The sequence below is a fragment of the Streptomyces arenae genome (assembly GCF_022343545.1).
Lineage (GTDB): Bacteria > Actinomycetota > Actinomycetes > Streptomycetales > Streptomycetaceae > Streptomyces > Streptomyces humi.
Window position 1 is genome coordinate 1 of the sequence record NZ_JAKQYH010000077.1, and the last position, 111,941, is coordinate 111,941.

At 71.4% G+C, this 111,941-nt stretch carries 93 protein-coding genes and 1 pseudogene; 49 read left to right on the forward strand and 45 right to left on the reverse strand.

Annotation, left to right across the window (positions count from 1 at the left end):
* Positions 1-88 precede the first annotated feature (88 nt).
* The gene (locus MB828_RS37345) at positions 89-403 is read right to left on the reverse strand and encodes a hypothetical protein (protein WP_133029090.1); all 315 of its coding nucleotides are present in this window, start codon (positions 401-403) and stop codon (positions 89-91) included.
* A gap of 232 nt (positions 404-635) precedes the next feature.
* On the opposite strand from MB828_RS37345, the gene MB828_RS37350 reads away from it, so the two are divergent.
* The 9 genes and pseudogenes from MB828_RS37350 (at position 636) to MB828_RS37390 (ending at position 9,311) form a co-directional block, all read left to right on the forward strand.
* Positions 636-1,004: an arsenate reductase family protein gene (locus MB828_RS37350; protein WP_301652042.1), complete on the forward strand. Its 369-nt coding sequence runs from the start codon at positions 636-638 to the stop codon at positions 1,002-1,004.
* A 122-nt stretch (positions 1,005-1,126) separates the two neighbouring features.
* The gene (locus MB828_RS37355; RefSeq protein WP_301652043.1) at positions 1,127-1,840 is read left to right on the forward strand and encodes a hypothetical protein; all 714 of its coding nucleotides are present in this window, start codon (positions 1,127-1,129) and stop codon (positions 1,838-1,840) included.
* Positions 1,841-2,125: 285 nt separating this feature from the next.
* Complete coding sequence (gene glnII, locus MB828_RS37360; protein WP_301652044.1) at positions 2,126-3,157, forward strand: glutamine synthetase; 1,032 nt, start codon at positions 2,126-2,128, stop codon at positions 3,155-3,157.
* Positions 3,158-3,304: 147 nt separating this feature from the next.
* Positions 3,305-3,473 (forward strand): annotated as a pseudogene (locus MB828_RS37365) (DUF6891 domain-containing protein).
* Positions 3,474-3,801: 328 nt separating this feature from the next.
* Entirely contained in the window at positions 3,802-4,392 is a 591-nt protein-coding gene (locus tag MB828_RS37370; protein WP_301652045.1) for a winged helix-turn-helix domain-containing protein, read from the forward strand.
* Between the two features lie 77 nt (positions 4,393-4,469).
* Positions 4,470-5,480 (forward strand): NAD-dependent epimerase/dehydratase family protein, encoded by a 1,011-nt coding sequence (locus MB828_RS37375; protein WP_301652046.1) that lies wholly within the window; start codon positions 4,470-4,472, stop codon positions 5,478-5,480.
* 163 nt (positions 5,481-5,643) lie between these two features.
* On the forward strand, positions 5,644-6,924 hold the full coding sequence (locus MB828_RS37380; RefSeq protein ID WP_301652047.1) for a sensor histidine kinase: 1,281 nt from the start codon (positions 5,644-5,646) through the stop codon (positions 6,922-6,924).
* Entirely contained in the window at positions 6,909-7,559 is a 651-nt protein-coding gene (locus MB828_RS37385) for a response regulator transcription factor (RefSeq protein ID WP_301652048.1), read from the forward strand. Before MB828_RS37380 ends, MB828_RS37385 begins: the two co-directional genes overlap by 16 nt.
* Positions 7,560-7,733: 174 nt before the next feature.
* Entirely contained in the window at positions 7,734-9,311 is a 1,578-nt protein-coding gene (locus tag MB828_RS37390; protein ID WP_301652049.1) for a DUF1996 domain-containing protein, read from the forward strand.
* 91 nt (positions 9,312-9,402) lie between these two features.
* Here MB828_RS37390 and MB828_RS37395 read toward each other — a convergent pair whose 3' ends face one another.
* A complete protein-coding gene (locus tag MB828_RS37395; RefSeq protein ID WP_133022310.1) occupies positions 9,403-9,810 on the reverse strand; it encodes a hypothetical protein in 408 nt (135 codons plus the stop codon).
* Positions 9,811-9,968: 158 nt separating this feature from the next.
* Between MB828_RS37395 and MB828_RS37400 the strand changes: the two genes are divergently transcribed.
* From MB828_RS37400 to MB828_RS37415, 4 genes are all read left to right on the forward strand, one after another.
* Entirely contained in the window at positions 9,969-11,912 is a 1,944-nt protein-coding gene (locus tag MB828_RS37400) for a hypothetical protein (protein WP_301652050.1), read from the forward strand.
* A gap of 89 nt (positions 11,913-12,001) precedes the next feature.
* Positions 12,002-12,898, forward strand: coding sequence for a metal-dependent hydrolase (locus tag MB828_RS37405; protein WP_301652051.1), 897 nt, complete (start codon positions 12,002-12,004; stop codon positions 12,896-12,898).
* On the forward strand, positions 12,895-13,929 hold the full coding sequence (locus MB828_RS37410) for a PDR/VanB family oxidoreductase (RefSeq protein ID WP_301652052.1): 1,035 nt from the start codon (positions 12,895-12,897) through the stop codon (positions 13,927-13,929). Before MB828_RS37405 ends, MB828_RS37410 begins: the two co-directional genes overlap by 4 nt.
* 56 nt (positions 13,930-13,985) lie before the next feature.
* Positions 13,986-14,675: a TetR/AcrR family transcriptional regulator gene (locus tag MB828_RS37415; protein ID WP_133022306.1), complete on the forward strand. Its 690-nt coding sequence runs from the start codon at positions 13,986-13,988 to the stop codon at positions 14,673-14,675.
* Between the two features lie 249 nt (positions 14,676-14,924).
* Here MB828_RS37415 and MB828_RS37420 read toward each other — a convergent pair whose 3' ends face one another.
* From MB828_RS37420 to pulA, 7 genes are all read right to left on the reverse strand, one after another.
* On the reverse strand, positions 14,925-15,281 hold the full coding sequence (locus MB828_RS37420; RefSeq protein WP_046728274.1) for a 5-carboxymethyl-2-hydroxymuconate Delta-isomerase: 357 nt from the start codon (positions 15,279-15,281) through the stop codon (positions 14,925-14,927).
* A gap of 68 nt (positions 15,282-15,349) precedes the next feature.
* Positions 15,350-16,240 carry an ABC transporter permease gene (locus MB828_RS37425; RefSeq protein WP_301652053.1) on the reverse strand — a complete coding sequence of 297 codons (891 nt, stop codon included), beginning with the start codon at positions 16,238-16,240 and terminating at the stop codon, positions 15,350-15,352.
* Positions 16,237-17,349, reverse strand: coding sequence for an ATP-binding cassette domain-containing protein (locus tag MB828_RS37430; protein WP_301652054.1), 1,113 nt, complete (start codon positions 17,347-17,349; stop codon positions 16,237-16,239). The genes MB828_RS37425 and MB828_RS37430 overlap by 4 nt, the downstream gene beginning before the upstream one ends.
* Before the next feature lie 107 nt (positions 17,350-17,456).
* On the reverse strand, positions 17,457-17,612 hold the full coding sequence (locus MB828_RS37435; protein ID WP_165941413.1) for a VenA family class IV lanthipeptide: 156 nt from the start codon (positions 17,610-17,612) through the stop codon (positions 17,457-17,459).
* Between the two features lie 47 nt (positions 17,613-17,659).
* Complete coding sequence (gene lanL / locus MB828_RS37440) at positions 17,660-20,596, reverse strand: class IV lanthionine synthetase LanL (protein WP_301652055.1); 2,937 nt, start codon at positions 20,594-20,596, stop codon at positions 17,660-17,662.
* A 369-nt stretch (positions 20,597-20,965) separates the two neighbouring features.
* Entirely contained in the window at positions 20,966-22,609 is a 1,644-nt protein-coding gene (locus MB828_RS37445) for a fused response regulator/phosphatase (protein ID WP_301652056.1), read from the reverse strand.
* Positions 22,610-22,684: 75 nt separating this feature from the next.
* Positions 22,685-28,057, reverse strand: coding sequence for a pullulanase-type alpha-1,6-glucosidase (gene pulA, locus MB828_RS37450; RefSeq protein WP_301652057.1), 5,373 nt, complete (start codon positions 28,055-28,057; stop codon positions 22,685-22,687).
* A gap of 200 nt (positions 28,058-28,257) precedes the next feature.
* On the opposite strand from pulA, the gene MB828_RS37455 reads away from it, so the two are divergent.
* Positions 28,258-30,330: a carbohydrate-binding module family 20 domain-containing protein gene (locus tag MB828_RS37455; protein WP_301652058.1), complete on the forward strand. Its 2,073-nt coding sequence runs from the start codon at positions 28,258-28,260 to the stop codon at positions 30,328-30,330.
* Positions 30,331-30,378: 48 nt separating this feature from the next.
* Here MB828_RS37455 and MB828_RS37460 read toward each other — a convergent pair whose 3' ends face one another.
* A complete protein-coding gene (locus MB828_RS37460; RefSeq protein ID WP_301652059.1) occupies positions 30,379-31,164 on the reverse strand; it encodes an SDR family NAD(P)-dependent oxidoreductase in 786 nt (261 codons plus the stop codon).
* A gap of 86 nt (positions 31,165-31,250) precedes the next feature.
* Between MB828_RS37460 and MB828_RS37465 the strand changes: the two genes are divergently transcribed.
* Positions 31,251-32,135 carry a helix-turn-helix transcriptional regulator gene (locus tag MB828_RS37465; protein WP_301652060.1) on the forward strand — a complete coding sequence of 295 codons (885 nt, stop codon included), beginning with the start codon at positions 31,251-31,253 and terminating at the stop codon, positions 32,133-32,135.
* Here MB828_RS37465 and MB828_RS37470 read toward each other — a convergent pair.
* The 5 genes from MB828_RS37470 to MB828_RS37490 all read right to left on the reverse strand — a co-directional run bounded on the left by MB828_RS37470 (position 32,111) and on the right by MB828_RS37490 (position 38,785).
* Positions 32,111-33,484: an alpha-amylase gene (locus tag MB828_RS37470; RefSeq protein WP_301652061.1), complete on the reverse strand. Its 1,374-nt coding sequence runs from the start codon at positions 33,482-33,484 to the stop codon at positions 32,111-32,113. The genes MB828_RS37465 and MB828_RS37470 overlap by 25 nt on opposite strands.
* Positions 33,485-33,622: 138 nt before the next feature.
* On the reverse strand, positions 33,623-35,284 hold the full coding sequence (locus MB828_RS37475; RefSeq protein WP_301652062.1) for a glycoside hydrolase family 13 protein: 1,662 nt from the start codon (positions 35,282-35,284) through the stop codon (positions 33,623-33,625).
* 189 nt (positions 35,285-35,473) lie between these two features.
* Positions 35,474-36,382, reverse strand: coding sequence for a sugar ABC transporter permease (locus tag MB828_RS37480; protein ID WP_133022296.1), 909 nt, complete (start codon positions 36,380-36,382; stop codon positions 35,474-35,476).
* 13 nt (positions 36,383-36,395) lie between these two features.
* Positions 36,396-37,400 carry a carbohydrate ABC transporter permease gene (locus MB828_RS37485; protein WP_301652063.1) on the reverse strand — a complete coding sequence of 335 codons (1,005 nt, stop codon included), beginning with the start codon at positions 37,398-37,400 and terminating at the stop codon, positions 36,396-36,398.
* 110 nt (positions 37,401-37,510) lie between these two features.
* Positions 37,511-38,785 (reverse strand): extracellular solute-binding protein, encoded by a 1,275-nt coding sequence (locus MB828_RS37490; protein WP_301652064.1) that lies wholly within the window; start codon positions 38,783-38,785, stop codon positions 37,511-37,513.
* Between the two features lie 383 nt (positions 38,786-39,168).
* On the opposite strand from MB828_RS37490, the gene MB828_RS37495 reads away from it, so the two are divergent.
* Together MB828_RS37495 and MB828_RS37500 are read left to right on the forward strand one after the other, a co-directional pair.
* A complete protein-coding gene (locus MB828_RS37495; RefSeq protein ID WP_133022293.1) occupies positions 39,169-40,206 on the forward strand; it encodes a LacI family DNA-binding transcriptional regulator in 1,038 nt (345 codons plus the stop codon).
* A 107-nt stretch (positions 40,207-40,313) separates the two neighbouring features.
* Positions 40,314-41,171 (forward strand): phosphatase PAP2 family protein, encoded by an 858-nt coding sequence (locus tag MB828_RS37500; RefSeq protein ID WP_301652065.1) that lies wholly within the window; start codon positions 40,314-40,316, stop codon positions 41,169-41,171.
* Between the two features lie 348 nt (positions 41,172-41,519).
* Here MB828_RS37500 and MB828_RS37505 read toward each other — a convergent pair whose 3' ends face one another.
* Positions 41,520-43,094, reverse strand: coding sequence for an amidohydrolase (locus MB828_RS37505; protein WP_301652066.1), 1,575 nt, complete (start codon positions 43,092-43,094; stop codon positions 41,520-41,522).
* Positions 43,095-43,123: 29 nt separating this feature from the next.
* The gene (locus tag MB828_RS37510; RefSeq protein ID WP_301652067.1) at positions 43,124-44,692 is read right to left on the reverse strand and encodes an APC family permease; all 1,569 of its coding nucleotides are present in this window, start codon (positions 44,690-44,692) and stop codon (positions 43,124-43,126) included.
* 179 nt (positions 44,693-44,871) lie between these two features.
* On the opposite strand from MB828_RS37510, the gene MB828_RS37515 reads away from it, so the two are divergent.
* Entirely contained in the window at positions 44,872-45,483 is a 612-nt protein-coding gene (locus MB828_RS37515) for a TetR/AcrR family transcriptional regulator (protein ID WP_301652068.1), read from the forward strand.
* Positions 45,484-45,554: 71 nt separating this feature from the next.
* On the opposite strand, the gene MB828_RS37520 is transcribed toward MB828_RS37515, so the two are convergent.
* Both MB828_RS37520 and MB828_RS37525 read right to left on the reverse strand, forming a co-directional pair.
* Complete coding sequence (locus MB828_RS37520; RefSeq protein ID WP_301652069.1) at positions 45,555-48,548, reverse strand: bifunctional [glutamine synthetase] adenylyltransferase/[glutamine synthetase]-adenylyl-L-tyrosine phosphorylase; 2,994 nt, start codon at positions 48,546-48,548, stop codon at positions 45,555-45,557.
* Positions 48,549-48,588: 40 nt separating this feature from the next.
* Positions 48,589-49,515: a DUF72 domain-containing protein gene (locus MB828_RS37525; protein ID WP_301652070.1), complete on the reverse strand. Its 927-nt coding sequence runs from the start codon at positions 49,513-49,515 to the stop codon at positions 48,589-48,591.
* Positions 49,516-49,677: 162 nt separating this feature from the next.
* Here MB828_RS37525 and MB828_RS37530 point away from each other — a divergent pair, with 162 nt between their 5' ends.
* From MB828_RS37530 to MB828_RS37545, 4 genes are all read left to right on the forward strand, one after another.
* Positions 49,678-50,550 (forward strand): alkaline phosphatase family protein, encoded by an 873-nt coding sequence (locus MB828_RS37530; RefSeq protein ID WP_301652071.1) that lies wholly within the window; start codon positions 49,678-49,680, stop codon positions 50,548-50,550.
* Between the two features lies 1 nt (position 50,551).
* The gene (locus MB828_RS37535; protein WP_301652072.1) at positions 50,552-52,015 is read left to right on the forward strand and encodes an MFS transporter; all 1,464 of its coding nucleotides are present in this window, start codon (positions 50,552-50,554) and stop codon (positions 52,013-52,015) included.
* The gene (locus MB828_RS37540; RefSeq protein WP_301652073.1) at positions 52,012-53,031 is read left to right on the forward strand and encodes a TolB family protein; all 1,020 of its coding nucleotides are present in this window, start codon (positions 52,012-52,014) and stop codon (positions 53,029-53,031) included. The genes MB828_RS37535 and MB828_RS37540 overlap by 4 nt, the downstream gene beginning before the upstream one ends.
* Positions 53,032-53,406: 375 nt before the next feature.
* A complete protein-coding gene (locus tag MB828_RS37545; RefSeq protein WP_301652074.1) occupies positions 53,407-56,070 on the forward strand; it encodes a hypothetical protein in 2,664 nt (887 codons plus the stop codon).
* A gap of 139 nt (positions 56,071-56,209) precedes the next feature.
* On the opposite strand, the gene glnA is transcribed toward MB828_RS37545, so the two are convergent.
* Positions 56,210-57,571, reverse strand: a complete 1,362-nt coding sequence (glnA, locus tag MB828_RS37550; protein WP_046733615.1) for a type I glutamate--ammonia ligase — start codon at positions 57,569-57,571, stop codon at positions 56,210-56,212.
* Between the two features lie 24 nt (positions 57,572-57,595).
* Complete coding sequence (locus MB828_RS37555; RefSeq protein WP_301652075.1) at positions 57,596-57,718, reverse strand: hypothetical protein; 123 nt, start codon at positions 57,716-57,718, stop codon at positions 57,596-57,598.
* Between the two features lie 182 nt (positions 57,719-57,900).
* Between MB828_RS37555 and MB828_RS37560 the strand changes: the two genes are divergently transcribed.
* Positions 57,901-59,088: a globin domain-containing protein gene (locus MB828_RS37560; RefSeq protein ID WP_301652076.1), complete on the forward strand. Its 1,188-nt coding sequence runs from the start codon at positions 57,901-57,903 to the stop codon at positions 59,086-59,088.
* A gap of 52 nt (positions 59,089-59,140) precedes the next feature.
* Here MB828_RS37560 and MB828_RS37565 read toward each other — a convergent pair whose 3' ends face one another.
* Positions 59,141-59,593, reverse strand: a complete 453-nt coding sequence (locus MB828_RS37565) for an RrF2 family transcriptional regulator (protein WP_301652077.1) — start codon at positions 59,591-59,593, stop codon at positions 59,141-59,143.
* Between the two features lie 169 nt (positions 59,594-59,762).
* Here MB828_RS37565 and MB828_RS37570 point away from each other — a divergent pair, with 169 nt between their 5' ends.
* From MB828_RS37570 to MB828_RS37580, 3 genes are all read left to right on the forward strand, one after another.
* Entirely contained in the window at positions 59,763-60,440 is a 678-nt protein-coding gene (locus MB828_RS37570) for a DUF3105 domain-containing protein (RefSeq protein ID WP_133022280.1), read from the forward strand.
* 1 nt (position 60,441) lies between these two features.
* Entirely contained in the window at positions 60,442-61,071 is a 630-nt protein-coding gene (locus tag MB828_RS37575) for a DUF305 domain-containing protein (protein WP_301652078.1), read from the forward strand.
* A gap of 285 nt (positions 61,072-61,356) precedes the next feature.
* Positions 61,357-63,318, forward strand: a complete 1,962-nt coding sequence (locus tag MB828_RS37580; protein ID WP_301652079.1) for a S53 family peptidase — start codon at positions 61,357-61,359, stop codon at positions 63,316-63,318.
* 72 nt (positions 63,319-63,390) lie between these two features.
* On the opposite strand, the gene MB828_RS37585 is transcribed toward MB828_RS37580, so the two are convergent.
* The 4 genes from MB828_RS37585 to MB828_RS37600 all read right to left on the reverse strand — a co-directional run bounded on the left by MB828_RS37585 (position 63,391) and on the right by MB828_RS37600 (position 68,940).
* The gene (locus MB828_RS37585; protein ID WP_301652080.1) at positions 63,391-63,915 is read right to left on the reverse strand and encodes a hypothetical protein; all 525 of its coding nucleotides are present in this window, start codon (positions 63,913-63,915) and stop codon (positions 63,391-63,393) included.
* 25 nt (positions 63,916-63,940) lie between these two features.
* Positions 63,941-66,355, reverse strand: a complete 2,415-nt coding sequence (locus MB828_RS37590) for a DNRLRE domain-containing protein (RefSeq protein WP_301652081.1) — start codon at positions 66,353-66,355, stop codon at positions 63,941-63,943.
* A gap of 460 nt (positions 66,356-66,815) precedes the next feature.
* Positions 66,816-67,889, reverse strand: a complete 1,074-nt coding sequence (locus MB828_RS37595) for a carbohydrate kinase family protein (protein WP_301652082.1) — start codon at positions 67,887-67,889, stop codon at positions 66,816-66,818.
* Positions 67,882-68,940 (reverse strand): LacI family DNA-binding transcriptional regulator, encoded by a 1,059-nt coding sequence (locus MB828_RS37600; RefSeq protein WP_301652083.1) that lies wholly within the window; start codon positions 68,938-68,940, stop codon positions 67,882-67,884. The genes MB828_RS37595 and MB828_RS37600 overlap by 8 nt, the downstream gene beginning before the upstream one ends.
* A 149-nt stretch (positions 68,941-69,089) precedes the next feature.
* Between MB828_RS37600 and MB828_RS37605 the strand changes: the two genes are divergently transcribed.
* The 5 genes from MB828_RS37605 to MB828_RS37625 all read left to right on the forward strand — a co-directional run bounded on the left by MB828_RS37605 (position 69,090) and on the right by MB828_RS37625 (position 73,757).
* The gene (locus tag MB828_RS37605; protein WP_301652084.1) at positions 69,090-70,217 is read left to right on the forward strand and encodes a substrate-binding domain-containing protein; all 1,128 of its coding nucleotides are present in this window, start codon (positions 69,090-69,092) and stop codon (positions 70,215-70,217) included.
* 107 nt (positions 70,218-70,324) lie between these two features.
* On the forward strand, positions 70,325-71,356 hold the full coding sequence (locus tag MB828_RS37610) for an ABC transporter permease (protein ID WP_301652085.1): 1,032 nt from the start codon (positions 70,325-70,327) through the stop codon (positions 71,354-71,356).
* Entirely contained in the window at positions 71,353-72,135 is a 783-nt protein-coding gene (locus MB828_RS37615) for an ATP-binding cassette domain-containing protein (RefSeq protein ID WP_301652086.1), read from the forward strand. The genes MB828_RS37610 and MB828_RS37615 overlap by 4 nt, the downstream gene beginning before the upstream one ends.
* Positions 72,136-72,151: 16 nt before the next feature.
* Positions 72,152-73,171 (forward strand): aldose 1-epimerase, encoded by a 1,020-nt coding sequence (locus MB828_RS37620; RefSeq protein WP_301652087.1) that lies wholly within the window; start codon positions 72,152-72,154, stop codon positions 73,169-73,171.
* A 133-nt stretch (positions 73,172-73,304) separates the two neighbouring features.
* Positions 73,305-73,757, forward strand: a complete 453-nt coding sequence (locus tag MB828_RS37625; RefSeq protein ID WP_301652088.1) for a DUF6082 family protein — start codon at positions 73,305-73,307, stop codon at positions 73,755-73,757.
* On the opposite strand, the gene MB828_RS37630 is transcribed toward MB828_RS37625, so the two are convergent.
* From MB828_RS37630 to MB828_RS37650, 5 genes are all read right to left on the reverse strand, one after another.
* Positions 73,758-74,372 carry a Uma2 family endonuclease gene (locus tag MB828_RS37630; RefSeq protein ID WP_301652089.1) on the reverse strand — a complete coding sequence of 205 codons (615 nt, stop codon included), beginning with the start codon at positions 74,370-74,372 and terminating at the stop codon, positions 73,758-73,760.
* A 164-nt stretch (positions 74,373-74,536) separates the two neighbouring features.
* Positions 74,537-75,763: an MFS transporter gene (locus MB828_RS37635; RefSeq protein WP_301652090.1), complete on the reverse strand. Its 1,227-nt coding sequence runs from the start codon at positions 75,761-75,763 to the stop codon at positions 74,537-74,539.
* A gap of 148 nt (positions 75,764-75,911) precedes the next feature.
* Complete coding sequence (locus MB828_RS37640) at positions 75,912-76,964, reverse strand: endonuclease/exonuclease/phosphatase family protein (RefSeq protein ID WP_301652091.1); 1,053 nt, start codon at positions 76,962-76,964, stop codon at positions 75,912-75,914.
* 182 nt (positions 76,965-77,146) lie between these two features.
* Positions 77,147-77,776, reverse strand: coding sequence for a TetR/AcrR family transcriptional regulator (locus MB828_RS37645; protein WP_301652092.1), 630 nt, complete (start codon positions 77,774-77,776; stop codon positions 77,147-77,149).
* A 118-nt stretch (positions 77,777-77,894) separates the two neighbouring features.
* Entirely contained in the window at positions 77,895-79,493 is a 1,599-nt protein-coding gene (locus MB828_RS37650) for an MFS transporter (RefSeq protein ID WP_301652093.1), read from the reverse strand.
* A 209-nt stretch (positions 79,494-79,702) separates the two neighbouring features.
* Between MB828_RS37650 and panB the strand changes: the two genes are divergently transcribed.
* The gene (gene panB, locus MB828_RS37655) at positions 79,703-80,578 is read left to right on the forward strand and encodes a 3-methyl-2-oxobutanoate hydroxymethyltransferase (RefSeq protein ID WP_046733593.1); all 876 of its coding nucleotides are present in this window, start codon (positions 79,703-79,705) and stop codon (positions 80,576-80,578) included.
* Between the two features lie 177 nt (positions 80,579-80,755).
* On the opposite strand, the gene MB828_RS37660 is transcribed toward panB, so the two are convergent.
* Positions 80,756-81,262: a GNAT family N-acetyltransferase gene (locus tag MB828_RS37660; RefSeq protein ID WP_301652094.1), complete on the reverse strand. Its 507-nt coding sequence runs from the start codon at positions 81,260-81,262 to the stop codon at positions 80,756-80,758.
* An 89-nt stretch (positions 81,263-81,351) separates the two neighbouring features.
* On the opposite strand from MB828_RS37660, the gene MB828_RS37665 reads away from it, so the two are divergent.
* Positions 81,352-82,359, forward strand: a complete 1,008-nt coding sequence (locus tag MB828_RS37665) for an ATP-binding cassette domain-containing protein (RefSeq protein WP_046733594.1) — start codon at positions 81,352-81,354, stop codon at positions 82,357-82,359.
* On the forward strand, positions 82,356-83,171 hold the full coding sequence (locus tag MB828_RS37670) for an ABC transporter permease (RefSeq protein ID WP_301652095.1): 816 nt from the start codon (positions 82,356-82,358) through the stop codon (positions 83,169-83,171). The genes MB828_RS37665 and MB828_RS37670 overlap by 4 nt, the downstream gene beginning before the upstream one ends.
* A 16-nt stretch (positions 83,172-83,187) precedes the next feature.
* Here the strand turns inward: MB828_RS37670 and MB828_RS37675 are convergent, their stop codons facing one another.
* Positions 83,188-86,460, reverse strand: a complete 3,273-nt coding sequence (locus tag MB828_RS37675) for a BTAD domain-containing putative transcriptional regulator (RefSeq protein WP_301652096.1) — start codon at positions 86,458-86,460, stop codon at positions 83,188-83,190.
* A 165-nt stretch (positions 86,461-86,625) separates the two neighbouring features.
* Between MB828_RS37675 and MB828_RS37680 the strand changes: the two genes are divergently transcribed.
* Positions 86,626-87,426, forward strand: a complete 801-nt coding sequence (locus tag MB828_RS37680) for a site-2 protease family protein (RefSeq protein WP_133022262.1) — start codon at positions 86,626-86,628, stop codon at positions 87,424-87,426.
* Positions 87,427-87,483: 57 nt separating this feature from the next.
* Here the strand turns inward: MB828_RS37680 and map are convergent, their stop codons facing one another.
* Positions 87,484-88,341: a type I methionyl aminopeptidase gene (gene map, locus MB828_RS37685; RefSeq protein WP_133022261.1), complete on the reverse strand. Its 858-nt coding sequence runs from the start codon at positions 88,339-88,341 to the stop codon at positions 87,484-87,486.
* A 58-nt stretch (positions 88,342-88,399) separates the two neighbouring features.
* Between map and MB828_RS37690 the strand changes: the two genes are divergently transcribed.
* Positions 88,400-88,630: a hypothetical protein gene (locus MB828_RS37690; protein WP_301652097.1), complete on the forward strand. Its 231-nt coding sequence runs from the start codon at positions 88,400-88,402 to the stop codon at positions 88,628-88,630.
* 24 nt (positions 88,631-88,654) lie between these two features.
* Here MB828_RS37690 and MB828_RS37695 read toward each other — a convergent pair whose 3' ends face one another.
* Positions 88,655-89,929 carry an MFS transporter gene (locus tag MB828_RS37695; RefSeq protein ID WP_301652098.1) on the reverse strand — a complete coding sequence of 425 codons (1,275 nt, stop codon included), beginning with the start codon at positions 89,927-89,929 and terminating at the stop codon, positions 88,655-88,657.
* A gap of 224 nt (positions 89,930-90,153) precedes the next feature.
* A complete protein-coding gene (locus MB828_RS37700; protein WP_301652099.1) occupies positions 90,154-90,753 on the reverse strand; it encodes a hypothetical protein in 600 nt (199 codons plus the stop codon).
* An 80-nt stretch (positions 90,754-90,833) separates the two neighbouring features.
* Here MB828_RS37700 and MB828_RS37705 point away from each other — a divergent pair, with 80 nt between their 5' ends.
* From MB828_RS37705 to MB828_RS37715, 3 genes are read left to right on the forward strand one after another with little or no spacing between them, the layout of a single operon-like run.
* Complete coding sequence (locus MB828_RS37705) at positions 90,834-91,913, forward strand: sialidase family protein (protein WP_301652100.1); 1,080 nt, start codon at positions 90,834-90,836, stop codon at positions 91,911-91,913.
* Between the two features lie 38 nt (positions 91,914-91,951).
* Positions 91,952-92,677, forward strand: coding sequence for an NADPH-dependent F420 reductase (npdG, locus tag MB828_RS37710; RefSeq protein ID WP_301652101.1), 726 nt, complete (start codon positions 91,952-91,954; stop codon positions 92,675-92,677).
* Between the two features lie 60 nt (positions 92,678-92,737).
* On the forward strand, positions 92,738-92,920 hold the full coding sequence (locus MB828_RS37715; RefSeq protein WP_133022255.1) for a hypothetical protein: 183 nt from the start codon (positions 92,738-92,740) through the stop codon (positions 92,918-92,920).
* Here the strand turns inward: MB828_RS37715 and MB828_RS37720 are convergent.
* Positions 92,913-93,581 carry a PhzF family phenazine biosynthesis protein gene (locus MB828_RS37720; RefSeq protein ID WP_301652102.1) on the reverse strand — a complete coding sequence of 223 codons (669 nt, stop codon included), beginning with the start codon at positions 93,579-93,581 and terminating at the stop codon, positions 92,913-92,915. The genes MB828_RS37715 and MB828_RS37720 overlap by 8 nt on opposite strands.
* 191 nt (positions 93,582-93,772) lie before the next feature.
* On the opposite strand from MB828_RS37720, the gene efeO reads away from it, so the two are divergent.
* The 4 genes from efeO to MB828_RS37740 are packed head-to-tail and all read left to right on the forward strand — an operon-like array spanning position 93,773 to position 98,052.
* Positions 93,773-94,912, forward strand: a complete 1,140-nt coding sequence (gene efeO / locus MB828_RS37725; protein ID WP_301652103.1) for an iron uptake system protein EfeO — start codon at positions 93,773-93,775, stop codon at positions 94,910-94,912.
* 10 nt (positions 94,913-94,922) lie between these two features.
* Positions 94,923-96,215, forward strand: a complete 1,293-nt coding sequence (gene efeB / locus MB828_RS37730; RefSeq protein ID WP_301652104.1) for an iron uptake transporter deferrochelatase/peroxidase subunit — start codon at positions 94,923-94,925, stop codon at positions 96,213-96,215.
* Between the two features lie 3 nt (positions 96,216-96,218).
* Entirely contained in the window at positions 96,219-97,103 is an 885-nt protein-coding gene (efeU, locus tag MB828_RS37735) for an iron uptake transporter permease EfeU (protein WP_301652105.1), read from the forward strand.
* Positions 97,051-98,052 (forward strand): hypothetical protein, encoded by a 1,002-nt coding sequence (locus MB828_RS37740; RefSeq protein WP_301652106.1) that lies wholly within the window; start codon positions 97,051-97,053, stop codon positions 98,050-98,052. The genes efeU and MB828_RS37740 overlap by 53 nt, the downstream gene beginning before the upstream one ends.
* 98 nt (positions 98,053-98,150) lie before the next feature.
* On the opposite strand, the gene MB828_RS37745 is transcribed toward MB828_RS37740, so the two are convergent.
* The 4 genes from MB828_RS37745 to MB828_RS37760 all read right to left on the reverse strand — a co-directional run bounded on the left by MB828_RS37745 (position 98,151) and on the right by MB828_RS37760 (position 102,585).
* Positions 98,151-98,894 (reverse strand): bifunctional DNA primase/polymerase, encoded by a 744-nt coding sequence (locus MB828_RS37745; RefSeq protein WP_301652107.1) that lies wholly within the window; start codon positions 98,892-98,894, stop codon positions 98,151-98,153.
* A gap of 150 nt (positions 98,895-99,044) precedes the next feature.
* The gene (locus tag MB828_RS37750; protein WP_301652119.1) at positions 99,045-100,028 is read right to left on the reverse strand and encodes a small ribosomal subunit Rsm22 family protein; all 984 of its coding nucleotides are present in this window, start codon (positions 100,026-100,028) and stop codon (positions 99,045-99,047) included.
* 74 nt (positions 100,029-100,102) lie between these two features.
* Positions 100,103-101,239, reverse strand: a complete 1,137-nt coding sequence (locus tag MB828_RS37755; protein ID WP_207920496.1) for a serine hydrolase domain-containing protein — start codon at positions 101,237-101,239, stop codon at positions 100,103-100,105.
* Positions 101,236-102,585: a multidrug effflux MFS transporter gene (locus tag MB828_RS37760; RefSeq protein WP_301652108.1), complete on the reverse strand. Its 1,350-nt coding sequence runs from the start codon at positions 102,583-102,585 to the stop codon at positions 101,236-101,238. Before MB828_RS37760 ends, MB828_RS37755 begins: the two co-directional genes overlap by 4 nt.
* Before the next feature lie 124 nt (positions 102,586-102,709).
* On the opposite strand from MB828_RS37760, the gene MB828_RS37765 reads away from it, so the two are divergent.
* Together MB828_RS37765 and MB828_RS37770 are read left to right on the forward strand one after the other, a co-directional pair.
* Positions 102,710-103,708 carry a Gfo/Idh/MocA family protein gene (locus tag MB828_RS37765; RefSeq protein WP_301652109.1) on the forward strand — a complete coding sequence of 333 codons (999 nt, stop codon included), beginning with the start codon at positions 102,710-102,712 and terminating at the stop codon, positions 103,706-103,708.
* 33 nt (positions 103,709-103,741) lie between these two features.
* A complete protein-coding gene (locus MB828_RS37770; protein ID WP_301652110.1) occupies positions 103,742-104,500 on the forward strand; it encodes an SDR family oxidoreductase in 759 nt (252 codons plus the stop codon).
* Positions 104,501-104,739: 239 nt separating this feature from the next.
* Here MB828_RS37770 and MB828_RS37775 read toward each other — a convergent pair whose 3' ends face one another.
* Positions 104,740-106,023: a D-alanyl-D-alanine carboxypeptidase family protein gene (locus MB828_RS37775; protein ID WP_301652111.1), complete on the reverse strand. Its 1,284-nt coding sequence runs from the start codon at positions 106,021-106,023 to the stop codon at positions 104,740-104,742.
* A 200-nt stretch (positions 106,024-106,223) separates the two neighbouring features.
* On the opposite strand from MB828_RS37775, the gene MB828_RS37780 reads away from it, so the two are divergent.
* Together MB828_RS37780 and MB828_RS37785 are read left to right on the forward strand one after the other, a co-directional pair.
* Complete coding sequence (locus MB828_RS37780) at positions 106,224-107,696, forward strand: ABC transporter permease (RefSeq protein WP_301652112.1); 1,473 nt, start codon at positions 106,224-106,226, stop codon at positions 107,694-107,696.
* 107 nt (positions 107,697-107,803) lie between these two features.
* Positions 107,804-108,592, forward strand: a complete 789-nt coding sequence (locus MB828_RS37785) for an ABC transporter ATP-binding protein (protein ID WP_301652113.1) — start codon at positions 107,804-107,806, stop codon at positions 108,590-108,592.
* A gap of 28 nt (positions 108,593-108,620) precedes the next feature.
* Here MB828_RS37785 and MB828_RS37790 read toward each other — a convergent pair whose 3' ends face one another.
* Positions 108,621-109,607, reverse strand: coding sequence for an aldo/keto reductase (locus MB828_RS37790; RefSeq protein WP_301652114.1), 987 nt, complete (start codon positions 109,605-109,607; stop codon positions 108,621-108,623).
* Positions 109,608-109,674: 67 nt separating this feature from the next.
* A complete protein-coding gene (locus MB828_RS37795) occupies positions 109,675-110,001 on the reverse strand; it encodes a nuclear transport factor 2 family protein (protein ID WP_301652115.1) in 327 nt (108 codons plus the stop codon).
* Positions 110,002-110,123: 122 nt separating this feature from the next.
* On the opposite strand from MB828_RS37795, the gene MB828_RS37800 reads away from it, so the two are divergent.
* Both MB828_RS37800 and MB828_RS37805 read left to right on the forward strand, forming a co-directional pair.
* Complete coding sequence (locus MB828_RS37800) at positions 110,124-110,669, forward strand: DoxX family protein (RefSeq protein WP_301652116.1); 546 nt, start codon at positions 110,124-110,126, stop codon at positions 110,667-110,669.
* Positions 110,670-110,765: 96 nt separating this feature from the next.
* Complete coding sequence (locus tag MB828_RS37805) at positions 110,766-111,113, forward strand: MazG-like family protein (protein ID WP_301652117.1); 348 nt, start codon at positions 110,766-110,768, stop codon at positions 111,111-111,113.
* 4 nt (positions 111,114-111,117) lie between these two features.
* Here the strand turns inward: MB828_RS37805 and MB828_RS37810 are convergent, their stop codons facing one another.
* Positions 111,118-111,756: a helix-turn-helix transcriptional regulator gene (locus tag MB828_RS37810; RefSeq protein ID WP_301652118.1), complete on the reverse strand. Its 639-nt coding sequence runs from the start codon at positions 111,754-111,756 to the stop codon at positions 111,118-111,120.
* Positions 111,757-111,941: the final 185 nt, after the last annotated feature.

Here is a 111,941-nt window from a genome sequence, read left to right on the forward strand (position 1 = left end):
GGGGGCGCCGAGCGCGGGGCGCGGGGGCGGGGGGTCGAGTGTGAAGGGGCCGGGCGCGGCGGAGGGTCGCTGCGCCCGGGCCCGGTGTTCACCTTGCGTATCGCATCAGCGCCCGCACCATGTGGCACGTCGTGTCCGACGGCGGGTGGACTCCGATGCTCTCCGCCGTGCTCCGTATCGTCTCGTTCCGGGCCTGGACCGGCAGGTACACGCCGGAGTCGAGCAGGGCGATGGCGAGGCGCATGGCCTTGAGGCGGCGGTTGTGCGTGACGTACCAGTCGCGGGGCCGCCCGGCCGGCAGCGGGCGCTTCTCCACCGGCGCGTAGGGCGAGTCGAGCACGACGGCACGCTTCGCGGTGGACTGGGTCGGCAACGGCTTCGGCTTCAGTGCGGCAGCGGGCACGGGCATCCTCCTGTCGCGGTCGGAGCGCCGCCGGACGCCCCGGCGACTCTCTCGAACACTGCTCCCAGTGTACCGGCCCCCACGGACAACGAGACAGGCCGCGAGGACGGTTAACTCCCCTGATGAGGACGGGTATTTCGGTTGTGGCGGGATGGGCGGGCGGGGCCTGCGCGACAGTCCCGAAAATCGAACAGATCGCGCTCGGGAGGACGGCTCGCGTACCGTTCCCCGCATGGAGATCTGGATCAACCCCGCCTGCTCGAAGTGCCGTAGCGCGATCAGCCTGCTCGACGCCGAGGGAGCCGACTACACGGTCCGCCGCTATCTGGACGACGTGCCGGGCGAGGACGAGATCAGGTCCGTGCTCGGCCGGCTCGGGCTCGAACCGTGGGACATCACCCGCACCCAGGAGCCGGCCGCCAAGGAACTGGGCGTGAAGGAGTGGGCCCGGGACGCGGCGTCGCGCGAGCGGTGGATCCGCGCCCTCGCCGAGCACCCGAAGCTCATCCAGCGGCCGATCATCACCGCCGACGACGGCACGGCGCTCGTCGCCCGCACCGACGAGGCGGTACAAGAGGCCCTGGCCAGGGGCAAGAACTGAACACCCCTCAACTCCGGTGTGACGCAGGTTACTTCAGCTGACTCCTGTAACCGCTGAGTAACGACGTTCGACATCTCGTACCTAGCGACGTACGCACTCCCCCTTCCCCTCAGGAGGCGCGCATGTCGCGCAGGAGAAACCTCAGCGCAAAGAAGAAGGTCGCGCTGCTCGTCAGTGCCGCGGCGGTCGCGGGCGGCGGAGCCTTCGCCCTGGCGTCCACCTCGAACGCCGCGCAGACACCGCAGAACGCCAAGACGCTGTCGTCGGCCGCGGACTCGACCGTCTGCTCGGGGCTGGCCACGGCTCTCGGCAACAACCAGAAGTTCATCGCCGGGCAGCAGGCGAACCCGGACGCCCAGTCGGCGGCCAGGATCGCCAACCGGCAGGCGGTCATCGAACAGATCAAGGTCCAGCAGAAGGCGTCCGGTTGCGTCGTTGGGGAGTCGGCTCAGGGCTCCCAGGCGGCGGGCGGCACGCAGACGGGCCAGACGGGCCAGACGGGCCAGACCGGTCAGACGGGTCAGCAGACCGCGGCGCCCTCGCAGAGCGCGGCCACCGGCAACACCGGCGGCGCGGCGGCCGCGTCCGGGCAGCAGGTCTGCAAGGGCTCGACCGTCACCCTGTCCGGCGAGGCGGGCGCACCGGCCGCCTCCAGCAACCAGTTCCCGGCGGGGACCACGCTGAAGGTCACCAACCTGGACAACAACAAGTCCACGACGGTGAAGGTCACCTCGGTCTCCGGCAGTTGCGTACTGCTCAACAACGCGGCCTTCGAACAGGTCCGGGAGCCCGGCAAGTTCCTGATCCGCCGAGCGGTGATCGAGAAGGTCGGCTGACCGGGACCACGGGCTGAGATCCGGCCGCCGGCTTTGACGGAGGGAAAGCCGGCGGCCGCCGCACGACGGTTCCGTACGGTGCCCGAATTGGGGCCCCTACCCCATCTCACCGGACCTCACGACGTGAGTCCCACCACAGAACCGCCAGGTAACACGGGGTTCACATCCGAGCAATGATCGGGAAATCGCCTGTTGACAGGCTGCCGGGCAGAAAGGCGGCGCTCCGGTGCCGTAGCGCCGCTGCACCCGCAAGTGCGCCCGACCCACCCCCGAAGGATGTGGCCCGTGACCTTCAAGGCTGAGTACATCTGGATCGACGGCACCGAGCCGACGGCCAAGCTGCGTTCCAAGACGAAGATCATCGCGGGCGCCCCCGCCGGTCTGGACGCGCTGCCGATCTGGGGCTTCGACGGGTCCTCCACGAACCAGGCCGAGGGGCACTCCTCGGACCGTGTACTGAAGCCGGTCTTCACCTGTCCGGACCCGATCCGCGGCGGCGACGACATTCTCGTCCTGTGCGAGGTCCTGGACATCGACTTCACCCCGCACCCCTCCAACACGCGTGCCGCGCTGGCCGAGGTCGCGGCGAAGTTCGCCGCGCAGGAGCCGATCTTCGGCATCGAGCAGGAGTACACCTTCTTCGACGGCGCCCGCCCGCTGGGCTTCCCCGAGGGCGGCTTCCCGGCCCCCCAGGGCGGCTACTACTGCGGTGTCGGCGCCGACGAGATCTTCGGCCGCGAGATCGTCGAGGCGCACCTGGACAACTGCCTGAAGGCGGGTCTGGCGATCTCCGGCATCAACGCCGAGGTCATGCCAGGCCAGTGGGAGTTCCAGGTCGGCCCGGTCTCCCCGCTGGAGGTCTCCGACCACCTGTGGGTGGCCCGCTGGCTGCTCTACCGCACCGCCGAGGACTTCGGCATCTCCGCCACCCTCGACCCCAAGCCGGTCAAGGGCGACTGGAACGGCGCCGGCGCGCACACCAACTTCTCCACCAAGGCGATGCGCGAGGGCTACGACGCCATCATCACCGCCTGCGAGTCGCTCGGTGAGGGCTCCAAGCCGCTCGACCACGTCAAGAACTACGGCGCCGGCATCGACGACCGCCTGACCGGTCTGCACGAGACCGCCCCGTGGAACGAGTACTCCTACGGCGTCTCCAACCGCGGTGCCTCGGTCCGCATCCCGTGGCAGGTCGAGAAGGACGGCAAGGGCTACATCGAGGACCGCCGTCCGAACGCCAACGTCGACCCGTACCTGGTGACCCGGCTGATCGTCGACACCTGCTGCTCCGCCCTGGAGAAGGCCGGCCAGGTCTGATCCGCGTCCGGTTCCTCCCGAAGGGGCGTCCGCCGTTCACCGGCGGGCGCCCCTTCCGGCTGCCGGGGCCGCGTCGTCAGTCCCGTATGCCGTCGTCGGCGGTGCGCCGTCCGGCAGGCGTTCACGGCCTTGGAGCGTCAAGGCATCGTGGCCCGCGGGGACTTCACCTGCTGCCGCTCCTGCGGGACGACCGGGCGTCGGCCGCAGGGTGGTCGCCGCACTGGTGGACGCCGGGTTGTCCGCAGTGTGGGACGGCAATCCGGACAAGGCGGTCGAGCTCACTCCCCTGACCTGGCACAAACGCCTGGTGGGGTGAGGTGGGCGAGGCCGCCGTCACATCCGGGAAGCGTCCAAGCAGTGAGAGGAGGGTCCTGTTTCGGGGCTGTGTCTGCTTCAATGGGCGCATGGTCAGCTACCAGAACTACACCGCGACGGGTCGCCATGACCTCGAGCCGTTCTGGCCTTCCCGTCAGCACCACGACTTCGACCGGGTGTGTTGCCGCGCGACGAACGCGCGGGCCCTCTAAAGCCGTACACCCCGGCCTTCGGCCAGCGCGGAACGCAGTACGTCCCGGCGCGCCCGACCACGAATCGCGGCCGTCGTCCCGACCGACGAACTCCTCGCGCGAAAGAGCTGACGTCTCATGGCGACCACTCGTTCTCTCTCCCCCGCTCCCGCCCTCGCCGCCTCCTCCCCCGCTCCCCGGCACCGGCTGCGTGCCGTCGACCGGGACGAGGTCGTGGACATGACGGGCCTGCTGCCCCCGGGCGCCACGTGGCTGCCCGCTCCGCAGCACACCCTGCCCACCCTGCCGGGCCAGCCGCCGATGATCGGCTACCTGGTGCTGGTCCCGGCGGACCAGCAGCCGCCGTTCCTGCCGGTCGCGGTCCCGGACCGGCCGGAGACCGCCGACGAGCAGCCGGTCCCGGCCGCCGCCGGTGAGCCGCTCGTCACCGTCGACACCGTGCAGCGCACCGCCCAGGTCGACGGCCGTGAACTCGACCTCACATACCTGGAGTTCGAGCTGCTCGCCCATCTGGTCGCGCACCCCAACCGGGTGCACACCCGCGACCAGCTGGTCACCACGGTCTGGGGCTACGGCCACGTCGGCGACGGCCGCACGGTCGACGTCCATGTCGCCCGCCTGCGCCGCAAGCTGGGCGCGGAGCACCGCCGGACGATCCAGACGGTCCGCCGGGTCGGCTACAAGTACACCCCGCCGACGGGCCGCTGAGCCGGCCGGGACCGGGACGCTCTGCCCTCGGCAGATTCCGGTTCCGTGCGGTGCCGTCACCGGGCACGATCACCGGCATGAGACTTCTCGTGCTGGGTGGAACGGAGTTCGTGGGACGGGCCGTCGCCGAGGCGGCGCTCGGACGCGGCTGGGAGGTGACCGTCCTCAACCGGGGGCGGCACCGGCCCGTCCCCGGGGTGCGGTCGCTGCACGGTGACCGCACCGCGCCGGACGGTCTCGCCGCCCTCGACGGGGGCGGCGAGTGGGACGCGGTCGTCGACACCTGGTCGGCCGCGCCCCGGGCGGTCCGGGAGACGGCGCGGCTGCTGCGGGGCCGCGCCGGGCGGTACGTGTACGTGTCGAGCTGCTCGGTGTACGAGTGGCCGCGCCCGGCCGGTCACACCGAGGAGACGGCCGTGGTGGCGGGGGCCCGGGCGGACGCGGGTCAGACCGAGTACGCGCAGGACAAGCTGGGCGGTGAGCTGGCCGCCGTCGAGTCCTTCGGCCCGGACGGCTCGGTCCTGGTACGCGCCGGGCAGATCCTCGGACCGTACGAGAACGTGGGCCGGCTGCCGTGGTGGCTGAACCGGATCGCGCGGGGCGGCCCGGTCCTCGCACCGGGCCCGCGTGACCTCGCCCTCCAGTTCGTGGACGCCCGGGATCTCGCCGAGTGGACCCTCGGCGCGGTGGAGGCGGGCCTTTCCGGGCCGTACAACCTGGTCGGTCCGACGGGGCACGCCACGATGGGTGAACTCCTCGATGCCTGCCGCCGGGTGACCGGCTCGGACGCGGAACTGCGGTGGACGGCGCCGGAGTCGATCCTGGCGGCCGGGATCGAGCCGTGGACGCAGCTGCCGGTGTGGCTGCCGCCGGACAGCGAGTCGTACGACTGCATGTACGGCATGGACGTCTCCCGGGCCCTGGCGACGGGTCTGGTGTGCCGGCCGGCGGTGGAGACGGTGGCCGACACATGGCGCTGGCTCCAGGAGATCGGCGGGGCGGCGCCGGCGCGTGAGGGCCGGCCGGCCGTGGGGCTGGACCCCGATGTCGAGGCGCGGGTCCTCGGGGTTCCGACGGGCAGGGCGTGAGCTGTGTGCGGGTCCGTGGGGGCTGATCGCGCAGTTCCCCGCGCCCCTTCGGGGCACTGTCCCTCGGGGACGACGCGAGTCCCCGGGGTGTAGCTGGCACCACCCCCTGACATGGGGCTTCGGGCCAGTGACCGGTGGCTGTGGGGTCGGACAGACTGACGCCATGACGACGAACACGAACAGCGGTGGCTTCCGTGGCCGGGCGCGGGAGGTGCTGCTCGCCGCCGTGCGGGGGCTGGTGCTGGCCCTGGTGATCCTGCCGGTCTCGGTTCTCTGCTTCGTCCTGACCGCGGTCTCGGTGGCGCTGATCCCGATCGGCGTCGGGATCGTCACGACCCCGTGGATCCTCGGCGGGGTCCGGGACGTGGCGGACGTACGGCGGCGGCTGGCGTACGAGTGGTGCGGGGTGCGGATCCGGTCGGCGTACCGGCCGCTCCCGGCGGACGCCAACCCGTGGGCCAGGACCTTCGGGATGCTGCGGGACCCGCAGGCCGGACGGGACGTGCTGTGGCTGTTCGTGGACATGACGGCCGGGTTCGTGACCGCGCTGCTGCCGGCGGTGCTGCTGCTCTATCCGCTGGAGGGGTTCGCGGTGGCCGCCGGGCTGTGGCGGGTGCTGTCCGGCGGCGGGACCTACTGGTACGCGTTCGTGCCGGTCTCCGGCCCGCCCACCGCGTTCGGGGCCGCCGCCACCGCCGTCGTGCTGCTGGTCGGTGCCTGGTACCTGGGCCCGCGCCTGCTCACCGCGCACTTCCGGCTCACCCGTGCCGTCCTCGACCCCGGTGAGGGCGAACTCGTGGAGCGGGTAAGGGTGCTGACCGAGACGCGGAAGGACGCGGTGGACACCTCGGCCGCCGAGCTGCGGCGGATCGAGCGGGATCTGCACGACGGGGCGCAGGCCCGTCTGGTGGCCATGGGCATGGACCTCGGGACCGTCGAGATGCTGATGGACAAGGACCCGGCGAAGGCGCGGGAGCTCCTCGCGCGGACCCGGCGGGCCTCCGTGGAGGCCCTGGGCGAGCTGCGGGACCTGGTCCGGGGCATCCATCCGCCGGTGCTGGCCGAGCGTGGCCTCGGGGACGCCGTGCGGGCGCTGGCGCTGCGGCTGCCGGTGCCGACGGAGGTGACCGTGGAGCTGCCGGGACGGGCGGACGCGCCGGTGGAGTCGGCCGCATACTTCGCGGTGAGCGAGGTGCTGACCAACGCGGTCAAGCACTCCGGCGCGGACCGGATCTGGGTGGACCTGCACCACGTGGGAGAAGGCGGCGGGATGCTGCGGATCTCGGTCACCGACCACGGCCGGGGCGGAGCGGTGGTCGGCGCGGGCTCCGGGCTCGCCGGGGTGGAGCGACGGCTCGGTACATTCGACGGCGTCCTGGCCGTCAGCAGTCCCGCGGGCGGTCCCACCATGGTCACCATGGAGATTCCGTGCGCGTTGTCCTAGCCGAAGACCTGTTCCTGCTGCGCGACGGACTGGCCCGGCTGCTGGAGGCCTACGGCTTCGAGATCGTCGCCGCAGTCGAGTCCGGCCCCGAACTCGCCCGTGCGCTGGCGGAGTCGGAGCCGGACGTGGCCGTGGTGGACGTACGGCTGCCGCCCACGCACACCGACGAGGGGCTGCAGTGCGCGCTCAGGGCGCGGCGGGACCGGCCGGGGCTGCCGGTGCTGGTGCTCTCCCAGCACGTCGAGCAGCTCTACGCACGGGAGTTGCTGGCGGACGGCAGCGGCGGGGTCGGGTACCTGCTGAAGGACCGGGTGTTCGACGCGGAGCAGTTCGTGGACGCCGTACGACGGGTCGCGGCGGGCGGTACGGCCATGGATCCGCAGGTGATCCAGCAGCTGCTGGCCCGCCGGGCGGACGACCGGCCGCTGGGCGGCTTGACACCGCGCGAGCTGGAGGTGCTGGAGCTGATGGCGCAGGGCCGGTCGAACGCGGCGATCGCCGGGCAGCTCGTCGTCACGGAACGGGCCATCGCCAAGCACACCTCCAACATCTTCACCAAACTGGGACTCGAGGTGTCGGACGACGACAATCGGCGCGTCCTCGCGGTGCTGGCCTACCTTGACCGCGACCGCTGATTTTCCCGGAACTTCCGCAGCTCAAACGGCAGTTGTGCCCCAAGTGCGTAACAAATCTCTGATGAATTTGTGAGGCGGCTGAACACCACTGAGATGAGGTGCGTATGAGAAGGCGCCGCTTCACTCCTGTCGGGCGCCTCGATGCCGCCCCGCAAGGAAGGTCTGAGGAGTTCCATGGGACGCAACATACGCAAACGCCGCTCGCCGCTGGCTGTCAAGGTCACCGCCGCAACGGCGGCCATCGCGCTCGGCGGGGGCGGGCTGCTCTGGGCACAGATGAATGCTTCGGCGCACGAGTCGAACAATTCCGCCCAGAACTACACGAAGGCCGCTGCCGCCACGGTGGCGACCATCTCCTGCCCGGACGTCGGCCAGAAGCTGACGAGCGTGCCGGCCAAGGCCAAGATGGGGGTGGCGAGGGAGCTGGCGAATCTCGACAAGCAGATCACCGAGGCCTACTCCCGGCTCGCCTCCACCCGCCAGGCACAGGCGAACGACGCCAACTTCGTGCAGAACGCGATCGTCGGCCCCCTGAAGGAGAAGCGGGCGGCCACGATCGACCGGATCCGGCTCGACATCACCCGGGTCGGCGGGCAGTTCAACAGCTCGCTGGCCCAGCTCGCGGCCTGCACCACGCAGACCGCGAACCAGACCACCGCGGGCCGGGGTGGCGGCCGTAACAACGGTGGCAAGGGCAACAACAACGGCCAGAACAACGGTGGCCAGAACAACAACAACGGCGGCCAGAACAACGGCGGCAACGGGCAGGCCACGGCCGCCCCGAGCGCCAGCGCCAGCACCCCGGTCGACGTGGGCATCGGCGGCCAGGCCGGCAACGGCCCGACGGCCGCGGACTTCGTGGACATCACGAAGGTCGCCGCGAACGTCCAGGGCAAGCCGCAGAACGGCCAGCAGGCCTCGACCGGTACGTTCACCACCAGGTGCGGTGTGAACGCGAACAAGAACCACAACACCGACAACGTGATCGTGGCGCCCGGCGTGACCAACGGCGCGCACCACCTGCACGACTACGTCGGCAACCAGAAGGTCGACGCCTTCGCCAACAACAACACGCTGATCGCCGACCAGACCACCTGCCAGAACCAGAGCGACCTGTCGGCGTACTACTGGCCGGTCGTCCGTGAGCAGGACGGCTCGCAGGACTTCGACCAGAACGCGGCCGGCGGTGGCACCGAGGGCAACGTCGGCAAGATCCTGACCCCCGTCCAGGCGCAGATCAAGTACGTCGGCAGCCCGGCCAGCAAGGTCACCGCGATGCCGCAGTTCCTGCGCATCATCACCGGTGACGCCAAGACCACGACCAACGGTCTGGCCAACGCCAACGCGCACTGGAGCTGCACCGGCTTCGAGAACAAGGTCCAGCTGACCGAGCAGTACCCGATCTGCCCGCAGGGCAGCCAGGTGGTCCGCACCTTCGCCTTCCAGAGCTGCTGGGACGGCACGAACATCGACAGCGCCAACCACCGCACGCACGTCGCGTTCGCGGACCCGGCGAGCGGTGTCTGCCCGAACGGCTTCAAGGCGATCCCGCAGCTGACGATGCGTCTGGTCTACAACGTCGCGCAGCCGAGCATCGTCAACGGCCAGGTGAAGAACGCCTACGCGGTGGACGGCTTCCCGGAGCAGCTGCACAAGGCGGCAACCGACCACGACGACTTCATCGCGGTCTTCAAGAACAACCTGGCGAACACCATCGCCAACTGCATCAACTCCGGCAAGAAGTGCCAGTAGGCACTGACTGACGGATAGCACGGAAGCGGGCGGTGGGATTCTCCCACCGCCCGCTTCCGTGTGTGCGTGCCGCCCGTACGGCCGGTACGGCTCAGCTGGTGTGCTTGCTGTGGTCGGTACCGATCTCCTCCCAGCCGCCCAGCGTGTTCTGCAGGGTCTTGACCAGCTTGTCGGTGCCCACGACGACCCACTTGCGGCCGACGAGGTAGAAACCGCCGTAGTCCTTCGCGTCGTTGATCCACTCGCGCTGGCCGCGGTCGGTGGCGAAGGTGGCGAAGACGAACTTGCCGGCAGGAACCTTGCAGATGGCCTGGCGGACCTCGTCGGAGTCGATCTGGATGTCCGGGGTGCACTTCACCTTGGCGGCCAGGCTCTCCAGACTGCCGGTCGCGGTGACCGGGATCTTCGTCTCCGCGCTGCCGTCGCCGGATCCGCAGCCCGCCAGCGCCAGTACGGCCACGGCGCCGGCCGCCGCGAGCATCGGTCGGGTCAACCTCATCTGTTCCTCCGGTCGCGTTGCTGGGCCTGGAATGCCTCAGGGGCCCTCCCCATCGATACGGCTGTGGGCCACGGGGCGCTCAAATCGCACGCGGGTCCAGGATGCCGTGGTCACCCGAGTGGCGGTGACCGACCGACGACTGGCTCGTTCACCAGGACGTGCAGTCACAGGATGTAGCGTCACAGGATGCAGCCCGGCCACCCACAGCCGCCTCCGCCGGAACCCAGGGTCCGGCCGTCGACGTCGAGCAGGCCGAGGCCGCGCTCGTGGAGCACTACCCACGGCTGGTCCGGCTCGCCTATCTCGTGCTGCCGCCCGGTCCGGGCCGCGGCCGCCGCGTCCTGACCGCGCACGCCCTCGTCCAGCGGGCGCTGCCCCGCGGCCGCACGCAGGCCCCCGCCGTGCCCGCCCAGTCGGCCGGCCGGGACACCGACCCCGGGTACGCGCTCGTCCGGCTCCAAGTGGTGCGTACGGCACTGGAGGCGGGTCGCCCGCTCAGGCTCACCGCGTGGCCCAGGCGCGCCCAGCTGCCGCCGCTGCTCCCCCAGGTGTGGGGCCTGCGGCTCTTCCCGCGCTCCGGCGGCGCCGACGAACTCGCCCTGGACCAGCGGCTGGCCACCCTCTCCGGTCCGGCCCGGGCGGCGTACGCGCTGCGCGGGCTCGAACGGCTCCCCGACGGCGAGGTCCGCAGGATCCTCAGGACGGCCGGGGTCGACCAGCCGGAGGCCGCGCTCGCCGAGGCGAACGGCGTGCCGGCCGAGTACCCGCTGCTCGACTCCCCCGAGTTCGACCCGTGTTCGCTCCAGGCCCGGCCCACCGACCTGAGGCGCCGCCGCCAGCACACCAGGGCGGCGCTCGCCGCGGCGGCCGCGCTCGCGGTCTGCGGGGCGCTGGTCGCGCTGCCCGGCGGCGGCTGGGGCGCCGACGGCGCGGCCGCTCCGGTGTACGCGCAGAACCCGGCCGCCCGGGCCGCCCTGGACCCCGCCCGGCTGACGAAGGTCCCGGCCACCGCCTGGAAGACGGCCGCCCGTACCGACTTCTCCGTGTGGCCCGCGCGCGGCGCCCTCACCGGCGACACCGCGCTGCTGCGCCGCGCCCTCGCGGTCTGGGCCCGGCCTGGCCCCACGGTCCGGGTCTCGGCGACCCCCGGCACCCAGACCGGCGGCCCGTCCGGACCGCCCCAGCTGCTGTACGCGGGCGTCGTCGACAGCGCGCGCGTGGCGGTCTTCTACGACGGTCTGCGCATCGCCCGCTACGCCGAGCCGAAGGACGGCACCGCGGGCGCGGCGCTGGACTTCGCCCGTGTCGACGGCGCGACCGGCGCGGAGGCGAGCGCGCTGGTGCTCGGCCGGGCCGACGGCAACGTCCGCTATCTGACGGCGCCCTGGGTGACCGGCGCGGCCGAGCGGGACCTGATGAAGCCGGCCGCGGCGGCGACGGACGTGGGGCTGACCGACGGGGTGACCGGGCCGCTGGCCAGCGCCGCGCTGCAACAGGGGGCGTGCACGTCCTGGGAGGTGCTCCAGCTGACCGACGCGCAGGGGGTGCGGCTCTCGACCGACCTGGGCGAACTGGTGCCGGCCCATCTCACCGCCGGGCAGCCCGGCCGGGCCGGGGAGGTCGACGGGGCGGCGGCACTGCGGGACTGGGCGCCGTTCGCCTGCTCGCTGGCCGCGGAGCGTTCCGCCGGGGTGCGCGGTGTCAACGCGTGGGCGTTCGCCGCGCAGCCGCTGCCGGAGGCCGGCGGCACCGGGTCGTGGGTGTGCACCCGGGCGGAGACCTGGCGGGGCGACGGGACGGTGTCCCTGGCCCAGTTCCGCACGCCGGGCAGCCGGTACGGGGCGGTCGCGGCCAAGGGGGCCGACGTGACCGCCTGCGGCCCGCGCGATCCGCAGGTGCTGGCCGGGGTGCTGTGGAAGTCCGGGGGCGGGCAGTGGTACCTGCTGGCCGCGGGCGGCCGCGACACCACATCGATCCGGGCCACCGGAGGGGTCACCGCCTCGGCGCCGGGCGCGCTGCTGGCGGCCAAGGCGAAGCAGGGAGCCCAGGCCTCCCTGAAGGGGACGCTGGCGGGCGGGCGCGAGATCGGCGGACTGCGCTGAGCCAGGTGCCACCACCCTTGCTGACACTCGCGTAAACAAGGCCCGGCGCAGCTCTTCTCAGCCGGGCTACCCGTCAGTACATTGACGCCATGTCCAACAAGCCGCCGCGACCGGTGGAGCCCGAGCACGTCCCGCTCCAGGCCCGCAACGTGTCCTTCGCCTGGGAGGACACCCCGCTGCACTGGGTGCCCGGCGATCCGTTCGCCACCCACACCATCAACGTGCTGCACATGCTGCTGCCCGCCGGTGAGCGGTGGTTCGTGCACGTCTACAAGCAGGTGCTGCCCCTGATCCGCGACGAGCGGCTGCGCGCGGACGTCGTCGGCTTCATCGGACAGGAGGCGATGCACTCCCAGGCCCACGACGAGGTGCTGCCGCACCTCAGGGAGCTGGGCCTGGACCCGACGCCGTACACCGCGCAGGTCGACTGGTTCTTCGAGAAGCTGCTCGGCGACCGCACGCTGCCGCCCGGGAGGGCCCGCCGCTGGTGGCTCCTCGAACGGGTCGCGCTGATCGCCGCCATCGAGCACCACACCGCCTTCCTCGGCGACTGGGTGCTCAACGCCGAGGAGCTGGACCGGCGGGGCGCCGACCCGACGATGCTGGACCTGCTGCGCTGGCACGGCGCCGAGGAGGTCGAGCACCGCTCGGTCGCCTTCGACCTGTTCCTGCACGTCGACGGCGGCTACGCGCGCCGGGTGCGGACCTGGGCGACGGCGTTCACGGCGATCGTGTTCCTGTGGCAGCGCGGCGCCCGCTTCTTCATGGCGAACGACCCGACGCTGCACGAAGGCCGCGCCCGGCTCCGGGACTTCCACCTCGCGGGCCGGCGCGGCACGCTCCCGACGACCGGCGCCGTGCTGAGGTCGGTCCCGCGCTACCTCAGCCACGGCTACCACCCCTCCCAGGAGGGGTCCACCGCGCAGGCGCTCGCCTATCTGGCCTCCTCCCCCGCCGCGTCGGCCGCCGAACAGGAGGGCCGGTGAGAACCCCAGGACTGCGGACCGCCGTCGCGGTGGCGGGCGCCGCGCTGCTCGCCAGGCGGGCCCTGCGCCGTCGTATCGAGGGCTCCCCGCTGTGGCCGCTGCCGGCCCTGGACCCGCCGACCTCCGGGCGGCCGCGTTCCCGGGCGCTCAGCCTGCTGGTCACCGCGCACCGGACGGTCGCCGACGGGGTCGTGCAACTGCGCCTGGAGGGCGAGCGGTTGCCCGCCTGGGAGCCCGGGGCCCATCTCGACGTCGTGCTGCCCTCGGGGCTGGTCCGGCAGTACTCGCTGTGCGGGGACCCGGCGGACACCTCGTCGTACACGATCGCCGCCCGGCTGGTCGCGGACGGGCGGGGCGGTTCGCGGGAGCTCCACGAGCAGGTCGTCGAGGGCATGGAACTGGAGGTGCGCGGACCGCGCAACCGCTTCCCGCTGGCGGCCGCCGACTCCTACGTCTTCGTCGCCGGAGGCATCGGCATCACGCCGATCCTGCCGATGCTGCGGGCGGTGCCGGACGGAGTGCGGTGGCGGCTGCTGTACTGCGGGCGGACCCGTGCCTCCATGCCGTTCCTGGCGGAGCTGGCCGGGGACGAGCGGGTCACGGTGGTCGCGGAGGACACGGACGGGCGCCCGGACCTCGACGCGCTGCCGGTGCCGGCGGGGGCGGCGGTGTACTGCTGCGGCCCCGAGGGCTTGATGGCGGCGGTGGAGGAGCGGTTCCCGGCCGTCCGCCTGGAGCGGTTCGCGCCGCTCGCCGACACCGGCGAGGACCGGCCCTTCGAACTCGAACTCCGGCGCAGCGGCAGGACGTTGACGGTCCCGGCCGACACGTCCGTGCTGGCCGCGGTGCGGGCGGAACTGCCCGACACGCCCTACTCGTGCGCACAGGGCTTCTGCGGGACCTGCCAACAGCGGGTCCTGGAAGGGGAGGTGGCGCACCGGGACGAGCTGCTCACGGACACGGAGCGTGCCGACTCGATGCTGATCTGTGTGTCGCGGGCGCGAAGTGGGAGACTTGTGCTGGACATGTGAACCCGGGTGCCGGGTCGGGGCCGTGGGAGGCCGAATCCGATCGGTAAGGTGTTCGCATGAGTACCGGGGTACGCCGCAGACTGGGAGTCGAAGAGCGGCGGCAGCAGTTGATCGGCGTAGCCCTCGAACTGTTCAGCCGCCGCTCGCCCGACGAGGTCTCCATCGACGAGATAGCCTCGGCCGCGGGTATCTCGCGGCCGCTGGTCTACCACTACTTCCCCGGCAAACTCAGCCTGTACGAGGCCGCGTTGAAGCGGGCCTCGGAGGATCTCGCGGGCCGCTTCACCGAACCTCACGAGGGTCCGCTCGGCGCCCGGCTGCTGCGTGTGATGCGCCGCTTCTTCGACTTCGTCGACGAACACGGGCCCGGTTTCGCCGCGTTGATGCGCGGCGGGCCCGCGGTCGGTTCCTCCGCCACCAACGCGCTCATCGACTCCGTGCGGCAGGCCGCGTACGAGCAGATCCTCTCCCACCTCGGGGTCACCGAGGCCCCGGCCCGCCTTGAACTCGTGGTCCGCTCCTGGATTTCGCTCGCCGAGTCGACGGCGCTGATCTGGCTGGACGGCCGGCGCATCCCGCGCGGCGAGCTGGAGGTGCAGCTCGTCCATGACTTCGCGGCGCTGACGGCGGTGAGCGCCGCGTACGACGAGGAGATGACCGCGCTGGTGAAGCGGATGGTGGAGGGAGAGCCGACGGACGGCCCGTTCGCCGACCTGGCCGCTCGGCTCATAGCACTGGCCGGCTGAGGGCACCCACCGGGCTGCCACGGTGTACCGCCGAGCGGGTGCGGCGCGCCGCGGTGGCTGGCCGGGCAGTTCCTCCCCCAGCCTTCGGCCGGGGGACCCCCAGCGCCCCTTACGGGGCACGGATCCTCGGAGCGGTCCGGCAGCGCCCCGAAGGGGCGCGGGGAACTGCGCGAGCGGCCACGACGGCGCGACAGCCGGACAACCGGCCAGCCGGACGGCCCCACAGCCGGGCTGCGGGCAGAAGCGGGCCTAGCTCTCGTACTTCCGGTACGACGGATCCAGGTCCCGCACCTCCGCGGACGCGTGCAGTACGAACCCCTCCGGCTTCAGGTGCTCCCGCAGCAACTCCAGAGTCGTCTCGGTGAGCTTCGCCTTCGTCTCGTCGGTGCGGCCGGCCAGCAGGCCGAAGGTCACGTGGACGATGACATGCGCCCCGTCGGCGTCGTAGCCGTAGGCCGTGTCGCCGGCGGCGCGGAACAGGGTCTTGCAGGCCTCCGGCTTGGCGGCGGCGATCTCGACCACGGCGGTGTGCAGCGCCCGGGCGAACCCCGCCTTGTCGAACGCGGCGTCCGCCGTGGCGGAGTAGTCGACGGTGATCTGCGGCATGAGCACTCCTGTTCTACGGCAACTGGCGCCCAGCCTAGAGCCCGTCGCGGCGGGCGGCCGCCGGCCCGTCACTCGGGGCGGCCGAAGCGGCGGGCGGCCCAGACCAGGGCCACGGCCCCGCCGGCCAGCAGGACGGCGCACTCCAGGAGCAGCGGAGGCTGCCGGCCGCCCCACTCGACGCCCACGGCGGCCGCCTGGTGCGGTACCCGGAGCGCGATGCAGCGGCGGAGCAGGTCCACCCCGTAGGCGAGCGGGTTGACGACGGTCAGCGCGTGGGCCCAGCGCGGCAGGTTGTCCAGCGGGAAGAAGCCACCGGAGAGGAACAGCAGCGGCATCATCACCAGGCCGAGCAGCATCTGGAAGATCTCCGGCCGGTCCAGGCTCACCGCCAGCAGCAGGAACAGGGCCGTGATGGTGAAGGAGGCGAGGATCAGGGCGGCGAGGAGCAGTGCCAGCAGCAGCGGGTCGTAGGGCAGGCCGACGGCGCCGCCCAGGCCGAGCAGGACGGCGCCCTGGACGGTGGAGACGAGGGTGCCGCCGGCGCAGCTGCCGAGCAGGAGCGTGGGCCGGCTGACCGGGACCATCAGGAGTTCGCGCAGGTAGCCGCTCTGCCGGTCGGTGATCAGGCGGATGCCGACGATGATGGCCGGCGCCTGCACCGTCATGATCAGCATGCCCGGGAAGAGGTAGGCCTGGTAGCCGACGCCCAGTGAGGAGCCGGGGATCAGGGCGGCCAGACCGCCTCCCAGGACGAAGAGGTAGAGCACCGGCTGGAGCAGCATCAGAGCGGTGTGGACGCGCTGGGCCGACAGGCGCAGCAGATCCCGGTGGACCAGGGCGTGGACCGCGCGCAGTTCGTGGCGCGGGGAGATCCCCGGGGCGCGGCCGGGGCCGCCGACGTCCTCCGGGGTGCCAGGGGTGTCAGGGGCGTCCGGGGCCGGCCGGGCGGACGCGGTCATGGGGCCTCCTCGGCCACCGCCGTGGGGCCGCCCGGAACGGGGGCGGCCGGGGTCCCGTGGGGCGGGGGGACGTGGATGCTGCGGCCGGTGTGGTGGAAGAAGACGTCGTCGAGGGTCGGCGGGGTCGCGGACGCGGCGTGCACCGCGATGCCGTGGCCTTCCAGCGCCACGCACAGGCGCGGGATCCAGGCGCTGCCGTCGGGCACCCGCAGCCGGACGCCTTCGGTGTCCAGGGTGACGGTGACGCCCGGCGGCACGGCCCGGGTGACGACCTGCCGGGCCGCCTGGTCGTCGCCGGTGCGCAGCACCACCCGGTCGTCCCCGATCGCGGCCTTCAGCGCGCGGGGTGTGCCCTCGGCCACGAGCCGGCCGTGGTCGATGATGCCGAGGCGGTCGCAGTGCTCCGCCTCCTCCAGGTAGTGGGTGGTGACGAAGAGCGTGCAGCCGTACCGGTCGCGCAGCGCCCGCAGGTGTTCCCAGACCTGGGCCCGGGCGTGCGGGTCGAGGCCGGTGGTCGGCTCGTCGAGGAACAGCACCCGGGGGGCGTGCAGCAGGCCGCGGGCGAGTTCCAGCCGGCGGCGCATGCCGCCGGACAGGGTGCGTACCGGGGAACGGCGCCGGTCGGCGAGGCCGACCGTCTCCAGCGTCTCGGTGACGCGCAGCCGGGCGTGGCGGCGGCGCAGTCCGTAGAGGCGGGCGTGGATGTACAGGTTCTGTTCGGCCGTCAGGTCCGGGTCCAGGGCGCTGTGCTGGAACAGCATCCCGACCGCTCGGCGGACCAGGTCCGGCCGGCTGCGCACGTCGGCGCCCGCCACCGTGGCCTGTCCTGCGGTGGGGCGCGCCAGGGCGCACAGCAGGGCCAGGGTGGTGGACTTCCCCGCGCCGTTGGGGCCGAGGAAGGCGAAGGTCTCACCCGTGAACACGTCCAGGTCGAGGCCGCGGACGGCGTGGGTGGTGGTTCCGTCCGGGCCCGGGTAGCTCTTGACCAGGCCGCGGACGCTGATGGCGGGCGCCGGGCGCGCGGTGGGCCGCGTGACGTCCGGGCCGGTACGGGCGACGGTCAGGGAGGTCGGTCGGGTGAGGGCGTCGTCACCGGCATGTGGCTGCATGGTCGGGTCCTCGTCCACGGGGGTGTCTCGCGCGGGCCTGCCGGCCGGGGCGGCGTCGGCTCCGGCCGGTGGCCGCCCGGGGGCGGCCACCGGCCGGAGTATCTCGGCTAGGCGCAGCTGACGCCCACACAGACGGTGTTGAGCAGCGTCAGGAGGCCGACGCACGCGCACGTACCGGAGAACGACGCTCCGTCGAAGTCGACCGGGTCGGTCTCCGGAAGGGCGTGCAGTTCGGCCAGCAGCTCGAGGGCCTGGTTCTCCATGACATTCTCCTTCTGTTGTGCGGTGGCGGCAGGAGGGTTCCTGTCGCTCAGCCCGGCAGCTGGACGGTCCAGTGCCGGGGGTCGGTGTGGCGGGTCCTCAGGAGGAACGCCAGGATTCCCGCGGACCCGTCGCTCCAGCTCGTCGAGACGTCCCCGTACTCGTTGGGGAAGACGACGTGGCCGGCGCGGTGGGCGCGTTCGCGGACGATGAGGCGGGCCAGGTCCTCGGCCGTCGCCCGGTAGGCGGGGTCCCCGGTGGCGTCGGCCATGTCGAGGAGGAAGTCGCCGTTGCCCGCGAGCCCGTGGCACTGGGCGAGGGCGGCCCGGGAGGCGCGCTCCACGACGGCGCCCGCGGCGCCGCGGGCGAGGTCGCCGAATCGTTTGTCCCCGGTCCGCTGCCAGAGACGGACCAGGAAGGAGCCGATGCCCGCCGAACCGTGGCACCAGTACGGGGCCGTGGGCGGATCGGTGACCTGGGCCGGCCACTGGGCGGCGCGGCCGACCAGCACGGCGTTGGCCACCAGGTGCTCTCCCGCCGCCACCGCGAGCTCCAGGTGTTCCGGCCGGTGGGAGACGGCCGCCGCGGTGAGGAGGAAGGCGCCGATGCCGGCGGTGCCGTGCGCGAAGCCGAGATAGCGTTTGCCTGCCTCTTCGGAGACGGCTTCCGCGGGAACGGGCCAGCTCACGCCCGAAGGTTCGGGCCGCGCGGCGGCGGCCAGCCGGTCGGCCGCGTCGACGACCTGCTCGGCCAGGCGCGGGTCGCCGCTGCGCTGCCACAGGTGGGCGGCGGCGAGTCCGCTGCCCGCGCGGCCGTGGGTGATGTCGTGGCTGGGTGTCGGCTCCAGCGGGGCCAGCGCCAGGGCCAGGGCGTGGTCCGTGAGCGTGCGGTCGTCGAGGGCACGTCCGGCGTCGTACAGCGCCCAGGCGATCCCGCGGCCGCCGAAGTGCAGGCCCGGACGGATGGAGCGGGTGTCGGTACGGGCGACGACCCAGTTGCCCGCGGTGCGGATCAGATCCGGCAGGCGCGGATCCGCGGTGAGTTCGAAGTACCGGGTCAGGACCGCCAGTACGCCTGCCGCGCCCTGTTGCACGGTGCAGGGGTCGGTCTCCCCGGCCAGGGTGGACACGGGCCACAGCCGTCGGCCGTCGGCGGGGGTGATCGTGTCGACGAGGTGCTCCACCATCCCGGCGACCGCGTCCGGTACCACCGTGTCGGGCCCGGCGGTCCACGGCGGCCGGACGGCGGGGCGCGGCGAGCCGGCGGCGGGGCGGGGCGGACCGACCGCGGGGTGCGCCGGGCCGGCAGCGGTCCGGGACGGGCCGGCCGCGGGGTGCGCCGAGCCGGCGGTGGTCCAGGGCGGACCGGCCGTGGGATGCGCCGGGCCGGCGGTGGTCCGGGACGGGCCGGCGGTGGGGTGCGCCGAGCCGGCGGTGGTCCAGGGCGGACCGGCCGTGGGATGCGCCGGGTCGGCGGTGGTCCGGGCCGGGTCGGCGGCGGTCCGGGGCGGGTCGGCGGTGGTCCGGGGCGGGTGCGCCTCGCGCAGGGCCGCACGTGCCCTGGCGGGGTCCCAGCGCTCGCCGGGATCGTCCTTCATCAGCCCGAGGATCGTCTCCGGCACCCCGTCCGGCAGGTGCAACGTTTCGTCACAGGCGGCCAGCCACTCGGCGAACCGTTCCTCCGCGGACCTGCCGGGCGGTTCCTCGGGCAGCAGGTTCGGCACCTTCCCGGCGAGCACGAAGCACACGGTGGCACCGAGGCTGTAGTAGTCGGCGGTCGGGGAGACCGGGGCGTCCGTCAGCCGCTCGGGGGCGCTGAAGCCGGGGGTGCCGACCCGGGTCGGGAGCGGGACGTCGTCCGCCAGGACCGCGAGCTCCAGGTCGATGAGGCGCAACAGGCCGTCGGGGCGGACCATGACGTTGCCGGGGGTGAAGTCCCGCAGCACGCAGCCGCGGGCGTGGGCCGCCGCGACCAGTTCCACCAGGCGGCCGGCCTGGGCGAGCGCCTCCGCCCGGTAGCGTTCGCTCCCGACGTCACGGAAGCGTTCGGCGACCCAGGTGCGCAGGGGCACGCCCGGCACCTCCTCCTGGGCCAGGAACAGGTGCCCGCCCGTCTCGAACATCGCGAGCGGTTCCGGTGCCAGCCCCGTGCCCTGGAGCTTCTCCAGCGTCCTCGCCTCGGCCCGCAGCCAGTCGCGGACGTCGGAGCCGGACGCGTCGGCCTCGACGTGCGGCCGGGCTTCCTTGATCACCACGGGTGCGCCCGTGGTGACGTCGGTGCCCCGGTAGACACCGCCCTTGTTGGTGTGCCGGATCGCCTCCCGCACGGAGAAGCGTCCGCCGAGCAGTACCGGACGGTTCGCGGCCTTCGCGGGGCGCGGTGGCAGCGGTACCGAGGCGGGAAAGGGGCTGACCGCCCAGGCGGGCGGGGAATACCGCCCGGTGCGCTTGTCCTCCACGGGATTTCCGTCGGGGTCCTCGATGAACCACACCAGCAGACCCTGGTCCGACAGCCGCCGCCGGCCGACGAAGGCGCCGTAGCGGTAGTGCACCAGACTGTGCGGGGCATAGGGCTGGTCGGACAGGATCCGGGGGCCGGCCAGGCCCGCCGTGGCTTCGTGCAGCTCCAGCGCCAGCCGGGCCGCGGCCTCGTCGGAGGACGGGTACACGGTGATGAACTTGCCCGAGTTCCCGCGCGGTGTGGCGCGGGAATTGAGCGCGCTCACCTGTTCGAGAGAACGGACGAACTTGAATCCCGACTCCTCGTGGAGCAGGACTTCCAGGGATTTCTCCAGCACTTCGGGAGCGGAGGCCGCCGTCGCGGAGACGTGTAATTTCCAGCCCTGCCTGAGTCGCATACCGGACCGGTGTGCAAGGCGGCACCACATCTCGTCCGCGTCGGTCGTCCAACGCGCGCCGGTACCTGAGGTCCGTAACGCGCGGCGAAGCAGATTTTCGAGGTCGACTTCGGTTGCGTGGCTCGTCATGCGTGTCCCTCTCAACGGCGAGAACCGCTGGTTGGAATAGCCTTCGGTGAGAAGAAACGTACAACACGCTTCGACCTGACGTAACTCACCCCGGTGAGCGCACGGTGTTGTATCGGTAATAGGCGGCGCAGTCCGGCGCAAATGGAGGCGTATAAACAAAAAACAGTGTGCACCAATTAACTGTGAATCAAATCCCGGTGAAAGGGATGGATTCAGGAGGCCTCAGGCGACACCTGGACCCCAGCTTTCCCAGCGGATCTCATGCACAGGACGGAAAGGGAACCCCACGGCGGAGGCTATCGGCGCGGAATACTTCGTGTCACTTCCCGGCCGCCTTTCGATTCCGCTCGGTTCCGCACGATTCCGACCTCAATTCCGCCGGCTTTGCGATCCGTTCGTCCGGCGCAGCGCCAGCAGGGCGACGTCGTCCTCGCGGTCACGGCCGAAGCAGGCGAGGAGGGTGTCGCACAGGGCGTCCAGACCGGGCAGCGCGCCGACGGCGGCGGCCCGGAGCTGCTCCATGGAGACCGCGATGTCGACGCCCCGGGTCTCGATCAGCCCGTCGGTGACCATGAGGAGCCGGTCGGAGGGGGCCAGCACCAGCTCGGTGGGCGGCGGGTGCGGCAGGCCCACCCCGAGCAGCGGTCCTGCCGCCTTGACGTACTCGGCGCTGCCGTCGTCGCCGAGTATCAGCGGCGGGATGTGGCCCGCGTTGGCGATCCGGGTGCGCCCGCTCGCCGGATCGATCAGGGCCAGGCAGACGGTGGCCGTGACCTCGGCGTGGTAGTGCTGGAGCAGCTGGTCAAGCCGCTCGGCGAGGACGGCCGGGTCGCTCTCCGCGAGACAGTACGCGCGCAGCGCGTGCCGCAGCTCGACCATGACGGTGGCCGCTTCCAGCGAGTGCCCCACCACGTCCCCGACCGCGGTGAGCACCTGGTCGCCGATCCGCAGCGCGGAGTAGAAGTCGCCGCCGATCTCCGTCTCCTGGGAGGCGGGCTCGTACCGCACCGCTATGTCCACGCCCGGCAGTTCGGGCAGCTGGTGCGGGCGGGGCAGGAAGCTGTGCTGGAGGGTGAGCGCGACATGGCGTTCCACCTGGTACTTGAGCAGCGGCTCGGCGGCCAGCGCGGTGGCCTGGGCGAGCTGGGCGAGCAGCGCCTCGCTCTCGGGGCTGATCCGGCGCTGCCCGCGGGTGGGCGTGGCCAGGCACACCGGTACCTTGCCGTCCTGGGTGACGACCAGCGTCAGCCGGGCGTCGTGCTGCACCCCGGGCCGGAAGAACCCGGCGGGCCACAGCGGGGCCGGCACGGTGGTGATCTGCACCCCGGACTGGCCCCGGGTGAGCCGCCGCACCAGCGCGGCCACGTCCCGGTGGGCGCCCTCGTCCGGCAGCGCGAGGGAGCTGCGCTCCCGGTACAGGCCGCGGTACAGCTCGTCGTTCTGGTCGAGGACGAAGACGGCGGCGGGGCAGCCGAGGAGCCGGGCGGCGCCGTCCGCGGCGGCGTCGGTCAGCTCCTGCGGCGAGCGCGCCGACTGGATGGTGACGATCGACTCCGACAGCAGCCGCAGCCGCCGTACCAGCGCCTGGTCGTCGGCGCGCAGCCGGGCGGCGCGCACCGCGGTCCGGACCGCCGCCTCGATGTCGGCCGGTTCGGCGGGCACCGTCAGATACGCCTCGGCGCCCACGTCCAGGCCCGCGCAGCGGTCCGCCGGGGCGGCCGGGAGGGCGGAGAAGTGCACGACGGGCAGGGTGGCCATGTGCGGCCGGTCCTTGAGCCGGCGGCACAGTTCGAAGCCGCTCATGTCCGGCAGGTGCACGTCGATGAGGGCCACGTCGGGCAGGGCGCCCTTGCGCAGCCGGACGTCGAGTTCGCCGAGCGCCTGCTGCCCGCTCGCGACCGCGACGACCTCGTGACCGGCCCGGCGCAGCACGGTGCCGATGGCGTACCGGCTCGCGGGCTCGTCGTCCACGACCAGCACGGTCGTGTCTGTCAGCTTGCCGTTGACGTCCATACTTCCAGCCCCTGGACGGAAACCGGTGGGGCGGCGCCCGGTACCGGATGCCGCCCCACCAACGTAATGCCACTCTCACGTCGTCCGGGAGAACACCGCCACCGTGCGCCCCGGAACTTCGAAGGTACCCGTCTTCCGGTCGTACGAAGCGGACTTGACGACGGAGTCCGCACCGGATGCCTGCACGGGGTGCAGCCGGTAACCGGTGCCGGCCAGTGGCGTCACCCGTTGCTCCTGCTGCCCCGGAGTCGCGTTGAACACGACGACGAGATCACCCAGCGCCATGGTGATCACCCCGGGTGTCTCGTCCTTCCCGGACAGCGGGAAGGAGAGCTTCGACTGCACCTGTCCAGCGGTGTCCAGCGAGAACACGCTCTCGGTCGTACGGATTCTCAGCAGATCCCGGTAGGCGGCCGAGGCCCCGTCGATCTGTGCGCACCCAACGCCGGCCGAGCTCAGCAGGGGCTTCGCGTAGGGCCACTTGGACTCGTTGTCGGCGGCCGGCGGCAGTCCGCGCCCGAAGCCGTTGCCGTCGGCACAGTTCCAGTGGATGGCGTTGAACCAGTCGCCGCTGTCGAAGGAGTTGCGGTCCAGGGACTTGGAGCGCAGCAGGTCCGTACCCGCCTGGGAGAGCGACGGGCCCTGGGAGAGGGTGGCCGTGGCCATCGCCAGCACCTGCATCCGGGCCCGGTCCGCCGCGCTGGTCGTGGCGGGCAGCTTGTACGTCAGCGCGTCGAACAGCGACTCGTTGTCGTGGGCGTCGACGTAGGCCAGGGCGTCGCCGGGCGCGGCCGCGTACCCGGCGGGCGAGCCGTTGTAGTCGACCTCTGCGCCGGTGACGTCCTTGCCGTCGTCGTCGGTGAACCGGTACTTCGCGAGGTTGCCGGTCAGGCCGACCTTGATCAGGTCCTGGTAGTGCAGCAGCCGGGCCTTCTGCTCGGCCGGAGTGCCGTTCGCCGTGGACGAGTTGGGGTCGGTGTACAGCCCGGACGCGAAGCCCTGGACGCCGGGGTCCGAGTCGAAGGGGCCGCCGCCGCGCACGGCGTCCCGGGCCCGGTCGGAGAAGGTCGCGACCCCGGTGCCCGCCATGTTCTGCTGGGTGGCCTGCACGAACCGGGCGTCGTCGGCGACCTCGCCGAAGTTCCACCCCTCCCCGTACAGGATGATCTTCCTGCCGTCGACGCCGTCCTTCTTCAGGGTGAGCGCGTCGAGTGCCTTGCGGACCGCGAGGATGTTGGCCTTCGGGTGGTGGCCCATCAGGTCGAAACGGAAGCCGTCGACCTTGTACTCCTTGGCCCAGGTGACGATCGAGTCCACGACCAGCTTGCCCATCATGGCGTTCTCGGGCGCCGTGTTGGAGCAGCAGGTGCTGTTGGCGACGCTGCCGTCGGCGAGCAGCCGCTGGTAGTAACCGGGCACGATCCGGTCGAGGACGGAGGTGTCCGCCTGTCCGGCGGCCGCCGTGTGGTTGTAGACGACGTCCATGACGACCCGCAGACCGTCCTGGTTGAGGGACTTCACCATCTGCCGGAACTGGACCGTGCGCGCGGTGCCGTCCGGATCGGTGGCGTACGACCCCTCGGGGACCGTGAAGTGGTACGGGTCGTAGCCCCAGTTGTAGGCGTCGGTGGCGGCGGTCTTCGCCACGCACGCCTGCTGCCGGTCGGAGTCGGCCGGGTAGGAGGCGAGGTCGCAGTCCGGGGTGGCCTGGTCGGCCTTCTTCTCGGGGACCGTGGCGAAGTCGAACACCGGGAGCAGGTGGACGTACGAAGTCCCGGCCTTCGCGAGGGCCTTGAGGTGCTTGGCGCCGTCGCTGCCCTGGTCGGTGAAGGCCAGGTACGTGCCCCGGTGCGCGGCCGGGACCGTGCTGTCCGCCACCGAGAAGTCCCGGACGTGCAGTTCCTGGATCTGCGCGTCCTTCAGCGGCACGGCCTTGGGCTTGGTGTACGTCGACCAGCCGCCCGGTGCGAGGGACCTGTCGTCGAGGTCGACGACCAGGCTGCGCTCGGAGTTCGCGGTGAGGGCGACCGAGTAGGGGTCGGTGACCCTGTTGGTGACGATCTTCCGGACGCTGGGCGCCCAGACCTTCACGACGTACCGGTAGGGCTTGTTCTTCCAGGACGCCGGGCCGGTGAGAGACCAGACGCCGGTGACCGGGTCGCGGTGCATCGGCTTCGCCGTGCCGTCGAGTTCGAGGGCGACGGACTGCGCGGTCGGGGCCCAGACGGACAGGGTCGGCTTCCCGTGGTGGAAGACCGGGCCCAGGTCGGCCTGGGTGGCCGGCGCGTACAGGTCGTCGAGGACGCCGGCGGTCTGCACGCCGGTCGCGGCCAGCACCGCCCCGTTCGCGGCCCGCTGGGAGGCGACGAGCTGCCCGCTCAGCGAAGCGCGCACCCGGCCGCGGTCACGCGGGTCGACCGACCAGGCCGTGTAGTCCTTCAGGTACGGGAACTTCGCCTTCTGGGCGTCGGTGAGCGTGGTCCTGGTCAGCCGCAGCCAGCGCTCGTCGTCGCTGGTCAGCGTCCCGTCCTTGACGGCGATCGAACCGTCGTGGGAGGAGAGCAGCTGGGTGGACGCGGCGCCGTCGACGCCGTCCCAGGCGACCGTGTCCCGGTCGATCCAGACCGCCTTGGAGGTGGTCAGGTCGAGCGCGGCGGCGCTGCCCGCGGGCTGCGGGAGCAGGTGCTTGTCCTGGCCGTTCAACAGCCACACCTCATAGCCGTCGGACTTGAGGTCGAGGGACTGGTCGGCGGACAGGTCCTTCTGGTCGCCGTTGTGGATGATGTAGCTGAGGCTGGTGGCACCCGCGGTGAGCGGTACCTCGAAGACGGCGCCATAGGCATCAGTCTTCACCGGCTTCAGGGGGTTCGACCAGTCGGTGGGGTTCGCGGCGCCCGTCCAGACGTGCAGGCCCCAGCCGTCGTAGTCCCCGTCGGCGCGGTGGTAGTGGATGACCGCCTTGGTGGTGTCCTGGGCGGGGTACGCGCCGGAGGGCCGCGTCGTGAGGACGTCCGTCTTCCCCTGCTCGACCCAGACCTCGCCCGTCTTGGTGACGTCGATGGAGCGGTCGGCGGAGACGTCCTTGTCGCCGTCCTTGTCGACGACGAGGAAGCCCACGTTCGAGGCGCCGGACTTCAGTTTGACGTAGGCGAAGGCGCCGTACGCGTCCCGGCCGGTGAAGGGGTGGCCTGCGGGCCAGGTGGTCGCCTCGCCGTCGGCGATGTCGCCCCAGGCGTACAGGCCCCAGTCGGCGTAGTCGCCGTCGGTGCGCTTGTAGTGGACGATCGCGTAGTCGCGGGAGGAGGCGGTGGGCGTCTCCGCGGCGGGCGGAGTGCCCGAGGTGGTGGCGGCGAGGGCGCTGCCGGTGTGCCCGGCGGAGTCGGTCACGACCGCCTTGTAGCGCAGGGCCGTGCCGGCCGGGACGTCCTTGGCGATGGTCTGGGTGACCTTGTAGGGGGCGTGGTCGGCGGAGCCGAGGACGGTCCACTTCCCGCTGCCGACCTGGGCGGCGAAGACGACGCGGTTCAGCTGTCCGCCGGTGACGCCGGCGGTGAGGTCGACGGTGCCGGTGGCGCCGGCGGCCGGGGCGGTGAGGGTCAGGGCGGGGGCGGTGGCGGGCTTGGCGAGACGGCCGGTGGCCTTGTACACGACGGCGGACTCGGCCGGGACGGTGACGGTGACCTGGGCGGAGCCGTCGGAGGTGACGGTGCCGTCCGTGCCGTGGAGCGCGCGGTAGCGCATGCCGGCGGAGCCGGTGGTGAAGGCCGCGGTCTTCGCCGTGCCGGCGTTGTTGAAGGCGACGACGTACTCCTGGCCGGTCTTCGCGTCCGTCCGGGTGAACGCGTAGATCCCGGCGCCGTCGGCCGCGTAGCGTTCGGTCTGGACGCCGTCGGCGAGGGCGGGGTTGGCCGCGCGCAGCTTGGAGAGAGCGCTGATCTGCCGGTAGAGCGGCGCACTCGGGTCGTAGGAGTCGTCGGCGGCGGTGCGGTCGGTGCCGATCTCGTCGTCGTCGAGGTAGTCGGCGACCTTCGAGGCGAACATCGTCTGCCGGGCGTCCTTGTCGCCGCCTGATCCGGTGAAGCCCTGTTCGTCGCCGTAGTAGACGACCGGGTTGCCCCGGCTGAGGAACATCACCTCGTTGGCGAGCCGGTCCTTGGCGAGCAGTTCGGCGTCGGTCGCCTTCGGGTTGTCCTGCTCCAGGAAGTACCCGATCCGGCCCATGTCGTGGTTGCCGAGGAAGGTGACCTGTTCGTAGGCGTTGGCCTTGTCGGTCGTGTACTTGTAGTCGTCGCCGAAGACGCTCGCCAGCTTCTGTGCGCTGCCGCCCTGCGAGGCGTAGGAGCGGGCCGCGTCCTGGAACGGGAAGTCGAGGGTCGCGTCCAGCCGTCCCTGGGTGACGTACGGGGAGGTGACGGACGTGTCGGCGGAGTACGTCTCGCCGAACATGAAGAAGTTCTCACGGCCGTGCCGCGCCGCGTACTTGTCGAGCGCGCTGGCCCACTGGGTCCAGAACTCCATGTTGACGTTCTTGACGGTGTCGATCCGGAAGCCGTCGATGGCGAAGTCCTTCACCCACCGCTCGTAGATCTTCTCCATGCCGTGCACGACCTCGGGCCGTTCGGTCCACAGGTCGTCCAGGCCGGAGAAGTCGCCGTAGGTCGCGGACTCGCCGGCGAACGTCGAGTCGCCCCGGTTGTGGTACATCGTCGGGTCGTTGAGCCAGGACGGCACCTTGCTGTCGCTGGTGACGGTCGGCGTCCGCGGGAAGGAGGCGTTGGAGACGGCCGGGAACCGCTTCTTCCCGTCCGCGTAGTCGGCGTCGTCGAAGGGCCGCCCGTCCTTGGTCAGGTAGGGGAAGGCACCTTTGGACAGGTAGTCGTACGACTTCTCCTCGTAGTCGACGACGTCGGCGGTGTGGTTGGTGATGACGTCGAAGAAGACCTTCATCCCCTTGGCGTGCGCCTTCGAGATGAGCGTCGACAGGTCCTTGTTGGTCCCGAAGTGCGGGTCGACCTGGGTGAAGTCGGTGATCCAGTAACCGTGGTAGCCGGCGGAGGCGTTGCTCCCCGTCCCCTGCACGGCCCTGTTCTTGAAGATCGGCGCCATCCAGATGGCGGTGGTGCCGAGCCCCTTGATGTAGTCGAGCCGCTGGGTCAGGCCCTTGAGGTCGCCGCCCTGGTAGAAGCCCTTGTCGGTGGGGTCGTAGCCGGTGGAGAGCTGGGAGCCGGTCAGGCCGCCCTTGTCGTTGCTCTTGTCCCCGTTGGCGAAACGGTCCGGCATGACGAAGTAGAACTGCTCGCGGGTGTCGTCGTGCCGGGCGGGCTCGGCGGCGAGTTTCGCGTCGGAGGGCGGCGCGGGCGGGGTGTCGGCATGTGCGGCCAGTGGCTGCACCAGCGCGACGGCGAGGGCGGCGACGGCGACGGCCGCGACCCGTCTGACATGTATCACCGGTGTGAACTCCTAGCGACAGCGGCTCATATGGATCCGTGCTGGGTCCGACCCCGCGCGACCGTATCGCTAACGAAAGGTTTACAGCAAGAGGCTTGAAACTCACAGCAAGAACTTTCACCGGTCGTATTGACGCGATGTCTCAACTGCCGCACTCTCCTGGGTTGTTGAACGCTGTCCCTCTCGTTTCGGAGCCGCACATGACCAGACACCGCCCCCCGGGTGTCTTCCGGCGCACCGCCGGCGCAGTCGCCGCGGGCGCCCTGGCACTGGCGGGCGTCATCGCCCTGCCGGCCACCACCGCGCAGGCTGACACCACCGCCAAGGGCGACGTGATCGCCAACCTCTGGGAATGGAACTGGAACTCGATCGCGTCCGAGTGCACCGACGTGCTCGGTCCGGCCGGGTACGGCGCGGTGCAGGTGGCGCCGCCCTCCGAGTCCCTCAAGCAGTCCAGCTACTACTGGTGGGACGTCTACCAGCCCTACTCGTACACCCTGAACAGCCGTTTCGGCACGGCGACGCAGTTCGCGTCGATGGTCTCCGCCTGTCACGCGGCGGGCGTGAAGGTCTACACGGACGCGGTCATCAACCACACGGCCGCCCAGACCGGCACCGGCTACGACGGCACCACGATCACCAGCAAGTACGACACCCCGGACTGGGACCCCGCCGACTACCACACGTCCGCGGACTGCCCCACGTCCGACCTGACCATCCAGGACTACTCCAACCTCACCCAGGTCCAGAACTGCGAACTGCTCGGCCTGCCCGACCTCAAGACCAGTGCCGACAACGTCCGTTCGGGGCTCGCGGCCTTCCTCAACAAGCAGATCGCCCTGGGCGTCGACGGCTTCCGCGTCGACTCGGCCAAGCACATCCCGGCCACCGACCTGGCGGCCATCGTCGCCAAGCTGAACACCACGACGTCCGGCGCCGCGCCGTACGTCTTCGACGAGGTGTACCCGGGCTCGACCCCGCAGCCCAGCGACTACTACGGCTCCGGCGACGTCCTGGACTTCACGTACGCGAGCAAGATGAAGTCGGCGTTCCAGGGCAACGTGAGCGACCTGTCGTCCCTGGAGAGCAGCGGCATCCTGCCGGCCGCCAACTCGGTGTCCTTCGTGACGAACCACGACACCGAGCGCAACGGCCTGCACATGAGCTACAAGGACGGCGACAGCTACAAGCTCGCCAACCTCTTCGAGCTCGCCTACAAGTGGTCGACGCCGACCATCTACTCCAGCTGGCAGTGGACGCAGAGCGACCAGGCGCCGCCGAACTCCGCGGGCTTCGTCACCGACACGGACTGCTCCGACGGCTGGAACTGCCTCGACCGGGACACCGCCGTCGTCGGCATGGTCGCCTGGCACAACGCGGCCGGCAGCGCCGCCGTGTCCAACTGGTCGACCAAGTCGTCCTCCGTGATCGGCTTCGGCCGCAGCGGCGCCGGCTTCTTCGCCGTCAACAACGGCTCGTCGTCGGCCACCTACACCTTCGCGACGGGCATGGCCGACGGCACGTACTCGAACGTCGTCGACGGCGGGGCGAGCACGGTCACCGTCTCCGGCGGCAACGCGAGCATCACGATCCCCGCGAAGGACGCCGTCGCCTTCTACAACTCCTCCTACACCTGCACGGTCGGCTGCGACGACGGCGGCAGCGGCGGCGGCTCCACCTCCACGGTGACCGCAACCTTCAACGAGTACGCGGCCACCACGAGCGGCACCGACGTCTACGTCGTCGGCTCCATCGACGCCCTGGGCGCCTGGGACACCTCGAAGGCGGTCCCGCTCTCGTCCACCGGGTACCCGATCTGGTCGGGCGCGGTGACCGTGCCGATCAACACGTCCTTCACCTACAAGTTCATCAAGAAGGACAGTTCAGGGAACGTGACGTGGGAGTCCAACGCCAACAGATCGGCGGCCACCACTACTTCGGCACTCTCCCTCAACAACTCCTGGAACGTGGCGAACGCCGACGCCACCGACGTCACCTTCAACGAGTACGCCACGACGACCTACGGCACCAACGTCTACGTCGTCGGCTCCGTCGCCTCCCTCGGCTCCTGGAACACGAGCGACGCGATCCCGCTCTCCTCGGAGTCCTACCCGACATGGAGCAAGCTGGTGATCGTCCCGAAGAGCACGGCCTTCACGTACAAGTACGTCAAGAAGGACTCGTCCGGGAACGTGACCTGGGAGTCGGGCACCAACCGGTCGTACACGACCGGCACTTCATCGGGCTACACCACGAGTGACACCTGGAAGTAGTCACCGGCCGGGACGGCCGCCACCGGGATTCCTCCCGGTGGCGGCCGTTCACGCGCCCGCTCCCCCGTCCACCTGGAGGATCGCGCCGGTCACGAAGGAGGCGCGGTCGCTCAGGAGCCAGGCGGCCGCCTCGGCGATCTCGGCGGGGTCGGCCATGCGGCCCAGGGGGCTGGTGGCCTCGATGCGGGCGATGACGCCGGGGGTGGCAGCGTCCCAGTCGCGGACCATCTCGGTGAGGGTGCCGCCGGGGGCGACGGCGTTGACCCGGATGCCCTCGGGGCCGTAGGTGGCGGCGGCGGACTGGGTGAGGCTGTTGACCGCCCGCTTCAGGGCGCCGTAGACGGGGAGCACGGGGTTGGCGCGCAGGCTGCCGACGGAGGAGTTGTTGACGATGGCGCCGGTGCCGGCGGTGGCACGGATGGCGGCGACCTCGGCCGTCATGGCGAGCCAGACGCCCTTCAGGTTCACGGCGGTGACCTGGTCGAAGTCGGCCTCGGGGAGTTCGTCCAGAGGACCGGGCGGCTGCCCGACGGCGCCGTTGTTGAAGGCGATGTCGAGGCGGCCGTAGCTCTCCACCGTACGGTCGACGGCGGCGCGGACGCTCCGCGCGTCCGCCAGGTCGCACACCGTGTACTCGGCGGTGCCGCCCGCCGCCCTGATCTCCTCCGTGACCGCCTTCAACTGCTCCTCGGTGCGGGCCGCGAGCAGGACGCGGGCGCCCTCCCTGGCGAAGAGCCGGGCGGCCGCCGCGCCGATGCCGCGTCCCGCGCCGCTGACGAAGGCGACCTTGCCGGCCAGCAGGCCCGCGGTGACTGGGGTGACTGTGTTCTCCATGACCACGAGCCTGCGGCCGGGCTCCGGGCGCATCCAGGCATCGGCAGTACCTGGATGAGGCACGGTGAGCGGCGCACACTGAAGATGTGGACAGGGAAGAACTGGCGGCGTTCCTGCGCAGCCGGCGGGAGCGGATCTCCCCCGCCGAGGTCGGGCTGCCCCGTGGTACCCGGCGCCGGACGCCGGGGTTGCGGCGCGAGGAGGTGGCGCAGCTGGCGTTCATCTCCACCGAGTACTACACACGGCTCGAACAGGCGCGGGGGCCGCGTCCGTCGCGGGAGGTGCTGGGCGGGCTGGCGCGCGCCCTGCGGTTGTCGGACGCCGAACGCGCCCATCTCCACCATCTCGCCGGGGCCCCGCCGGGGCCGCCGCCCGGCCCCTCGCGCGAGGTCCGGCAGAGCCTGCTCGACCTGCTGCGGCGGCTCCCGCAGGCCGCGGCCTTCGTGACCTCCGCGACCTTCGAGGTACTGGCCTGGAACGACTTGGCGGCCGCCCTCATGGAGGACTTCTCCGCGCTGCCCCCGCGGGACCGCAACCTCGTGCGCCGCGCCTTCCTCGGCCCGCGCCTGAAGGGCGGCGGGCCGTACGCGGGCGACAGGTTGTACGGGGTGTCGGACGTCGACGCCTTCGCGAGGCTCTCGGCACAGCGGCTGCGGGCCACCGCCGCACGCTATCCCGACTCGCCCGAGGTGGCCGGGCTGGTGGCCGAACTCCTCGCCGGGAGCGAGGAGTTCGGGCGGCTATGGGAGTCCCACGACGTGGCCGCCGAGCCCACCCTGGTCAAGACCTTCCGGCACCCGGTGGTGGGCCCGGTCACCGTCAACTGCGACGCCCTCGACATCACCGACCGCGACCAGCAGGTCGTGATCTACACCGCCACCCCGGGCTCACGCTCCGAGGAGGCGCTGCGGCTGCTGTCGGTGATAGGGACGCAGCGGATGGACGATCAGCAGGTGGACTTCCCGGCGTAGACCGCCAGCGCGGTGTTCGAGGCCAGGGTGGCGGTGAACTGTCCGGCGCTGTTCACGGTCACGCTCGTGTTGTTCTGCACGTTGCAGTACGTCCCCGCCGGCAGTGACGTCTGGTACGTCCGGGTCAGCGGGCCCGACTCGTGGTTGATGGCGACGTAGCCCTTCGCGCCCCGGCCGAAGGCGATCGCGTCGGCGCCGTCGTCCCACCAGTTCGTCACCGCCTGGCCGCGCACCGCGTTGCGGAAGGCGACCATGCGGATGATCTCCGGCCAGGCGTGCTGGCACTTCCAGCCGTTTTGCCAGCAGGCGTTCACCACACCGTTGTTCGGCGGGCCCGCGTCGGCGTCCGACCACTCGTAGCCGGAGTTGATGTCCGGGGCGCCGTACGGGTAGGCCAGCATGAAGACGTTGGCCAGGGTGTAGTTGGCGCCGTCCTTGTAGTTCAAGGTGGAGCCGTTGCGCTCGGTGTCGTGGTTGTCGACGAAGACCCCGGCGACCGAGCTGCTCAGGTACCCCCAGCCCTCGCCGTAGTTCTTCAGGTAGGCGAGGTTCTCGTCGTTGAAGACGCGCTTGAGGTCGTAGGCGTATCGGAATTCCTGGACGTCCCCGTTGCCGGTGTACTCGGTGGGCTGGACGGCCTCGCCCGCGCCGTAGATGACCTCCTGTTTCCAGTACACGGACGGGTTGGTCAGCCGGGTCTTGATGTTGGCGAGGTCCTCGGCCGGGATGTGCTTGGCCGCGTCGATGCGGAAGCCGTCCACGCCGAGGTTCAGCAGGTCGTTCATGTAGCCGGCGATGGTCTTGCGGACGTACTCCTCGCCGGTGTCCAGGTCGGCCAGGCCGACGAGTTCGCAGTGCTGCACGTTCCAGCGGTCGGCGTAGTTCGAGACGGGGGAGGTGCAGTCGTCGAAGTCGTAGGAGGAGTACAGGCCGGGATAGTCGTACTTCGTGTACGACGAACCCCCCGTCCCGGTCCCGCTGCCCGCCGACATGTGGTTGACGACGGTGTCCACGACCACCTTCACGCCGGCCGCGTGGCAGGTGTTGACCATGTTCTGGAAGGACGCGCGGTCACCGAGTCTGCCCGCGATCTTGTACGACACCGGCTGGTACGACGTCCACCACTGCGAGCCCTGTATGTGCTCGGCGGGCGGGGAGACCTGGACGTATCCGTAGCCGGCGGGGCCGAGGGTGCTGGTGCACTCCTTGGCGACGGAGCCGTAGTTCCACTCGAAGAGGACGGCGGTGACGTCCTTGGCGCCGGGCGGGGAGGCCGACGCGACGGACGGGGTCATGACAACGCTACAGGCGGCCAGCGCCAGTGCGGCGGAGAGGGTCTTACGTGCCATGTGGGGTTCCTTCACCATTGAAGGCTCTTGCAGAAACCTTGCTGAAACCTTGCGGTTGCGCAGATGTTAAAGGCCCGCCACCCAGTTGGGTAGCGGGCCCTGTGAAGTTGCCGCAATAAATTACTCTGTGACGGTCCGTCAGGCGGTCGTCCACCACACGGTCGTGTCGGCCGGCAGCTTCGCCTCGCCGTCCGCCTCCGTCAGCTCACCGCTGGCGAGCAGCACGCTGCCGTACGCCGGAGTGGTGACGGACTCCCCGGTCGTGTTCGCGACGCAGACGAACTCCCCGCGCCGGAAGGCGAGTACGCCCTCGGGTGCCCGCAGCCACTCCACCCCGTCGCCCGCACCCAGGTCGGGCTGGGCACGGCGGACGGCCAGCGCGGCGCGGTACAGCTCCAGCGTCGAACCGGCCACCCCCGTCTGCGCCTCCACACTCAGCTCGCCCCAGCTCGCGGGCTGCGGAAGCCAGCTGCCGCCCGGTCCGAAGCCGTACGACGACCCGTCCCGCGTCCACGGGATCGGCACCCGGCAGCCGTCCCGGAACCCGTCCTGGCCCGCGCCCCGGAAGTACGCGGGGTCCTGGCGCACCTCGTCGGGGAGGTCCACGACGTCCGGCAGGCCGAGCTCCTCGCCCTGGTAGACGTACGCCGAACCGGGCAGCGCGAGCATCAGCAGGGTGGCCGCCCGCGCCCGGCGCAGCCCCAGCTCCCGGTCACCGGCCAGCCGGATCTGGGTGCCCAGGCCCGGCGGGTTGGCGAAGCGGGTGGCGTGCCGGGTGACGTCGTGGTTGGAGAGCACCCAGGTGGCGGGAGCGCCGACCGGGCGCATCGCCTCCAGGGTGCGGTCGATGACCCCGCGGAGCTCGGCCGCGTCCCACTCCGTGCTCAGGTACTGGAAGTTGAAGGCCTGGTGGAGCTCGTCCGGACGGACGTAGTTGGCGGTGCGCTCGACGGTCGGGGTCCACGCCTCGGCAACGAAGATCCGCTCCCCCGCGTACTCGTCCAGAACGTGCCGCCACTGCCGGTAGACGTCGTGTACGCCGTCCTGGTCGAAGAACGGCATGACATCGTTGCCCAGCAGCTTGAGCTGGTCGGCGCCGCCGAGGTCCGGCAGCCCCTCCGCCTTCACCAGACCGTGGGCCACGTCGATCCGGAAACCGTCCACGCCCATGTCCAGCCAGAAGCGCAGGATGGAGCGGAACTCGTCGCCGACGGCGGGGTGTTCCCAGTTGAAGTCGGGCTGCTCGGGGGCGAAGAGGTGCAGGTACCACTCGCCGTCCGCGACCCGGGTCCACGCGGGGCCGCCGAAGATGGACTCCCAGTCGTTGGGCGGGAGTTCGCCGTTCTCGCCCTTGCCCGGGCGGAAGTGGTACCGGTCGCGCGACGGCGATCCCGGCCCCTCCGCCAGCGCCCGCTTGAACCACTCGTGCTGGTCGGACGAGTGGTTGGGCACCAGGTCGACGATGATCCGCAGGCCCAGCCCGTGGGCGTCCCGGATCAGCGCGTCCGCGTCCAGCAGGTTGCCGAACATCGGGTCCACGGCACGGTAGTCGGCGACGTCGTAACCTGCGTCGGCCTGCGGCGAGGCGTAGAACGGGCTGAGCCACACCGCGTCGACGCCGAGGTCACGCAGGTAGGGCAGTCTGGAACGTACGCCTTCCAGGTCCCCCATCCCGTCGCCGTTGCTGTCGGCGAAGCTGCGCGGGTAGACCTGGTAGATCACCGCGTCCCGCCACCAGTCGCTGCGCTTGGCTGCGGCGGGGTTCGGTGCCGGGGCGATGGCGGAGTGCTGCTGGCTCATGGCGTCCTTGGTACGTAAAGGGGCGATGGGATCAGGTGTGCGTACTGCGTATGACGGTGGTGACGAGGCGGCCGCGGTGTCAGCGGGGTCGGATGGACATCGCGGCCGCCCCGAGTTTCGGGTGCGGCGCCGTCGGGGCTGGTCGCGCAGTTCCCCGCGCCCCTTACGGGGCGCTCATGAACCGGCGTGCTACCCCTTGGTCCCGCCGGCGGTGAGTCCGGTCACCAGGTTCCGCTGCACGAGGTAGAAGAACACGGCCACCGGTATCGCGATCAGCACCGCCGTCGCGGTCATCAGGTTCCGCTGCGCGTCGTGCTCGCTGATGAAGCTCTGGAGCCCCACCGCGAACGTGTACTTGTCGTCGCTCAGCATGAACGTGGAGGCGAAGGCGACCTCGCCGAAGGCGGTGAGGAAGTTGTAGAACGCGGCGACCGCGAGGCCGGGCTTGGCCAGCGGCAGGATCAGCCGGGCGAAGGTGCCGAACGGGCTGAGCCCGTCGACCCGGCCGGCCTCGTCTATCTCGAAGGGGATCGTGTCGAAGTAGCCCTTGAGCAGCCACGCCGTGTAGGGGACGACAGTGGTGCAGTAGACGAGGATCAGGCCGAGGTAGCTGTCGATGAGGCCGAGGTTCGACAGGATCTGGTACATCGGCACGATCAGGACGGCGATCGGGAACATCTGGGTGACCAGCAGCAGCCACATGAACTTCCGGTAGCCGGGGAAGCGCATCCGGGAGACCGCGTAGCCGGTGGTCGAGGCGAGGATGAGCCCGATGACCGTGGTGCCGCCGACGACGATCATCGTCGTCCTGAACCAGTCCCAGAAGCCGGTGTGCTGGAGGACGAAGGAGTAGTTGCTCAGCGTCATCTTGTGCCAGATGCCGCTCGGGTGCAGGTAGTCGTCCTTGTCCGGGCCGAGGGACAGGAAGATCAGCCAGCCGACCGGGAAGAACGCGATCAGGCTCGCGACACCCAGCACGCCGTGGGTGACGGCGGTACCGAGCGGGCCGCGTTCGCCGCGGCCGCGGATGCGGCGGGTGCTGGTCACGGGGGTCTCCTCGGCGACCTGGGCGGAGGTCTCGACGGTGGTCGTACTCATGGGAACTCCTGCCTCAGATCGCGAGCTGCTGGTCGTTGCGGTTGAGCCAGCGGCGGTAGAAGGAGGTGAAGACGATCAGGACGGCCAGCAGCAGCATGCCGTAGGCGGCGGACTGGGCGAAGTCACGCGGCTGCTGTCCGAAGCCGAGGAAGTAGGCCCAGGTGACCAGGATCTGGGCGTCGGGCGCGGTGTTGCCGAACAGCAGGAAGATGACGGCGAACTGGTTGAACGTCCAGATGATGCCGAGCAGGACGACCGTGGAGCTGACGGACCTCAGGCCCGGCAGGGTGACGTACCGGAAGCGCTGCCAGGCGCTCGCGCCGTCCATCTCGGCGGCCTCGTACAGCGTGCCGTCGATGGCCTGGAGGCCGCCGAGCAGCGAGAGCATCATGAACGGCACGCCGCACCAGGTGTTGACGAGGATCGCCGCGGCCCGCTGCCAGAAGGTGTCCTCCAGCCAGTCAGGTTGCGGCAGATGGAGGAAGTGCAGGGCGCTGTTGATGATGCCGCCGTCGGCGAGCATGAACCGCCAGCCGAAGACGGTGACGAAGGTGGGGACCGCCCAGGGCAGCACCAGCACCATGCGGTAGAAGGTGCGGCCGCGGAACTTCTCGTTGAGCAGCAGGGCGAGGCCCAGGCCGATCGTGTAGTGCAGGGCGACGCAGAGCGCGGTCCACACGATCGTCCACAGGAAGTGGGACCAGAAGCGGTCGTAGGACGTCGGGCCGAACAGGATGTCCTTGTAGTTGTCCAGGCCGATGAACTTGTAGGTGGCGTCGATGTGGTTGATGCCGATGGTGCGGGCGGTGTTCAGGCTGTTGGCGTCCGTCAACGTCAGGTAGAAGCCGTACACCAACGGGTAGATGACGAGCGCCCCGAGCACGACGGCCACGGGGGCGATCATCGCGTAGGCGTACCAGTATTTCTGGTAGCCGTTCCTGATCCGCTGGCCCAGCCCGGGGCGGGGCGCGCGGTCACCGTGGCGTTTGCCGGTCGCGCGGTCGATGGCGACTGTCATGGTTCGACACCTTCTGGAAAATCCGGGATGGGCGGGCTGGGCGGCCTGGCACAGGCCGGCGGCCGCCGGAGCACTCCCCCTGAACAGGGCGCTCCGGCGGCCACGCGGGCCTACTTGCTGAAGTCGGGGACGAGCTTCTCGATCCCGAGTTCGGCGTTCCCCAGGCCCTTGTCCAGGGACTCCTTGCCACCGGCGACCTTGGTCAGCTCGGTGCCGACCGGACCCCACAGGGAGGAGTACTCGGCGAGCGCCGGGCGCGGCTGGGCGGAGGGGAGGACGGCCTGGTAGCCGGCGATGCCCGGGTCGGCCTTGACCGCGGCGGTGTAGGCGTCGGAGCGGGTCGGCAGGGTGGAGTTCTTCAGGGCGATCTCCGTCTGGGACTTCGCGGAGGTCATGAAGGCGACGAACTTCTCGGCGGCTTCCTGGTGGGCCTTGTCCGAGCCGGCGTAGACGGAGAGGTTGTGGCCGCCGGTCGGGGCGCCCGCCTTGCCGGTGGAGCCGGCCGGGACGGTGGCGATGCCGAGGTTGGACTTGTCGCCGAACGCGGAGCCCTTGTAGAAGTTCGTGATCTCCCAGGGGCCCTCGATGGTCATGGCGACCTTGCCGTTGACGAAGGCGTCCTGGCGGTGGGCGTAGGCGTCGGCGGTGGTGTCCGCCTTGTGCAGGCCCTTGCCGGAGTAGAGGTCCAGCCAGGTCTGGTAGCCCTTCTTGGCCGCCGCCGAGGTGATGGTGATCTTCTTGGCGGAGGCGTCGACCATGTCGGTGCCCTCGCCGTACAGGAAGGGCTGCGTGTAGTAGGCGGCCTCGGGGCCCCAGTAGCCGGTGGTCTTGGCCTTGTCCTGGATCTTGGCGGCGTCGGCCTTGACCTCGTCCCAGGTCTTGGGGGCGTCGGTGATGCCGGCCTTCTTCAGCAGCGCCTTGTTGTAGACGAGCGCGAGGGTGTCGGTGACCAGCGGCACGCCGTAGGTCTTGCCCTCGTACTGGGCCTGGGTGATCAGGCTGGACTGGAACTTGTCCTTGTCGGCGAGGGCGGCGGTGCCGTCGAGCGGCACGAAGTAGCCGGCCTTGGCGAAGGCGGGGGTCCAGCCGACCTCGGAGCGCAGCACGTCGGGGGCGCCCTTGCCGGACTGGGCGGCCGTGTCGAACTTGTTCTGCGCCTGGTCGAACTGGACGTTGACGTACTTGACCTTGATGTTCTTGTTGGCGGCCTCGAACTGCTTGATCAAGGCCTGGTACGTCGGTGCCTCATTGGTGGCGTTGGAGGTGTCCCACCAGGTGATGGTGACCGGGCCGTCCGACTTGCTGTCGTTTCCGCTCCCGCCGCACGCCGTCGCCGTGAGGGCGAGGGACGCCACCAGCGCGGAGGCCGCTATGCCACGCCGCATGAGTTCTCCTTGAGGGTTAAGCCCGTGTGATGCGGGGGCGGTCCCGTCCACCGTCCCGCTGTCGTGCCGACTGCGCCGTTGCTTCGGCGGCCGGGCGTCAGGGAACGTAACAGCGATGCAACCCTTGCGAAAGACCTTGCAGAAAAAAAGTGCAAGAGATCTCCGAAGTTATCCGGGCGTGACCTGTCGGCGACCGCCGTGAGACGCTTGTTTACGGCGGTGGAGCGGTACGGGGGCGACTTGTGCAAGACTCTGCAAGCTCTTGCCGTCACGTTTCATGAGGGAGTGCGATGACGCAGCAGCCCGCCCCGGGCCGCCCCCCAGGCCGCATCAGGCGCCCGATCGGTGTGCAAGGGGACATACGGCCGGTACAGTCCAGTGCCGTGACCACACGGCTTGCCGACATCGCAGCGCAGGCGGGGGTGAGCGAGGCGACGGTGAGCCGGGTCCTGAACGGGAAGCCGGGCGTCGCCGCCACCACCCGCCAGTCCGTGCTCGCCGCCCTGGACGTCCTCGGCTACGAGCGTCCGGTACGGCTGCGGCAGCGCAGCGAGGGGCTGGTGGGCCTCATCACCCCCGAGCTCGAGAACCCGATATTCCCGGCCCTGGCCCAGGTCATCGGACAGGCGCTGACCCGGCAGGGCTACACCCCCGTGCTCGCCACCCAGACCCCGGGCGGGTCCACGGAGGACGAGCTGACCGAGATGCTGGTGGACCGCGGGGTCGCCGGCATCATCTACGTCTCCGGGCTGCACGCGGACACCACGGCCGACATGCAGCGCTACGAGCGGCTGCGGGCGCAGGGCGTGCCGTACGTCCTGGTGGACGGTTTCTCGCCGAAGGTGCAGGCGCCGTTCATCTCCCCCGACGACCGGGCCGCGATGACGCTCGCCGTCACCCACCTCGTCTCCCTGGGCCACACCCGGATCGGCCTCGCCCTCGGGCCCAAGCGGTTCGTGCCCGTGCAGCGCAAGATCGAGGGCTTCGTGCGGGCGGTGCAGGACCAGCTGGGGCTGGGCGCGGAGACCGTCGAGACGGAGCTCGTGCAGCACTCGCTGTACACCCTGGAGGGCGGCCAGGCGGCCGCGACGGCGCTCATCGAGCGCGACTGCACGGCGATCGTCTGCGCCAGCGACATGATGGCCCTGGGCGCGATACGGGCGGTCCGGCAGCGCGGGCTCGACGTCCCACGGGACGTCTCCGTCGTCGGCTTCGACGACTCCCCGCTGATCGCGTTCACCGACCCGCCCCTCACCACCATCCGCAAGCCGGTCCCGGCGATGGGACAGGCGGCAGTGCGCACGCTGCTGGAGGAGATCGGCGGTACGCCCGCCCCGCACAGCGAGTTCGTCTTCATGCCGGAACTGGTGGTGCGCGGTTCCACGGCGTCGGCCCCCGGGGACCGCGTCGGCCGGGGCTGACCGCGGCCTGATACCACCGCAGTAGTCGTCACGCCGTAGAACATGCGTGGTCGGTCCAACCTTGGGATGATCTGTCGAAGACGTCTTTTCTGGCAGACTCTGTGCCTATGAGTGACTCGACCGTGACAGAGCCGGAAGGTCGCGAACAACAGACCCTTCCGCGGACCGTCACGGGCGAGAGAGGACAGGGATTCGTCAGCAGGCTGCGCACCCCGCGGCGGCCCCGGCTCTGGTTCGAGATCCTGCTGATCGCGGTGAGTTACTGGACCTACTCGCTGATCCGCAACGCGGTCCCCGAGCAGAAGGCGCAGGCGCTGCGCGACGCGGACTGGATCTGGCGGGCCGAGCGGCACCTGGGGATCGCCGTCGAGGAGTCGGTCAACCATGCCGTGAACTCGGTGACTTGGCTGATCATCGGCATGAACTACTACTACGCGACACTGCACTTCGTGGTGACGCTGGGTGTGCTGGTCTGGCTCTACCGCAGTCATCCCGGCCGCTACGCCGCGGCCCGCCTCGCCCTCTTCGCGACGACGGGCGTGGCCCTGCTCGGCTACTACCTGTTCCCGCTCGCCCCGCCCCGCCTGATGAACGGCGGCCGCTTCGTGGACACCGTGACGGTCCACCACACCTGGGGTTCGATGGCCTCGGGCGACCTGAAGCACATGTCGAACCAGTACGCCGCGATGCCGTCCATGCACATCGGCTGGTCCCTGTGGTGCGGCCTGACGGTCTTCGCCCTGGCCTCGGTCCCCTGGGTACGGCTCCTGGGCCTGCTGTACCCGGCGGCGACCCTGCTGGTGATCGTCTCCACGGCCAACCACTTCTGGCTGGACGCGGTGGGCGGAGCCCTCTGCCTGACCTTCGGCTTCACAGTGACCCGCCTCTGGTACGGCGCCCTCCCGTACACCCTGCCCCGCCAACCGACGGGCGTGAGCCTGCTACGGGGCCCTGCGGGCGGCTGAACCGACGCCCCCGGGAGCCCCGCCGGTTCAAGGACGACCTCGACTGCGACCGGCCGGCCCGCGGGCGACCGGCCGGCCCGGCACCGCCGCCCACCACCGCGGCGGCTGAGCACCGTCGCGGCGGACAAAAGAGAGCGGCCGGTTACAGAACAACCGCCAGTCCCTCCTTTCCCGCCGCGACGGCGCTCAGCCACGACGGGTGGGGCCGGCGGTGGCGAACCTCGCTCGGCCCCTGGCTCACGACGGCCGGCGGACCGGGCCGTCTGCCGGCTCCCCTTTCCCGCCGCGACGGTGCTCGGCCACGACGGGTGGGGTCGGCGGTGGCGAGCTCGCTCAGTTGTCGGCGGCTCACTCTCCCCGGTGCACCACGTGTCCTCCGGTCACCGTCAGGCGTATCGGGGCCTCGGGCAGTTCGTCCGTGGGGGCGGTGACCGGGTCCAGGGCGAGGGCCGTCAGGTCGGCGCGGTAGCCGACCGCTATGCGGCCCGCCCGTTCCGACTCCCCCGCCGCCCGCGCCGCGTGGCTCGTGCAGCCCTCCAGTGCCTCCAGGCCGGTCAGGCCCGCGCCCGCCGACGCCGCGCCCCTCGGTGCGCGGGCCGTCGCGAGGACGGCCCGGGCGTCGTAGTGGGCGATCGGCCAGTCCGAGCCGAGGGCGACCGTCGCGCCCGCGTCACGGAGGTCGCGCAGGCGCCACGCGTGGCCTGCGCGAGTCGTGCCCAGCCGGCGGGACCACTCGTCGGTGCCGTCCGCCCGCGTGTACGCGGTGTGCGGCGGCTGCATGGACGCGGCCACCCCAAGCTCCGCGAACCGGGGCAGCAGCGCGTCCGGCGCCGTCTCGATGTGCTCGATGCGGTGCCGGCCCGCCGCGCCCGCCCCCAGCTCCGCCACCACGTCCAGGACGTGCCGTACCGCCGCGTCCCCGATCGCGTGCGTGGCCGTGCGCACCCCGGCCGCGTGCAGCCGGCGTACGGCGGCAGCGTAGGCGTCCGGATCGGGCCAGAACGCCGCCGTCCCCTGCCCGTGGCAGTCCGCGTGCTCCAGCCAGGCGGTGCCCCCTTCGACCGTCCCGTCCATGAAGAACTTCACCCCGTCGACCGTCCAGTGCCGGCCGCCCCGCCCCTGGGCCGCGACCAGTTCCGCGAGCCCGGCGCCGTCGACCCCCGGCATGCACCAGGGCGCGAAGCGCAGCCGCAACGGCAGGACGGTCTCCTCGGCCACCGCCCCGACGAGTTCGGCGTCCCCCTCGTCCATGACGTGCGCCCCGGTCAGCCCGGTCGCGGCCATCGCCGCCAGCAGCTCCACGAGCCGCTTGCGGCGGGCCGCGTACGACGGGCGGGGCATCACGGACTCGACCAGTCGCATCGCCGCGTGCTCGACCAGATGCCCGGTCGGCCGGCCGTCGGCGTCGCACACCACCTCCGACCGCTGCTCGAAGACCCGCGCGCCCGTGACCCCGGCCGCGGCCAGCGCCGCCCCGGTGGCGAGGGCCGAGTGGCCGTCGTACAGGCGCAGGAAGGCGGGCGCGCCGCCGAGTACGTCCTCGACGAGCGCGCGGTCCACCGGTCGTCCCTCGAACGCGTTGTGGTCGAGGCCGTGGCCGATCACCCACCCGTCGACGCGGGCGGCCCCGGCGAGCGCCGCCCGCAGGGCCGCCAGGCCGGTCACCCCCGACAGGTCGGCGCCGGTCGCCATGTCCAGGCCCCACACCGGGTGGCTGTGCGCGTCGACCAGGCCGGGCACCAGGTGGGCACCGCGCAGGTCCACGACCTCGGTGCGGGGCCCTCGCCAGCCGGGTACGTCCCGTTCGTCGCCGACGGCGGCGATCAGCCCGTCGCGGACGGCGACGGCGGTGGCACGGGGGCGGGCCGGATCGAGGGTGCGGACCTCGGCACCGGTGAGGACCAGGTCGGGGGCGGCGGTCATCGCGGGGTGAACTCCTTTGTTCCGTACGGTTATTCGGTGACGCCGACAGAATCGGCGGGCTCGGCGGGCTCAGCGCGCTCCGTCGGCTCGGTCGGCTCCGTCGGCTCCGTCGGCTCCGTCGGCTCCGTCGGCTCCGTCGGCTCCGTCGGCTCCGTCGGCTCGGCGGCGAAGGCCGCGTACACGGCGGGACGTTCGCGGCGCAGCCACCACGCGAGGCCGAGACCCGCGACGAAGACGGCGGGCGCGATCAGGATCAGCAGGGTGTTGACCGTGGCCGACGCGCCGGTGAAGAGGTCGATGTGGGTGATGACGAGGCCTATGGCGGTGGCGAGCAGCACGGCGGCGACGGTCGGGGCGAGCACGGTCCGCACCGCGCCCTCCTCGTGCCGGACCCGGCGGAAGTAGCACGGCACCGCGATCGCGGCGAGCAGCTGGAGCGCGAACAGGCCGATCATCCCTGGGGTGTTGACCCACAGCAGCAGCTGGTCGTACGGGTCGGCGCCGGCCGCCCAGAAGCCGAGCACGACCACCAGGCCGACGACGGTCTGCGCGACCCCGGCCAGGTAGGGGGAGCGGTGCCTGGGGTGGATCCGGCCCAGCCGCCTCGGCAGCACGCCCTCCTCGGCGAGCGCGAGGGCGTACCGGTTGATCGCGTTGTGGAAGGCGAGGAGGGAGGCGATGATGCTGGTCACGATGAAGACGTGCATCAGGTCGGCCGCCCAGCCGCCGGCGTAGGTGGTGATGGCGGTGAAGAAGAGGCCGCCGGGGTCCTTGCCGGCGGCCGCGACGACGTCCCGGTCGCCGAAGGCCTGGATGATGATCCACACCATGAAGGCGTAGAAGAGGCCGAGGAAGGCGACGGCCACGTAGGTGGCGCGCGGGACCGTGCGCTCGGGGTCGCGGGCCTCGCGCCGGTAGATGACCGTCGACTCGAAGCCGGTGAAGGCGGCGAAGGCGAAGGCGAGGACGACGGCCGTACCGGAGACGAACACGTGGTGCGGGGCGAAGGAGGCGGCCGACAGCCCGTGCGCGCCGCCCTTGACCAGCACCCCTCCCGCGAGCAGGACCAGGATGCCGGTCTCGGCGACCAGCAGCACGCCGAGCAGCCTGGCGCCGAACTCGATGGAACGGTAGCCGCCGTACCCGATGAGCAGCAGCCCGGCGAGGGCGATCGGCAGCCAGGGGACGTCGATGCCGAAGAGAGCCTTCGCGGTGTCCCGGCCGGCGCTGCCGAGCAGGCCGTAGACGCCGATCTCCATGCCGTTGTAGCCGATCAGCGCGAGCAGGGCGGCACCGATGCCGACGGGGCGGCCGAGGCCGCGGGTGATGTACGCGTAGAACGCGCCGCCGCTCCTGACGTGCCGGCTCATGGTGGTGAAGCCGACGGCGAAGACGGCGAGGGTGATGCCCGCGATCAGGTAGCCGGCGGGGGCGCCGATGCCGCCGAGCAGGACGGCGAGCGGGGCGACGCCGGCCATCACGGTGAGCGGGGCGGCGGCGGAGATGACGAAGAAGGCGATGTCGGCGGTGCCGAGCGAGCCGGGGCGGAGGGTCGCCGTGGCGGGCGGCGCGTTCTCCTGGCGAGCGGTGACGGACATGGAGGGGGAGCCCTTCGAGCGCGACGGACGGGAGGGTTCCGGGCGTGCGGGGTGACCGGCGCTACCGGGGCAGGGGCTGCCCCGGACCCGTAAATCTAAAGCCTTTCGGTTTTGGCAATGTAGCCTCCTCCTGGACATCCGGGAAGACCCGTTTCACACCTTCGGGGGAGAACACGCCGATGGGACGGCCGCGCACCCCGCTCCTCGACCGGGAGCGGATCACCACGACCGCACTGCAACTCGTGGACGAGCAGGGCGACTTCAGCGTCCCGCAGATCGCGAAGCGGCTCGGCACGCAGACCGGCTCGCTGTACCACCATGTGGACGGCCGGGACGGCATCGTCGAACTGCTGCGGGAACGGGTCGCCTCGGTGATCGACCCGGCGACCCTCGACCTGACCCCCTGGGACACCGCGCTGGAGTCCTGGGCCCGCTCCTACCGGGCCGCGTTCGCCGCCCATCCGCGGGCGATCCCGCTCCTGATGACCTCACCGGTGCGGGCCCCCCGGGTCCTCGAACAGTACGAGCGCGCGGTCTCGGTGCTGCTGGCGGCGGGCTTCGCCGCGGCGGACGTGATGCCGCTGCTGATCGCCCTGGAGAACCTGGTCCTGGGCTCGGCGCTGGACCTGGCGGCCCCGGAGGCCATGTGGGAACTGACGGCCCAGACCCCCACCCCGCACCTGGCCGAGGCCCTGGCGGCGGTGGGCGACGGCCGCGCGGACCGAGCCTTCGAGGTGGGCCTGACAGGCCTCATGAACCACGCGAGAACGCTGCTGGAAGCGCCCCTCTAGGGGCGCGGGGAACTGCGCGAGCAACCCCCACGCACCCGCACCCGAAAGCCCCACCCGAAAGCAGCTACTCCCTAGGCGCCGTAGAAAAGCTCCTCGACAACCGCCCGAGCCCGGCGCGCGGTCCGCCGGTACGCGTCCAGCATGTCCCCGGCATGCCCGTCCCCGTACCCCAGGTACCGCCCGACCGCGGCCAGCTCCCGGCTCTCGGAGGGAAACGTGTCGCCGGCCCGCCCCCGCACCAGCATCACGGCGTTCCGCACCCGCGTCGCCAGCACCCACGCCTCGTCGAGTGTCCCGGCCTCCTCGTCGCCCAGCAGCCCCGCTGCGGCCGCCGCGGCCAGCGCCTCCCGGGTCCGGGTGGTGCGCAGCCCCGGCTCGGCCCACCCGTGCCGCAGCTGTAGCAGCTGCACGGTCCACTCGACGTCCGACAGGCCGCCCGGCCCGAGCTTGGTGTGCAGCTTGGGGTCGGCCCCGCGCGGCAGCCGCTCGGACTCCATCCGGGCCTTCAGCCGCCGGATCTCGCGTACCGCGTCCTCGCCCAGCCCCTCCGCCGGATACCGGAGCGGGTCGATCAGCTCGATGAAACGGCGCCCCAGCTCCGCTTCCCCGGCGACCGGTTCGGCGCGCAGCAGGGCCTGCGACTCCCACACCAGCGACCAGCGCCGGTAGTACGCCTCGTAGGACTTGAGCGTGCGCACCAGCGGCCCTGACTTGCCCTCGGGGCGCAGATCGGCGTCGATGAGCAACGGCGGGTCGGCGCTGGGCACCTGGAGCAGCCGGCGCATCTCGGCGACGACCTTGTTGGCCGCGTCGGCGGCCTCCCGTTCGTCCACGCCGTCCTGCGGTTCGTGTACGAAGACGACGTCCGCGTCCGAGCCGTAGCCGAGTTCGTGGCCCCCGAAGCGGCCCATGCCGATCATCGCGAACCGGGTGGGCAGGGTGTCGCCCCAGCCGTCGCGGACGACCGCGCGCAGGGTGCCGGCCAGGGTCGCCGCGGTCAGGTCGGAGACGGCGGCGCCGACCCGGTCCACCAGGGCGCCCTGGTCGGCCTCGGCGGGCTTGGTCTCGGTGCCGTAGGAGTCCACGATGTCGGCGGCGGCGGTGCGGAACAGCTCACGGCGGCGCACACCGCGCGCGGCCCGCACCCCGTCCTCGGCTGTGTCGGCGCGGCCGGCGGCGGCCAGGATCTCCTGCTCCAGCGGGCCGCGGCCCCGCGGCTCCAGGCCGCCTCCGTCGCCGTCGCCGAGCAGGGCCACCGCCTCGGGGGCGCGCATCAGCAGGTCGGGGGCGAGGCGGCCGGCGGACAGCACCCGGGCCAGGTTCTCGGCGGCGGCACCCTCGTCCCTCAACAGCCGCAGGTACCAGGGGGTTTTACCGAGGGCGTCGGACACCTTGCGGAAGTTCAGCAGGCCCGCGTCCGGGTCGGCGGAGTCGGCGAACCAGCCCAGCAGCACGGGCAGCAGGGTGCGTTGGATGGCGGCCTTGCGGGTGACACCGGAGGCGAGGGCCTCCAGGTGGCGCAGCGCGGCGGCCGGATCGGTGTAGCCGAGGGCCTCAAGACGTTCCCGGGCCGCCTCGGCGCTCAACCTGGTCTCACCGGGGGCGAGTTGGGCGACGGCGTCGAGCAGCGGCCGGTAGAAGAGCTTCTCGTGCAGGCGTCGTACGACTCCCGCGTGCCGCTTCCACTCGCGGGTCAGCTCGGTCACCGGCTCGGTGCGCAGGCCGAGCGAGCGGCCGAGGCGGCGCAGGTCGGCCTCGTCCTCGGGGACCAGGTGGGTGCGGCGCAGCCGGTAGAGCTGGATGCGGTGCTCCATGGAACGCAGGAAGCGGTAGGCGTCGTCGAGCTGGACGGCGTCGGCGCGGCCCACGTAGCCGCCGGCGGCCAGGGCCTGGAGCGCGTCCAGGGTGGTGCCGGAGCGCAGCGAGGCGTCGGCCCGCCCGTGCACCAACTGGAGCAGCTGCACAGCGAATTCGACGTCCCGCAGGCCGCCGGGACCGAGCTTCAGCTCGCGGTCGATCTCGGCGGCCGGGATATTCTCGACGACCCGGCGGCGCATCTTCTGCACGTCGGCGACGAAGTTGTCGCGCTCGGCCGCCTTCCAGACCAGGGGTTCCAGCGCGGCGACGTACTCGGCGCCCAGGTCGAGGTCGCCCGCGACCGGGCGGGCCTTGAGCAGGGCCTGGAACTCCCAGGTCTTGGCCCAGCGCTGGTAGTAGGCGAGGTGGCTGCTGAGGGTGCGGACGAGGGGTCCGTTGCGGCCCTCGGGGCGGAGGTTGGCGTCGACGGGCCAGATGGAGCCCTCCACCGTCGTCTCCGAGCAGATCCGCATCATGTGCGAGGCGAGTCTGGTGGCGGACCGGAGCGCCTTGGCCTCGTCGGCGCCCTCGGCGGCCTCGCCGACGAAGATGACGTCGACGTCGGAGACGTAGTTCAGCTCGTGACCGCCGCACTTGCCCATGGCGATCACCGCGAGCCGGCAGGCGGCGGCGTCGCCGGGCTCGGCGGCCTCGGCGAGCGCGAGGGCGGCGCGCAGGGTGGCGGTGGCGAGGTCGGCGAGCTCGGCGGCGGTCTCGGCGACGTCGATGGTGCCGCAGACGTCGCGGGCGGCGATGGACAGCAGGCAGCGCCGGTAGGCGACCCGGAGGGAGACGGGGTCGGTGGCCTCGGCGAGTCCGCGCTCGAACTCGGCCACGCCCGGGTGCAGGTCCCGGGGCTCGTAGGTGACCAGGGCCTCCCAGTCGCGCGGGTGCCGGGCGAGGTGGTCGGCGAGGGCGGCGGAGGCGCCGAGGACGCCCAGCAGGCGGTCCCGGAGCGGCTTGGCGGCTATCAGCGTGTCGAGCAGCTCGCGGCGGGCGGTGGGGCCCGGCTGGGCCTCCAGGAGCCGTACCAGGCCGTGCAGGGCGAGGTCGGGGTCGGCGGTGGCGCCCAGGGCTTCGAGGAGCACCGGGTCGTCGCGTACGCCGGCCAGCTCGGCGCTGTCCAGCAGCCGCTCGGCGGCCGAGGCATCGGTGAAGCCGTGCCGCAGCAGCCGCGTGAAGGTACTGCTCCTGCGCCCCGGCGTCATCTGCGGCCTCCCCTGGGATCACGGACCTGGCCAGACGAGCCTAACCGGAGCGGCCGGGACCGGCCTCGGCCGTGCGGCCGGCGGGACGCGGCGGCTGCCCGGCGGACGGGGCGCGCAGCTGGTGCGGCAGGTGGGCCGCCAGCAGTTCCGACATGGTCCGTGCCGCCCGGACGGCGCTGTCCGCGCAGCAGTTGTTGAACAGGACATGGACCTCTTCGGCCTGTTCGGCCAGGGTGCGCACGCACGGCAGCCACTCCGTGAGCTCGGCGGCGGTGTAGGCGTGGCGGAAGCGGTCCTCCTTGGTGCCGGTGCCCCAGTGGGGGCTGCGTCCGTGGAAGCGGACGACCGCCAGCCGGGAGGTGGTGACCTGGGCCGTCGGAGGGAGGGAGCCGGGCAGGCCGCGGGCGGTGTCCACGGCCACGGCGGTGGCGTCCAGGTCCCGGAGGAACGCCGTCGTACGCGCGCTCCGCCACCACGCGGGGTCGCGGAACTCCACGGCGAACGGCCAGTCGCGGGCGCGTTCCCTGGCGGTCCTGACGAAGGCCTCCGCTTCGGGGCCGGGGGTCAGCGAGGGCGGGTACTGGAAGAGGAGGGTGCCCAGGCGGCCGGAGTCGCGCAGGGGGCCGACGGCCTCCGCGTAGCGGGTCCACACCTCCTGGCGCAGGCCCTCGTCGCGGGGGTGGCCGCGCAGGTCGGCGGGGAGGGCTGCCGGGCGCGTGGGGTGGCCGGTGAGAAGGGAGAACGCCTTGACGTCGAAGCGGAAGCCGGCCGGGGTGCGGTCCGCCCAGAGCCGGGTGGTGCGGGCGGAAGGGAGGGCGTAGTAGGAGGAGTCGGCCTCGACGACGGGGAACCGGCCGGCGTAGTGCCGCAGCCGGCCTTCCGGGTCGCGCCGGCCGGGCGGGTACCAGCCGCTCGCCACCAGGGCGCGGTCGGTCCAGCCACAGGTGCCCACGAGGATGCGTGCCATGGCGGCGCAAGTACCCGCCGTTCACCGGCTCTTCACCCATGGGGGCAGATTCCGTGAGCCATGGGAGTCTTGGCGTGTGCATGCTCTGTCCGCACCGCCAGCCCTTCTTCTCCGTCCTCTCCCCCGGAGGTTGATGTGTCCGGCAGTTCCGCACGTCCTGGGATGCTGCGCCGAGCCCGTACGGCGGTGGCCTCGGCCACCGCCTTCACCGCGGCCGCGGTCGGCCTGTGGACCGGGCTCGGCGGCGCCTCCGCGCACGCCGCGAGTGCCGTACCGGCCCCCGACCACGTGATCGTCGTGGTCTTCGAGAACCACGCCTACAGCCAGGTCATCGGCTCCTCCAGCGCCCCGTACATCAACTCGCTGGTCTCCGGCGGCGCCAACCTGACCCAGATGTACGCGGAGACCCACCCGAGCCAGCCCAACTACTACGCCCTGTTCTCCGGCTCCACCCAGGGCATCACCGACGACAGCTGCGTCACGCCCGGCTTCTCCTCGGCCGCCAACCTGGCCTCCGAGCAGCTCGCCGCCGGCCGCACCTGGGCCAGCTACAACGAGACCCTGCCCAGCCAGGGCTCGACCACGTGCAGCAGCGGCAAGTACGCGCAGAAGCACAACCCGTGGTTCGGCTTCAGCAACGTACCGACGTCGACCGCGAAGACGTTCGCCCAGTTCCCGACCGACTACTCCACCCTCCCCCAGCTCTCCTTCGTCACCCCCAACCTGTGCAGCGACATGCACGACTGCTCGGTGTCGACCGGTGACACCTGGCTGAAGAACAACCTGGGCGCGTACGCGACCTGGGCCAAGACCCACAACAGCCTGCTCGTCGTCACCATGGACGAGGACAACCGCCTGGCCGGCAACCGCATCCCGACCGTCCTGTACGGCCAGCCGGTGACGGCGGGCTCGACCTCCGCCACCACCTACGACCACTACGACCTGCTGCGCACCCTGGAGGACAGCCAGGGCCTGAGCGCGCACGCGGGCAACGCGGCGTCCTCCTCCGACATCACCGGGATCTGGGCGTCCTGACGTGTACGTAGCGGACAGCCGCGCGAGCGACCCGACGGCGTCCGTGGAAGGTACCGCCCGGCCCACGACGGCCGGGCGGTACCGCTCCACGATCGCCCCCACCGTCCTCGCCCTCGGCACGGTCAGCCTGATCACGGACGTGTCCTCCGAGATGGTCACGGCCGTCCTGCCGCTGTACCTGGTGGCGGGCCTCGGCCTGTCTCCGCTGGGCTTCGGCCTCCTCGACGGCGTCTACAACGGCTTCTCGGCCGTCGTACGCCTGGTCGGGGGCCACCTCGCCGACCGCGGCGGCGGCCGCCACAAGTGGGTGGCGGGCGCGGGCTACGCGCTCTCCGCCCTCTGCAAACCGCTCCTGCTGGTCGCCCACACCCTCACCCCCATCGGCCTGGTCCTGGCGGCGGACCGCACCGGCAAGGGTCTGCGCACGGCGCCCCGGGACGCCCTGATCTCACTCTCCAGCACCCCGGAGACCCGGGGCCGCGCCTTCGGCGTGCACCGCGCGATGGACACGGCGGGCGCCCTGCTCGGCCCCCTGGCCGCGTTCCTCATCCTGCGGGCGACGGTGGACGGCTACGACGCCGTCTTCACGGTCAGCTTCTGCGTGGCGACCATCGGCGTACTGGTCCTGGCACTGTTCGTACCGGGCGACGTGGGCGGGCGCAGGCCGGCGGAGTCGGTGCGGGACGGCAGGCAGGGGACGGCCGCGGCGAGGCGGGCGCCGGACGGAACGCACGGGACCGGTACGGCGGGACCGGTGGCGGACGGAACGCACGAGACCGGTACGGCCGGGTCGGTGGCGGGCGGGACGCACGGGGCCGGCTCGGTGGGACCGGGGCCGGGTGAGGCGCACGGGGCCGGTGCGGCCGGGGCGCGGGCTGGTGTGGGGGCGGCGGTCGGGTTGCTGGGGCGGCGTGACCTGCGGCGGATCTGTGTCTGTGCCCTGCTCCTCGGCCTCGCCACGGTGAGCGACTCGTTCGTGTACCTGCTGCTGCAACGGCGGCTCGGCGTGCCCGACCGCTGGTTCGCCCTGCTCCCGCTCGGCACGGCGGCCGCGTTCCTCCTCCTGGCCGTCCCCCTCGGCCGGCTGGCGGACCACTGGGGCCGCTGGCGGGTGTTCCTCGCGGGCCACGCGGCCCTGCTGCTCGCCTACATCCTGCTGCTCACGTCCTGGCACGGCACGGCACTGCCCTACGCGGTCCTCGCCCTGCACGGCACGTTCTACGCGGCGACCGACGGCGTCCTGATGGCGGTCGCGTCGGACAGCGTCCCCCAGGAGCTGCGTTCCTCGGGCCTGGCGCTGGTCCAGACGGGCCAGGCGGGCGCGCGTTTCGCCTGCTCACTCGCGTTCGGCGCGGCATGGACGCTGTGGGGCGACCGTACCGCGCTGCTGCTGTCGACGGTCGCGCTCGCCGTGTGCGCCGGGTACGCCCTCACCCTCCGCCCCTTCCGAGAGGCAGCCGTATGACCCTGAGGTCCCGCATCCTGATCCTCGCGTCCGCCCTGGCCGTGCTCGGGGCGGTGGCCCTGGCCTCCGTCCTGCACGCGTCGGCGCGGGCGGAACGCCGCGACCACACGCAGGCGGGGGCCGCGAAGGTCACCCCCGGCACGGTGACGCTCACCGCGCCCGGCCGCATGATCTTCCGCAACATGGCGTGGGGTCCGCACCGCGACGAACTGACCTCGACCCCGTCCTCGGCGCCCGCCGGCCCCCGTACCGCCTCCGGCGTCAAGTGCCTGCGCTTCTACGCCGCGTCCGGCACCGGCGTGTGCCTCCAGGCCGTGCACGGCCCGGTCTCGGACACGTACCGGGCCCTGATCCTGGACGCGCGGCTGCGCACCGAGGCCCGCTACGACGTCCCGGGGATCCCGTCCCGGGCCCGGGTCTCCCCGACCGGCCACTACGCGGCCTGGACGGCGTTCGTGGGCGGCGACTCGTACGCGGGCACGAACTTCTCCACCCGCACGGCGATCGTCGACACCCGCACGGGCGAGCTGATCCCGACCCTGGAGTCCTTCCGCATCCTCAAGGACGGCCGTTCCTACCACTCCGCGGACGTCAACTTCTGGGGCGTGACGTTCGCGTCGGACGACACCACCTTCTACGCGACGCTGGCCACGAAGGGCTCGACCTACCTGGTCCGCGGCAACCTGCGCACCCGCACGGTCACCACCCTGCACGCGAACGTCGAATGCCCGTCCCTCTCCCCCGACGGCACCCGCGTCGCCTACAAGAAGCGAGTGCGGGGCCTGCCGAAGGACGCCCCCTGGCACCTGTACGTCCTGGACCTGGGCACGATGCGCGAGACCCCGCTCGCCGAGTCCCGCAGCGTCGACGACCAGGCGGTCTGGAAGAACGACGGCACACTCGTCTACGCCCTCCCGGGCGACTACGGCGCGGACCTGTACGAGATCCCGTCGGACGGCACGGGGAGACCACGACGCATCAGCGTCTCGGCGGTGTCCCCGGCGTACAGCGGGTGACGCGAAGGCCAGGAGCCGTCAAGACGGAACCGGAACCCACCTGAAACCGGGCGAGCCTTCCCACTCGCAAGATCGACTCCGCGGCGCGGCAAACCGCCATCGATGGAGTCGTGCAGTTCAGCCACCTTCAGGCCCCCTCCGGGGCCACACTGTTGCGACGGCATGCGACACAGGGGGGCATGTGCTGAAACGTCCACGTTCTGCGTCGGGGACTCTGCGCGATCCGAAAGTCCTTCTGTACGAGGCGTACCTCGTGGTGGGCCATCCGAGCCTCACTGAGATCGTCAAGGAGTGCGCAGAGGTGGACGACGAAGACCGCGCGGGCCCGGACGAAGCAGACCTGGCCGCACGCACACGGGATCTCTGGCTCAAGGCATGACCGGCCGACCGATAACTGACTTCACCGACCCCTTCGCCCTGGAAGTGCACCAGGCCATCGATCCACCAGCGAAAGACGCGCGACACCTGCCGCTGCTGCCCACGTATGTGGAACGGGCCCACGACGGAGTACTGCGCGCGGCTGCACGGGAAGCCGCTGCCGGCAGCAGCAAGATGGTGGTGCTCGTCGGTGACTCGTCCACGGGCAAGACGAGGGCGTGCTGGGAAGCGCTTCGGTCTCTTCCCGCCACGTGGCGGCTTTGGCACCCCATCGACCCGACACGTCCTCAAGCCGCGCTTGCCGAACTCGAAAGGGTCGGACCGCGCACCGTGGTCTGGCTGAACGAGTCCCAGCACTACCTGCTCACGCCGAACAGCGACCTGGGGGAACGGATTTCAGCCGGCCTGAGGACCCTGCTGCGCGAGGCGCAGCGTGGGCCCGTGCTGGTCCTGGGCACCGTCTGGCCGGAGTACTGGGAGATTCTGGTCGCTGAACCGGCCGCCGGGACTGCGGACCGGCATGAGCAGGCCAGGAAACTGCTCACCGGACGGGATCTGCACATCCTGACAGAGTTCAACGAAGCAGAACTTCTGTCCGCGCGAACCAAGGCACGCGAGGATCCACGGTTGGGTTACGCCCTGGAACGTGCCGAGGACGGCCAGATCACTCAGTATCTGGCTGGAGCGCCGGCCCTTCTCGAACGCTACCGAACGGCGACACGGCCCACGCGAGCCGTCATCGAAGCAGCCATGGATGCCCGCCGCGTGGGCCATGGCGTCTCCCTTCCGCTCGCGCTCCTGGATGCGGCAGCCGAGGGATACATTCCCGGGGCCCAATGGGACCTGCTCCGGGATGACTGGCTGGAGAGCGTACTCATCAACACCAATCGCCCGCTACGAGGCACACGTGGTCCACTGACACGCATACGCGACCACACGGGTGCCGTAGCCCCGGCACAAGCCCGCTACCGCCTGGCCGACTACCTCGAGCAGCACGCCCGCACCCACCGGCGCACGGTTCGCCTGCCGGCTTCGCTGTGGAACGCCTTGCTCGACCACGGGTCCTCGGCAGACCGCATTCGCCTGGCCCAGGCCGCTCAGTCCCGGGGCCTCCTGCATGTCGCCGGGCAGTTCTACGAGAAAGCCGCAGCCGACGGCAGTCCTCATGCGGCCCAGCACATGGGAGATCTGCTTGCCAGGGCCGAGCGCGACGAAGAAGCCAAGAACTGGTACCTGTACGCTGCCGGGCTCTGTGACGGACAAGCCGTTCCCCGGTGGAAGGGCGAGTTGCTGCTGCTCGCGGGCCGCTGGAAGGAAGCGGTCCAATGGTACGAGCGCGCGGTCAGGGAGGACCCTGACTGGGACGACGAGGAAGACCTCGCTCCTGTCGGACTCCGTCTCTGGCGCGCGGGATTTCCTGAGCCTGCCCTGTCCTGGATCCAGCGCGGCGCCGAGGCGGGTGACCGTGAGGCGTGGAGGTACGCGGCCGAACTGCTGCACGAGGAAGGTCGCTACGACGAGGAAATCAGCTGGTCGAAAAAAGCCGTGGAACGCGGGCATTTCCACTTCGTGGACCATGTGGTTCGCCTCCTCGAAGACGAGGGGCGCTCTGACGAGGCACTCACTTGGATTTCGAGCCAAGTAGCGGCTGGTGTGGACCACGCCTATCCGCACGCGGTCCGCCTGGCACACGGCGACCAGGCCAAGGAGCAAGCCCTGGCCCTCCTCCGAGAAAGAGCAACGGCAGGCGATGTACGGGCTTGGGGGCCAGTCGCCGAACTGCTTGGCGAAACCGGCCGGCACTCCGAGTCACTGGAAGCGTACCTACGGGCCGCCGAATCCGGGGATCGTGAGGCACAAAGGACGGTCGTCGCAATTCTCACCAGGTCGGGCCGGGTGGCCGAGGCAGTGTCCTGGCTGCGAGGAAGGGCAGAGGCCGGCGATCGTGAAGCACCCCAGTACGTGGGCGACCTGCTGATGAAACAAGGTCGCGAGCGCGAGGCTCTGGATGTGTGGTATCAGCGTGCGGCAGACGTCGAATACATCAGCCTCAGAAATTCATACCACGGGGCCGTGAACGCCTTGTTGCGGGCCGGGCGCCCAGATGACGCAGTGACCTGGTTACGGGTTCGCGCCGAGAAGGGTCACGAAAAGGCCTTTGCACAGCTGGTGAGGCTGTTGGAGCAGCTCGGCCGGGCAGACGAGGCGATCAGCCGTCTCCGGGTCAGAGCGGACGCGGGCGACAAGAGTTCCTCGTACGGACTCTCCGCACTACTGGGGAGACTGGGACGACTGGAGGAGCGAGTTGATGTGTGCCAGGAATTCGAGAACATCAGTACTTACGATCTGGCGGGCTCGCTGGCTGCGGCGGACAGGACGGAAGAGGCGCTCACCCTCTACGAAGCCATGCTTCCGCATTCTCTGGGCATAAGGGGGACGGCCGCAAGAATGCTCGCGGCAGCCCACGGTACTGACGCGGCAGTCGACTGGTTGCAACGATGTGGGTACGTCGAGAACGGGGTGCTCGAAGAAGCCGCGAGAATCCTGGCCGCAGCAGATCGAGGGGCCGAAGGCGCAAGCACGGTAAAAAACGGCTGGAGCCCGGATGGATCTCTGGCTGCCCCGTGGTCCATTCCCCCTCCCTCCTCACCAGCTCCATGAGGTTGAGCACGGGGCGAGACTGATTTCCCGGCACCACCTCGGACCCCCCGATCCCGAGTTCGCACCTGCCGCGGGGCCGACGGTCCATGACCGTCGGCCCCGTCCGCTGAATCAGCGGTAAAGCCACTCTCACCTGCGCCTACAGCACCGGCAGGTTCTTGCGCAGTTCGAAGGCGGTGACCTCGCTGCGGTACTCCTCCCACTCCTGGCGCTTGTTGCGCAGGAAGAAGTCGAAGACGTGTTCGCCGAGGGTTTCGGCGACCAGGTCGCTGCCCTCCATGAGGGTCAGGGCCTCGCCGAGGTTCTGCGGGAGCGGTTCGATGCCCATCGCGCGGCGCTCGGCGTTGGAGAGCGCCCAGACGTCGTCCTCGGCGCCCGGCGGGAGCTCGTAGCCCTCCTCGATGCCCTTCAGGCCGGCGGCAAGGAGCAGGGCGTAGGCGAGGTAGGGGTTGGCGCCGGAGTCGATGGAGCGGACCTCCACGCGCGCGGAGCCGGTCTTGCCGGGCTTGTACATCGGGACGCGGACCAGCGCGCTGCGGTTGTTGTGGCCCCAGCAGATGTACGAGGGCGCCTCGCCGCCGGCGCCCGCCGTGCGCTCGGAGCCGCCCCAGATGCGCTTGTACGAGTTCACCCACTGGTTGGTGACCGCGGAGATCTCGGCCGCGTGCTTCAGCAGGCCCGCGATGAAGGACCGGCCCACCTTGGAGAGCTGGAACTCGGCACCGGACTCGTAGAACGCGTTGCGGTCGCCCTCGAAGAGGGAGAGGTGGGTGTGCATGCCGGAGCCGGGGTGCTCGGAGAACGGCTTCGGCATGAACGTCGCCTGCACCCCCTGCTCCAGCGCCACCTGCTTCATGACCAGCCGGAACGTCATGATGTTGTCGGCCGTGGAGAGGGCGTCCGCGTATCGCAGGTCGATCTCCTGCTGGCCCGGCGCGCCCTCGTGGTGGGAGAACTCCACCGAGATGCCCATCGACTCCAGCATGGTGATCGCCTGGCGGCGGAAGTCCATGCCGACGTTGGTCGGGGTGTGGTCGAAGTAGCCCGAGTTGTCGGCCGGGGTGGGCCGGGTGCCGTCCAGCGGGCGGTCCTTGAGCAGGAAGAACTCGATCTCGGGGTGGGTGTAGAAGGTGAAGCCGAGGTCGGAGGTGCGGGCCAGGGCGCGCTTGAGCACGTACCGCGGGTCCGCGAAGGACGGGGAGCCGTCCGGCATCAGGATGTCGCAGAACATCCGGGCCGTGCCGGGAGTCTCCGCGCGCCACGGCAGCACCTGGAAGGTGGACGGGTCCGGCTTGGCGATCATGTCGGACTCGTATACCCGGGCGAAGCCCTCGATCGCGGAGCCGTCGAAACCGATGCCCTCGTCGAAGGCCTGTTCAAGCTCGGCCGGGGCCACGGCGACGGACTTGAGGAAGCCCAGCACGTCCGTGAACCACAGGCGTACGAACCGGATGTCGCGCTCCTCCAAGGTCCGGAGCACGAACTCCTGCTGCTTGTCCATCTTCCGCTTCCCCATCCTTGCTGGTCAGGCCGCCTGGTCCCGGTCCCTCAGGAGGCGGTCGGGCACCTCGGCATCACACCACAACAGCATTTCATGCGCGTTGCGGACCTTGATCGCGTCGGCGTCCTCGGCCTGAACGGCTCCCATACCGCAGGTGTACTGCGCTCCCGCCCATCTTGCCTGCTCGCACCGACATCCGTAATGGCCGGTCCGGATCCCGGGCGTCCGGATCCCGAGTGACCGAGACCACGGACCTTAAATTTGAATCTCAGATGCAAGTTTTAATAGCGTCAGGTGTCCAGCCGTTCGGCGAGCCACAAGGAGCCCCGATGCTGTCCGAGCCGTCCGCCGCCACCGTCCGCGCCACCCTCCCCGCCGTGGGTGCGGCCATCGGCGAGATCACCGAGCGTTTCTACGCCCGGCTCTTCGCCGCCCACCCGGAGCTGCTGCGCGACCTCTTCAACCGTGGCAACCAGGCCGCCGGCACCCAGCGGCAGGCCCTCGCCGGCTCCATCGCCGCGTTCGCCACGCACCTCCTGGACCGCCCCGACCGGCGGCCCGACGCGATGCTGGGGCGCCTCGCCCACAAGCACGCCTCCCTCGGGGTCACCCCCGAGCAGTACGACGTCGTCCACGAACACCTGTTCGCCGCCATCGTGGAGGTGCTGGGCGAGGCCGTCACCCCCGAGGTCGCGGCGGCCTGGGACGAGGTCTACTGGCTGATGGCGAACGCGCTGATCGCGATCGAGAAGCGGCTGTACGAGGAGAGCGGCGACACCGGGTTCCGGCCCTGGGAGGTCGTCGAACGGGTGCCGGAGACGGCCGACGTCGTGACCTTCCGGGTCCGTCCCGCCGACGGCGGCGCGGTGCGCGGTTTCCGCGCCGGACAGTACGTCTCCGTGGGCGTCACGCTCCCCGACGGCGCCCGCCAGATACGCCAGTACAGCCTCTCCGGCGCGCCGGGCGAGTCGGTCCGCCAGTTCAGCGTCAAGCGGGTGGCCGGCGGCGGCACGACGCCCGACGGCGAGGTCTCCGGCCACCTGCACGCGCGCGTGCGGGTGGGTGACGTCCTGGAGCTCTCGGAGCCGTACGGCGACCTGGTCCTCGACGGCACGGCCGGCCGGCCCCTGCTCCTGGCCTCCGCCGGCATCGGCGTCACCCCGATGGTGGCGATGCTCGCCGCGCTCGCGGCCGACGGCCACCGGAACCCGGTCACCGTGGTCCACGGCGACCGCTCCCCCGCCGACCACGCCCTGCGCGCCGACCACATCGCGTACGCGGGGAAGCTGCCGGACACGGCCGTGCACTTCTTCTACGAGCGCGACGCCGAGCCGGGCGGGCGGACCGGCCTGGTCGACCTGACGGACGTCGACGTGGCACCCGGCACGCGCGCGTACCTGTGCGGCCCGCTGCCCTTCATGCGGGCGGTCCGCGCCCAGCTGATCGAGAAGGGCGTGTCCCCGGCCGACATCCACTACGAGGTCTTCGGCCCGGACCTGTGGCTGGCATCAGCCTGAAAACGCCCCGCGGAAGGGCCCCCCGAAAGGGACGCCGGGGGTGCCCCCGCCCCTAGCCGCCAGACGCCCCTGGCCTGCGAGAGATCCCCAGGAGCAGCGGCCCCGTCGGCTCCACCACCATGTCCGCCACCGTCACCGGGTCCAGGGCCGCGTAGAACGCCTCCTGGGCCCGGCGCAGGGCACCCCTGAGGCGGCAGGCGGAGCTCAGCGGGCAGGGGCGGTCACCGCCCTCGCAGTCCACCACGTCCCCCTCGCCCTCGAAGGTCCGCACCAGCGCCCCCACCGAGGCGGTACGGCCCCGCTCCGTGAGCGTGAGCCCGCCGCCCCGGCCGCGGCGGGCGTCGACCAGCCCCAGGTGCTGGAGCTCGGCGACCACCTTCGCGGCGTGCGTGTACGGCACGTCCATGTCGCCGGCGACCTCACGGGTCGTGGGCGTGGTCCCCTCCGCCACGGCGAGCCGCATCAGGAGCCGCAGGGCGAGATCGGTGGAACGCAACAGCCGCATACCGGCCAGCGTAAGTAATACGCATCCGCCGTTCAAATTATCGGTTTCCTGTCGGATCCCGGGACTTTCCGGCTCTTTCCTGTGCCCTACCTACGTCTGGTCCCATCTCCCCCATTACGATCAGCGAGCCCCAACCTCCACGTCCCTTTCCCCCAGAAGGACACACCTCATGGGTTCCGCGAAGAACAAGGCCGGCAACGCCGAACGCAAGGCGCGCATAGAGCAGATGCGGCGCGCCGAGCAGGCGCGCGAGCGACGCAACCGGATCCTGACGATCGGCGCGAGTGTCGTGGTCGTGGCGGGCCTGATCGTCGGCGGTGTGGTGCTCGTCAACTCGCAGTCGGACAAGAGCGACAGCGCGAGCGACGCCAAGGGCGGTTCCTCCGGGGACTCCGGGCACTTCGTCACGGGCAGCGACGGGGTGCGGACCTGGACGGGCAAGCTGGCCCGTACGCATGTGACCGGGACCGTGAAGTACCCGATGCACCCGCCGGTCGGCGGCAACCACAACCCGGTGTGGCTCAACTGCAACGGCAACGTCTACACCAAGGCCGTCAAGGACGAGAACGCCGTGCACGCCCTCGAACACGGTGCGGTCTGGGTGACGTACACCGGCAAGGCGGCCAAGGCCGACGTCGACAAGCTGGCCGCGAAGGTGAAGCAGACGCCGTACTCGCTGATGAGCCCGTACGCGGACCAGACCTCGCCGATCGAACTGTCGGCGTGGGGGCACCAGTTGAGCGTGAAGAGCGCGGACGACCCGAAGGTCGGCAAGTTCTTCGAGACGTACGTGCAGGGCAAGCAGACGCCGGAGCCGGGTGCCTCGTGCACCGGCGGGACGATGTGACGTGAGGAAGCACATCGGCTGGATCGCCGGAACGGCGGCGGTGCTCGTCGCGGCCGGCGCGATCACGTACGCGGTCGCCGAGGACGGCGGCGGCGGCTCCGGCCCGGGCGTCCCGAGCGCCGACGGGGCGGACGCGGGGTTCGCGCGGGACATGGCGGTCCATCACCAGCAGGCCGTGGAGATGTCGTACATCGTCCGCGACCGCACGAAGGACGCGGACGTACGGCGGCTCGCCTACGACATCGCGCAGACGCAGGCCAACCAGCGCGGCATGCTGCTGGGCTGGCTGGACCTGTGGGACCTGCCGAAGGTGTCGGCGAAGCCGCCGATGGCCTGGATGGGCATGGGTGACATGCCCGAGCGCGGGGACGGTTCGCTGATGCCGGGCATGGCGACCGACACGGAGCTGAAGAAGCTGGGGACCCTGAACGGGAAGCAGGCGGAGATCTTCTACCTCCAGCTGATGACGGACCATCACAAGGGCGGGATCCACATGGCCGAGGGCTGTGTGGCCAAGTGCACCGTCGCGGTGGAGAAGAACCTCGCCCAGGGCATGGTGGACGCGCAGCAGTCGGAACTGGCCACGATGAAGCAGATGCTGACGGAGCGGGGCGCGAAGCCGCGCGGCTGAACTGGCGCCCAAGAGCAGGGATTTGTCGACTTAACGGTACCGCAAGCATTCAACAACAATCGCAACCGATCTGTAATGTTCTGCGTGCGGTCGAAAGTCGACCAAAAGCCCCTAATCAAACCGCACTTGGCACTTCCTTGGGCTTTTCATTCCCCTGGCATGAACAGTTCACCGTAAGAGTGACGTTCACCGCGTGATCCATTCACGGGCCGTTCCGCCGCTGGCCTCCCGGTGATCACGCATGACCGACCACTTCATGCGACGAACCGCATAGCAGGGGGCAGTATGAGATCGAACCGTGCCAAGGTGCGGGCCGGCGTGAGCTTGGCAGCGACACTGCCGATGATCGCCGGTGCGCTCGCGCTCGGCATACCCGCGGCGCACGCCGCGGACAACCCGGCCCGTGACACCCTCAAGGGCACCAAGCCCCTCTGGGCCACGGCCAAGGCGGACAAGGGCGCCACCTCGAACAGCGCGCAGGTCAAGGCCCGGGTCTACCTGGCCGGCCAGGACGCCAAGGGCCTCGCGGCATACGCGAAGGCGGTGTCCGACCCCAGCTCGCCGCTCTACGGCAAGTACCTGAGCGCCAAGCAGGTCCAGGCCCGCTACGGTGCCACCACGGCCCAGGTGAAGGCCGTCAAGTCCTGGCTGACCGGCTCCGGCCTGAAGGTCACCGAGGTCACCGAGCACTACATCGGCATCTCCGGCGACGTGTCCGCCGTCGAGCGTGCCTTCGGTACCCAGCTGCACAACTACGCCAAGGGCTCGAAGACGTACCACGCCCCGGCGCAGACCGCGTCGGTGCCGGCCGCCGTCAGCTCCGCGGTCCTGACCGTCACCGGCCTGGACAACGCGCCGCACAAGGCGACCCACGACGACACGCTGCCGCCTCCCGGCGCCGTGTTCAAGAACTCCGGGCCGTTCTCCTCGTACTACGGCTCGAACACCGCGAGCACCCTGCCGGACGCGTACGGCAGCAAGATCCCGTACGCCATCAAGGGCTACACGGGCAAGCAGCTGCGGGCCGCCTACGGCGCCGGCAAGTACACCGGCAAGCACGTGCGCGTCGCCATCACGGACGCGTACGCCTCGCCGACCATCGCCTTCGACGCGGGCACCTACGCCAAGGCGCACGGCGACGCCGCGTGGAAGACGAGCCAGCTGCACCAGGTGCTGCCCTCGAACTACACGTACACCGGCGCCGACGAGTGCGACGCCTCCGGCTGGTACGGCGAGGAGACCCTCGACGTCGAGGCCGTGCACGCGGTCGCGCCGGACGCCGACGTGACCTACGTGGGCGCCGCGTCCTGCCTGGACAACGACCTGCTGGACTCGCTCAGCAAGATCGTCGACAACCACCTGGCCGACATCGTCTCCAACTCCTGGGGCGACATCGAGGCCAACCAGACCCCGGACCTCGCGGCCGCCTACGACCAGGTCTTCCAGCTGGGCGCGGTGCAGGGCATCGGCTTCTACTTCTCCTCCGGCGACAACGGCGACGAGGTCGCCAAGACGAAGACGAAGCAGGTCGACACCCCGGCCAACTCCGCCTGGGTGACCGCGGTCGGCGGTACCTCCCTCGCCGTCGGCAAGGGCGACAAGTACCTGTGGGAGACCGGCTGGGGCACCGAGAAGGCCTCGCTGTCGGCCGACGGCAAGAGCTGGACCGGCTTCCCCGGCCCGTTCACCTCGGGCGCGGGCGGCGGCACCAGCAAGACGGTGAACGAGCCGTACTACCAGAAGGGCGTCGTCCCGGACTCCCTCGCGAAGGCCAACAGCAGCACCGGCAACCGCGTGGTCCCGGACATCTCGGCGATCGCCGACCCGAACACCGGCTTCCTGGTGGGCCAGACCCAGACCCAGGCGGACGGCACCGAGGCGTACAGCGAGTACCGCATCGGCGGCACCTCGCTGGCCGCGCCGGTCATCGCCGCGGTCCAGGCGCTGGCGCAGGAGGCGAACGGCGGCAAGGCGATCGGTTTCGCCAACCCGCTGATCTACTCCAAGTACGGGACGACGGTGTACCACGACGTCACGGACAAGCCGACCGGCAAGGACCTCGCGGTCGCCCGCGTCGACTTCGCCAACGGCTACGACGCCACCGACGGCCTGCTGACCTCGGTCCGCAGCCTCGGCAAGGACAGCTCCCTGTCCGCGGTCAAGGGCTACGACGACGTCACCGGCGTCGGCACCCCGGCCAACGGCTACGTCGACTCGTACAAGCCGCAGGCACACCGCAAGCACTGACGCGGTGATCCGCTGAACACAGGGGCGTGGGGTCCTGACGGACCTCACGCCCCTTCGTGTTGCGCCTGCTTGTCAGAAGTCCTGATACGCGACCCGCCGGCCCGACGCGTCCAGGGGTTCGGGCGAGATCGACCTGCCGTCGGCCGGGAGCGGCCAGTCCTTCGGGATGATCTGGATCCAGTAGCGCCCCGCGGGCAGTTGCTTGCCGGCCGGGAACGGCCTGGTCGGCAGGATCTCCTTGGTCGCCACCCGGATCTGTGTGGCGCGCGAGGGCAGGGGACCGTAGTTGACGTTGCTGTCACCGGGCCCCGGGCCGCTGGCGTAGTAGCCCGATGACGGGTTCTTCTGGTCGAAGCCGCAAGCTCCCGCGCTCGCCACCCCCGAGGCCGTCGGGTCACCGGGCCCGTCGACCTCCATGCACAGCTGCCCGCCCTGCTGCCAGGCGTACACCGACCAGGACTTGCCCTGGTAGACGCCGCCGGCCAGCAGGACATGCGGGGTCGGCGTCGGCCGGGAGTGCCCGGAGCAACCGGCCGTCAGCAGGACGACGGCCGCGACCGCCACCGCGCGCGGTCGGGCGGCCCTGGATGCGTTCACGTCCGCTCCTTCTCTCTCCGGGATTTCAGAACTTGGTGTGGGGAGACACGATCCACACGTGCAGGTTGGGGTGGCCGGAGGCCCAGGTCTTCTGGCTGCCTTCCTTCAGCAGCGGTTCGTTGTGCCGGGTGTTGGAGTGCTGGTCGATGTAGAGGTTGCCACCGTGGTTCTTCACGACGACCCCGGTGTGGGAGATCCCGGAGAACGAGCCGCCCGACCAGTTTGCGAAGATCAGATCGCCCGGGGAGGCGTCCAGGGCGTAGCTGTAGAAGTACGAGCCTTCGATGTTCTGGAAGTTCGCCTGGTGGTAGGCGCCGGCCCAGGAATAGCTGGTGGTGGCACCGAAGAGGCCGTGCGACTGGAACCAGTAGTGGTCGTCGGAGTGGTGCGCGGGCGGAACGCTCGGCGTGTTCTCGTTCAGCTTGCCGCCGTAGTGGAGGGCGCGGGAGGCGAAGTCGGTGCAGTCGTCGGAGAACCCGTTGTACGTGCCGTCGTACCACTTGTTCGCCCAGGCGACGACGCCGGAGAGGTTGGCCCAGTGACCGCCTGACGCGCTGACCGTCTCGGTGCCGGCGGTGAAGTATCCGGTGCTGGAGTCGGTGGCCAGAGCGGACGGTGTGCCGGCGGGCGTTCCGTCGAGGGAGGCTGAGTAGGCGGTGATCTCGGAGGCGGCGGTCACCGGCTTGACGAGGGCGTCGGCGTCGGCCGCCTGGGAGATCTGCGGCACGGTGCCGGTGACGCTGAAGGAGTACGCGTCCTGGTCGATCGCCTCGCCGGGGGTGGTGTCCGTGGTGCCGTTCTTGGTGTCGACGGTGGTGAAGGTCTCGTCGGCGGTCGTGTAGACGGTCACCATGCTGCCGTCCGCCGAGAGGGCGGCGAGGGAGTTGGACAGGGTCGTGGTGTCGCTGGTCTCCGACTCGCTGTTCGCCGACTCCGCGGTGTGCACCCCGACGTCGGCCGCTGACTCGTAGCCGAGCCAGGTGGACACGTAGGTGGAGTAGGAGTCCGAGGCCAGTGCGGCGGTGGACGTGCTGTAGGTGCCCTTCTCCAGTCCGTCGCGGGCGTTCAGCATCTGGCTGACCGCCTGGACGTACTGCGTGGGCCCGCCCGGTACCGCCTCGGGGCTGACACCTGTGGCACTGGCCGCCGGTCCGGTGCCCACCGGGTTGGTGGCGGTGACCTTGACGGTGTAGCTCGTCCCGTCGGTCAGGCCGGTCAGCAGGGCCTCGGTGGTGGTGGACGTGGTCGTCGTGGCCACGGTGCTGCCGGCGGCGTTGACCGCGCTGACGGTGTACGAGGATATGCCGTCACCGGGGTCGTCGTTGTCGGTGGCGTGCTCCCCCTCGACGTAGCCGGTCGAGGCCGGTTCGGCCCAGGCCACGAGGACACCGCCGTCACCGGCGGTCGTCGTCAGCGAGGTGGGGGCGCTCGGCACGGCGGGCGGGGTGTACGTCACCTTGATCGACGCGGCCCCGGAGGCCGCGGTCGGACCGGCGTAGCCGACCCCGGAGGTCGCGGTCGTCTCGTCCGACGCCGACAGCAGAATGCCGTCGTCGGCGACGTCGCCGTCGGCCCACTCGGCGACCAGCGTGGTGATGTCGTAGGTTCCGGCCGCCTCGGCGCCGCTCGCGGTGAGCGTGGTGCTGACCGCGGCGAGCGACTTGCCGTCGGTCCGCGTGGTCACGTCGTCCTGTGCCAGGCCGATGTTCAGGGTGTCGCCGGCACAGCCGTTGAGGCAGGCGGTGGACTTCAGGTTGAGGGTGGCGCTGTCGATGGTGGATCCGGTGGGGATGGCCGACAGGTCCGGCTTGAGGGCCGAGACCCAGTGCGAGGCGCCGTCGCCGCCGACGTCCAGTGTGGCGGGGTTCTGGGACAACGGGCACGGCGAGCCGGAGCACGCGGTGGGGTCGCTCTTCGCCGTCTCGGCGGTCAGCGACGAGCCGGTGATCGTCACCGCGTCGGGCCCCGTTGTCGTGCCAGGCGAAGACGTCGAGGTGGTGGGGGTGAAACTGATCGGGCTGCTGCTGGAGTGGACGCAGGCCGAGATCGACGCCGTGACCCACCACTTGTACGTCGTCCCGACGCTCAGCGCGCCTGCGGGCACCTGGTAGGTCAGGCGCTGGCCCGACAGGACGGAGCCGGTGGCCATCGGCGTGCCGGCCACCGCGTTGCCCGCACTGTCGGTGACGAACAGCGAGCCGCTGATGCTGCCGACGCCGTTGTAGGTCTCAAGGAGTACCGACAGCACCGGGGTCGTGGTGGTGGAGCTCGCGGCCTCCGGCTCCACCACGATCGGTGACTGGTCGGTCGTACCGCCGGGACAGCTGACGGCCTCGGCACGGCCGGGAGCCACCAGGACCCCCACCAGCAGGGCGAACAACAGCAGGACGGCGCGCGACACTTGGGTCGCGGGTCTCAGACGTTCGGTGATACGCGACATGACTTCCCCGCTCGGTGATCAATGGCGAACGGGGGGGTCGGATCATCCGCACGGCGGATGGTGACCTCGACAGCACAACTCAGAAGTGTCCGGCTTGCCCCGGCTCTCGACGACTGCCCCCGTACGAACTGCTGCGGGGCCACGAGGGCAAGTTGTCAGTGCCCCGTCAACCACCGCGCCCCGACCGTATCCGCAGAAGATCTTCACGCACAGGACCGATGCGCCGTGATGACCATTCGGCGACCGTTCCTTTTCCGCTGCGTTGCGCCTACTTGAGAAACGATCCGGCGACGCCGGGCCGGCTCCGCCACACGGGCCGGCTGAAGGCGTGGCACCTGGCGTCCATCTGGCAGTGACCGGTCCCTCCGGCGGGGTGTGGCCGGGTGCTCCGGGCACCTGGCGACACCCCTGATCGGGAGGGCTCACGTCCGTCACGGTCAGCTCCCGGCCGGTGTCCCGGTCAGCTTCCGGGCGGCTGCGTCGGCCGCGGCGCCGAACCGTCCGTGGGCGTGCCGCGGGTGTCGTCCGGGAACGTCAGGTCTGTCGCCTCCAGGGGGGACTGGGCGGGCGACGTGGGGCGGGGCAGGGCGGTGGGCGGGTCGGCGCCCAGGCGTTCGCAGGTCAGCGCGGAGACGAGGATCGCGTCGTCCACGGCGACCGCGAGTGCGCCCGGGCCGGCCGCGGCCAGCGCCCGCGGGCTGTGCAGTCCGTGCCGGGTCAGCGCGCCGAGCAGCCCCGCGGTGAACGCGTCCCCCGCGCCGACGGTGTCCACCACCGCCGCCTTCCGTCCGGGACGGCTCAGGCTCCCCGCGCCGGCGTGGAAGACATGGGCGCCGTCGGGGCCGTCGGTGATGACGACGAGGAGCGCGCCGAGCTCCAGCCAGCGGGCGGCGGTCTTCTCGATCGGCGTGTCCGGGTAGAGCCACTCGACGTCCTCGCGGCTGGCCTTGACGAGGTGGGCGGTGCCGACGCTCCGTTCGACGGCCTGCCTGCCGCGTTCGGGGTCGCCGAGGAGTGCGGGGCGGATGTTGGGGTCGTAGCTGATCAGCGCCGTGCCCTCGGCGCGCAGGCGTCGGGCCACGGTGTGGATGTGCCGGTCGGCCGGAGACGTCCAGGAGGCGACCGAACCGAAGTGCAGCACGGCCGTGTCCCGGGGGACGAGGGCGGTCTCCGCCTCGCTCCACTGCCAGTCCGCGGTGCCCTCCAGGTAGAAGTCGTAACTCGCCCGGCCCTCCGCGTCCATGGAGACCACGGCGAGCGTGGTGGGTTCGGCGGCCGCCGGGGCGCGGGTCAGGTCGACACCCTCGGCCGCGGCGTGCGCGCGCAGCAGCCGGCCGAAGGTGTTGTCGGCCAGCCGTGCCATGAGCGCGGTGCGGTGGCCGAGCCGGGCGAGGCCGATGGCGACGTTGAAGGGGCTGCCGCCGGGCCGGGCCCGGTAGTCGCCGGGGGCGTCGAGCTGGACCAGATCGATGAGGGCTTCACCGATCACGGTCACGACCGGGGGCTGCGCTGCCGGTCGTACGGCTTCAGTCATGGCGGGGTCCTTCGGCTGGGATCTCGCCGGAGCCCCGCTCGATCAGCCGGGTCGGCACGGTGACGGTGCGGGTGGGCGACTCGTCGCCGTCCAGACGGTGGAAGAGCATCTCGGCGGCGGTCCTGCCCACCTCCTCGACGTTCTGGGCGATGACGGAGACGCCCGGGTTGAGGATGTCGGCCAAGGGGAAGTCGTCGAAGCCCACCTGGGCGACGGTGTCCTGAAGCCCGAGGGCGCGCAGGGCCCGCAGGGCACCTATGGTGACCAGGTTCTGGCTGGTGAACAGCGCCGTGGGCGGATCCGGCAGCTCCAGCAGCTCCTTGGTGGCGGCGACGGCGGCCTCCTCGCTGGCCGGCCCGTGCCGCACGATCTCGTCGTCGTAGGTGAGGTGCGCGACCTCCAGCGCGTGCCGGTAGCCGTCGAAGCGCTGGGCGGCGGTCGGGATGGAGGCGCGGTCGCCGAGGTAGGCGATCCGGCGGTGACCGGCCTCGAGCAGGTGGTTGACGGCGGTGACGGCGCCCTGCCGGTTGTCGGAGACGACCGCGTCCGCGTCCAGGAGACCGGCCTCGCGGTCGACGAAGACCATGCGGGTGCCGGAGCGCTGTTCGCTGATCAGGTAGCTCTGGTCGCGTCCCGCCGGGACGATGACCAGCCCGTCCACCCGGCGGTCCACGAGCGCCTGGGCCAGCTCCCGTTCGCGTGCCGGGTCCTCGTCCACGCTGCCGACCAGCACCAGGACTCCGCGTTCCCGGGCCACGTTCTCCACGGTCCGGGTCAGGGCGGCCGAGAAGGGGTTCGCGGCGTCCTCGACGAGCATGCCGATGGTGGCGGTACGACCGTCGCCGCGGCGCAGACTGCTCGCGGTGAGGTTGGGACGGTAGCCCAGTTGGTCGGCTGCCTCGCGGACCCTGGCGACGATCGCGGGATCGACGGTGGGGACGCCGTTGAACACGCGCGAGACCGTCTTGATGGCGACTCCGGCCAGCGCCGCGACCTCACGCATGGTGGGGCGGCTGCGGGTGGACCGGGGCGGCGCTTCGCCCTGAGTCATCGTTGTCTCCAACCGGATTCGCGTTACCTACTCGTTGCCGACGCATGTCTATCAGCGTCTTGACGCGCTCGTCCATACAGGCCCAGTATCTCGCCCAGTCAACGTTGTCTCAGCGTCGGCCAAGGGACGGATCCGAAAGGGATCGAGCCATGAACTTCTCCACCAGTCACCTGTCGAGCCGCGCCGGACGGCGTAACCGGGCGGCGGCGATCGGCGTCACGGTCTGCCTCGGCGCGACGCTCGCGGCCTGCGGTTCCTCGAACGGAAGCGCCTCCTCGTCCGCCTCGGGGGGCGGCGGCAAGGTGGGTGTGTCGCTCATCCTCAAGACGCTCACCAACCCGTACTTCGTGAGCATGGAGAAGGACGCCAAGTCCCAGGCCGCCAAGGACAACGTGAGTCTCACGGTGGCGGCGGGCACCACCGACGGCGACACCCAGACCCAGATCACCGCCATCGACAACGCCATATCGCGCGGCGACAAGGGCATCCTCATCACCACCAACGGTGACGCGGTGAACGCCGCCCTGGGACGGGCCAAGCAGGCCGGCCTGTTCGTGATCGCCCTGGACACCGCGCCGAACCCGGCCAGCACCGCGGACATCACCTACGCCACCGACAACGAGCAGGCCGGCAAGCTCATCGGCCAGTACGCGGCGGCGGCCCTCGACGGCAAGCCGGCCGTCATCGCCATGCTCGACCTGTTCAACAACCAGGTCGTCTCGGTCGACATCAACCGCGACCACGGCTTCCTCGAGGGCCTGGGCATCGACCCGGGCAGCAAGACCGAGAACGGCAAGGAAGCCAAGTCCGGCAAGTACACCGGCGGCAAGGGCGGCACGTACAAGGTCGTCTGTCACCAGCCCACGCAGGGCGCCATCGACGGCGGCCGCACCGCGATGGAGAACTGCCTGTCGGCCAACCCTGACATCAACGTCGTCTACGCGATCAACGAGCCCGCGGGCGAGGGCGCGTACAACGCGCTCAAGGCGGCCGGCAAGCAGAAGCAGGCCGCGATCTACGCGATCGACGGCAGCTGCTCCGGCCTGAAGAACGTGACCAGCGGTGAGTTCGCCGCCGACGCGGTGCAGTACCCGGGCAAGATGGCGGCCCTCGGCGTCACGTCGATCGCCAAGCTGGCCCGCGGCGGCAGCAAGCCCGGCGTGACCGACGGCAAGTCCTTCTACGACACCGGTACCGCCCTCGTCGCCGCCAAGTCCCTGGACGGCGTGACCGTGCAGTCCCCCTCGCAGGCCGCCTCCGCCTGCTGGGGCAGCTGACACTCCGCCGGGTGCGGCGCCGCAGGCCGTCGTGACGGCACCAGCGCCGCACCCTCACTCCACGAGCCCATGAGCCCGTACCAGGGAAGACACCGGAAGGACCCCCTGTGACCACCCACGTGGACAACACCACACCGGCACCGGCGGAGGAGTTCCTCAACAGGCCCGCCACCCCCAGCCAGCGCATCCACTCGGTGCTGCACCGCCAGCCGGCCCTCAGCCCGGCCATCGTCCTGGTGCTCGCCGCGATCGTGTTCTCCCTGGTGAACGAGCGCTTCTACGCGTTGCAGAACCTCTCGCTGGTCGCCCAGCAGGTGGCCGTCATCGGTTCGCTCGCCGTCGGCCAGACGGTCATCATCCTCACCGCCGGCATCGACCTGTCGATCGGCGCGGTGATGGTGCTGTCCTCACTGCTGATGTCGAAGCTCGTCGCGGACAACCACTGGCCCGGCGTGTTCGCCCTGCTGGCCGGAGGGGTCGTCGCGATCGCCGCCCAGGCCGTCAACGGCCTGCTGGTGACCAGGATCAAGCTGCCGCCGTTCATCGTCACCCTCGGCACCCTCAGCGTGTTCACCGCCATCACCCTCATCTACGCCAAGGGCCAGACCGTCGCCCTCCAGCCGGGTAACATCCTGCTGTGGAGCGGCCAGACCGTCTCCCTCGGACAGCTGAACCTCACGTACGGCGTCCTGCTCATGATCGCCCTGTACGCGGTGATCGGCTACGCCCTGCGCTACACCGCCTGGGGCCGCCACCTCTACGCCGTCGGCGACGACGCCGAAGCCGCCCGGCTGGCCGGCATCTCCGTCAACCGGGTCCTGCTCAGCGCCTACATGGTGGGCGGTTTCGCCATCGCCGTGGGCGCCTGGATCCTGGTCGGCCGGGTCGGCGGCGGTGACCCCAACAGCGGTCTCAACGCCAACCTTCAGTCGATCACCGCCGTGGTGATCGGCGGCACCAGCCTGTTCGGCGGCCGCGGGGTGGTCTTCGGCTCGCTGATCGGCGCGCTCATCGTCCAGGTCTTCGTCAACGGTCTCGCGCTGGCCGGCATCGACCCCAACTACCAAGTCCTCGCAGTCGGCATCCTGGTGATCGCGGCTGTCTCCGTCGACCAGTGGATCCGGAGTGTGAAGTCGTGACGACCGCCACCGCCCCCGTTCTCGAAGCCAAGGGCCTGGTCAAGCTCTTCGGCAGGGTCGTCGGCCTGAACAGCGTCGACCTCACCCTGCACGCCGGCGAGGTCCTCGCCGTCATCGGTGACAACGGCGCCGGCAAGTCCACCCTGATCAAGTGCCTGTCCGGAGCCCTCGTCCCCGACCAGGGCAGCATCCTGGTCGACGGCAAGGAGGTCCACTTCAAGCGGCCCCAGGACGCCCGCGACGCGGGCATCGAGACCGTCTACCAGACCCTCGCCGTCGCCCCCGCCCTGGACATCGCCAGCAACCTCTTCCTCGCCCGCGAGATCCGCCGCAAGGGGATCCTCGGCTCGGTGTTCCGCATGCTCGACACCGGCGAGATGAAGAAGCAGGCCGCCGACCACATCAAGCGGCTCGGCATCGGCACCCTCCAGAACATCAACCAGGCCGTGGAGACCCTCTCCGGCGGCCAGCGCCAGTCCGTGGCCGTCGCCCGTACCGCCGCCTTCGGCGGCCGGGTGGTGATCCTCGACGAGCCCACCGCCGCGCTCGGCGTCCGCGAGACCGGCCAGGTCCTCAAACTCGTCCGCGACCTGCGCGACCAGGGCCTCGGCGTCATCCTCATCAGCCACAACATGCCCAACGTATTCGAGGTCGCCGACCGCATCCACATCCAGCGCCTCGGCGCCTGCGCCGGCGTCATCAGCCCCCAGTCGCACTCCATGGAGGACGCGGTGGCCATCATGACCGGCGCGAAGAAGCTCGCCCCCGAAGCGAGCTGAAAGGAACGGCACGGGAATGACCGCCGAGTACCGGATCATTGAGAGCCGCCTCGGCGGCGAACCCGTCCTCGTCGTCACCGCACCGGACGACCGCGTACGCGCCGTCCTCGCCCTGCGCGGCGCGACACTGCTGAGCTGGCAGGTAAGAAGCGAAGCCACGGGCCGGCTCACGGAGTTGACGGACGGCTACCGCGACGAGAAGGAACTCCTGGCCCAGGACGGCGTACGCGCCGGCCTGCTGGCCCCCTTCCCCAACCGGGTGGCCGACGCCCGCTACCACTACGACGGCCACGACCACGACCTGCTCCCGGGCCGGCACGGCGACCGGCTGATCTACCACGGCTTCGCCCGCGAGACCGCCTTCGAACTCGCCGACGCCACCACGAGCCCGGACTCCGCCCGCCTGCTCCTGCACACCACGGCCATCCGGCCGGGCGCACACCCCGGCTACCCCTTCGCGATCGACCTCACGGTCGCATACACGGTCACCGCCGACGAGTTGGGCGTCGACGTCCGGGCGACGAACGTGGGAGACACCACCGCCCCCTACGCGACGGGCTGGCACCCGTACTTCACCCTGTCCCGCCCCATCGACGACCTGACCCTGCGCATCCCCGCCCAGACCCTGATCCGCACCGACGCCGCCCTCATCCCGCTGCCTGGCGAGGACGCCCGAATCCCCCTGGACGACCGCCCCGACATGGACTTCCGGGCGCCGAGACGACTGGGCGGCGCGGTCATCGACGCCTGCTACGCGGACCTCACCCCCGGACCCGGCGGCCGGATCGAGACGGTACTGGCCGATCCCGCGACCGGCGAGGAACTGCGCGTCTGGCAGCACAGCGGCTACCTGCACGTCTTCACCGGCGACACCCTGGCCCGCGACCGCCGCGCCGCCGTCGCCCTCGAACCCGTCGAGACCACGACCGACGCCTTCAACCGCCCGGACCAGGCCGCCGCCCTCGCTCTGGAACCCGGCGGGAGCCGCGCGTTCGCCTTCGGTGTCGGGTACACGGGCTCGGCGGACGCCCCCTGATCCGGCGACCGTGCGGGGTGCCGCCCCGGGCCGGGTTGTGAGGGTTCCGGGAAGGAAGTCGGGGGCTTCTTGCCGCTTCTGGGGGAGCCGGGGAGCATCTGGCTCAATTGCCGTTGCTCCGGGGGGAGTTGCTGTGCCGATCCTGTTCGCTCTGCTGTTGGCCGCCGGGGTGGCCGTGTTGCTGATGCTCCTGGTGCAGCGTCGGGAGCAGCACCGGGAGACGTTGCGGGCCACCGTGTTGCGGACGCAGGTGGAGCTGCTGAAGGCCGCCGCTGCCGATCCGGAGCTGGGGCGGGCCGCGGCCGGGGCGGAGTTCGCCGGTTCGGAGCCCGGCGAAGTGCGTCGGCACCTGTTCTTCGAGGCCCAGGTGACGGCCTGGGAACTGCGGTGGCGCATCGGGGCCCTGTCCGAGCACCAGCTCCGCGCCCACGCCTCGGGGCTGCTGGCCGACGAGGAGGGCCGCCGGTACTGGCTGCGCACCCGCACCGACCGTGCGGGCCTGTCCGGCGACGACGAGAAACTGCGCCTCTTCACCAAGGTGTTCGACGACGCGTTGCGGACACCGCAGCCGGCCGACGCCGGCTGATCAGTCGGTCTTTTTCTGGGCGGCCTTGAGGATCTGGTCGACGTCGAGGGTGACCTTGGCGCCGATCGAGCCGGGCAGCGTAGCGGTCTCGCCGGGCGAGTACGGGCGGTGATGCTCGTACTTCTCTCCGTCGGGATCGGTGAGCACGTGGACGCGCTGGTGTTTGCGGTCGACGATGACGTAGACCGGGACCTTGGCCTGGGCGTACGCCACGGCCTTGGTCTTCAGGTCGTCCTTCCAGTTGCTGGAGGTGACCTCCAGGACGAGACGGAAGCAGACGGGGTCGTACGCGTTGTTCTCGACGAGGTGGTCGTCGATGTCGGCGTCCACGATCGCGAGGTCGGGAATCGCGTAGTCCTCGGCTCCCGTGGGCAGCCAGAGGCCGACGTTCTGGAGGACCTCGGTTTCCTCTCCGTGTAGACCTGCGGCGATGAAGGGGATCATCAGGCCGGTCAGGGCACGGGCGTGAGGGGCATCCGGTGATGGGGTCACGAGGAGGTGGCCTCCGATGATCTCGACTCGGTAGCCCGGATGCCGTTCCATGATCTCGTCGGCGATGGCCGTGAGCGAGAACGGCTCGTCGTCGAAGGGCTGCTCGATGGCTGCGGCGGACATCGCGTGCCTCCCAGGGGCTGGTGTCGAGAACATCATCGTAGGCAGATCCGACCGCCGACGCCCCGTCTGAACCGCTTCACCCGAAGGTGATCACCGGGCCCGCCCGTTGACCACCGGACGCGCCGCACACAGCAGTGCCCCGGCGGTCGCCGGGGCACTGACGGTCAGGAGGAGCGGACCGGTTCCGCCGGCTCCGGGACGTGCGAGGCGATCACGCGTACGTGACCGGTGGGCGCCGGGACGGCCCTGCGGCGGTCCACCGCGTACGCCACGCTCGCCACGCCCAGGCCGAGGACCGCGAGGGCCGCGCCGGCCAGGGCCGGGGAGGTGACGCCGAAGCCCGCCGCGAGGGCCACGCCGCCGATCCAGGCGCCGCCCGCGTTGGCGAGGTTGAAGGCCGCCTGGTTGGCCGAGGAGGCCAGGGAGGGGCCCGCGGCGGCGCGTTCCATGACCATCAGCTGGAGCGGGGAGCCGGTGACGAAGGCCGCCACGCCGAGGAGGACGACCGCGACGGCCGCGCTCCACTCCGTCCGCATCAGGACCGGGAAGAGGAGCAGCACCGCCACCATCGACGCCAGGCCGCCGAAGAGCGTGCCGCGCATCGCGTGGTCGGCGAGGCGGCCGCCGACCAGGTTGCCGATCGTGGCGCCGACGCCGAACAGGGCGAGGAGGAGGGTCACGCTGCCCTGGGTGTAGCCCGCCGACTCCGTCAGCATCGGGGTGATGTAGCTGTACGCGGAGAACAGGGCGCCGAAGCCGACGACCGTGGTGGCGAGGGCCAGCCAGACGGGGAGGGAGCGCAGGGCGGTGAGTTCGCCGCGCAGGCCGGAGGTGGGGGCCGGGGTCTGTGTGGGGTGGATCAGGAGGAACACCGCCGCCATCGCCGCCACGCCGATCAGGCTCACGCCCAGGAAGGTGGCCCGCCAGCCGAGGTGCTGGCCCATGAGGGTGGCGACCGGGACGCCCGCGATGTTGGCGACGGTCAGGCCCATGAACATCAGGGAGACCGAGCGGGCCCTGCGTTCGGGGGCCACCAGGCCGGTGGCGACGACCGCGCCCACGCCGAAGAACGCACCGTGCGGCAGGCCGCTCAGGAAGCGGGCGGCCAGCAGGGAGTCGTAGCCGGGGGCCAGCGCGGAGAGCGCGTTGCCCGCGACGAACAGGGCCATCAGGGAGATGAGGACCGTACGGCGGGGCAGGCGCGCGGTGAGCGCGGCCAGCAGCGGGGCGCCGATGACGACGCCCAGCGCGTACGCCGAGACCAGGTGTCCGGCGGTGGGGATCGAGATGTGCAGGTCGCCGGCGACGTCGGGCAGCAGGCCCATCATCACGAATTCGGTGGTGCCGAGACCAAAAGCGCCGACGGCCAGTGCGAGCAGGGCCAGAGGCATGAAGGGCGTTGCCTTTCGGGGAGCAGGGTTCCGTGCGTTCTAAGTTCAGTTACGGAACAAAGTCTCCCAGGCCCAGTATTCCGCCAGGTTACGACCGGGCGTCCAATTGTCCTGACAAAAGCAACAACACGGCGCTGACCAGCGGATTTCACGAACCCGATGTGGTCAGGTTCACACGTGCCGCGATCGGCAGGTGGTCGCTGCCGGTCCGTGGCAGGGTCCAGGAGCTCTCCGGCTCCACCCCCTTGACCATGATCTGGTCGATCCGGGCCATCGGGAACGCGGCCGGCCAGCTGAACCCGAAGCCGCTGCCCGCCGCGCCCTGCGTGGAGCGCATCTGCGAGGTGACGGCGTTGAGGGAACGGTCGTTCATCGTGCCGTTCAGGTCGCCGAGGAGGATCACCCGCGACAGGGTCTCGTCGGCGATGGCCTCGCCCAGCGCGTCCGCGCTCTTGTCCCGCTGCCGGGCGGTGAACCCGGCGTTCATCTTCACGCGGACGGAGGGGAGATGGGCGACGTACACGGCGAGCGGGCCGTGCGGTGTGGCGACCGTGGCGCGCATGGCCCGTACCCAGCCCAGTTTGATGTCGACGGCCTTCACCCCGGTGAGGCGGTACCTGCTCCACAGGCCGACCGTGCCCTCGACCGCGTGGTACTTGTACGTCGAGGCCAGCGCCTTCTCGTAGGTCGGTACGGCGGACGCGGTCAGTTCCTCCAGGGCGAGCACGTCGGCGCCGGAGGCGGCCAGCCGGGTCGCCGTGCCGGTCGGGTCGGGGTTGTCGGCGTTGACGTTGTGGGTGGCCACCGTGAAGTCGCCGCCGGTGCCCGACTTGTCGCCGAGCAGCCCGCCGAACAGGTTGAGCCAGACGATCGCCGGGAGCAGTACGGCGATCAGCGCGGTCGCCGACTTCCGCACCAGACCGAGCAGCACCAGCACCGGGATCAGCAGGCCCAGCCACGGCAGGAAGGTTTCGGTGAGACTGCCGAGGTTGCCGACCGCGTTCGGGATGCGGGAGTGCATCAGCATCACACCGGCCAGCAGCAGCGCGACGGCGGCGAGGACCAGACCCCGGCGCCAGATCCGCGGATCGTCGCGCCAGCCGGACAGCAAGCGGTTCACCAGGCGCCGGAACCGGTCTCTGCCGCGCTCGGGTCCCGAGCCGCCGTTGTCCGTCTCCGTCATGTACGCCTGCTGCGCCATACCGCCTGCCTCACAACCTGCCGTGCACACCGTCGTCCCCCGGATACGACCCTAGGGGATGATCGGCCTCGTTCCCGCCGTCACATGACGGCCGTACGGAAGACGAGGACGAACAAGCCGTCGGGAGGGGTTCCGGTTATCGCCGGGCCGGCGCGGGCTGTGACAGAACGCGCACACTCCCGCTACGGCTCCGGGGAGCTGACGGGCCGTAGCCCGGCCAGCACCTCGTCGACGATCTGTTCGGCGAGCCCCTCGGGGAGTTCCGAGTCCGGGCGCAGGACGGCCCGGAGCAGCATCGGGCCGGTGAACATGTCGTTGGCCAGTTCGAGGTCGACGTCGGCGCGGAGTTCGCCGTTGCGCTGGCCGCGGCGCAGCACTTCCATACCCAGTTCACGCCGGGGGTTCACCACGTTGGTGTGGTAGGCGTTCCAGATCCGGGGGCTGCTCTTCATCTGGGCGTGGACGTTGTGCATGATCGCCGATGAACGGTTCTTCAGGCCGCGCCGGCGCAGCGCCTCCAGCAGGACGATCAGGTCGTCGCGCATGGAGGTGCCGGGGAGTTCGGGGTCGGGGGGCTCGGCGGCGCGCATCACGTCGACGAAGAGCTCCTCCTTGCCGTTCCAGCGGCGGTAGATGGTGGCCTTGCCGACGCCGGCGGTCCGCGCGATCCGCTCGATGGACAGCTCGGCGAGCGGCACGCCGTCCTCCAGGAGCTTCATCACCCCTTCCAGGATGGCGCTTTCCACCGCCTCGCTGCGGGGGCGCCCCCTGGCCGGGCCCTCGGACCGGGGACCGCTGTCGGCAAGTGTCACGTCGTACCGTCCTCTCACTGGCTGCGGGAATTCTCCCGCAGCCGACGCCTCCCCCCGTGGTTCCCGCCCCGCCGCCCCCCGGTCGTTCACTCCGCCGCGACGACCGACTCCTGGTCGTTCACTCCGCCGCCACGACCAACTCCTGCTCCCGGTCGCCCTGCTGACCGGCCGGCGGCCTGCCCGGCAGGAAGAGGACCGCGACCACGGCACCGATCAGCGCGACGCCCGCGCCGCACAGGGCGGTGAGGTGCATGGCGTGCAGGAAGGCGTCGTTGGCGGGCGTGACCAGGGCCTTGCCCTGCGCCCCGAGCTTGCCGGCGACCCCGAGGGTGGCCTCGATGGACTCGCCGGCGGTGTCGCGCAGCCCGGGCGGCAGCGCGCCGAGCTTGCCCTCGATCCCGTTGCGGTAGGACGTGGAGAGCACCGAGCCGAGCACGGCGATGCCGAGGGCGCCGCCGACCTGGCGGAAGGTGTTGCTGAGCGCGGAGGCGGAGCCGGCCTTCTCACGGGGCAGCGCCTGCATGATGACGACCGAGGTCGGCGTCATGACGTGCGCCATGCCGAGACCCATCAGGAAGAAGACGACCTCAAGGAGCCAGATCGGGGTGTCGGCCTCGAACGCGGCGAACGCCGCCAGGGTGCCCGCGAGCAGCACCAGACCGCCTCCGGTGGTGGCCTTGTTGCCGAACCGCTCGACGACCAGCCGGGCCCGCGGCGCGAAGATCATCTGCGCGGCGGCCAGCGGCAGCATCAGCAGACCGGACTGCAACGGCGAGTAGCCGCGCACGCTCTGGGTGTAGAAGACGGAGAAGAAGGTCACGCCCATCAGCGCGAAGAAGACCAGCGCGATGGCGGCCATGGCGGCCGAGAACACCTTGTTCTTGAAGTAGGTGACGTCCAGGGACGGGTGGTCGCTGCGCTTCTCGAAGAGCACGAAGCCGGCGAGGACCACGACACCGGCGAAGATGGTCGCCAGCACCTTGGCGTCGGTGAAGTCGGCGAGCTCGCCGCCCTTGATGATGCCGTAGACCAGGAGCACCAGGCCGACCACGGAGAGCACCACGCCGACCGGGTCGATCCGGCCCGGACGCGGGTCGCGCGAGTCGGGCACCAGCCACACCATCAGGACGAGCGCGATGATCACGATCGGTACGTTGATGAGGAAGACCGAGCCCCACCAGAAGTGGTCGAGCAGCACACCGCCGGTGATCGGGCCGATGGCGATGGCGAGGCCGACGCCGCCCGCCCAGATGCCGATGGCCTTGGGCTGTTCCTGACGCTCGAAGACGTTCATCAGGACGGCGAGGGTGGCGGGCATCACGAAGGCGGCACCGAGGGCCATCAGCGCGCGGAAGGTGATCAGCTCACCGGGCGAGCCGGACTCGGCGGCCAGCGCGGACCCGACGCCGAACACGACGATGCCGCCGATCAGCACCTTCTTGCGGCCGACCCGGTCGCCGACGAGACCGGCGCTGAACAGCAGTCCGGCGAAGACCAGGGTGTAGGCGTTGATCGCCCACTCCAGCTGGCTCTGGGTGGCGCCGAGGCCGGTCGGGGCCGGGGTGGAGATGGTCTTGACGGCGACGTTCAGGATCGAGTTGTCGAGCACCACGATCAGCAGGCTGAGCATGAGGACGCCGAGGATGGCCCAGCGGCGGCGGTGCACCGCCTCGGGTATCCGGGGGCCCGGAGGAGCGTGGTCGGCAGGAGTTGTCATGGCGCCGAGCCTAGACCCATTTCAATACGGAACCGTCTCGTATCTAAATTCCTTTACCGAGGCCTTACGCAGCGCGCCGACCGGGGGCACGGCGATGACCGATGGATCACATGACGGTCCCCTGGCCGCGGACGGCACGAAGTGCCACCATGGAAGCGGTCCGGGGACACCGTCAGGGTGCCTCGAGATGACTTGAAGGAGCCGTTGTCATGACGCAGCTTCCGGCTGCCCAGACTGTGCAGCACAGCCCCTCCGACGGCAGCAGGACGCTGTACGGGGGCAAGGGCACCCGCCGCATCACGGTCCGCGACATCGCCCTCGCCAAGGAACGCGGCGAGAAGTGGCCGATGCTCACCGCGTACGACGCGATGACCGCCTCGGTCTTCGACGAGGCCGGGATCCCGGTCCTCCTGGTCGGCGACTCGGCGGGCAACTGCCACCTCGGGTACGAGTCGACGGTACCCGTCACGCTCGACGAGATGACGATGCTGTCGGCGGCCGTGGTGCGCGGCACGCAGCGCGCCCTGATCGTCGGCGACCTCCCCTTCGGCTCCTACCAGGAGGGCCCGGTGCAGGCGCTGCGCTCGGCGACCCGGCTGGTCAAGGAGGCCGGTGTCGGGGCGGTCAAGCTGGAGGGCGGTGAGCGCTCCCACGAACAGATCCGGCTGCTCGTCGAGTCCGGCATCCCGGTGATGGCGCACATCGGCCTGACCCCGCAGTCCGTCAACGCGATGGGCTACCGGGTGCAGGGCCGTGGTGAGGAGGCGGCCCAGCAGCTGCTGCGGGACGCCAAGTCCGTCCAGGACGCGGGCGCGTTCGCGGTCGTCCTCGAACTGGTCCCTGCGGAGCTGGCGGCCGAGGTGACCCGGGTGCTGCACATCCCGACGGTCGGCATCGGCGCGGGGCCTGAGACCGACGCGCAGGTCCTGGTCTGGACGGACATGCTGGGCCTGACGCCGGGGCGGGTGCCGAAGTTCGTCAAGAAGTACGCGGACCTGCGCGCGGTCATGGGCGACGCGGCGCGGGCGTACGCCGAGGACGTGGTGGGCGGAACGTTCCCGCTGGAGGAGCACTCGGTGCACTAGCGCTCCGCTGGGGGGTGCCGCGATGCGTGTCGTCGTTCGTCTGCGGCGGCGTCGTGGCTGGTCGCGCAGTTCCCCGCGCCCCTTCGGGGCGCTTTAGAGCCACTGCGGAAACACCACAGCCGGTCCGCCGATCTTCCCCCGTCGGCGGGCCGGCTGCCGTTCGTGGCCAGGCAGCGGCTAGGGCTGTGCGGGCCGGCTCCAGCGGATCTCGCCGTCCTGGCGGGTGTCCGTGGGGTGGAGGCCGGCGGCCGTGGCCACCGCTGCGGAGGCGTGGTGGTCGGGGTGGATGTGGGCGAGGAGCGTGTGGACCGGCGGCCGGGCCAGCCGGTCGGCCACGGCGCGGGCCGCCTCCGTGGCGATGCCCCGGCCCTGCCAGGGGGTGCCCACCACCCAGGCGATCTCGGCCACCTGGCCGGTGACGGTCGCCTGGACGTAGCCGGTCAGGCAGGACTCGGCGCGCAGCAGGATCACCCAGTTCAGCCAGGAGACGGCCGGGTCGGGAGAGCCCGCGGTGACGCGCCGGTAGCGCGCGCGGAGGTCCACGGCGGTCTCCGGGGTGCCGCCGGTGAAGGTGTGCAGGGCGGGGTCGGACAGCACCGCCGCCATCTCCTCGGCGTGCTCGACGCGCAGCGGCAGCAGGTCCAGCCGGCCGGTGCGGACGGTCTGGGCGGGGTGGGTGGTCACGCCGTGGACGGTACCCGTGTCGGCGGGCTGTCGGACCGTGTCGGCGGGCTGTCGGTGGTTTGTCGGTGGTGCCTGGCACGGTTCTCCCCATGACGCGAATCAACGACAACGCCGTGTCCGTACGGGGGCTGGTGAAGCACTACGGCGACACCAAGGCACTCGACGGAGTTGATCTGGACGTCCGTGAGGGCACCGTGATGGGTGTCCTCGGACCCAACGGGGCGGGCAAGACGACCCTCGTACGCATCCTGTCCACGCTGCTTCAGCCGGATGCCGGTGAGGCCACCGTCGCCGGGTACGACGTGCTGCGCCAGCCCCGCCAGCTGCGCCGGGTGATCGGCCTGACCGGCCAGTACGCCTCGGTGGACGAGAAGCTGCCGGGCTGGGAGAACCTGTACCTGATCGGGCGGCTCCTGGACCTGTCGCGCAAGGACGCGCGGGCCCGGGCCGACGAGCTGCTGGAGCGGTTCTCGCTGACCGAGGCGGCGCGCCGGCCCGCCTCCACCTACTCCGGCGGTATGCGCCGCCGCCTCGACCTGGCCGCCTCGATGATCGGGCGCCCCCAGGTGCTCTACCTGGACGAGCCCACCACCGGTCTCGACCCGCGCACCCGCAACGAGGTGTGGGCCGAGGTCAAGGCGATGGTCGGCGACGGCGTGACCGTGCTGCTGACCACCCAGTACATGGAGGAGGCCGAGCAGCTCGCCTCCGAGCTGACCGTCGTGGACCGCGGGCAGGTCATCGCGAACGGCCGGGTGGAGGAGCTGAAGGCGAAGGTCGGCGGACGGACGCTGCGGGTACGGCCCGTCGACCCGCTCCAGGTGCGGCCGCTCGCCCAGATGATCGACGAGCTGGGCATCACCGGGCTCGCCGGTACGACCGTGGACGCGGAGGCCGGGTCCCTGCTGGTGCCGATCCTCAGCGACGAGCAGCTGACCGCGGTGGTCGGCGCCGTCACCGCGCGCGGGATCACCATCAGCTCCATCACCACCGAACTGCCCAGCCTGGACGAGGTGTTCCTGTCCCTCACCGGCCACCGCGCCAGTGCCCCGCAGGACCCCCAGCCCGCCGACGACCGTCAGGAGGTCGCCGTATGAGCGCCGCCGCCACCACCGTCCCCGTGACCGACAGCCCCATCTCGCTGCGCGCCCATCTGCGGCACACCGGTGCGTTGGTCCGCCGCAACCTGCTGTGGATCCGGCAGGACCCGGAGTCGATGTTCGACGCCATCCTGTTCCCGGTGATCTTCACGCTGCTGTTCGTGTACGTCTTCGGCGGGTCCATCGGCCAGTCGCTGGGCGGCGGCCAGCAGGCGTACGTCCAGTACGTCGTCCCCGGCCTGATGGCCATGATGGGGATGAACATGGCCCAGGGCGTGGGCACCGGGTTCAACACGGACTTCAACTCCGGTGTGATGGACCGCTTCCGGTCCCTGCCGATCGGCCGCGGCTCGGTGCTGTTCGCCAAGATCGCGGTGGAGCTGATGCGGATGCTGTTCGCGACCGCGGTCCTGATGGTCGTCGCCGTGCTGGTGGGCTTCGACATCACCCACTGGTCGGGGCTGCTGGCCTCGGTGGGCCTGTCGGCGGTGTTCGGCTCGGCCCTGATGTGGGTGTTCCTCACCCTCGGCGTGATCATGAAGAGCGCGCAGTCGGTGCAGGCGATGGGCTTCCTGGTGCTGATGCCGCTGCAGTTCGGCTCGTCGATCTTCGCGCCGACCGACTCGATGCCGGGCTGGCTCCAGTCCTTCACCGACTACAACCCGCTGTCCGCGCTCGCCGACACCGCGCGCGGGCTAATGCTCGGCGGCCCGGTGGCGCACAGCCTGTGGGTGACGCTGGCCTGGTCGGTCGGGCTCACCGCGGTGATGGCGCCGGTCGCGATCCACAAGTTCCGCACCAAGAGCTGACGTCCCAGGGGAAAGCTCAGATCAGGGCGGTGGCCTCCGCGAGGGAGAGGCCACCGCCCTCGGCGTACGCCGGCGCCCAGAGCCCGTCGTCGGCGAGCGCCGCCCGGACCCGGGCCTCCGTGCGCTCACGGGCGGTGCGCTCGATACCGGCGGGGACGTGGCCGGGGGGCAGCAGGGCGTCGGCGGCGCCCAGGCAGCGGACCGCGTCCGGGGCGCGCACCCCGCCGTCGAGACCGGCCAGCGCGAGCGCGGCGACGGTCAGGCAGACGGACTGCAGATGCGGGGCGATGGCCTGGGTCAGCGGGTCCGTGACGTACTGGCACGCCTGCCGGAGTCTGGCCAGGGCCTCGGCGTGGAGGCCGTCCAGGGCGTCCACCCAGGCCTCCTGGGTGAGGATCAGGGCGTCGAAGACCACGAAGTGCGCGATCTTGAACTCCTCGCGCAGCAGCTGGAGTTGCTCACGGGCCTCGGCGGTACGGCCGTCCAGCGTGAGCCAGCCGGACAGGAAGAGCCGGGCGGCGGGCATCGCCTCGTTGTGCAGGCCCTCCTCGCGGGCGATCACCTCGCGCAGCAGCCGCTCGCCCTGTCCGGTGTCGCCGGACTCAAGCAGCACACTGCCGAGGCGCGCCTCGAGCACGCTGACCTGGGCGCGGGCACCGAGGCGTGCGGCGTGCTCGACGGCGGCCCGGTAGTCGGCGGCGGCGGCCGTGAACTCCCCCTTGCGCTCCCGGGACTCGGCGCGGGCGGAGAGGGCCTCGGCGGTTCCCCAGTCGTCGCCGAGGCGCCGGAAGATCTCCAGGGACTCGTCGGCGTCGCGGGTGGCGTCACCGGCCCAGACGGCCCGGTTGGCGAGCACGTTGGCCCGCATCTGGAGGGCGGCGGCGAGTTCCCACTCGTAGCCGGGGGTGCGCCGGCAGACGTCGACACCGGCGTCCACGATCTCGCGCAGCCGTTCCACGCCGCCGGTCAGCATCACGGCGTAGAACCAGAACATGCCGGGCGCGCGGGTGGTCTGCGGCAGACCGGGGGCGTAGACCTCCGTGACGGCCCGTAGTTTGGCCTGCGCGGCCGGGGTCTGCCAGAGGTCCAGTTCGGTGTCCATGCAGGCCATCTGCGCCAGGTGGACACCGCGCCGGGCCTCGGCGAGGATCTCCCCGCGGTACGGCGGCGGGGCCGCGGTCAGCCGTTGCCACACCGCTTCGGCCCGCGCGGCCGGCGCGGCGAAGGGGTCGGGGCCGAGGGCCATGATCTCGCCGCACCAGGTGCGGGTCTCGATGCGCTGGTCGCGCGTCTGCCAGTACCAGATCAGGGAGTGCGCGAGGCACAGCGCCTCCTGCTCGTCCCGGGCGGCGACGGCGTGACGCAGCGCGGTGCGCAGGTTCTCGTACTCCAGCCCGAACCGGGCCAGCGCGGCCCGTTGGCCGGGGCCGCGCAGCAACGGGTCGGTGGTGCGGGCCAGTTCGCGGTAGTACGTCAGATGGGCGCGTTCGGCGGCGGCCCGGTCGCCGCTCTCGTCGAGGCGTTCGCCCGCGTACTCGGAGACGGTCTCCAGGAGCCGGTAGCGCATGGTGGCGTCGTCCGCCGAAGGGGCGGCCACCACCAGGGACTTGTCGACCAGGGAGCCGAGCGCGTCGAGGGCGGCGGGGCCGCAGACGGCCTCGGCGGCGGCCAGGTCGCAGCCGCCCGCGAAGACGGAGAGCCGGCCGAGGACGTCTCGTTCGGCGGCGTCGAGCAGGTCCCAGGACCAGTCGACGACCGCGCGCAGGGTCTGCTGGCGGGGCAGCACGGTACGGCTGCCGGAGGTGAGCAGGCGGAAGCGGTCGTCGAGGCGGTCGGCGATCTGGCGCGGGGTGAGCATCCGCAGCCGGGCGGCGGCCAGTTCGATGGCGAGGGGCAGTCCGTCCAGGCGGCGGCAGATCTCGGCGCAGGCCGCCGCGGTCTCCTCGTCGGCGTGCACCGTGAAGCCGGGGCGGGCCGCGGCGCCCCGGTCGGCGAACAGCCGCAGCGCCACCGGATCGGGCAGCGGTTCCACCGGACGCAGCAACTCCCCCGGGACGCCGAGGGGTTCGCGGCTGGTGGCCAGGACGGTCAGGTCCGGGCAGCGCTCCAGGAGCCGGGCCGTGAGGTCGGCCGCCGCGTCGACGACGTGCTCGCAGTTGTCGAGGATGATCAGCAGCCGGCGCCGGGCGCAGTGCTCGACGAGCCGTTCGACCGGGTCGTCGTGCCGGTCGGCGGCGGCCCGCATGCCCTCGGCGCCGGCGCCGTACAGCACGGTCTCGCGGGCGCCGAGCGCGCTGAGCACGGCCTCGGGTACGGCGGCGGGATCGTCGACGGGGGCGAGTTCGGCCAGCCAGACCCCGTCGCGGGCCGCGTACCGCACGGTCTCGGCGGCCTCCTGCGACAGCCGGGTCTTGCCGGCCCCGCCGGGTCCGAGCAGCGTGACCAGCCGGGCGGTGCCGAGGTCGGCGCGGATGGTCTCGATGTCCGCCTCGCGGCCGACGAACGAGGTGAGCCGGGCACGCAGGTTGCCCGGGCGTGGTCCGGGCGCCTGCGGTGCCGGTGCCGGGTCCAGCAACTCGGCGTGCAGGGCGCGCAGTTCGGGCCCGGGGTCGGAGCCCAGGCGGTCGGCGAGCAGGTGGCGTACGCCGTCGTAGGCGGCCAGTGCCTCGGCGGTGCGGCCGGTGGCGCCCAGGGCGCGCAGGCGCAGGGCCTGGAGCGGTTCGTCGAGGGGGTGGGCGTCGCACAGGGCGGTGAGCTCGGGGAGGGACTGCTCGGCCTGGCCGAGGGCGAGGGCGGCGGTGTGGCGGGCGCGCAGGGCGTCCAGCCGGCGGACGTCGGCCCGGGCCGCCTCTGCGGTGCGGTCGGGCAGGTCGGCGAGGGCCGGGCCGTACCAGAGGGCGAGGGCGTCGTCGAGGACGGTCGCCGCCTTGGCGGGGTCGCCGTCGGCGAGGGCGCGCAGGCCGTCGCCGGTGAGCCGTTCGACGCGGTGCAGGTCGACGTCGTCGGGGGCGGCGGCGAGGCGGTAGCCCGCGTCGGTGGAGTCGATCGCGTCGGCGCCGAGAGCCCGCCGCAGCCGGCCGACCAGCGCCTGGAGCGCGCCGCTCGCGTCGGCGGGCGGGTCGTCGCCCCAGACCTCGTCGACGAGCAGCCCGGCGGGGACCGGGCGGCCGGCCCGCAGCGCCAGCACGGTCAGCAGGGCACGCAGCCGCGCCCCGCCCACGGGGACGGCCGTACCGTCGGGGCGGAGTACCTGGGTGGTGCCGAGGATCCGATAGCGCACGGGCTCCATTGTCCCTGCGGACGCCCCGGCTCCGCCTGTGGGTTTCGGGATGCGCGGCGCACGGCGTGGCGGTCTTCAGGAACCGGTGGCCCTCCCCATGACGTTCTCCTCACGTCACCTGTACGGTCGACCCCGCACGCCACCACCGCCGACGCGCCCCGGGAGCCCCCCGCCATGACCGCCACCACCACCCGCCCCAGCGACCGGCGGATCAGTCCCGTGTTCGTCGGGATCCTGGCCGTCACCGCGGTCACCGGGTGGGCCACCTGGTCCGGGTTCGCCCAGCAGCCCGGGGTCGCCGTGTTCCTGTTCGTGACGGCGGCGTGGATCGTCTCCCTCTGCCTGCACGAGTACGCGCACGCCCGCACGGCCCTGCACGGCGGTGACATCACGGTGGGGGCGAAGGGCTACCTGACCCTGAACCCGCTGAAGTACACGCACGCGCTGCTGAGCATCGTGCTGCCGGTGCTGTTCGTGATCATGGGCGGGATCGGCCTGCCCGGCGGCGCGGTCTTCATCGAGCGCGACCGGATCCGCGGCCGCTGGCGGCACAGCCTGATCTCGGCCGCCGGCCCGCTGGCCAACGTGCTGTTCGCCGCGGTCTGCACCGCCCCCTTCTGGCTGGACGCGCTGTCCGGCGTCCCGCGCGACTTCCGGTACGCCCTCGCCTTCCTCGCGCTGCTCCAGGTCACCGCGGCGATCCTGAACTTCCTGCCGGTGCCGGGCCTGGACGGCTACGGCGTGATCGAGCCCTGGCTGTCGTACAACGTCAAGCGGCAGGTGGAGCCGTTCGCCCCGTTCGGCCTGCTGTTCGTGTTCGCGCTGCTGTGGGTGCCGTCGATCAACAGCGCGTTCTTCGACGTGATCGACGCGCTGCTGCGTCACCTGGGCGTCGACGACTTCTCGCAGTACTGCGGCCAGGATCTGTACCGCTTCTGGCAGGGCACGGACGAGTTCTGCTCGGCCGCCGGCTGATCCCACCCGGGTACAGGAGAAACCCCGCCCCGGCAGAGGGGCGGGGTGTCGGGGCCGCTACGGCAGGGTGAGGATGTCCGCGCCGGTGTCGGTCACCACCAGCGTGTGCTCGAACTGCGCGGTGCGCCTGCGGTCCTTGGTGACGACGGTCCAGCCGTCGTCCCACATGTCGTACTCGTGGGTCCCGAGCGTCAGCATCGGCTCGATGGTGAAGGTCATGCCGGGCTGCATCACGGTCGTCGCGTGCGGGCTGTCGTAGTGCGGGATGATCAGCCCGGAGTGGAAGGACGAGCTGATGCCGTGCCCGGTGAAGTCCCGGACCACCCCGTAGCCGAAGCGCTTGGCGTACGACTCGATGACCCGGCCGATGATGTTGATCTGCCGGCCCGGCCTGACCGCCTTGATCGCCCGGTTCAGGGACTCCCGGGTCCGCTCCACAAGGAGCCGGCTCTCCTCGTCGACGTCCCCGACCAGGTAGGTCGCGTTGTTGTCGCCGTGCACCCCGCCGATGTACGCCGTCACGTCCAGGTTGACGATGTCGCCGTCCTGGAGCACGGTCGAGTCCGGGATGCCGTGGCAGATGACCTCGTTGACGCTGGTGCACAGCGACTTGGGGAAGCCCCGGTAGCCGAGCGTCGAGGGGTAGGCCCCGTGGTCGCACATGTACTCGTGCGCGACCTTGTCCAGCTCGTCGGTGGTCACCCCCGGAGCGATGATCTTCGCGGCCTCCTCCATCGCCCGCGCGGCGATGCGGCCGGCGGTCCGCATCGCCTCGACGGTCTCCGGGGTCTGCACCTCGGATCCGGTGTACGGGGTGGGCGCGGGTTTGCCGACGTACTCGGGTCGGCGGATGTTTCCGGGTACCGAACGGGTGGGAGAGAGCTCCCCTGGTACGAGCAGCGACTGGCCAGACATGCCAGCGAGTCTAACCAGCGGGCATGGGGGAACATGTGGTTGGCGAAAGGAGCGGGTCATGGCCTTGTTCAAGAAGCGGACCGTCGCGAAGGCGGGCGAGTGGTACTACTGCCTGCAGCACAAGAAGGTCGAGGAGGGGCCCGAGTGCCCCGCCAAGGACCGGTTCGGCCCCTACGCCACCCGGGCGGAGGCGGAGCACGCCATGGAGATCGCACGCGAGCGCAACCTCCAGTGGGAGAACGATCCGCGCTGGCACGACGCGCCCGCCGGTGACTCGGACGAGAGCTGAGCTGACCAGGGCACCGAGGGCTGGTCAGAGCGGGGTCGGGGCGGCGTCCGTGCGCTGGGCGCGCAGCCGCAGGGCGTGTTCGTTCGTCCGCGCGTCGTACGACATGAGGGCGGGCAGGCCCAGGGCCAGCAGGCCGACCGCCCCCGCGCACAGCAGGCCGCCCGCGCCGACGGACGCCCGCACCCCGAACCGCCCGGCCATGGCACCGGACCGGACCTGGCCGAGCGTGGGGCCCACGGAGTACGACAGCAGTTCGATCCCGGCGAGGCGGCCGCGCAGTTCGTCGGGGATCGTCTGGTTCCACATGGCAGCGCGGAAGATCCCGCTGACCATGTCGCAGCCGCCGGCGACGACGAGGAAGAGCAGCACCAGCCACACGTTCGCCATGGCTCCGGCGGCGGCGACGGCCAGGCCCCACAGCGCGGCGGACAGCACCACCATCCGGCCGTGCCGGTGCACCCGTGCCGTCCAGCCGCTGACGAGACTGACGAGGAGGGCGCCGGCGGGGACGCTCGCGTACATCAGGCCGAGCGACCAGTCGGCGTCCAACTCGTCGGCCAGGAAGGGCAGTACGGCGAGCGGCATGGCCAGGAACATCGCCGCGAGGTCGATCGCGTAGGTACCGAGGAGTTCCTTGCGGCCCCAGGCGTAGCGGGCGCCTTCGGCGATGGCGCGCAGGGAGGGCTTCGCGGCCTCGTGGGAGGCGGGGGACGCGGCGATGGGCACGGTCAGGGCGACGGAGACCAGGAACGTGACGAGGTCGGCGCCGTAGGCCCAGCCGAGGCCCGCGTACGCCACGACCACACCGGCGACGGCGGGGCCCGCGACGCCGCCGACGGTCCACCGGAACGAGTTCAGGGCGGCCGCGGCGGGGAGGTCGTCGTGGGCGACGATCCGCGGCAGCAGCGAGTCGAGGGCCGGGCGCTGGACCGACACCAGGGCGGAGGAGAGGGCCGCGACGGCGTACAGCGGCCACACCGCCGGGTGCGGCAGCAGCGCGTTGACCAGCAGGGCCGCGCTGAGCAGGCCCTGTCCGGCCTCGGTCCACAGGATGAGCAGGCGCTTGTCCAGGGCGTCGGCGAGGGCGCCGCCGTAGAGCCCGAACAGGATGAGCGGGAGCAGTTCGACGGCGCCGATGGCGCCGACGGCGGTCGCGGAACCGGTGAGGTCCTTGATCTGCACGGGGAGCGCGACGAACGTCAGGAAGCTGCCGAAGTTGCTGACGAGACCGGAGACCCACAGCCTCCGGAAGTCGGCGGAGGCATGCCAGGGGGTCAGGTCAGGGAGGAGACGGCTCACGCTGGGCCATGCTGAACCCTGCGCTCGGCTCCGGCAAACAGTTTTCACCCGGGCACGGTTCGAGTGCGGCCGGGGTTCGGGTGCGGGCCGGGTTTGGTTCGGGTGCGGGCCGGTGGGGGCTGGTCGCGCAGTTCCCCGCGCCCCTTCGGGGCGCGTCGGTGCAGCGCCCCTTCAGGGGCGCGGGGAACTGCGCGAGCGACCACGACGCGCCCGCAGCCGAGGTCTCACCACAGGGTCGGCGGCGGGGCCAGCGCCGTCTCCGCCAGGCGGGCGAGGCGGTCCCGGAAGCGGCGGCGTCCCCGTGGGGACGGGCCGTTCTCCCCCGCCGCCGCGCTGACCAGGTGCTGGACGGTGTCCAGGTCCAGTTCCGCCGCCTCGGGGACGGTGAGCGTCTCGTGGGCCATGGCGGTCAGCGCGTCGTCGGTGGTGGTGGACAGGGTCAGGACCGTCACGCCGGCGCGGCGGGCCGTGTGGACCCGCTCCAGCAGGGGTTCGGTGTCCCCCGGCGCCACCACCAGCAGCGTCTCGCCCCGGCGGGCCGTCTCGATGCGGGCGGGGCCGACCGCGAGGTGCGCCGGGTCGGTGGGGCGGGCGCCGTGCCGTACGAGGGTGGGTGCCAGTTCCGGCGTGCCGGACCACGCGGCCTCGTCCACCAGGTGCGCGGCGAGATGCCACGGCTCGTACCGCGGGGTGCCGAGCAGGAGCAGTCCGCCGCCGTGGGTGACCACCGAGCCGCGCAGGGCGCCCGCGAATCTGCGCGTCGCGGTCAACCACTCGGTCCCGGCCAGCACTTCACGCAACAACGCGACCCGTACGGCGTCCATGTCTCCGCATACTGCCGTAATCGGACAGTCGTGACGCGGAGTTCACCGCGAATTCGCCCGACCCGGGGAGGAGGCGGGCCATGAGCGAGGCAGAAGCAAGCATTCCCTTTCGCGCGGGCCAGGAGGGCTACGCCAGTTTCCGGATCCCGGCGGTGGTGGTCTCCCGGGCGGGCACCGTGCTCGCCTTCTGCGAGGGGAGAGTCGACTCCGCCGCCGACCACGGGCACATCGACATCGTGCTGAAGAGGTCCGGGGACGGCGGGCGCACCTGGGGTGCTCTCCAGGTCGCGGCGAGCAACGGCACCGATCTCGCCGGGAACCCCGCGCCCGTGGTGCTCGACAGCGGGCGGATCCTGCTGGTGCACGTCCGCAGTGCCGCCTCCGCCACCGAGGACGCCATCCTGCGCGGGCAGGTGTCCGACGCGGACGGGCGGCGGGTGTGGGTGCAGCACAGCGACGACGACGGGCTGACGTGGTCCGCGCCGACGGAGATCACCAGGTCGGTGAAGAAGGCCGGCTGGCGGTGGTACGCCACCACACCCGGGCACGCCCTCCAGCTGCGCTCGGGGCGGGTCGTCGTGGCCGCCAACCACACCGTGCCGCCGGCCGGGACGGACGACGGCACCGAGGGCAGGTACAACAGCGGGCACTGCCTGCTGAGCGACGACCGCGGGGAGACCTGGTACCTCGGCTACCTCGACGAGAACACCGACGGGTACGTCAACGTCAACGAGACCACCGCCGCCGAACTGCCCGACGGACGCGTCTACTTCAACACGCGCAACGATTCCCCGGCGCCGGGGAACAGGGCCGACGCGCACTCGGCGGACGGCGGGCGCACGCTCGTGAAGCCGTTCCGGCCGCAGGCCGGGATCGGCGCGCCCGTCTGCGAGGCCGCCGTGCTCCAACTCCGCGACCCGGACCTGCTGCTGTACTCGGGCCCCGCCGACCCCGGGGCGCGCGCCCTGATGACGATCCGCGTCTCCACCGACGGCGGCACCACCTGGCGGTCCGCGTACCCGGTCGACGGACTGCCCGCGGCCTACTCGGACCTGACCCGCGTCGACGCGGAGACCGTGGGACTGCTGTACGAGACCGGTGACTTCAGCGCGTACACGACGATCACGTTCCGCCGGGTGCCGGTGAACCGGCTCACCTGACCGGGTGGGGCCGCCGGCACGGACGTAGAGTCGGCCCCATGACCTCTTCCGACAGTGCACAGCAGCCGGCCGCCGAGCAGGCTCCCGCCCCCGCCAAGGACCCCTGGGACCTGCCCGACGTCTCCGGCCTGGTCGTGGGTGTGCTCGGCGGCACCGGCCCGCAGGGCAAGGGCCTGGCCTACCGGCTGGCCCGGGCCGGCCAGAAGGTGATCATCGGCTCCCGGGCCGCGGAGCGCGCGCAGGCCGCCGCCGACGAACTCGGGCACGGTGTCGAGGGCGCCGACAACGCCGAGTGCGCGCGCCGCAGCGACATCGTGATCGTCGCCGTGCCGTGGGACGGGCACGGCAAGACGCTGGAGTCGCTGCGCGCGGAGCTGGCCGGGAAGCTGGTCGTGGACTGCGTCAACCCGCTCGGCTTCGACAAGAAGGGCGCCTACGCGCTCAAGCCGGCGGAGGGCAGCGCGGCCGAGCAGGCCGCGGCGCTGCTGCCGGACTCGCGGGTCACGGCCGCGTTCCACCACCTGTCGGCCGTGCTGCTCCAGGACCCGGAGATCGAGGAGATCGACACCGATGTGATGGTGCTGGGCGAGGTGCGGGCCGACGTGGAGATCGTGCAGGCGCTGGCCGGGCGGATCGCCGGGATGCGGGGGGTCTTCGCGGGCCGGCTGCGCAACGCCCACCAGGTGGAGTCGCTGGTCGCGAACCTGATCTCGGTGAACCGCCGCTACAAGGCCCACGCGGGGCTGCGCGTCACGGACGTCTGAGCGGATGGGGGACACTGGTGGGCGCCGGCAGTGTCCCCCCGTCACGAGAAAGCGGCCCCTATGCCCCGCCTCGCCCTCTACGCCCTTGCCGTCTGCGTCCTCGCGGTCGTCGCCGCCGTCATCTCCTTCGTCCAGGGCAGCTGGCCGATCGGTGTGGTCTGGGTGCTGCTGACAGGCCTGTCGTCCAACATGACCTGGTACTACGCGCGCCGTGCCCGCGCCGGGAAGCCGACCGCTAGCTGAGCCCCGGCTGCCTCTCCGAGCCCTCCAGGAAGACCCGCCCGCCGATCTCCACCCAGCCGTACGGCTGGGGTGCGGTGAGGATCTGCGAGCCCTTGCCCTGGGTGATGTTCAGGGCCCGGCCCAGTCGGTCGGTGAGCAGCAGCGCCGCCGCCCCGGTCGCCTCGTCCTCCGCGATCCCGTCGTCGCGGCCGGGGAAACCGCGGGCGCGGACCCGGCCCGCGGACTCGTCCTCCCAGGCCCACGCGTAGATCCACTCCCCGGGCGGCGGCACCGGCAGCGCGTCGACCTCGGTGGCCGTGGCGTACTGGCGCAGGGTGCGCGGCGGGGCCCACTCCGGGAGCGCCTCGATCCAGCTGAACTCGCCGTCGAGCCGGGCGCCCACCACGCCGGCCGGGGTGACCAGTTCGGGCACGTCCAGCAGCCAGGCCGTGCCGACGCAGGGGTGCCCGGCGAAGGGCAGGCGCAGGGTGGGGGTGTAGATGTCGACGACCCCGCGCTCGGGGTCGTCCACGAACACGGTCTCGCTGAAGCCGAGTTTCGCGGCCAGCGCCTGCCGGTCCTCCCGCTCGGGCAGCACCGAGCCCTCGCGGACGACGCCCAGTTCGTTGCCGTATCCGCCGTTCGCCGCGCAGAAGACCCGCAGCACGTCGTAATCAGTCACTCCGGCATTCAAGCACCCGACGCGCCATGACCTTTCCTTTACCATTCCTTGATGGTGGCTTTGAGCCGTCGAGATCAAGCCGTGCCTGTGATTTTTCTGTGTCTGGTGAATCACACCCCGCATGGGTATGAGTGAGGTAAGCCTCAGGTAAGTTAGGGCAGCCTCACCACACCATCTCGCTTGGAGCCTGCATGCGTGCCGTCCGACTCACCGTCACCGCCGCCGTCACCGCGGCGGCTCTGACCGCCCTCTCGGCCTGCACGGCGAAGAGCGACGCCAAGGGCGGCGACGCGATCCAGGTGACCGCCGCCGACGCCACGTGCGAGACGTCGGCCAAGTCGGTGCCGGCCGGACACGTCACGCTCGCCATCGAGAACAAGGGCTCCAAGGCCACCGAGGTCGAGATCCTCTTCCCGGACGACCGGATCGTCTCCGAGAAGGAGAACATCGGGCCCGGGACCAAGTACACGCTGACCGCCGAGGTGAAGGCGGGGTCGTACGAGATAGCCTGCCGGCCCGGCATGAAGGGCCACGGCGTACGGCAGAAGCTGACCGTCACCGGCTCAGGCGCCGTCGCCAAGCGGAACCCCGCCCTCGACAAGGCCGTCGCCGACTACCGCGAGTACGCCCAGGAGCAGGCCGACGCCACCGTGCCGCTCGCGCGCACCTTCGCCGACGCGGTCAAGGCCGGTGACCTGGAGGCCGCCAAGAAGGCGTACGCCCCCTCACGCCTCGGCTGGGAGCGCACCGAGCCGATCGCCGAGTCCTTCGGTGACATCGACCCGAAGACCGACACCCGCGCCGACGGCCTGGAAGAGGGCCAGAAGTGGACCGGCTGGCACCGCCTCGAGAAGTCCCTCTGGGCCGACAAGAAGACCGGTGCCACGGAGGCGGCGCTCGCGGACCAGCTCGTCGCCGACCTGACGGACTGGCAGAAGCGGGTCGGCAAGGCCGAGATCACCCCGACCTCCATGGCCAACGGCGCCAAGGAGCTCCTCGACGAGGTCGCCACCGGCAAGGTCACCGGCGAAGAGGACCGCTACTCCCACACCGACCTGGTCGACTTCAAGGCCAACGTCGAGGGCGCCCAGAAGGCGTACGAACTGCTCAAGCCGGTCGCCTCGAAGAACGACCAGGCCCTGACCGCCGAACTCGACAAGCAGTTCGCCGCGCTGGACACGCTGCTCGACAAGTTCCGCTCCGGCGGCAAGGCGTCGTACGACTTCGTGTCCTACGACAAGGTCACCGCGGACCAGCGCAAGGAGCTCTCCGACGCGGTCAACGCCCTCGCGGAGCCGCTGTCCAAGCTCGCCGCGGCCGTCGTCAAGTAAGGGGCCGGACATGACGACCGAGAAGACCAGCCCCTCACGGCGGGCGCTCATCGGCTGGGGCGGGGCCGGGCTCGCGCTCGGCGCCGCGGTCGCCGGGGGCGCGGTGGCGATGGCCGACGCCGGCCACGACGTGGACCCGGCCGGCGCCGGGGCCGGCGGCGCGGTGGAGTTCCACGGCGCCCACCAGGCCGGTATCGCCACGCCCGTCCAGGACCGGCTGCACTTCGCCGCGTTCGACGTGAAGACCGACGACCGGGCCGAGTTCGTACAGCTGCTCAAGGAGTGGACCGCCGCCGCACGCCGGATGACCGCCGGGAAGGCGGTCGGCGAGGGCGCGTACGGCGGTCTCGCCGAGGCGCCGCCGGACGACACCGGTGAGGCGCTCGGGCTCCAGCCGTCCCGGCTGACGCTCACGATCGGCTTCGGGCCGTCCCTCTTCGAGAAGTTCGGGCTCGCCGGGCAGCGGCCGGCCGCGCTCGTCGACCTGCCGAAGTTCCCCGGCGACAACCTCGACCGGTCCCGGACCGGTGGCGACCTCTGCGTCCAGGCCTGCGCCGACGACCCGCAGGTCGCCGTGCACGCCATCCGCAACCTGGCCCGGATCGGCTTCGGCAAGGTCGCCGTCCGCTGGTCCCAGCTCGGGTTCGGGAAGACCTCGTCGACGACCCCGGACGCCCAGACCCCGCGCAACCTCATGGGGTTCAAGGACGGCACCCGCAACATCGCGGGGACCGAGACCGACCGGCTGAAGAAGTTCGTGTGGGCCGGAGAGGGGGACGGCCCGGCCTGGATGACCGGCGGCTCGTACCTCGTCGCCCGCCGCATCCGGATGAACATCGAGACCTGGGACCGGACCTCGCTCCAGGAGCAGGAGGACGTGTTCGGGCGCGACAAGGGCGAGGGCGCCCCGGTCGGCAAGGCCAAGGAGCACGACGAACCGTTCCTGAAGGCGATGAAGCCCGACGCCCACGTGCGGCTCGCGCACCCCGACTCCAACGGCGGGATCACCATCCTGCGCCGGGGCTACTCGTTCACGGACGGCACCGACGGGCTCGGACGGCTCGACGCCGGGCTGTTCTTCCTGGCCTACATGCGTGACGTGCGCAAGGGGTTCATCCCGCTCCAGCGCAAGCTGTCCGCGTCCGACGCGCTCAACGAGTACATCCAGCACGTGGGTTCGGCGGTCTTCGCGGTGCCGCCCGGCGTCCGGGACAAGGACGACTGGTGGGGCCGCACGCTGTTCTCCGAAACCGCCGGGTCCGCGGGATCCGGCGAGTCCGCCGAGTCCTCCAAGGGGGCGTGAGCCGTGTTCTCCAACTACCTGATCGGTCTGCGGGAGGGCCTGGAGGCCTCGCTCGTCGTCTGCATCCTCATCGCCTACCTGGTCAAGACCGGCCGGACCGACGCCCTGAAGCCGATCTGGATCGGCATCGGCGTGGCCGTGCTCATCGCCATGGGCTTCGGGTGCGCGCTCGAATTCGGTTCCCAGGAGCTGACGTTCCAGGCGCAGGAGGCGCTCGGCGGGTCGCTGTCGATCGTCGCGGTGGGCCTGGTGACCTGGATGGTCTTCTGGATGCGGCGCACCGCCCGGCACCTGAAGTCGGAGCTGCACGGCAAGCTGGACGCGGCCCTCGCCATGGGCACCGGCGCGCTGGTCGCCACCGCGTTCCTCGCCGTCGGCCGGGAGGGACTGGAGACCGCGCTGTTCGTGTGGGCCTCCGTGCACGCGGCCAGCGACGGCACCCCGCGCCCGCTGATCGGCGTGGCGCTGGGCCTGGCCACCGCGGTCCTGCTCGGCTGGCTGTTCTACCGCGGCGCCCTGCGGATCAACCTCGCCAAGTTCTTCACCTGGACCGGCGGCATGCTGGTCGTGGTCGCGGCGGGCGTGCTGGCGTACGGCTTCCACGACCTCCAGGAGGCCGACTGGATCCCGGGGCTGACGAACCAGGCCTTCGACATCAGCGGCACCATCCCGCCGGACAGCTGGTACGGGACGCTGCTCAAGGGCGTGTTCAACTTCCAGCCCGACCCCACCGTGCTCCAGGTCACGGTGTGGCTGCTGTACCTGGTCCCGACGCTCGTACTCTTCTTCGCCCCGGTAGGGTTCGCCTCCGGGAAGGGGAAGGTGAAGGCACCTCATGACGCACCTGACGACCAGGGATCGCGGCCCTCGACGGCTCCGCAGGCGTGACCGGAACGCGCTCCTGGCGGTCTCGCTGACCGCCCTGTCGCTGACGGCGAGCGGCTGCGTGGTGGTGCACGGGGAGCGCGAGGTGCTCCCCGCCACCACCCGCGCCGAGGCCGCGAAGGCGCTGGAGCAGTTCACGGACGCGTACAACAAGGCCGACCAGGCGTACGACAGTTCCCTGGACGCGGACCGCACGACCGGTGCCCTCGCCGACATCGACGCCGCGCGCCTGAAGGCGGGGCACGTCAACAGTCCCGGCGGCAACTCCGGTCATTCCGCGCTGGAGTTCGACGACGTCACGTACACCATCCCCAAGAAGGCGGGCTGGCCGCGCTGGTTCGTCGCCGACGCGCACGGCAACAAGGGCGGCGACGACCGCTGGCTGCTGGTCTTCACCCGCGACAGCCTCTCCGAACCGTTCCAGGTGGCGTACCTGACGCTCGTCGCCCCCGACGACGTGCCGAAGTTCAGGACCGACAAGGACGGCTGGGCCGAGGCCGTGCCGGCGAACAGCGCCGAACTGGCCGTCTCCCCCGGCTCGTTGAGCCAGGACTACGTCACCTACCTGAAGAGCGGCGGTCAGGTGTTCGCGGCCGGCGCGCACACCAGCGGCTGGCGCTCGGACCGGCGGAAGTCGACCAAGCCGGGCCTCGCCACCCAGTACCTCGACGAGGCGCTGACCGGCGGCGACTACGCCCCGCTCGCGCTGCGCACCACCGACGGCGGGGCGCTGGTGTTCTTCACCACCCGCTACTACGCCAAGCAGACGGCCGCCGCGGGCACCTCCGTGCCGACCCCGAACCAGGACGTCAAGGCCCTCACCAAGGGTGAGATCAAGCAGTCGCTGACCATGGAGTTCGTCTCCAACCAGGTCGCCCTGGACCCGGCGGGCACCGGCAAGGTCTCGGTCCTCGGCCGCATCCAGGGCCTCACCTCCGCAGAGGGGTCCTGAGCGGGTCAGGTTCGGACTGCGCGATCAGCCACGACGGCGCCTCGGCCGACCGACGTGCCGGCGTCACCCGGCCCGGCGTTCACAGCACGGCGCAGCGCTCAGTGCTGCGGCGGCCAGGCGGGGGCCGTCCGGTCGGTCTCTTCGGCCGCGTGCCGGGCGCAGGCGTCGGTGAGGGCCTCCAGCAGGCTCAGCGGGTCGGGCAGGGCGTGCTCCGGGCCGCGTACCCAGTGCACCCGCCGGTCGCCGTCGCCGGGCAGCCGGGCGGGCGGTACGAGGACGTACGACCCCCGGCAGTGCCAGCGCAGCCCCGGGTGCTCGTCCATGGTCTCGGGGCGGCAGTCCAGCTCGCAGGGCCACCACTCGTCCTCGTCCTCGGGGGTGCCGCGGGTGAGGGTGAAGAACAGCATGCGGCCGTCGTCGCTCTCGGCGACCGGACCGGTCTCGACGCCGTCCGCGAGCAGCCGCTCCAGCGCCTGCCGGCCGGCTTCCAGGGGGACGTCCAGGACGTCGTGGGTCATGCCGGTCGCGGTGATGAAGTTGGCCCCCGGCTGGTGCCGGGCCCAGCGCTCGATCTGGGCGCGGTCGGTGGTGGACTGCGTCTGCCATGCGAACGACACCGGGTGCCGGGCGGGGGTGGGACATCCGACGCGGTCGCAGGAGCAGCCGTAGCCGGGCGCGGGGTGTGCGGCGGGGGCCAGCGGGAGGCCGGCCGCGGCGGCGGCGAGCAGCAGGGTCTCACGGCCCTGTTCGTCGGCGGCGGCCGTCTCCTTCGAGCGCCGTCCGAGCAGCCACTGGGAGAGTTTGCCCTGCCGGCCGCTCCGGCCGCCGAACGTCGCGCTCATCTACCGCCTCGCCTCGCTGTGGTCCCGCCAGCATGCCTTATGGTCCCATCTGGGCGTGAACGGGGGGTACGGGGGGTGTGAGCCGGGCGGCCACGGGCCGGGTCAGCCGGGCGGCCACGGGCCGGGTCAGCCGGGCGGCCACGGGCCGGGTCAGCCGGGCGGCCACGGGTCCCCCCAGTCGGCGTCACGTGCCGCCCTGTACAGGTCGCCGTGGCGTTTGGTGACCGTCGTCCGGCGCAGCTGTTCCTCGGCCTCGCACAGGTCGAGGAGCACCTGCCCCTTGCGGATCTGGGGGCGGCGGACCACCCGGGCCGGGGCGGGGGCGGCCGGGAGGCGGGTGGCGGCGACGTAGCTGAACTTCTCGTCCTCGTAGGGCAGGGACCCGCCCTTGACCTGGCGGTGCAGGGAGGAGCGGGTGACCCGGGCCGAGAAGTGGCACCAGTCCGTGCCGGGGACGATCGGGCAGGCGGCGCTGTGCGGACAGGGCGCGGCGATCCGGAGGCCGGCCTCGATCAGGCGGTCCCGGGCCTCGATGATCCGGGCGTACCCGGCCGGGGTGCCGGCCTCGACGATCACCACGGAGCGCGCGGCGGCCGCGGCGGCGGTGACGAGGGCGGCCCGGGCGGTCTCGTCGAGTTCGTTGAGGACGTACGACACCGTGACCAGGTCGGTGCTCTCGACGGTGAGCCCCGCTCCGATCCGGGAGCGCTGCCACCTGGCCTCCCGCAGCGCCGGGTTGGCCGTGGCGAGCTCCCGGCCGAGGGCCAGCGCCGGCTCGGCCCAGTCGAGGACGGTCACCGGCCGTACCCCGGCCCAGGTGTCGGTCACCGCCCAGGTCGCGGCGCCCGTACCGCCGCCGACGTCCACATGGCTCGCGGGCGCCCAGCCCTCCGGCAGCGTGTCGGCGAACTCGGCCAGCACGGACCGTACCGCCTCGAAGGTCGCCGGCATCCGGTACGCCGCGTAGGCCACCACGTCGGCCCGGTCCCGCAGGATCGGGGCGTCGGTCGGGGTGGCCCCGCGGTAGTTGGCGATCAGCCGCTCGACCGCGCCCGCCGCCTGCCGCGGCGGGAGTCCGTCGAGGACACGGCCGAGGGCGGCACGGAGCAGCTCGGCCGGGGCGACGGAGCCCACGGCCTCGGCGTCCGACGTCTCGGTGTCCGGCGTCTCGGGGGTCGGCGTTGCGGGGCCCTGGGCTGTGGGGTGGTTCACCCGGCGATTGTATGGACCGCTCTGGCGAGGCGCGTCGCCGCGGCGGCCCGGGGTGCGCTGTCGCCGGGCCGGCGCCGCGGATGCACGGTGTTGGCCAGCAGGACGAGGAAGCTGTCCGTCGCCCGGTCCAGCACCAGGCTGGTCCCGGTGAACCCGGTGTGCCCGGCCGCGCCCCGTCCGGCCAGGTCGCCCATGAACCACGGCTGGTCCACCAGGAACCCCAGTCCGGGCGGGCTCAGCAGCAGGTCCACGAAGTCGGGGCCGAGGACGCGGGCCGGTCCGTAGCCGCCGCCCGCGAGCAGCGCGCGGCAGAAGACCGCCAGGTCGCGAGCGGTGGCGAACAGTCCCGCGTGCCCGGCGACGCCGCCCAGCGCCCAGGCGTTCTCGTCGTGCACGACCCCGCGCAGCATCCCGCGGTCCGCCTTGGCCCACGGCCGCCGCTGGTCCTCGGTGGCCGCCGCACCCGGGCAGGGGCCGAAGTCGGTGGCGGTCATGCCGAGCGGGCGGGTGATGCCGTCGCGGACGAGGACGTCGAGGGTGCGGCCGGTGATGCGCTCCAGGACGTGCTGGAGCAGCAGCATGTTCAGATCGGAGTAGCGGTAGGTGCCGGGCGGGGAGCTGGGTGCCTCGGCGCGCAGCAGTTCGAGGCGGGCGGTGTCGTCGGGGCAGTCGTACAGCGGGAGTTCGGGACGCAGGCCGGAGGTGTGGGTGAGCAGCTGGCGGACGGTGGTGCCGTGGGCGGCGGCCGCGTGGAAGTCGGGGAGGTAGGCGCCGACGCGGGCGTCGATGCCGAGGGTGCCGCGTTCCAGTTGCTGTACGGCGGCGACCGCGGTGAAGAGCTTGGTGAGGGAGGCCACGTCGAAGGGGGTGTCGACGGTCATCGGGACCCGGGCCGCGGGCGGCAGTTCGACACCCGCGTCGGCCTCGGGGTCGTAGCGGGACCAGCGCACGGCCCAGCCCGCGGCCTGCTGTACGGCGATCACGGGTCCCCGTCCGGCGACCACGACGGCCCCGGCCGCCCAGGGCCGCTCCCCGGTGGTCAGGTCACGCACCTCGCGGACGAGGTGTCTGAGTTCCGCTGGGTCGAGACCGGCCCGTTCCGGTGTCTCGACGCGCAGTCTCGGCACGCTCAGCGCTCTTCCCCCTCTCTCGGCTTCGCTCGAACGGGGGTGCCCCCATTCTCCGCTCCCGCACGGGTGTTCGCCCGAGCGTCCCAGGGACGGCACATTCCCACGAAGCAGGCCAGCGCCACCAGTGCCCCCGCCAGTTGGACGATCGCCATGGGCACGGCGGTTCTCTCCCCGGCGATCCCGACCAGCGGCGAGGCGACCGCGCCGACCAGGAACGAGGTGGTGCCGAGCAGCGCGGAGGCGGAACCGGCGGCGTGCCGGGTGCGCAGCAGGGCGAGGGACTGGGAGTTGGGGAGGGTGATGCCCATCGCGGACATCAGGACGAAGAGGGCGGCGGCGACGGGGGCGAGCCCGACCGGGCCGAGGGCGCCGGCGGACATCAGCAGCAGGGCGGTGGCGGCGAGGACGGTCACCACCAGGCCCGCGCCGAGCACCTTGTCCAGGCTGACCCGGCCGACCAGCAGCTTGCCGTTGACCTGCCCGGCGATCACCAGCCCGACGGAGTTGACGCCGAAAAGCAGGCTGAAGGTCTGCGGGGAGGCGCCGTAGATCTCCTGGATCACGAACGGGGACGCGGATATGTAGGCGAAGAGCGCGGCGAAGGCGAAGCCACCGGTGAGCATGTAGCCGGTGAAGGGCACGTCGGCGAGGAGGGCCCGCATGGCACGTACGGCACCGGCCGCTCCCCCGGTGTGCCGGTCGGCGGGCGGCAGGGTCTCCGGGAGCCTCGTCCAGACCAGCACGGCGAGCGCCGTGCCGACGACGGTGAGGACCACGAAGACGCCCCGCCAGTCCGTCACCCGCAGGATCTGCCCCCCGATCAGCGGGGCCACGATCGGGGCGGCCCCGGAGACCAGCATCAGGGTGGAGAAGAAGCGGGCCATGGCGTCGCCGTCGTACAGGTCGCGTACGACGGCCCGGGCGATGACGATGCCGGCCGCGCCCGCGAGTCCCTGGGCGAGCCGGAAGGCGACCAGGGTCTCGACGTTCGGCGCGAGGGCGCACAGGGCAGTGGCGACGACGTAGACGGCGAGGCCGGTCAGGAGCGGGCGGCGGCGTCCCCAGCGGTCGCTCATCGGGCCGACGGCCAGCTGGCCGAGGGCCATGCCGGCGAGGCAGGCGGTCAGGGTGAGCTGGACGGTGGCGGCGGGGGCGTGCAGGGAGCGGGTGACCTCCGGGAGCGCGGGGAGGTACATGTCCATCGCCAGCGGGGGTGTCGCGGTGAGCCCGCCGAGGACCAGGACGAGGAGGAGGCCGGTGCGGCGGGCCGCGGGCGGCACGGCGGCGCCGTCGCGCGGTGCGGCGGTGTGCTGGGCGCCGGATGTCGGCGGCGCCGGCTGCTCGGGCATGTCTCCCCCACTCAACGGGTCTCGCGGTACGGGTCCGCTCTTGCTGAACCCCGTCGGCCCCCGCATATGCTCTCAGCTCGTACAGACTGCCTGGAAACACATGAGCGAGGGTGGGGCTGCCGGGATGGCGGAGCAGAGCGTGCGGTGGGGGATCCTGGCGACCGGCGGCATCGCGGCCGCGTTCGCGGCGGACCTGGTGGATCTGCCGGACGCGGAGATCGTCGCGGTGGCCTCGCGGTCGGCCGGGGCGGCGGAGGGGTTCGCGGAGCGGTTCGGCATCGGGCGGGCGTACGGCGACTGGGAGTCGCTGGCCCGTGACGAGGACGTCGACGTCGTGTACGTGGCCACGCCGCACTCGGCGCACCGGGCGGCCGCCGGCCTGTGCCTGGAGGCGGGCCGGAACGTGCTGTGCGAGAAGGCGTTCACGGTCAACGGGCGGGAGGCCGAGGAACTCGTCGCGCTGGCGAAGGAGCACGACCGCTTCCTGATGGAGGCGATGTGGACGTACTGCAACCCGCTGGTGCGGCGGCTGACGGCGCTGGTCCGGGACGGGGCGATCGGCGAGGTGCGGACCGTGCAGGCGGACTTCGGCCTGGAGGGCCCGTTCCCGCCGGCGCACCGGCTGCGCGACCCGGCGCTCGGCGGGGGCGCGCTGCTCGACCTGGGCGTGTACCCGGTGTCGTTCGCGCATCTGCTGCTCGGTGAACCGGACGGGATGTCGGCGCGAGCGGTGCTCTCCGAGGAGGGCGTCGACCTCCAGACGGGTGCGCTGCTCTCCTGGGAGAGCGGCGCCCTCGCCATGGTGCACTGCTCCATAGCCGGCGGCACCGGCACCACCGCCTCGGTCACCGGCTCGCACGGCCGGATCGACATCCCGGACGGCTTCTTCAACCCGGAGCGGTTCGTGCTGCACCGCGACGGCCGCGACCCGGAGGAGTTCGCCATGGACCCGGCCGACGGCCCGCGCACCACCCTGCGCCACGAGGCCCGCGAGGTCATGCGCGCCCTCAGGACCGGCGAGAAGGAGTCCCCGCTCGTCCCCCTCTCCGGCACCCTGGCGGTCATGCGCACCCTGGACACCCTTCGCGAACAGATCGGCGTCCGCTACCCCGGAGAGGCGTGACCTGACCGGGCGCACTCCATAGGGTGCGACCCCATGGATGCCAAGCAATCGAAGATCGCGGTGGTCACCGGCGCCGGTTCGGGGATCGGGCGGGCCGTCGCCGTCGAGCTGCTGCGGGCCGGCTGGTCGGTGGCGCTGGCCGGCCGCCGCCCCGCCACGCTGGAGGCGACCGCCGCGCTGGTCCCCGAGGGGGCCTGTGTGGCCGTACGCACGGATGTGGCGAAGCCGGAGGACGTCGACGAGCTGTTCGCGACGGCCGTGGCGCGGTTCGGGCGGGTGGACCTGCTGTTCAACAACGCGGGGACGTTCGGGCCCGGCGGGGTGCCCGTCGAGGACCTTCCCTACGACGCCTGGCGGCACGTCGTGGACACCAACCTCAACGGGGCCTTCCTCTGCGCCCAGGCGGCGTTCCGGCAGATGAAGGAGCAGGAGCCGCAGGGCGGCCGGATCATCAACAACGGGTCGATCTCGGCGCACACCCCCCGCCCGCGTTCCGTCGCCTACACCGCGACCAAGCACGCGCTGACCGGGCTCACCAAGTCGCTGTCCCTGGACGGGCGGCCGTACGGGATCGCGGTCGGGCAGATCGACATCGGCAACGCGGCCACCGACATGACGGCCCGGATGGAGACCGGCGCGCTCCAGGCGAACGGGGAGGTAGCCCCGGAACCGGTGATGGACGTGGCCGACGTGGCACGCACCGTGCGGCACATGGCCGAGCTGCCCCTGGCGGCGAACGTGCAGTTCGCGACGGTGCTGGCGACGGCGATGCCGTACGTGGGGCGGGGCTGAACCGCCGTTCAGTCAGAGCCCGCGCAACCTACACAAACGGAATCCGAACCTCCGAGGTATCGCGGCCGGTAACAGGCCTATGCTCGACTCTCCTCCACCAGAACTTCACACTTGAAGCTCTGGTATTCCGCTGACCACACCGAGGGGGGAGGCGGCAGCCGTTCCACCGGACCGGGAGGGGGTGGACCCGCGTGACAGCGCGGGTACGCACCGGTGGGTGGGGCGGCTGCCGCGAGACGTCAGCTCCCCTGCGCGTCACCCGGCCCGGGCCCCGCGTCCGCGGCGGACCCGGCGTCCGCGGCGGATCCTGCGGACCCTGCGTCCGACGCGGGCCCGGCGTCCGAGGTGGACCCGGCGTCCGACGCGGGCCCGGCGGCGGCCGTCGTGCGGCGGCGCCGGCGCAGCGCCCATGCCCCCGCGCCCAGCAGCGCGAGCGTCCCGGCCCCGCCCTCCGCGAGCCGCCACGGCGAGGGCCCGGACGCCCCCGAACCGGCCGCCCCCGTCCCGGCCGCCCCAGCGGCCCCCTTGCCGTTCGGGGCGGACGGGCTCGCGCTCGCCCCGCCCTCGCTCAGCGGGTCGACCAGCACCCCCACCGACCGCGCCGCGCTTCCCTTCCCGAAGCCCCAGTCGAGCAGGGCCGCGGTCTCCTCGTACACGGCGTTGGTGCCGGGGGCCGGATGCATGACGGTGACCAGCAGGGTGCGGCCGTTCCGGGTGGCACCGCCGGTGAAGGTGTTGCCGGCGTGACTGGTGTAGCCGTTCTTGACGCCGAACAGGCCCTTGTAGACGTCGAGGCCCCAGGCGCCGGTGAGCAGGCGGTCGGTGTTCTGGATCTGGAAGGTCTTCTTGCCGCCGGCCGGGAAGTCGGCGGTCCGGGTTCCGCAGTAGCCCCGGAAGTCGTCGTCCTTCAGTCCGTGCCGGGCGAAGAGCGTCAGGTCGTACGCGGAGGAGAGCTGCCCCTTGTGGTCGAAGCCGTCGGGGCTGACCACATGGGTGTCGAGGGCCTGGAGGTCGACCGCCTTGGCCTGCATCTCGGCGACGGTCTTCACGAGTCCGCCGTTCATGTGGGAGAGGACGTGCACGGCGTCGTTCCCGGAGCGCAGGAAGACGCCCTGCCACAGCTGCTCGACGGTGTAGGTGATGCCGGGTTTGATGCCGACCAGGCTGGAGCCGGACGGGACGTCGGCGAGGTCGGAGTCCTTGACCTTGTAGCGTCCGCTGGGCTCGAACTTCTTGAGCACGGTGTCCGCGAACAGCATCTTCAGGGTGGACGCGGGTGGCAGGCGCCGGTGCGCGTTGTACGAGGCGAGCACCTCTCCGCTGTCGCAGTCGGCCAGCAGCCAGGCCTGAGCGGTGATCTTCCTGGGGAGACCGGTGGCACTGCTCACCTGTATGCCGCCGCGAGCCAGCCGTGCGCCGCCTATCGCGGTGGTCGCGGAGGCGGGGCTCGCCGAAAGGACGGGCAGGGCGGCGGCCGTCAGCCCGAGGGCGGCACGCCGGGTCAGCCGAGAGGAATCGCGCATCCCGGGACCGTACACCGCATCGAACAGCGGCTTCCTGGGAGGACCCCTCGGCTGAGTTAGGAATTTGCTGTCTTATGAAAGTTTGATAAGACTGCCCGCTTTCTCAGCTCTGACACATCCTTTACTCAGTGCGACTCAAAGGTTTCTCCCTAGCTTGAGCCAGCGCCCACAGCGGGCGCCAAGAACCTGCGAGGAACGGGATGTTTGGCATCTATCTCAAGCGCGAGCTGGGCCGCAGAAAGAAGGCGGCCCTCGTCATCGCACTGGGTCTGGCGCTCGGAATCGCGCTGGTCATCACGGTCAGCTCGGTCTCGGCCGGTATGTCCAAGGCGCAGGACAAGGTCCTTCAGTCGCTCTACGGCCTCGGCACCGACATGACGGTGACCAAGGCGCAGGCGGCGCCCACCTCGGGCAGCTCCGGCGGCCCGAGCTTCAAGTTCGGCGCCAAGTCGAGCAGCAGCACCAAGCAGAGCTCGGACCGGGTGATGACCCAGGGCGGCCAGGCCCTGAAGTCCACGCTGGTCAGCAAGGTCGCCGGCCAGAAGGGCGTGGAGAGCGCGGTCGGAGCGCTCTCCCTCAACGTCACCAAGGTCGACGGCTCCTTCACCCAGGGCAAGGCGAAGTCCACCACCGGCAGCAGCAGCAACAGCGGTGGCCAGGGGCAGCCGGGCGGCGGCAGCGGCAGCTCGGGCGGCGGCCAGCCGCAGGTCCAGGGCGGCGGCGCCAACTTCAACGTCAACAGCTACTCGGTGGTCGGCGTCGACGTGGCCCACCAGGGTCTCGGCCCGCTGGCCTCGATGAAGATCACCTCGGGCAAGACCTTCACCTCCTCAGAGACCGGCACCAAGGTCGCGGTGGTCAGCAAGTCGTACGCCAAGGAGAAGAAGTACAAGGTCGGCTCGACCTTCAAGATCTCCGGCACCAAGTTCACGGTCATCGGCATCGCCACCCCGGACAGCAGCGAGTCCACCACCGACCTGTTCATCCCGCTGAAGCTGGCGCAGACGCTGGGCGACGCGAAGAACGAGGTCACCACGATCTACGTGAAGGCGACCGACTCCAAGCAGATCTCCACCGTGAAGAAGGAGATCCAGTCGAACATCTCCGGTACGACGGTCACCACCTCCGCCGACCTGGCGTCCACCGTCTCCGGTTCCCTCTCCACCGCCTCCAGCCTCGCGACCAGCGTCGGCAAGTGGCTCTCCATCGCGGTCCTCGCGGCGGCCTTCCTGGTCGCGGCCCTGCTGACCTCCTCCGCGGTCTCCCGCCGGGTGCGTGAGTTCGGCACCCTGAAGGCCCTCGGCTGGCCGAGCCGCAAGGTGACCCGCCAGGTGGTCGGCGAGTCCATCGTGAACGGCCTGATGGGCGGCGCGCTCGGGATCGCCCTCGGCGTCGGCGCGGCCTACGCGGTCACCGCGATCAGCCCCAAGCTCACCGCCCAGATGGGCTCCACCGGCGGCGGTGGCGGCATGGGCGGCGGCCCGGGCGGCGGCGGCCCCGGTCAGCAGTCCACCCAGAACACCCTGGAGATCGCGCTGACCGCGCCCGTCTCCCTCACCACCATCGCCCTCGCGGTCGGCCTCGCGGTCACCGGCGGTCTGATCGCCGGCGCGATGGGCGGCTGGCGCGCCTCCCGGATGCGCCCGGCCGACGCCCTGCGCAGCGTCTCGTAGCACCGGAGCACCGGAGCACCCCGAGCCGGGGCGCCGCCTCCGTTCCCCCCGGGACGCGGCGCCCCACCCTCTTACCACCTGCGGCCTTACCACCCTGTGGAGAACCCATGTACAGACTCACCGGTGTCACCAAGCGCTACACGCGGGGCAAGGAGACGGTCGAGGCGCTGCGCGGCATCGACCTGACCATCGAGGACGGCGACCAGCTCGTCATCCAGGGCCCCACCGGCGGCGGCAAGTCGACGCTGCTCCAGATGATCGGCGGCCTCGACCGCCCGACCGAGGGCAGTGTCGAACTGGACGGCGAGGACCTCGCCCGGATCAGCGAGACCAAGCTGACCCGGCTGCGCGCCGAGAAGATCGGCATCATCTTCCAGTCGTTCAACCTCATCCCGACGCTGACGGCCCAGGAGAACGTGGAGACGGCCCTCGTACCGCTCGGCGTGAAGCCGGCCGAGCGCCGCGAGCGGGCCGCGGAGGCGCTGCGTTCGGTGGGCCTCGGCGAGCGGCTGGGGCACGCCCCCTCCGAGCTCTCCGGCGGCCAGCAGCAGCGGGTGGCGATCGCCCGCGCGCTGGTGAAGAAGCCGAAGGTGCTGCTCGCCGACGAACCGACCGGCAACCTCGACGAGGGCACCCGCGACGACATCATGGCCCTGCTGGAAGGGCTGTGGCACGAGTACGGGCTGACCTTCATCATGGTCACCCACGACTCCTCCATCGCCCGTCGCGCCCCGCGCCTGGCCACCATCAAGGCCGGCCAGATCACCCTCACCGAGCAGGGCGGCGGCCGGCGGTACGCGCAGCAGGCGGCCGGGGACGGTCAGCCGCAGCAGGCGGCGGCGTACGGCGGGCAGCCGTACGTGCAGCAGCAGTACGGGGGCGGCCAGGGCTACTGACCGTCAGCCGTGAGCGGCCCGGGGCCGCTCACCGCCCGAGGAGCCGGTCGATCTCGGCCAGCTGCCCGGCGGTGAGCGGCCCCTTCGCGAGCGCGCCGGCGTTCTCCTCGGCCTGGGCTACGGAGCGGAAGCCGGGGATGGGGACGGTCCGCGGGCCGCGCGCCCAGATCCAGGCGAGGGCGCCCTGGGCGAGGGTCCGGCCCCCGCTGGTGAGCACGGAACGCACGGACTCGATCCGCTCGACCCACGCGGCGTCGGCCCCGGCCCCGTCGCCGAAGCCCGGCAGCCAGGCCGGCGGCCTGCTGCGGATGTCCCCGGCGGCGGCCCCGGCCCGGCGTCCGCCGAGCAACCCCATGGCCAGCGGACTGCGGTTGACGGCGGCGAGCTCCAGCTTCTCGCTCAGGGCGATGAGTTCGGGCGCGTCCTGGAGCACGTTGAGGGTGTGCTGTACGGCCGTGCAGTGGGGTCCCTCGGCGAAGACGGCCGCGCGGGCGGGGTCGTCGGTGCTCCAGCCGTAGGCCCGGATGAGCCCCTCCCCTACCAACTCCTCGCAGACGTCCCGGAGTTCGGCGGCGCGTGCCGGGTCGGCGTCGGAGAGGTGCAGCTGGTACAGGTCGACGTGGTCGGTGCCGAGGCGGCGCAGCGAGGCGGTGAGGGCGCGGCGCACGTACGCCGGGGAGTCGTCGGCGCCGGTGAGGGTGCGGGTCTGCTCGTCGAAGACGTTGCCCCACTTGGTGGCGACGACCACGTCGTCCCGGCGCTTGCCGAGGGCGCGGCCGAGGACGCGCTCGCTGTGCCCGGCGCCGTAGGTGTCGGCGGTGTCGAAGAAGGTGACGCCGAGGTCGAGGGCGCGGTGCACGGCCCGTACGGACTCCTCGTCGTCGACCTTGCCCCAGCCGAGCGGCCGGCCGTCGGGGTCCTGCCACTCGCCGCCGATGGCCCAGCAGCCGAAGCCGAGCGCGCTGACGCGGATGCCGGAACGTCCCAGGGTCCTGGTGGTGGTGTCGGTTTCCATGGGTCAGGACGCTAGGAGTTGAAGTGCACCCGAAGGCAAGGGAGTCACCGGCCCGGTGACCGGACGGTCAGGCCTGCCCGGTCTCGAAGCGGGAGATCCGGCCGTTCTCCTCGACCGTGAAGTCCCAGCGGGTGCGCATCTCGCCCCAGGTGTCGTTGCGGTAGTGGGCGAGCAGCGAACGGCCCTCGTTGGACTCGTTGTCGACGTCGAGGTGGCCGTTGGAGGAGAAGATCTCCCGGTCGATCCACTCGTCGAGGTCCCGGTCGGCGCCGTCGTCCGCCATGGTCGCGTCCGGGGTGAGCAGCTCCCTGAAGCCCTCGCGGTCGTTGGCGTTCACGGCGGCCACGAAGGCCCGGACGGCCGGGTCGCTGAGCTTGGCTGTCTTGATCGTCATGCCCGTCAGCCTCACACCGCGGTCCGGGGCCCGCCACCCGAACGGCGGCGCGGGCGGGCCGTTCGGGTGTGACGGGTGCGAGGGTGGAGACCCGTGATCCGTTGTCGCCGATGGGAGTCACCGTGACCTGCTACGACCGACGTGACGTGGGGCTGCTGCTGCTCCGGCTGGGGACCGGCGGGGTGCTCGCCGCGCACGGCGCGCAGAAACTGCTCGGCTGGTTCGGCGGGGGCGGGATCGAGGGCACCGGGCAGTTCATGGAGTCGGTCGGGTACGCGCCCGGGAAGCAGAGCGCGATGGCCGCGGGGCTGGCCGAGGCGGGCGGCGGCACCCTGCTGGCGCTGGGCCTGGCGACCCCGGCGGCGGGTGCCGCGGCGGCCGGGGCGATGGCGGGTGCCGCCGCGCTGCACATGCCGAACGGCTTCTTCGCCCAGGAGGGCGGCTACGAGTACGCGGCCTCCCTGGGGCTGACGGCGGCGGGCCTGGCCGTCACGGGCCCCGGCCGGCTCTCCCTGGACCACGCGTTCGGCCATGCCTTCGACCGGGGCTGGATGGTCCCGGCGGCGCTGGGCGTGACCGCGGCGGTGACGGCCGTGGTGATCGGCGCCCGGAACAAGCGGGTACGGCGGACGAAGGAGGGGGAACAGGAGCCGCTGTTCGAGGGGTGAGCGAAGGAGGGGAAGCCGCTGTTCGAGGGGTGAGCACGGGACGCGGGGCGGGCCCTCCGCCAGTGCCCCGCCGGTGCCTCCGGCAGACTCTCCCGCATGACGGAACAGCGGACCGCACCGCCTGCCGAAGCGCCGGACCTGTGGACCTCGGTCGAGGACCTCTGGACCTGGCTGGACGCCGACCGGAGGCACGACGGGGAGACCGGCCTCGTACTGCGCATGCTCAAGCTCACCGAGGAGGTCGGCGAGGTCGCCCAGGCGGTGATCGGCGTGACCGGCCAGAACCCCCGCAAGGGCGTCACCCACTCCTGGGAGGACGTGCAGGGCGAGCTGTGCGACGTGGTGATCACGGCACTGGTGGCGCTGCGCACCCTGACCCCGCAGGCACGGGAGGTCTTCGAGGAGCATCTGGCACGGGTACGGGAACGCTCGCTCGCACCCTAGGAGTTCAGAGGATGCCCGTGCGGATCGCGTACGCCACGGCCTGGGTCCTGTTCCTGACCCGGAGCCTCTTGACGGCCTCGTGGATGATGCCCTTGATGGTGCGTTCCGAATAGCTCATCTTGTCGGCTATCTCGACGGTGTTCATGCCTTCGGAGAGCATGCGCAGCACCTCGATCTCCCGGACCAGCAGGCCGTCCCTGCGGGCGAGGTCGGTGAGGGTCTGCCGGCGTTGCTGGGCGCCCAGTTCGGCGATCAGATGGGCCACCAGGTCGTCCGGCAGCCGGCAGCGCCCGGCGCCCGCCGCCACGACGGCGTCGACCAGCCGGTCGAGGTCGATGTCACCCCGGTAGAGGAAGCTGGTCAGGCCGTACTCCACGGCCAGCGACAGCTGTCGCTCGGTGATCCGGTCGGCGATCAGCACCACGGGGACGGGCGTGCCCGAAGTCCGGGCGGCGTCCTGCCGCATGACCCTGATCCAGTTGTCGTCGACGGTGTCGAGCAGCAGCACGGATACGTCGGCGTCCGCCAGCTCCTGCGCGGAGAGGACCCGCACCCGGGAGCTCGACCGCAGGTAGGCGCCGGTCGCGTGTTCCAGGATCGCGTCGCTCGCCCGCAGGACGACAGAGACCGGAACGTCCGGCACGTCACACGTTCCCACCGCTTGGTTCTCAGGCACGTTCAGCATTTCCCCACACAGAGCCGACTCGCGGAGCTCGATACGCGTCGACGGCAACCGGAGGGCCGACGAGGCGCATCAGCACGATATGGACTCCGGGGAATCGCCCGCTTACGTCAGGAGGCGAGGGTGGTGTTGGTGGGGGGTGGGGG

What these genes read in the sequence shown, in the direction of transcription:
- MB828_RS37510 (WP_301652067.1), bottom strand. Translation starts at nt 44,692, where the DNA reads ATGTCCGTCACCGCTCGCCAGGAGAACGCGCCGCCCGCCACGGCGACC.
- MB828_RS37690 (WP_301652097.1), top strand. Translation starts at nt 88,400, where the DNA reads ATGGCCTTGTTCAAGAAGCGGACCGTCGCGAAGGCGGGCGAGTGGTAC.
- efeB (WP_301652104.1), top strand. Translation starts at nt 94,923, where the DNA reads ATGACGACCGAGAAGACCAGCCCCTCACGGCGGGCGCTCATCGGCTGG.
- MB828_RS37670 (WP_301652095.1), top strand. Translation starts at nt 82,356, where the DNA reads ATGAGCGCCGCCGCCACCACCGTCCCCGTGACCGACAGCCCCATCTCG.
- MB828_RS37530 (WP_301652071.1), top strand. Translation starts at nt 49,678, where the DNA reads ATGCTGCGCCGAGCCCGTACGGCGGTGGCCTCGGCCACCGCCTTCACC.
- MB828_RS37555 (WP_301652075.1), bottom strand. Translation starts at nt 57,718, where the DNA reads ATGGGAGCCGTTCAGGCCGAGGACGCCGACGCGATCAAGGTCCGCAAC.
- MB828_RS37375 (WP_301652046.1), top strand. Translation starts at nt 4,470, where the DNA reads ATGAGACTTCTCGTGCTGGGTGGAACGGAGTTCGTGGGACGGGCCGTC.
- lanL (WP_301652055.1), bottom strand. Translation starts at nt 20,596, where the DNA reads ATGACGAGCCACGCAACCGAAGTCGACCTCGAAAATCTGCTTCGCCGC.
- MB828_RS37500 (WP_301652065.1), top strand. Translation starts at nt 40,314, where the DNA reads ATGAGTGACTCGACCGTGACAGAGCCGGAAGGTCGCGAACAACAGACC.
- MB828_RS37405 (WP_301652051.1), top strand. Translation starts at nt 12,002, where the DNA reads ATGTCCAACAAGCCGCCGCGACCGGTGGAGCCCGAGCACGTCCCGCTC.
- MB828_RS37745 (WP_301652107.1), bottom strand. Translation starts at nt 98,894, where the DNA reads ATGAGCGCGACGTTCGGCGGCCGGAGCGGCCGGCAGGGCAAACTCTCC.
- npdG (WP_301652101.1), top strand. Translation starts at nt 91,952, where the DNA reads ATGACCTCTTCCGACAGTGCACAGCAGCCGGCCGCCGAGCAGGCTCCC.
- MB828_RS37705 (WP_301652100.1), top strand. Translation starts at nt 90,834, where the DNA reads ATGAGCGAGGCAGAAGCAAGCATTCCCTTTCGCGCGGGCCAGGAGGGC.
- MB828_RS37600 (WP_301652083.1), bottom strand. Translation starts at nt 68,940, where the DNA reads ATGACTCAGGGCGAAGCGCCGCCCCGGTCCACCCGCAGCCGCCCCACC.
- MB828_RS37580 (WP_301652079.1), top strand. Translation starts at nt 61,357, where the DNA reads ATGAGATCGAACCGTGCCAAGGTGCGGGCCGGCGTGAGCTTGGCAGCG.
- MB828_RS37395 (WP_133022310.1), bottom strand. Translation starts at nt 9,810, where the DNA reads ATGAGGTTGACCCGACCGATGCTCGCGGCGGCCGGCGCCGTGGCCGTA.
- MB828_RS37795 (WP_301652115.1), bottom strand. Translation starts at nt 110,001, where the DNA reads ATGACGATCAAGACAGCCAAGCTCAGCGACCCGGCCGTCCGGGCCTTC.
- MB828_RS37760 (WP_301652108.1), bottom strand. Translation starts at nt 102,585, where the DNA reads ATGCCCGAGCAGCCGGCGCCGCCGACATCCGGCGCCCAGCACACCGCC.
- MB828_RS37425 (WP_301652053.1), bottom strand. Translation starts at nt 16,240, where the DNA reads ATGACCGCGTCCGCCCGGCCGGCCCCGGACGCCCCTGACACCCCTGGC.
- MB828_RS37740 (WP_301652106.1), top strand. Translation starts at nt 97,051, where the DNA reads ATGACGCACCTGACGACCAGGGATCGCGGCCCTCGACGGCTCCGCAGG.
- MB828_RS37505 (WP_301652066.1), bottom strand. Translation starts at nt 43,094, where the DNA reads ATGACCGCCGCCCCCGACCTGGTCCTCACCGGTGCCGAGGTCCGCACC.
- MB828_RS37520 (WP_301652069.1), bottom strand. Translation starts at nt 48,548, where the DNA reads ATGACGCCGGGGCGCAGGAGCAGTACCTTCACGCGGCTGCTGCGGCAC.
- glnA (WP_046733615.1), bottom strand. Translation starts at nt 57,571, where the DNA reads ATGGACAAGCAGCAGGAGTTCGTGCTCCGGACCTTGGAGGAGCGCGAC.
- MB828_RS37680 (WP_133022262.1), top strand. Translation starts at nt 86,626, where the DNA reads ATGACCGCCACCACCACCCGCCCCAGCGACCGGCGGATCAGTCCCGTG.
- map (WP_133022261.1), bottom strand. Translation starts at nt 88,341, where the DNA reads ATGTCTGGCCAGTCGCTGCTCGTACCAGGGGAGCTCTCTCCCACCCGT.
- MB828_RS37570 (WP_133022280.1), top strand. Translation starts at nt 59,763, where the DNA reads ATGGGTTCCGCGAAGAACAAGGCCGGCAACGCCGAACGCAAGGCGCGC.
- MB828_RS37390 (WP_301652049.1), top strand. Translation starts at nt 7,734, where the DNA reads ATGGGACGCAACATACGCAAACGCCGCTCGCCGCTGGCTGTCAAGGTC.
- efeO (WP_301652103.1), top strand. Translation starts at nt 93,773, where the DNA reads ATGCGTGCCGTCCGACTCACCGTCACCGCCGCCGTCACCGCGGCGGCT.
- MB828_RS37620 (WP_301652087.1), top strand. Translation starts at nt 72,152, where the DNA reads ATGACCGCCGAGTACCGGATCATTGAGAGCCGCCTCGGCGGCGAACCC.
- MB828_RS37515 (WP_301652068.1), top strand. Translation starts at nt 44,872, where the DNA reads ATGGGACGGCCGCGCACCCCGCTCCTCGACCGGGAGCGGATCACCACG.
- MB828_RS37545 (WP_301652074.1), top strand. Translation starts at nt 53,407, where the DNA reads ATGACCGGCCGACCGATAACTGACTTCACCGACCCCTTCGCCCTGGAA.
- MB828_RS37445 (WP_301652056.1), bottom strand. Translation starts at nt 22,609, where the DNA reads ATGGACGTCAACGGCAAGCTGACAGACACGACCGTGCTGGTCGTGGAC.
- MB828_RS37480 (WP_133022296.1), bottom strand. Translation starts at nt 36,382, where the DNA reads ATGAGTACGACCACCGTCGAGACCTCCGCCCAGGTCGCCGAGGAGACC.
- MB828_RS37590 (WP_301652081.1), bottom strand. Translation starts at nt 66,355, where the DNA reads ATGTCGCGTATCACCGAACGTCTGAGACCCGCGACCCAAGTGTCGCGC.
- MB828_RS37665 (WP_046733594.1), top strand. Translation starts at nt 81,352, where the DNA reads ATGACGCGAATCAACGACAACGCCGTGTCCGTACGGGGGCTGGTGAAG.
- MB828_RS37630 (WP_301652089.1), bottom strand. Translation starts at nt 74,372, where the DNA reads ATGTCCGCCGCAGCCATCGAGCAGCCCTTCGACGACGAGCCGTTCTCG.
- MB828_RS37805 (WP_301652117.1), top strand. Translation starts at nt 110,766, where the DNA reads ATGACGGAACAGCGGACCGCACCGCCTGCCGAAGCGCCGGACCTGTGG.
- MB828_RS37380 (WP_301652047.1), top strand. Translation starts at nt 5,644, where the DNA reads ATGACGACGAACACGAACAGCGGTGGCTTCCGTGGCCGGGCGCGGGAG.
- MB828_RS37455 (WP_301652058.1), top strand. Translation starts at nt 28,258, where the DNA reads ATGACCAGACACCGCCCCCCGGGTGTCTTCCGGCGCACCGCCGGCGCA.
- MB828_RS37475 (WP_301652062.1), bottom strand. Translation starts at nt 35,284, where the DNA reads ATGAGCCAGCAGCACTCCGCCATCGCCCCGGCACCGAACCCCGCCGCA.
- MB828_RS37770 (WP_301652110.1), top strand. Translation starts at nt 103,742, where the DNA reads ATGGATGCCAAGCAATCGAAGATCGCGGTGGTCACCGGCGCCGGTTCG.
- MB828_RS37370 (WP_301652045.1), top strand. Translation starts at nt 3,802, where the DNA reads ATGGCGACCACTCGTTCTCTCTCCCCCGCTCCCGCCCTCGCCGCCTCC.
- panB (WP_046733593.1), top strand. Translation starts at nt 79,703, where the DNA reads ATGACGCAGCTTCCGGCTGCCCAGACTGTGCAGCACAGCCCCTCCGAC.
- MB828_RS37420 (WP_046728274.1), bottom strand. Translation starts at nt 15,281, where the DNA reads ATGCCGCAGATCACCGTCGACTACTCCGCCACGGCGGACGCCGCGTTC.
- MB828_RS37525 (WP_301652070.1), bottom strand. Translation starts at nt 49,515, where the DNA reads ATGGCACGCATCCTCGTGGGCACCTGTGGCTGGACCGACCGCGCCCTG.
- MB828_RS37675 (WP_301652096.1), bottom strand. Translation starts at nt 86,460, where the DNA reads ATGGAGCCCGTGCGCTATCGGATCCTCGGCACCACCCAGGTACTCCGC.
- MB828_RS37775 (WP_301652111.1), bottom strand. Translation starts at nt 106,023, where the DNA reads ATGCGCGATTCCTCTCGGCTGACCCGGCGTGCCGCCCTCGGGCTGACG.
- MB828_RS37355 (WP_301652043.1), top strand. Translation starts at nt 1,127, where the DNA reads ATGTCGCGCAGGAGAAACCTCAGCGCAAAGAAGAAGGTCGCGCTGCTC.
- MB828_RS37470 (WP_301652061.1), bottom strand. Translation starts at nt 33,484, where the DNA reads ATGGCACGTAAGACCCTCTCCGCCGCACTGGCGCTGGCCGCCTGTAGC.
- MB828_RS37785 (WP_301652113.1), top strand. Translation starts at nt 107,804, where the DNA reads ATGTACAGACTCACCGGTGTCACCAAGCGCTACACGCGGGGCAAGGAG.
- MB828_RS37350 (WP_301652042.1), top strand. Translation starts at nt 636, where the DNA reads ATGGAGATCTGGATCAACCCCGCCTGCTCGAAGTGCCGTAGCGCGATC.
- MB828_RS37565 (WP_301652077.1), bottom strand. Translation starts at nt 59,593, where the DNA reads ATGCGGCTGTTGCGTTCCACCGATCTCGCCCTGCGGCTCCTGATGCGG.
- MB828_RS37765 (WP_301652109.1), top strand. Translation starts at nt 102,710, where the DNA reads ATGGCGGAGCAGAGCGTGCGGTGGGGGATCCTGGCGACCGGCGGCATC.
- MB828_RS37700 (WP_301652099.1), bottom strand. Translation starts at nt 90,753, where the DNA reads ATGGACGCCGTACGGGTCGCGTTGTTGCGTGAAGTGCTGGCCGGGACC.
- MB828_RS37640 (WP_301652091.1), bottom strand. Translation starts at nt 76,964, where the DNA reads ATGGCGCAGCAGGCGTACATGACGGAGACGGACAACGGCGGCTCGGGA.
- MB828_RS37715 (WP_133022255.1), top strand. Translation starts at nt 92,738, where the DNA reads ATGCCCCGCCTCGCCCTCTACGCCCTTGCCGTCTGCGTCCTCGCGGTC.
- MB828_RS37635 (WP_301652090.1), bottom strand. Translation starts at nt 75,763, where the DNA reads ATGCCTCTGGCCCTGCTCGCACTGGCCGTCGGCGCTTTTGGTCTCGGC.
- MB828_RS37435 (WP_165941413.1), bottom strand. Translation starts at nt 17,612, where the DNA reads ATGGAGAACCAGGCCCTCGAGCTGCTGGCCGAACTGCACGCCCTTCCG.
- MB828_RS37780 (WP_301652112.1), top strand. Translation starts at nt 106,224, where the DNA reads ATGTTTGGCATCTATCTCAAGCGCGAGCTGGGCCGCAGAAAGAAGGCG.
- MB828_RS37540 (WP_301652073.1), top strand. Translation starts at nt 52,012, where the DNA reads ATGACCCTGAGGTCCCGCATCCTGATCCTCGCGTCCGCCCTGGCCGTG.
- MB828_RS37595 (WP_301652082.1), bottom strand. Translation starts at nt 67,889, where the DNA reads ATGACTGAAGCCGTACGACCGGCAGCGCAGCCCCCGGTCGTGACCGTG.
- MB828_RS37415 (WP_133022306.1), top strand. Translation starts at nt 13,986, where the DNA reads ATGAGTACCGGGGTACGCCGCAGACTGGGAGTCGAAGAGCGGCGGCAG.
- MB828_RS37430 (WP_301652054.1), bottom strand. Translation starts at nt 17,349, where the DNA reads ATGCAGCCACATGCCGGTGACGACGCCCTCACCCGACCGACCTCCCTG.
- MB828_RS37650 (WP_301652093.1), bottom strand. Translation starts at nt 79,493, where the DNA reads ATGACAACTCCTGCCGACCACGCTCCTCCGGGCCCCCGGATACCCGAG.
- MB828_RS37490 (WP_301652064.1), bottom strand. Translation starts at nt 38,785, where the DNA reads ATGCGGCGTGGCATAGCGGCCTCCGCGCTGGTGGCGTCCCTCGCCCTC.
- MB828_RS37790 (WP_301652114.1), bottom strand. Translation starts at nt 109,607, where the DNA reads ATGGAAACCGACACCACCACCAGGACCCTGGGACGTTCCGGCATCCGC.
- MB828_RS37605 (WP_301652084.1), top strand. Translation starts at nt 69,090, where the DNA reads ATGAACTTCTCCACCAGTCACCTGTCGAGCCGCGCCGGACGGCGTAAC.
- MB828_RS37485 (WP_301652063.1), bottom strand. Translation starts at nt 37,400, where the DNA reads ATGACAGTCGCCATCGACCGCGCGACCGGCAAACGCCACGGTGACCGC.
- MB828_RS37560 (WP_301652076.1), top strand. Translation starts at nt 57,901, where the DNA reads ATGCTGTCCGAGCCGTCCGCCGCCACCGTCCGCGCCACCCTCCCCGCC.
- MB828_RS37460 (WP_301652059.1), bottom strand. Translation starts at nt 31,164, where the DNA reads ATGGAGAACACAGTCACCCCAGTCACCGCGGGCCTGCTGGCCGGCAAG.